Origin of the sequence: Paenactinomyces guangxiensis (assembly GCF_016055185.1) — a bacterium.
GTDB lineage: Bacteria > Bacillota > Bacilli > Thermoactinomycetales > Thermoactinomycetaceae > Paenactinomyces > Paenactinomyces guangxiensis.
The window spans coordinates 115,343-198,772 of sequence record NZ_JAECVR010000005.1; the positions used below are offsets into that span (position 1 = coordinate 115,343).

The window sequence follows — 83,430 nt, forward strand, 5'->3', positions numbered from 1 at the left end:
GAGAGTTGTCGGGGCTGATGTCGTAGAAGTGGCGCCCGCTTATGATCCGAGTGAACAAACCCCAGTGGTTGCGGCCAAGCTGATTCGCGAAATGTTGCTCGGTTTTATTAAATAGAGGTCTTCCCTCCAGCCTTTCGGAGGGAATTTTTTTGTGTCTGACATTTCGTTGGCAAAGATAACAAGCAATGTTAATATACAAATATTAGCCTGAAAGGGGCGGACAGAGTGATTCCGGTACAACTGTATATTGAATCGACCATCCAGTCAGAAACGGATCAAGCACCGGAAGTGATCCGGCAAAATCTGTCCGGACGTCTTCGGATCAACGAAAACGAATGGGTACTCAGATATACGGAGCACTCCGGGACGGAGGATGAGGTTCGCACATCGGTCAAATCTTTGCCGGAGCAAATTACGGTCATCCGCCAGGGAAGCGTTTCCTACCGGCAAACGTACCGGCCGGGCACAAATACGCAAAGTATTGTATATATGCCCGGGGGCAAAACTGAAATGGATGTGACCACATTAGAATACCACCGCGAACGGACAGACCGGGAAGGAACGATTCAATTTTCTTTTCTTTTAAATATGGGTGCACAAAAGTTAGGACATTACCGGCTGAAGATTCAATGGATGGAGGCAAATTGTGATGAATCCGCTTGAACAGATGAAAGAAACGTTGAAAAAGCAAATTAAACAAGCAGTGATCGCTTCGGGAATGGTTCCCGAGACAGAGATCCCGGAAGTGATTCTTGAGGTTCCGCGCGAGAAGGAACATGGAGATTGGGCGACCAATATAGCGATGCAATTGACAAGAGTCGCCCGTAAAAATCCGCGTGAAATTGCAGCGGCAATCGTGGAAAAAATTGATCAGCAGTCAGCGCATATTCGTGAGGTGCAGATTGCCGGACCCGGCTTTATTAATTTTTTTATGGATCGTTCTTTCTTAATCAGGGTACTGAATGAGATTCAGTCTGCCGGCGGCAAATACGGCCGTTCTGAAGCCAGGCGCGGAGCAAAAGTCAATGTGGAGTTTTGCAGCGCCAATCCCACAGGCAATCTCCATCTGGGGCATGCACGCGGGTCAGCTGTCGGCGATGCTTTGAGCAATATTTTAGATGCTGCCGGGTATGAAGTGACACGCGAATATTATATCAATGACGCAGGAAACCAGATGAACATGATGGCGCTGTCTCTGGAGGCCCGGTATTTGGAGGGGTTGGGGAGAGACTGCGCTTTCCCGGAAGACGGCTATCGCGGACAGGAAATGATCGACATTGCGCAGGATTTGATCCAAAGTGAAGGGGACCGTTTGCTCTCCCTGGAGAGAGAAGAACGGCTTGCTTATCTGAAAAAGATCGGCAAAGAGAGGCTGCTTGGCAAGATCAAATCAGATTTAAAAAAATATCGCGTTGAATTTGATGTTTGGTTTAGTGAGCTTTCTCTGTATGAATCCGGAGCAATTAAGGATACACTGAACGCACTGAAAGAACAAGGGTATACCTATGAGGAAGACGGGGCCTTGTGGTTGAAGTCGACAGCTTTTGGGGATGACAAAGACCGTGTTCTGATTAAACAGGATGGTTCTTATACCTATCTCACTCCGGATATTGCCTACCATCGTGATAAACTGCAGCGCAGCGGACGCTTGATCAACATCTGGGGCGCGGACCATCACGGATATATCCCCCGCATGAAAGCGGCACTGGCCGCACTTGGCTATGACCCGGACAAGTTGGACGTGGTTATTACCCAGATGGTAAAGCTGTACCGGGGGGGCGAACTGGTCAAAATGTCCAAGCGAACCGGAAAAGCAGTTACCCTGGAAGAATTGACAGAGGAAGTAGGTGTGGATGCTACCCGCTATTTCTTTGTGATGCGTAACCCGGATACCCATCTCGACTTTGATATGGATCTTGCCGTATCACAGTCTAATGAAAATCCCGTTTATTATGTCCAGTACGCCCATGCCCGCATCTGCAGCGTATTCCGCCAGGCCGCTGAAAAAGGGATGTCCCCGTCATGGGAGGAATCTGCGCTCACCCGGTTGCAGAGCGAACAAGAACTAGACTTGATGCAAAAACTGGGAGAATTTCCCGGCGAAATCGTCACGGCCGCAGAGCAGCTGGCCCCGCACAGGATTGTGCGTTATCTGTATGACCTGGCAACCCAGTTTCACAGCTTCTATAATGCTCAGCGCGTGATTACCGATGATGAAGAGTTGTCCCGGGCCCGTCTGGCTCTGCTTGAGGGTGTGGCCCAAGTGGTGCGGAACGGGTTAAAGCTGGTCGGAGTACATGCACCGGAGCGGATGTAAGCAGAAACCAGATAAAAATGACGCCAAGGATGAACAAAATCCCTTGGCTTTTTTATTTCCAGCGGCCGGGTTGCCTGTTCTGGACACAGCTGCCTGTTCCATTTAGAATTAGAAATGACAAATTTTCGTCATATATTGATCATTTTTCGGCAGTTCGGAAATGAGGTGGAGGGATGTTTCAACAAGGTTTATCTTCTGAAATCACTGGCGGGATGATTCATGATTTGTTGGATTGCCTGGATGAGGGTATTCACATTGTCAATGCTGAAGGGATCACCATCTGCTACAATCGGGTGGCTTCGTTGCTGGACGGGTTAACCGCGGGAGAGGTGATGGGGATGCATGTGCTGGAAGCATTTCCTTCTTTGAACCAAAAAACGAGTACCCTGCTGAAGGTGCTGGAAACAGGGGTGCCGATTGACGACCAGCAACAAACCTATACCAATCGTAAGGGAAAGCAAATCGTTACGGTAAACAGAACGATCCCATTGAGGCATTCCGGTCATATCGTAGGAGCTGTAGAGATTTCCAAAGATATTACACAGATGAAACATCTGTCCGAGCAAGTGATAGACTTGCAAAAGCGGATGCGTGAACCAAGAGTGAAAAAAGCAGTACATAAAAATCAATTTTACCGCTTTGAAGATATTATTACGCAAAATCCGGTGATGTTAAAAGAAATGGAGCGCGCCAAACGGGCAGCTTTTACCCACTCCCCGGTACTGGTCATCGGTGAGACCGGAACGGGCAAAGAGTTGATCGCACAGTCAATTCACAGCAGCTCTCCGCGGGCCCATCAACCGTTTATTGCCCAGAATTGTGCCGCTATTCCATCATCTCTCCTGGAAGGGATCTTATTTGGTACGGTAAAAGGAACATTTACAGGGGCTGAAGACCGTCCCGGCCTGTTTGAACTGGCCGACGGAGGCACCCTCTTTCTGGATGAGATTCAGGCCATGCCGGTTGAATTGCAGGCCAAATTGTTGCGGGTGTTAGAGGAGGGAGCGGTGAGAAGGGTTGGCAGCACGAAGCTTCGTTCTATCAATGTGCGAACAGTGGTTGCCACCAATGAGGACCCGCTGCTAAGTATTCGCGAGGGGCGCTTGCGCCGGGATTTGTATTACCGGATCCATGTGGTAGGCATTTATCTCCCGCCTTTAAGAGAGAGAAGAGAAGATATTGAGCTGTTGTCCAACTATTTTTTGACAAAGATCAAGGGAAGCATAAACTCTTATGTAGAAAGAATTTCCGGGGAAGTCATAAAAGTATTTCTACAGTATGATTGGCCCGGAAATGTAAGGGAGTTGGAGCATACCGTGGAAGGGGCTCTCAATCTGGCAACAGGCAAAGAAATTCAACTGGAACACCTGCCGGCCCATTTCCATTCTACGGAGAGAAAGTTTTCGCTTGATTTGTTTTCAGATGGTAAAAACTTGCGCCAGATATTAAACGAGGTTGAAGAAAGCATGATTCGCCAGGCCTTGCATCAATCGGGAGGAAATGTACTGCAAGCGGCGGAACGGCTGGGAATTCCCCGCCAAACCTTGCAATACAAGCTGAAGAAATTGGGAATCCAGGCAGAAAGGTGAGGAAAAGAATCATGCCAGACTGTTTTATCTGTAAAAAGCACCGTAGTGAGATTTCAACAAAAGCAGGATGGATCTACGGGGATGAACACCTTCAAGTGTTTCACAGGCCTTTGCTCGGACAGGAAAAGAAAGTCTATCTGGGTTATCTCATGATTGAACCAAACAGGCATATTCAGGGATTGGACGAGTTGGAAGATATCGAAGCACAAGCCGTTGGAGTGATGCAAGCCAGATTGAGCCGGATTTTGAAACGGGAATTGAAAGCGGAACATGTTTATTCATTTGTCATTGGCAACCACGTCCCCCACCTGCATATCCATATCGTTCCTCGTTATCCTGGTGCTCCCCGCGAATACTGGGGAGTTCGGATCGATGAATGGCCTGATGCGCCCCGTGGAGGACAAGCGGAAATCATGACCATTTGCGAAAAGTTACGGGAGTCTCTCATACTGGAAAACAAGAGTTGATCCGGGAATAACGCCATGGAAGTCAATTTTGCCATTTGGATGCCGAAAATTCGGCATCTTTTTTGTTTACAGAAAAAATAAAAGGCTAGATTACCCGGATTCACAGTTGGCATCATTCTTGCAGTAAGAATGATGTGAGAGAACGAGGAGGTGGAATCTGTTTGAAAACAAATGATCCAATCGCACCTGGACACAAATACGGACTTCATCGTGTATTGGAGCCGGCGGGTGTGTTGCCTCAGCCGGCCTGGAAGCTTAATGCCGATCCTTATCCGCTGGAAAGTGAACTGCTGATTGATGTGCTGCGATTAAATATTGATTCTGCTTCCTTTGCCCAACTGAAAGAAGAGGCGGAACAATGTCCGGACCGGATCAAACAAAGAGTGATGGAAATTGTGGCAGAACGGGGGAAAATGCACAATCCGGTCACAGGTTCCGGCGGAATGCTCATTGGCCGGGTGGAACAGGTCGGCTCTCAATTTCCAAACCGGCCGGCACCCGGAACAAAAATTGCCACCCTTGTTTCGTTGACATTAACCCCGCTCATTCTGACTGATATCCATCACATCGATATGAAAACAGGACAGATGGATGTGAGCGGGAAAGCGATTTTATTTCAAAGCGGCCCGTATGCCGTATTGCCCGAGGACCTGCCGGAGTCTGTCTCGCTGGCGGCTCTGGATGTGTGCGGGGCTCCGGCACAGACAGCTTCGTTGGTAAAACCGCAGGATCGGGTGCTGGTGATGGGAGCCGGTGGAAAATCAGGCTTGCTCTGTTTATACCAGGCGTGGAAACAGGCGGGTCGATCCGGGCAGGTCATCGCGCTGGAGTCTCACCCCGACGCCTGTAAGGAAATTGGGGCCCTTGGGTTGGCCCATCAGGTGGTTCAGATTGATGCTGCTGACCCGGTGGCTGTATATGAAACGGTTGCCGACATCACAGAGGGAAAGATGGCTGATCTCACCATCAATTGTGTCAATGTTCCACATACAGAGCTTTCCTCCATTTTAGCTACCGGGGACGGAGGGATGGTTTACTTCTTCAGTATGGCAGTCCGTTTTACCACGGCCGCCCTGGGCGCGGAAGGAGTGGGAAAAGATGTCCGCATGATGATCGGCAACGGATATGCTCCTGGACATGCGGATCATACATTAAACCTCCTCCGGGAATCCCACCCGCTCCGGGAATTGTTTTACCGTCGTTATGCCTCTCATTGAAACGGTTTTTTTGATGCGTGACAGTTTTTTGCCGGTCGGGTCGACAAAGGTTATTCCCCGGAATTTGCCTTCCTGCATGAACAAAACTTTCATTACTGGTTGTGCCGGCAAGTAAAAAACAACAGGAGAGGAGCATTTTTATGAGAGATTGGCGCGAAGTAGAGCTGTGGAAAGATGTGACCGAGGAGCAGTGGAATGACTGGCTGTGGCAACTGACCCATACCATTCGCAACATGGAAGACTTGAGCAAAGTGATTAACTTAACGGAGGAAGAAACCGGCGGTGTGGAGATCTCCAAGCAGACCATTCCTTTGAATATCACCCCTTACTATGCTCTGTTGATGGACCCTGATGATCCGAAAGATCCCATTCGCATGCAATCTGTGCCAATTTCTTCGGAGTTGAACCGCACTGCCTACGATATGGAAGATCCGCTCCTGGAAGATACAGATTCACCGGTACAAGGGCTGACTCACCGCTATCCCGACCGTGTTTTATTTCTGATCACCAACCAGTGTTCGATGTACTGCCGCTATTGTACACGCCGTCGTTTCTCCGGACAGATTGGCATGGGAGTTCCGAAAAAGCAGATGGATGCCTGTATCGATTATATTCGCAGCAATCCGGAGGTGCGTGACGTATTGTTGTCCGGGGGAGACGGGCTCCTGGTTAATGACCGTATTTTAGAGTACCTGCTAAAAAATCTGCGTGAGATTCCCCATGTTGAGATCATTCGCATTGGAACACGGGCTCCTGTGGTCTTTCCCCAGCGGATCACGGAAAATCTGTGCACGATCCTGAAAAAATATCACCCGGTCTGGATTAATACCCACTTCAACCACCCCAAAGAATTGACTCCCGAAGCCAGACGGGCTTGTGAAATGCTGGCTGACGCCGGCGTTCCGCTCGGAAACCAGGCGGTGATCTTAGCAGGGATTAACGATTGTCCGTTTACGATGAAAAAACTGATGCATGAGCTGGTCAAAACACGCGTAAGGCCTTACTACATCTATCAATGCGACTTGTCTGAAGGAATTGGACATTTCCGCGCCCCAGTCTCCAAAGGGATTGAGATTATGGAGTATCTGCGCGGGCATACGTCCGGTTACGCCATTCCTACCTTTGTTGTGGATGCACCCGGAGGCGGAGGGAAAATTCCGCTCAGCCCCAACTATATCATTGCACAAAGCCCCGCCAAGACGGTTTTGCGAAACTTTGAGGGCGTAATCACCAGCTATCCTGAACCGGAAAACTACCAACCGCATGACCCGGCAACCTGTGAATATTGCCAGGCGGCCGGAGCATCTGTGGGGATTGCTTCACTGATGAGTGATGAGCGCATCAATCTGGAACCCAAACACTTATCCCGCGAAGACCGGCGCTATTTATTACAGAAGAAAGAAAACAAAGCATCAGTTGAGATGGCAGCGGCAAAAGAAGGAGCGAGAGAGCGTTAGAGTTGATGGTGAAATCTTTGTTTTCAACTCTCGTTCATCCGTCGATCCAAACACTGGCCGTCGTAGGGTTGTCTAAAAATGCGGGTAAAACAACTGTGCTTAACGCGATGATCAGGGAGCTATACCCCCGGATTTCTCTGGGGCTGGCCAGCATCGGGATCGATGGGGAAGAACGGGATGCGTGGAGTGGACGGAACAAACCCCCTGTCTATGTGCCGGAAGGTGTTTGTGTAGCCACTGCCGGGCCGCTACTCGATCTGCAACCGGGGCATTGGGAGGTGCTCCTGGCCACAGGTGTGCACACGTTGATGGGGGAAGTTTTCATCGCCAGATGCCGGCGGGCGAACCAGGTAAAGCTGGCAGGTGTAAACTCATCGGAAGGAGTGGCCAGGATTAAACGCGGCTTTCAGATGGCCGGCGGAGTTCAGCTGACCCTGCTGGATGGTGCTTACGATCGACAAACCACTGCCAGCCCTTATGTGACAGACGCTGCTCTCGTTGTTGCGGGGGCCAGCCTCAGTTCTTCTCTACAGGGTGTTTTGCAGAAAATGGAAGAGTGGTTTCACCTTTTTACACGGCCCGTTTGCCGGGAAGATCAGCTTAGCCGGCTCGGCCGCCGGGCAATCGAAGAAAGAAGCATATTTGCAATCGTGAATGAGAAGGTTGAGAAGCTTCCTTTTGCTACACTTCTGCAAATGGCCCGGAATGAGGCAGCCATCGCTAAGAACTGGCAGGCGGTTGCTGTCCCCGGTGCGCTGACAGACCGAATGTTGCATGAATTGATGGAGAAAAAAGCAGCCCTTACTATCGTTGTCCCTGATGCGACTCATCTTTTCCTCTCTTTGCCTGCGGTACGCCGTTTTTACCAGATGGGCGGAGATCTTCAGGTGTGTCGTAACATTCACTTACTGGGAGTGGCTGTTAACCCGGTGTCGCCTGAAGGTTTTTCCTTTCCTCCGGCAGAGATGAAGCAAAAAGTGGCCAAGATTTGCGCTCCGCTTCCGGTGATTGATGTGGTGAGGGAGCCGGTACAGGAAGGAGGGGGCGGTTATGCTTGTGGATGAGGAGACCAGGCAGGATTTGCATGTTGATGAAATCTGGTCATGGTTTCAACCCTTCACACCAATGGGAGAACAGGCTAAACGAAAGTGTACCCCCTTTCTGCCCGGACAAGAAACAGAGTGGCAACAACTTCTTCTTGAGCAGGAAGAGATGCAAAAACAACTATCTGCCATTCCGAAGCAAATCGGGCGGCTGGAAGAGATATTGCGCCGCGTTCCTGACATTGCCGGCATCCTGGAAAGATGGACGGCTGCAAAATCGCCCGGCTTAACCGAGTGGTTCAAGATAAAGCAGTTTTTGTGGCAACTAAGCGAATGGTCCAAATGGATGGAATTGGCACAGATGCCTTCTTCTCTGATACTTACACCAGCAGAGAAGGAGATGTGTGAAATGCTGTTGTGGAAATTAAATCCGACTCCGCCTTTGCAGCCTTCTTTTGCTTTTGTTGATGGTTATGACGGAAGATTAAAACAGCTTCGCCGGCAGCGGAATGCCATTGAACGTGAATTTCGGGAGCAAAAAGAAGAAGAAGCGCAGAAAGTGGACAGCACTTACCGGATTCGCCGCAATCGTCTGGGTGAGTGGGTGGCGGTGAAGGGATCACAACTGGATCAAGCGCTAAAGCAGGAAGCCTGTCTCCGGCTGGCCAGAGAAACGGTGTATGACTCTGTCTATGTGTTTCAGCATCCGAATGAAGCGGCCTGCCAGCAGCAACTGGATCATATAACCAAGAAAATCGAATCGTTGGAACAAGAGATATCTGTTGGTTTGGCAGAATTTTTTCGCCCTTATATTCCTGTACTGCAAACATGGGTACAGAAACTGGCCCACTTTGATCTCCAGTGGGCTCGCATCCGGGCCGCGCAAATCTGGCAGGGAGTCAAGCCGGAGCACTCGGAGGAACTTTTTGAAATTGACCGGGGATTTCATCCGGTAATTGCCCGGCACCTGCGTGAAACAGGGCTGTCTGTGACACCGGTCCAATTGACGTTGAGACGGGGCGTAACAGTGATTATCGGCCCCAACATGGGCGGGAAAACCGTTGCGTTAAAGACGGCCGGAATCATCGCCGTACTGGCGGGATACGGCTTCTTTGTACCGGCAGCCGCTTGTAAGATACCGCTTTTCCCGTGGGTAACCAGCTTGATTGGAGACAGACAAAATGTAAATCAGGGGTTAAGCAGTTTTGGAGCAGAGATAGCGCGTTTGAGCAAGTGGGTCAGGCGGAAAGAAGAAGGATTGTTGTTGCTGGATGAACTAGGCAGAGGGACCAACCCCGTTGAGGGGGCAGCCCTTTCGCAGGCTGTGACGAAATATTTCATCGATGCCGGAAAGTGGGTAGTTCATGTCACGCACTATCGAGAAGTGATAGTGATAGAGGGAATTCAAGGGTACCGGGTGGCGGGGATTCAACTGAAACATTTACAAGAGAGAATGGCTGGCCATCCCGGTCAGATTCACCGTTTATTACAGGAACAAATGGATTACCGGCTCATTCCGCTGCAAAAAACGGATTCCCTGCCGGAACAGGCGATTGTGATTGCCGAGGCACTGGGTCTTGATCCAATCATTACTCAAGAGGCAAAAAGACTGGTAAATAAAGAGAGAGGGGAGGAGTATGATGGATCATAAATTGCGGCTCGACCCGGAGCAAATTGACCGTGCCAGACGGGCCGCGGCTGAAATTGCCCGTGGTGTGGACCGGTTTATCTCCAGCCGGACAACCGTGGCCATAGAGAGAACGGTTCTAAGATTGATGGGGATTGACGGAGTGGACAGCCAATACATCCCGCTCCCCAATGTGGTGATTGATCATTTGCTGGACAGAGGTTTGCTGGAATCAGGAGCAGCCACATGGGTGATTCATGCGATGTTGCATTTGGGCTTGCCGGCGCAAACAATCGCTGAACAAGTAGCCGCCGGGTCGCTGGACCTCGGAAATGTACCATGGGCTGACCGCAGAGAGGTGGAAGCGAAGGGGCGTGAAGTTGCCCGCAAAGGATTGGATCGGGTCCGGGCCAACCGGTTGCACCGCGACCAGCTGATCAAACGGTTGGGAGAGGGAAAGAAGCCCTACCTGTATGTGATTGTGGCTACGGGAGATATTTATGAAGATGTTGTACAGGGGAAATCAGCAGCACGCCAGGGGGCTGACATTATTGCTGTCATCCGCAGTACCGGGCAGAGCTTAATTGACTATGTGCCTTACGGGGCGACTCGTGAGGGGTATGGCGGCACGTATGCGACCCAGGAAAACTTCCGCATCATGCGGAAAGCCCTGGATGAAGTGGGCGAAGAAGTGGGCCGCTATATCCGGCTTTGCAATTACTGTTCAGGGTTGTGTATGCCGGAGATCGCCGCCATGGGGGCATTGGAACGTCTGGATGTCATGTTAAATGATGCCCTGTACGGAATTTTGTTTCGGGATATCAATATGCAACGAACATTGATCGACCAGGCATTTTCACGCATGATCAACAGTTATGCCGGGATTATGATCAACACAGGTGAAGATAATTATCTGACAACTGCCGATGCTGTGGAGGCGGCACATACCGTGCTGGCTTCACAGTTCATCAATGAACAGCTTGCTCTTCTCTCCGGTTTGCCGCCCGAACAGATGGGGTTGGGGCACGCCTGTGAGATCAACCCTGATCTTGAAGACGGGTTACTGATGGAAATTGCCCAGGCGCAGATGTCCCGGCAGATCTTCCCTGATGCACCACTGAAATATATGCCCCCGACCAAGCATATGACCGGAAATATTTTTAAGGGGCATATTCAGGACGCCATGTTTAATCTTGTCAGCATCCTGACAGGGCAAGGGGTGCAATTGCTCGGCATGATGACGGAGGCGATGCATACCCCGCATATTCACGACCGGCAACTGGCAATAGAAAATGCACAGTATATTTTTAACAACGCACGCCATCTCGGAGAAGAGTTGCTGTTCCGGCCTGACGGGCGCATCGAAAAGCGGGCCAGGCATGTATTGCAAAAGGCGGTGGAAATGCTGGAGGAAGTAGAAAGGATCGGCTTGTTCACAGCATTGGAAAACGGAATGCTTGCCGATGTAAAACGCTCATTCACCGGCGGCAAAGGATTGCATGGTGTACTGGACAAAGGGATTGAGTACTACAATCCGTTTGAAGAAGAATTGCGGAACCGCCTTGGACTTCGGCAGAGGGAGGGTTCTTCCGATGAGCGTGGACTTTACACGGGTTAAACCGTACGGGGATACGATCAACGATGGAGCCGTTCAGCTAAGCTTCTCCCTTCCCGTTCCTTATGGAGAAGAAGCCCGGGAAGCGGCTCGGCAGTTAACAGAAAAAATGGGGCTGGCCGAGCCGCAGGTTTACCATATGAAAGACCTGGGGGAAGGATATACCTATTTCATCGTCTACGGGAAGTGTCAACATACAGTGGACTTTTCGTCGATCCGCGTCCCCAAAGTTGAGAGCAAAGGTATGGACTTTTACGAAATTAATGCTTTCATTCGCGAACAGATCGGCCGCAAGCTGGTGGTACTCGGTGCCTGTACGGGTACGGATGCCCATACGGTGGGGATTGATGCCATCATGAATATGAAAGGGTATCATGGTGAATACGGTTTGGAACGTTATCCCGAGATTGACGCTTATAATTTGGGAAGCCAGGTGGAAAATGAGGAATTGGTAGCCAAAGCGATTGAAATGAATGCAGACGTTTTGCTTGTTTCCCAGGTGGTGACGCAAAAAGGGGTTCATGTCACTAATTTGACCCAACTGGTTGAAATTGTTGAAGCAGAAGGACTGCGTGACCGTCTCCTGCTGATTTGCGGCGGCCCGCGAATCAATCATGAACTGGCGCTGGAGCTGGGTTATGATGCCGGTTTCGGGCCCGGGACATTAGCTCCTGAGGTGGCTTCCTATTTCGTACAGGAAATTGCCCGCCGCCAAAAAAATGCTGGCATCAATGAAAGAGAGCTGTCCCTGGGGTGACAGCTCTCCCGCTGTTTCAAGGCCCGGAAAGACCGGGTAAGGAATGCTCCCCGACCCTTACTTCTTTGAACCCTTCGTCCCATAATCTATGATGTCTACTTTTACACTATAGTTTACTTTCGGTTCACTAAATCGTTTGTCCCAATCTTTTTTTACTTTTTGCCATACTTTGGGATATTGAATTCTTAGCTGGTCGTTAAATCCGGCAACGTCTGCTTTGTACTCCTTCTGTATTTTCCTGAGGGCTTGATCGACCAAACTCCTTATTTCATTTTGTAATGATTTTTCCGCTTTTTTCAGGACTTCTGTTTGCATGGTTAAGGTGAACAAATTTCTTTTTTTATACCCTGCTCCTTCCTCCTCCAAGTCCTTGTCAGGGGTTGTTTCTTCTCCTGTGTCTAATGCATCGGCTATCTTTAAGGACAGATCGTCAATTTCCACACGATCCTAGCATCCGGTAACAAAAAAGAGGAGCAGCAACACAACGAACAATGGGAGTCGTTTGCTATGATTTTGATTCACATGTTTTCCCCCTTACTTTTGCGATTAACAGCAGGAGAAGCGGCAGCAAACCGGCTATAAACAATGTGGCATTTGAGATCATATCCCCAGTTTAAACAGGTCGTTTAAATTTTTCGGGAACATGGCAATGATGTATATCACCGGCAGCAAACCATACACAAAGGGATGGTCCTGTTTTTTGAAAAGTTGCGCCAGACCGAGAGCGGCAGCATAGTGCATGATGGTATAGGAAGCGAAAAATTGCAGAATCCAGACCGCGAACAGAAAAGACTCAAAGCGTTCAAAAACGATCCCGGGCACTTCAAAGGCCCTGATCAGATCGACGGTTGGCCATGTCTTAATGATGACTGCATCTACCGATAATACACCGATCACAATGACCACTGTGGTCAGGTAGAAAAGCAGGGGAAAACCAATCCCGACCAGAACAGTTTTGACGGCTTTTTTCGGCTCTTTCATAAACGCTGTCACGATGAGCATAATTTCAAAACCTGAGTAAGAGAGGCTGGTTGTTTTTATCCCTTTCAGCACTGGTTCCACTCCCAATCCCAGCACCGGGCGCAGGTTATCGATCTCAAAAATTTTCAAGCTCATAAAGGCAACCAGAAAGAAAGTGACTACGGTAATGGGCAGGATGATTTCAAACAAGCGGGCCATAGGGTTGATTCCGCTGACAATCAGGAACGTGCTCTAAAAGGTCATCATGGTTACCTCGACAGGGTATTTTGCAGCAGGAACAACTTGGTCACTTCTGCCATCGCCCGTACTTCAAATGCGGCGACCGCAATTAAGTAAATCACCAGAAACAGGCTGAGCAACCGGCCGACCCATTTTCCGACAATTACCTGGCTGTACTGATAAAAGGTTTTTCCCGGAAACCGCTGACTCAGTTTGGCACCGATCATCCCGGCAATCATCGCGATCAGTCCGCCATGAATCACCGCATTCCAGACATCGGGAGTTTTCATCTTTTCCACAGCTGTTTCTCGGCAGAGTCAGGATTCCCACTCCGAGAATGTAACAAGTGACGATAACAGCTGCCTGTGTATTTTTAATCTGGTCTTTCGGATTGGTAATCACCTCATGCCCACTCCCTTTGTCTGTTAAATCTTTCCTTTTCGGTCCGGATCTTTTGGATGCAGCATTTTCGGGCGTCGTTTCATTTTCAACAACGGCAGGCGCACGATAAAATCCTTCCAATCGCTCAAACGATAAGGAATTGCCGGTGTCGCATAAGGGACGCCGAAACTTTTCAGCTTCACAACATGAATAGCGATCATGAGAAAAAACAAAATCACCCCGTACAAACCCAACACAGTGGCGAAAAACATGGAGACAAAGCGAAGCCACCGAAGGGCAATCCCGGCTCCATACTGGGGAATCGCAAAGGAAGAAACAGGATGATAACCTCTGATGACCCGTCGATGATCAGGGCTGTAGCTCCTGTCAGTACTTCTGATATGAGATCCTGTAAGGTATGTACTTCTTGTATGACACCGACCGATAACACATGATTTTTGATAAATTCTTTCAAGCCAGCATCTTTCCCGGGTGTTTGCTCCTGTTTATACGCCTCTGAAAGATCTAACATCAGTGATTTCATAATATGCTTATCGATCAGATCCTTATCTGCCAGCCCATCGATAAAAATAAGCGCTGCCCGGGTATTTGTCCGCCCGATGATAAACTCCCGAATATTCACATCGGAGTTATGGCCGATCATCTGCCGGACAAGTTCCAAATTGGAGGTTAAATTGCTTGTCAAAACGCTGGTTGGTTTATCCTTTTCCGGTATTTTATTTTCCGTTTGACGGGATTTTATCATCTGCTTGAGTTTTTTTATTTTCCGCCACTTCAACCGAAAATCACTCTTTCTTTTTTAGGTGCGAATCCAGTCAAAAAACTTTGAAATACTGTATGACCATAAACACGATAAAAGCCTGTAAAAAAATGTTCCAGTCAGGCAAATAGGAAATAACGGCCTGCCACATGTGATCACCTCTCGATTAGAGTGTGCATCTAAAGAAATTCCATATAAAGCAGATAGATACAGAATGAAAAAGCGAACATGATTTAAAAAATAAAGTGAATGAATAATCACTCATTCCGTGTTACAATAAGAGTAATGATATAATGGAAACGGATTCATTCTACATAACCGCGCAGGTATTTTCTGAATCTGCGCAACAGAGGGAAAGGGGAGAAATCAATGTCTGCTTTGCAGGTGTTTCATCTGGTTGCTTTTCTGGCTGTTGCCGCTTATGCCGTATACCTCTTTGCAAACGTGGTATACAAACGCTATATGTATGTGCGTTTGGGAAAGCCCGCAGACTTTAACCTGGACTTAAAGCAAAGCCTGAATGAAGTCCTGATCAACGTGTTTGGGCAAAAAAAGCTGCTCAAAGATAAAAAAAGCGGCATCATGCATGTGGTGATGTTTTATGGTTTCATCATCATTCAATTTGGAGCCATCGACCTCTTTATCAAAGGGTTGGCACCGGGGAATCACTTGCCGTTTCCAGCTTATCATGCCTTTACCTTCATGCAGGAAATCACAACTTTTCTTGTCTTGTTAGCTACGATCTATGCCTACTACCGCCGCTATGTGGAAAAGATTCCACGTCTGAAACGTGGCTTTAAATCAGGGCTGGTTATTATTTTTCTTTCTTCTTTGATGGCGTCGATCTTATTCTCTGCCGCTTTTGAAAAAATCTGGTTTGGACATGGGTTCACCTGGTACACACCGGTCTCGTCGCTGTTGGCGATGCCGTTTGCCGGATGGATGAGCCAGGCGGCCGGGCAAGCATGGTTCTATGTAAGCTGGTGGGTACATGCGCTCGTTTTGTTCAGTTTTCTGGTATATGTCCCTCAATCAAAGCACTTCCACTTACTCGTGGCACCGTTAAACGTCTTTCTCAAAAGACAGCAGCCCCCGGCCAAACTTTCCCTGATTGATTTTGAAGATGAGTCGGTGGAAGAATACGGGGTCGGCAAAATTGAAGACTTTAACCAAAAGCAGTTGATCGATTTGTATGCCTGTGTTGAATGTGGGCGCTGTACCAATGTATGCCCGGCGGCAGGCACAGGAAAAATGCTGTCTCCGATGGATTTGCTGGTAAAAATGCGCGATCACCTGACCGTCAAAGGGGCGGCCATCACTTCCAAGTCCCCCTGGGTTCCCAATTTCGCCTTTGCCGGAACCAACCAGGCGGCACTGGAGACGGCGGTATCGGGGGAGGACGGCTCTGTCCGGTTGATTGGCGACGTGATTACCGAGCAGGAGCTGTGGGCTTGCACCACTTGCCGCAACTGTGAAGACGCTTGTCCTGTCATGAACGAACATGTGGATAAAATTATTGATATGCGCCGCTTTCTCGTCATGACCGAGGGGAAAATGAGTCCTGAAGCCTCGCGGACTTTCTCCAATATTGAGCGGCAGGGAAATCCGTGGGGAATCAGCCGGAAAGACCGTGACAAATGGTCGGAAGACGCCGAAGTACCCGTGCCGACGGTCAAAAAGGAAAAAGAATTTGAATATCTGTTTTTTGTCGGCTCCATGGGTTCATACGATAACCGCAGCCAAAAAATCAGCCGTGCTCTGGTAAAACTTCTAAACCATGCCGGCGTAAAATTTGCGATCCTCGGCAATAAAGAGAAAAACTCCGGAGATACCGCCAGGCGGATGGGAAATGAATTTTTATTCCAACAATTGGCGATGGATAATATCTCTCTGTTTGAAAAGCATGAAGTAAAGAAGATTATCACGATTGATCCCCATGCGTATAACACATTTAAAAATGAATATCCGGATCTTGGCCTTCAGGCGGAGGTGTATCACCATACCGAAGTACTCGCTGATCTGATTCACCAGGGTCGCCTCAAACCGGTGAAAGAAGTCAAAGAGCGCATCACTTACCACGATTCCTGTTATCTGGGCCGTTACAACGGCGGTTACGAGGCACCACGCTACATTCTTCAGCAAATCCCGGGTGTCGAACTGGCAGAAATGAACCGGAACCGCGAAAACGGCATGTGCTGTGGTGCCGGCGGCGGAATGATGTGGATGGAGGAAACTGAAGGAGTTCGTGTCAACGTAGCCCGAACCGAGCAGGCACTTGAAGTAAACCCCAGCTTGATCGGCAGTGCATGTCCATACTGTCTCACCATGCTCTCAGACGGTACGAAAGCGAAAGAAGTGGAAGATCGTGTGAAAACGATGGATGTAGCGGAGATTTTAGCTCTGTCGATTGATTTTGAAAGTGAAGCAGAAGTGGACGAAGTTGTCCATTAATATAAAATAACGATAAAGAACCACAGGTAAGCACTCTCAAGCATTCTATCGAGAGTGCTTTTCTTGTAAAGGCAGAGCCGGGTTTTTTTAAGAAACGCTCATGACTTGGCGACACAACCCTGGGATGAAAGTTTAATCATGTCGGGGAGGCAGGTTTTCTGGGGAGCGATTTTTGGCGCCTGACCGAGCGGAAAAACGACGGAGAGGGAAAAGCGGATCAACTGCTTTCTTGAAGACATCGACCCCGCTTTGATCCGCCCCTCGGAGTCGTTTTGGAGCGGCCATCTCTATCGCCAATCTGAGCGAGACAGAAATCCTCCTCGTGGACACACTTACTTAGAAAGAAGAGGATTTTTTCTATGAGATATACAAGAGTTGTGGAAGAAGCCGATGAAGTGCCAATGTGGGAATTGCAGGTGAGAAACCGGGAGCTTTTTCAAAAATATTCACCCAAACGGACAGTAAGTAAAAATAAGCACTCTTCGCCAAGGAGGATGAAGAGTGCTTTTGCCATTGGATAACTAGATTGTCCAGCGGACCAGCGTTCCGGCATGAGTAAACCCGCCGCCAAATCCATAAAGCAACAGTGTATCCCCTTTTTTAATTTTTCCCTCAAGTACCCCTTGATGAAGGGCGAGGGGAATGGTCGCCGAGGAGGTATTGCCATAGTACTCTGCACTAAACAGAGTTTTTTCCATCGGAAAGCCGATCCGCTCGCAAACAGCCTGGATGATTCTGATATTGGCGCTGTGCGGGATAAACCAATCCACCTCATCCGGGGAGATCCCCGCGTTTTCCAGCAGCCTGGGTACTTCTCTGGTCAGTGTGCTGACAGCAATTTTAAAAACCTCTCTTCCATTTTGCACAATATTGCCGTCCCCACTGAGTACTTTCCCCTTCATCCGCCCGGACAGCCCGGTCCGGTACAGGTGAATCCCCGCTCTGCCATCAGAACCGGAACAGGAATGGATAAAACCGGGGTTATTCTCATCCCGCTCCACCAGCGCCGCCCCGGCCGCATCGCCGAACAGAATGCAGGTGGTGCGGTCGGTATAGTCGGTCACTTTTGATAATGTTTCCCCGCCGACCACCAGCACTTTACGGTGAAGCCCGGATGTAACCAGAGCATCGGCCATGTTTAACCCATAGACAAACCCGGCACACGCCGCGCTGAGATCAAGTGTACCGGCTGACGGAATCCCAAACTGCTCCTGAATCTGGCAGGCCACACTGGGAAAAGGGAAGTCCGATGTGCTGGTGGCAACCAGGATCATATCAATATCATCGGTTGAAGCTTGATACTCACTGATCATATTTCTGACCGCTTCGATACACAGGTCACTGGTAAAAACATCAGAACCGGCGATTCTCCTTTCCCGGATTCCCGTCCGCGGTACAATCCACTCGTCAGATGTATCCACCATCTTCTCCAGATCGTCATTGGTCAAAGTCCGCTCCGGCACATAAGAACCAATCGCCGTAATCCTTGCCCTGGATGTAATGCTCCGTTTCTCTGACATAAACAAAACTCCCTCAAAGGCAAATTTTTATTACAAACTATTAACATCTGATATTAGTACCTGATTATAAATAGTATAATTTTTAGATAGCGAAAGAGTCAAACAAAAACATCAGGGAGAGCGACAGAAATCATAAACAAAAAGCGCTCACAATGACAAGCCTTTTCTTTTATGAAGGATAAATTATGGGAAAATTGGTATAATTAAATCGGGTGGAATTCATGTTCAAAAAATAGAGATTGGTTAGAGGAAAACTAGTCTTTAAGTGGAATCTGTTCACTTAAACCCACTGATAACTATCAAAATTGAATGACAAACATAGTTGAACCGGAACGGATCGTAATGTAAAATTGCAAGGTTGAGTTACCGAACTATTCAGACCTGTCCGTCATAAACAATGCATCACTTTCTCTAAAAAATAGATTTAATATCAGGGAGGCTGTAAGTGGGATGAGTAAAAAGATTATTGTTTCAAAAAAATCTTTTTCTAAATATAAGACGATTACAGAGGCCATTCAAAAAGCGATACCCGGAACCAAGATTATTATTGAACCGGGCATTTATAAGGAAAATATTGTGATTGATAAACGGGTTGAACTGCTTGGCAATGGCCCGGTTAATGAAATTGTGGTCACCAGTGAAAATTCACTCCGCTTCTTATGCAGACAGAGCAGGCAACTGTTCGTGGAATAACCATCCACCAGAGGGGGAAAGCCAGGAAAAATGAATATTATGTTGCCGTTGATTTACCTGTGGGTTCATTAACTATAGAGGATTGCCACATTCGTTCCGATCTCGGGCACGGTATACGCGTTTATCAGTTGCATACCAATCCGGTCATCAAGCAATGTCATATTCATCATGCTAAAGGAGTTGGAATTATAATATATAGTGAAGGGAATCCGGTAATAAAAAAATGTAAAATTTATAACAACGGTCAAAATGGAATATGGGTGAAAGACAAAGGCCGCGGAAGCATTGAAAATTGTGCAATCTATAGTAACAACTACCCGAATGTATATATAGCAAGCGAAGGGAATCCAGTCATTAAATACTGTAATATTTACAAGAGTGCGCAAAACGGAGTCTGTGGACAAAGGAGTTTCTGTTGACATTAACCTCGGAAGATGTCAAAGCGGCCTTCCCAAAAGAGAAAACAAAAGCATTTAACCTCCCGATTAATGAAGCACTATTGTCAGAAGCTTTACAGCAATTAAACCGTATGATCGGGATGGATCAAGTGAAATCAGAAATTAATAAGCTGGTCACGCTTGTTCGTTTTTACAAGGAAGAGGGAAGAACGCTGGCTGACCTGTCTCCGCATACATTACTCATTGGAAGCCCGGGAACAGGAAAGACAGAAGTGGCCAGAATTATCGTCAAAATATACGAGGCACTGGGGGTTTTAGAACGGGGAGATTTAGTGGAGGTAAACCGCGATAAATTAGTAAGTGCCTATCCCGGTGAAGGCGAAAGACTCATTGCCGGTTATATTGATCAGGCCATGGGAGGAACGCTGTTTATTGATGAAGCGTATCAGCTCACGCAATATGGTGCACAAGATCCGGGGCACAAAGTAGTTGAGATATTACTGAAACGGATGGAGGATGACCGGGGAAAATTTATAGTTATTGTAGCGGGATATAAAGAGAAAATGGAACCATTTTTAGACAGTAATGACGGTTTGCGCAGACGTTTTTTCCGGCGGATTGAATTTGCAGATTATACTCAGGCTGAATTGATGCAAATTAGCGAGTTAATGTTTCAGGAGAAGGGATATCAATTAGACCCCAAAGCACGTGAAACCCTGCTTGCTTATTACGAATCCGTGTATAAAAATCGGGATCACACATTTGGCAATGCCGGGCTTGCCAGGAATATCGTGAATGAATCGATAAAAAATCTTGATTACAGAATAGCTAAAATAGCGAAAGAAAAACGTACGCAGGAGGCAATGAAAACCATTCTGGCAGAGGATATCCGTCTTGCCACAGAAAAGTAACCTGTTACGGGTCACAGGCAGGATGGGGATGTCCCAATTCTGAAGGGTAATGTGCTTAATTTTTTAAAACCAGAAAAGTGTCCACACAAAACGTAGCGGTTCGCTTATTCCCGTCATGAAAAATGTGATCATGACCGATGATTTGAAACATTTAAGCAGCCTTGTGATGAATATCTTCATACCAAGGCTGCTTGATCCCTTGAATTAATGACCTTAGACCATGATAATCTTTTACTCCGCGAATATTACCTGGTGGTGCAAACAAATCCATAACAAAATCATGCAACAAAATAATTTGCTTTTCAGATAAGTATCTCGTCCGATCGATCGGCATGAGCATATACCTCTATTTATTCGCAAGTGATTGATAAACTGACTTGAACATTGCTAAAAGAACATCGTCGGGGAGTTGATGATACTTTTTTGGTAGTATTGTTTTGAGTTCATTAACGATTCTTTCTTTCGATTGTGGGTCATTTATTTGCTGGATTGAGGATTTTCTCTAAAACTTGTACCATATCTATCCCCACCTTTTTAAACTTACTCAATAAAGTAAGTAAGTTACTATTATTATTATCATGATACCAATTTTTGTTTTCACCTGTAAATAAGTCGTTCTTATTTTTTTCTGACAAGACCGCCTTTGAGCGGCCTGCTATTTTTGCGGGGACAAATATTATAAGAGAAAATGACCTGAATCGCCTGTTGGAAGGAACTTTTACGAAATCCATTTCAGACCGACCGCCGAACCGAGAACCATTATGATGAAAAGAATCCGGCGCCAATCTTTTGATTCCCCGTACAAAACCATCCCCAGGATGGCTCCGCCTGAGGCGCCAATCCCTGTCCAGACAGCATAGGCGGTTCCCATCGGCAAGGTTTTCATCGCGAGGTTGAGAAAAAGAAAGCTTGCCCCACATCCGGCGAGCAACAAGACAAGCGATTGCCAGTTTGACTCTCTGTGAAAGCGATTGATCATGGTGACGCCGACCATTTCAAAAACCCCCGCCAGGATCAGAAAAACCCAGTCCATTATGACTCAGCTCCTTCTGATTGCGGTTTTCTCTCTTCGGTCACCAGCTTCAATCCGATCACCCCGGCCAGTAATATAAGAATGAGCAAAATTTTTATGATATTAAACGGTTCACCAAAAAAGACGGTTTCTGAAAACACCGTTCCGGCTGTTCCCAATCCGACGAAAACGGCATAAACGGTACCGACCGGCAACTTTTGGCCTGCCATAATCATTAAATAAAAGCTGATAAAAATGGATATGCCTGTTCCCAACCAGGTCCATACATTATAGGCGTGTTTAAGCCCGATCACCCAAAAAACCTCAAAAAATGCGGCTATAAATACCTTCACCCAGTTTAGGTTCATTACATTTCCCTCTCCTTTAGATCTCATCATTGATTAGTCTTTTACATAAGAAATAAAAAAACCGGGAATATCGTCGTTAACGATATCTCCCGGGCTTTTATCCCTCCGTGTCACAGCTGGCCTGTGTGTTTTCTCTCGGTCCAGGCCAGCAGTCAGCTGCGGAACCCTAGAAAACGAAAATATGTGCTTTTCCACTCTTATTAATAGCAAAAAAGACAGGATATATCAAGTAAACAGGTGACATGGAAAGATGTTGCGAAGCAATTTCAAAGGTGAACTGCCAGATGATTAGAAGCGGGCCTTCCAAAAAAATATCAGAGGGAAGCAGCAACATCTAAACAGGTTTTATTCTTGATGACTGATCAAGAAAGGTGAATGGTAAGCAGAGGAGAAAAATATAATGGGGACGCAAAAAATTTCCAGGCTAAAAGGCCGTGCAGCTTTATTTGACAAAAGAAACAGCAATGCATAAACGGAAGATTCACTCTTTAAGGGTAGGTGTTGAGTTGACATGTTGCAAATACTGGAGCCGGGGAAAGTTTATGTTTGGCATACACCCCTGTCGGAGGCAGTTCCCTCTCTTCGCCAACTGATGAGCACTAAAGAGCTGGAACGCCTGAAGTCGTTCCGCAAAGAAGAAGACCGCAAACGGGCCCTTATTTCATATGGGTTGTTACGCCTTATACTGGCGCAAGTGCTGAAGAAAGATCCCAGGGAAATTATGATTTCCCGCACTTGCCCGCATTGTGGAAAAGAACACGGCAGACCGCAGCTAAAGGAGGAGTGTCCGGAATCGATTGAGATCTCTGTCTCCCATTCCGGGCAATGGGTGGTGATCGCCTTGTCCCTTTCTGTCCCGATCGGCATTGATGTAGAGGAGATGCGGACAGGTTTAGCTGTTGACCAATTGGCCTCACAAATTTTATCTCCATTGGAGGAACAGGAATTTACCCTTCTGACCGAGGACGAGAAGCTGGAAGCATTTTATGTTTACTGGACAAGAAAAGAAGCGATTTTGAAGGCTTTCGGGCTTGGATTTTCCATTTCCCCAAAACAATTGAGTGTGTCGGGATGGCGCCAACCACCCCGGTTGATTTCATGGGAAGCCGATCCTTCCATGACGGAAAAAGTGAATTGCTATTCCCTCCATTTTGCCCCGGAATATAAGGCGTGTTTAAGTGTGATCGGTTTGTGCAATCAGATCCTTTTGAATGAGGGGGCTACTCTGATCCGCCGCTGGGAAATTGAGAATCAGAAAGAGGAGAACGTAGCATGGGAAAGGAGTAGTTAGCTTCGATGAGAAAAACATCTGCCATTTTTGACAATGTTCCCTCTTTACTATTTCATCAACAGCTATTGTCTGTATTCATGTTCCATTTTTTTATTTTTTTGACCAGGGTGGAATGATCGATACCAAGTTGCTGTGAAGCTTTGCGGATTGACTTGTTCTTTTGAAGCGCTTCTTTGACCATTCTTTTTTCAAACTGTTCGAGTCGTTGTTTTAGTGTGAATGGTGTTTCCGGGGATGCATGATGATGATCGTATATATGCAAAGGGAGGTGGTGCGGCTCAATGATGGCAGTTGGTATGGAAACAACCATATTTTCCATTAGATTGCGCAACTCACGTACATTTCCGGGCCATGAGTAGGTTTTTAATATGGCTACCGTTTCCTTTGCCAATTGCTTTTCAATATGATAGAGATCACAGTAATAGGAGAAAAAGTAATGGATCAATTCCTCAATATCCTCTTCCCGTTCTGTCAATGGCGGTATGTGTATTTCCACAACTTTTAACCGGTAATACAGGTCCTCCCGAAATCTCCCTTTGTTAATCAGCTGCGTTAACTCTTGATTCGTGGCGGAAATAAAACGAATATCCAGGTTTCGGGGGGTTGTTCCGCCAATGCGGTAGATTTGCTTTTCTTGCAGTACACGCAAAAGTTTCACCTGGAGCAGTAAAGGCATTTCCCCAATCTCGTCCAACATGACTGTACCGCCGTTTGCCAGCTCAAGCAATCCGATTTTTCCGTCTTGTTTGGCTCCTGTAAATGCTCCCGGCTCGTATCCGAATAATTCAGATTCCAATAATTGTTCCGGGATTGCCCCGCAATTAATTTTGATAAAAGGTTTCTCTTTCCTGTCACTGAGATTGTGAATGAGGTTGGCGATCACTTCTTTTCCAACTCCTGTTTGCCCTGTTAACAGAATGCTTGTCGGAAAGGGAGCAACTTGTTGTATCTTTCCGTAAACTTCCTTCATCCGGGGACTGCGAAAAACAATGGTCTGGTTGGCATTTTCCGTCTGGAATGTATAGCGGTGGTTAGCCATATGCGAAAAGCTTTTTGCTTTTTCCAGTTCTAGTTTCATTTGATTCAGATGGGTAATATCCCTGACGCTTGTAACCACCATCTCAATCTCGCCGGCTTCATCAAAAACAGGATTCCCGGTCACAATCACATCTTTTTTTCCTTTGATTGTTTGAATAATGGAGATTCTTTTTTTCTGCTGAAGAACAAGCAGGGAGACGGACTGGTCAATAAAACCTTTCTCCATAAGCTTTGACATATGATTACCAATCAGTTGGTCCCTGTGCAAGCCGGTAATTTCTTCGTAAGCGGAATTGACAAAGATGGTGATGCCGGCTGAATTTACTACGTATACTCCATCTGTGGAAAACTCGATAATCGATTCCATCTGTTTCGAGAGATTTCGATAATATTCCATTTCGGAAATATCCTGAATGACACCAATGGCTCCAATTCTTTTTCCGTTTTGGTACAGGGGAGTCCGATTGACAATGCACTGCCGGCTGGCGATCATCATTTTCTGGCCGATGGAACTATATCCTTCAGTCAATGTTTCCGGAAGTTTTGTTTCCGGAATCAGTACTTTAATTTCTTTGCCAACCCAGTTTTCGTTTTCAATTTGGAGCAGTTTTTTGGCAGACGGATTGATGGACAATATTTTTCGGTTTTTGTCCATCACAATCACACCATTGTGCAGTGAAAAGAAAATACTTTTCCATAATTCTGGATCTAATTGGGTTTCATTCATCTTTTTCACCTGCCCCGATTGGTGAACTTTTTCAATGGAATGGTGAAATATTTCACCGATTTCAATGAGGATTTTCTGCAAATCAATCATAGAGTGGTGACTATTTTCACCATACCCTACACAGGCGGAAGTGTCCAGTTCAGATATTTTCCCGTTTTGGCAGTTTGGCATGATTTTTGCTTCAAATATAAAGCAGAAGAAAGGAGATGTAACATGAAACCGCTCACAAAAGGATTATTTATAAATGGAGAGTGGATTAAAAAAGAAGCTGTCTATCCTCTGTATTCTCCTTACAGCGGTGAACTGCTGGCACATATCAGCAGAGCTGATCCGGATGATGCAGAGCAGGCAATTGCCGGAGCAGACCGGGCTTTTGCAAAGATGAAAGCGTTGCCGGCTTATGAGCGCTCCCGCATCCTGGCCCGGGTTGCCCGAATCATACAAGACAGAAAGGAAGAGCTGGCAAAGGTATTGGCCCGGGAAGCAGGCAAGCCGATTCGTACAGCGAGAGCAGAACTGGAGCGAACATTGGTTACATACCAATTTTCCGCGGAAGAAGCAAAACGGATTGGCGGGGAAACCATCCCGATGGATGCAGCACCGGGGGGTGAAGGGCGCCTGGGTATGACCTGGCGGGAGCCTCTGGGAGTGGTCGTGGCAATTACTCCGTTCAATTTTCCATTTAATCTGGTCGCTCATAAACTTGGGCCCGCTTTTGCCGCCGGAAATACGGTTGTCCTTAAACCTGCTGAACAAACTCCCTTGAGCGCTTTGCTCATCGCAGAAATTTTCACGGAGGCCGGTCTTCCCAAGGGCGCACTTCAAGTGGTGACCGGTTATGGAACAGAATTAAGTGATGCTCTGTTAACAGATGTCCGGGTGAAAAAAATCAGTTTTACCGGGAGTGTACAGGTAGGCAAGTTAATTAAAGCAAAAGCGGGATTAAAAAAGGTTACGCTTGAACTTGGTTCCAATTCCGGATTAATTGTTGAACCGGATGCCCCTGTCGACAAAATCATCCCGAGATGTGTGGAAGGCGCTTTTGCATTTGCGGGGCAAGTTTGTATTTCATTGCAACGAATCTATGTCCATGAATCGATTTACCGGGAATTTACCGAACTGTTTATCAGGCAAACGAAAAAATTAAACATCGGTGATCCGTTGGATGAAACCACAGACCTGAGCTCCATGATTCATCCCGGCGAAACAGACCGGATTGAAGCCTGGGTCAACGAAGCTGTCCAGGCCGGTGCAACCATTGGCTGCGGGGGCAGCCGTAAAGGGAAACTCTATCCGCCCACGGTATTGTTAAATGTCACCAAAGAGATGAAGGTTTCCTGCCATGAGGTGTTTGCCCCTGTGGTATCCATCGTTTCTTATAAAGAATTGGATGAAGCGATTGAGATGATCAATGATTCGGTTTATGGATTAAATGCCGGGATCTACACCTCAAACATCGACAATGCTTTATATGCGGCACGAAACATCCAGGCGGGCGGTGTCATGATCAATGATATTCCCACCTTCCGCGTAGATCATATGCCTTACGGCGGAGTAAAAGAAAGCGGCTACGGCCGTGAGGGCATCAAATATGCCGTACAGGAAATGACGGAACTCAAGCTGATCACCATCAAAAATATGTCTTAGGAGGAGTTATCATGGCCAACATCAATAAACCCCACCCCAAGCTTTATGTGATGGACAACGGACGGATGAAAATGGATAAAAACTGGATGATCGCGATGCACAGTCCGGCCACCATTCACAATCCAAACAGGCCGGCGGAATTTGTGGAATTTCCGATTTATACTGTGTTGATTGATCATCCGGAAGGCAAGATTTTGTTTGACACGGCCTGCAATCCGAATTCGATGGGGCCGGAAGGGCGCTGGGCGGAAAGCACCCAGCAGATGTTCCCATGGACAGCCAGTGAAGAATGCTATCTGCACAACCGGCTTGAACAGTTAAATGTAAGGCCCGAAGATATTAAGTATGTTGTCGCTTCCCACCTTCATCTCGACCATGCCGGCTGTTTGGAGATGTTCACCAATGCAACGATTATAGTGCATGAAGATGAGTTTAACGGCACGCTCCAGTCCTATGCCCGAAATCAAAAAGAAGGGGCTTATATTTGGGCCGACATTGATGCCTGGATTAAAAACAATCTGCAATGGCGGACAATCAAGCGGGATGAAGATAATCTTGATCTTGCGGAAGGGATCAGAGTACTTAATTTTGGCAGCGGACATGCCTGGGGAATGCTTGGATTATTTGTGCAGCTGCCGGATACCGGAAATATTATCCTGGCTTCAGATGCGATTTATACAGCGGAAAGTTACGGACCTCCGATTAAACCACCGGGAATTATTTATGATTCTTTGGGTTATGCTGCAACCGTTGAAAAAATCCGCTGCCTTGCCAAAGAGACAAACGCACAGGTCTGGTTTGGGCATGACGCGGCACAATTTAAGAAATTCCGCAAATCCACCGAAGGCTATTACGAATAAAGAAAAGGGGAGAGGGGAGAAATGAGTGTTTCAAAATTGGTTTTTACACCCTTAAACTATACTGGCTGGGGGTCATTGAAGCAATTATTGCCGGAGGTAAGGAAATATAACCCCAGGCATATTCTGATCGTAACAGATCCGACTCTGGAGAAGATCGGCTTGGTTGAGAGGGTTTCTGTTCCTCTTCACAAAGAGGGATATCAGGTTTCAGTTTACTCGGAGATCCTGCCCGAGCCCCCGTTGGAAACAGGGGAAAAGCTGGTTGATTATACGAGAGAAAATCAGTTTGATCTGGTAATCGGACTCGGCGGCGGAAGTGCTTTGGATATGGCAAAACTGGCCGCTGTTTTATCGGCCCACGAGGGCCCGGTCGCCGATTATTTAAATTTAAGCGGATCAAGAAATATCGAAAAGAAGGGATTACCAAAGATCCTGATTCCCACCACTTCGGGAACAGGCTCTGAAGTAACCAACATCTCTGTCCTCTCACTGGAAAGCACCAAAGATGTTGTGACCCATGATTATCTGTTGGCAGATGCTGCGATTGTTGATCCGGAGCTTACGGTATCAGTACCTGCCAAGGTGACGGCAGCTACGGGAATTGATGCACTTACACATGCGGTAGAAGCATATGTTTCTGTCAATGCCAGCCCCGCTTCAGATGGTTTGGCTTTACAGGCGATTCGCCTGATTGCCCGCTCCATCCAAACAGCTGTGAATAACGGACAGGACCAACAGGCCCGTACCGATATGAGCCACGGTAGTTTTATTGCAGGATTAGCTTTTTTTAATGCAGGTGTAGCGGGTGTACATGCCCTCGCTTATCCGCTTGGAGGCCAATTTCATCTTCCGCACGGTGAATCAAACGCTGTGTTGCTCCCTTACGTGATGGGATATATCCGTCAAAGTTGTACCAAGCGGATGGCAGATATTTTAAATGCCCTTGGCGGCAACTCCGCTTTCCTGTCAGAGGAAGAAGCCTCTCGCCAATGTGTCAAAGCACTTGAAAAACTTGTAAAAGATGTGGGTATTCCTACAACCCTGAGGGAATTTAATATACCTGAAGAAGCCTTAGACTGCCTCACAGAGGATGGCCTCAAACAAAAACGGCTGCTGGCGCGCAGCCCTTTGCCGTTAAAGAAGGAAGATATTCATAAAATATATAAATCTGCGTTTGAGGGAGTGATCACAGAACCTTCATAATGATGATCCTTCTTGTCACCGCCACATACCCGGCAACAACAGGACAGGTCCGGTTTCCGCTGTCCTGTTCTTTTTTGCCTGTAAATATCTTTAGAGGCCCGCCTGCTTTTCGATTCGCTTTTTGCTCCCGGCCTTTCAAATTTAGGTAGCATACAGAAAATTATACCAAAGGTGAATAAAACATTATTGTTTCAACAAATAAATTCGATCAACTATTGTTAATAGATGCTTAATCAGTTACTCTAAAAATGAAGGCGTTTTCATTGGCAGGTAAATCGAACGAACGCTCGATAGAGCGAAGTATTGCGGAGGTGGATTGCAATGGCAGAGACGGTGGTATTAGGAGGAGCACGGACTCCTTTTGGTAAGCTGGGCGGAGCATTAAAAGATGTATCCGCAGTGGAATTGGGCGGAACAGCCATTCGCGCTGCGCTGGACCGGTCCGGAGTGCCGGATGAAGCGGTGGATGAAGTGATTATGGGGATGGTTTTGCAAGGGGGAGCCGGGCAGATTCCCTCCCGTCAGGCGGCCCGGCATGCAGGGTTGGATTGGGAGGTACAGACAGAAACGATCAATAAAGTGTGTGCCTCCGGATTGCGCAGTGCCACCCTGGCTGACCAGATCATCCGGGCCGGTGATGCCGGGGTGATTGTTGCAGGCGGAATGGAAAGCATGAGCAACGCCCCGTATATGTTACCGTCAGCCCGCTTTGGACAGCGCATGGGTGACGGAAAAATGGTTGATTTGATGATTCATGACGGATTGTGGTGCGCCTTTCATGATGTGCATATGATTGTGCACGGCAGCAATACCGCTGCTAAGTACAGTATAAGCCGTGAGGAGCAGGACAAATGGGCACTTGGCAGCCACCAGCGCGCACTGGCTGCAATACAAGCCGGGCGGCTGGCCGAGGAGATCGTTCCGGTCCGTGTCAAAAACAAGAAACAGGAGATCACTGTTGACCGGGATGAATCTGTTCGCGCAGATACGGATATAGAAAAATTGGCCTCACTAAAGCCTGCTTTTCTCCGGGATGGCACCATCACCGCCGGAAATTCGCCGGGGGTAAATGACGGAGCCGCTGCACTGGTGCTTGCCTCCCAGGAAAAAGCCGGACAGCTGGGAATCAAGCCGATGGCCCGCATCCTCGGGCACGCAGCCGTAGCAATGGAGGCACAAGACTTCCCTGTCACTCCCGCGTTTGCTATTCAAAAACTGTTGCAAAAACAGGGGCTGGAAGTAAAGGATATTGACTTATTTGAAATTAATGAGGCATTTGCGGCTGTGGCTCTGGCCAATAGCAAAATTCTCGGTTTGGATCCCGGGAAGCTGAATGTGAACGGGGGAGCGGTTGCGCTGGGACATCCGATCGGGGCAAGCGGGTCACGGATTCTCCTGACCCTGATCATGGAATTGAAACGGCGCGGCGGCGGTTTGGGAGTAGCCGCGATTTGCAGCGGGGCCGCTCAAGGAGATGCCGTTCTTGTCCGGGTTGATTGATTTGCCTGATCAGTAAATTCCATGGCCAACCGGAGCCATTTTCCCCCGGCTCACTGCCTGTTGGCGGAAAATGGCTTCATCTTCAGATTATCTGTAAAGGTGGGGAGTTTTGGTGGATATCAAACGAGTGAGCGTGCTCGGAGCCGGACAGATGGGAAGCGGGATTGCCCAGGTGGCTGCTCAGGCCGGCTATCAGGTGTCAATGTTGGACACCAAAGAAGAGTTTTTGCAGAGAGGAATCAACCGGATTGGCAAAAATCTGGAGCGGAGTGTTGCCAAAGAGAGGATCACAGAGGATGAGAAAAACGAAATTCTGAACCGGATCCATACCACCACCGGGATACAGGAAGCGGCCGGTGACGCGGATATTGTCATCGAAGCTGTGGTTGAAAATATGGAAGTAAAAGCGGATGTATTCCGCAAACTTGATAAGATTTGTCCCGGGCATACCATTTTGGCGAGCAATACCTCTTCATTGCCAATCACCGAGATTGCGGCAGTGACCAAACGGCCGGAGCAAGTGATCGGTATGCACTTTATGAACCCTGTCCCGGTGATGAAACTGGTGGAAGTGATTCGCGGCCTGGCTACTTCCGATGAAGTGTTTGCCACTGTGGAGCAATTATCCAGGGACATGGGGAAAAATCCGGTGGAAGTGAATGATTTTCCAGGCTTTGTCTCCAACCGGGTACTGATGCCGATGATCAACGAAGCAATCTACGCCGTTTATGAAGGGGTGGCGACCCCGGAGGCGATTGACGATGTAATGAAAATGGGCATGAACCATCCGATGGGCCCTCTCACATTAGCTGACTTTATCGGGCTGGACACCTGCTTATATATTATGGAAACCCTGTATGAGGGTTTTGGAGACAGCAAATACCGGCCCTGCCCCTTGCTGAGAAAATATGTGAAAGCGGGCTGGCTGGGCAAAAAGAGTGGCCGGGGCTTTTACACCTACGAGTAACAGGCACCAGGAGTGGATGTAGATGAACTTTACATTTACAGAAGAACAACAAATGATGAGGAAGATGGTACGCGATTTTGCACGGAGCGAAATTGAACCGTTTACAGCGTTGATGGATGAAGAGGACCGTTTCCCCCGTGAAGTGGTAAACAAGATGGGGGAATTGGGCCTGATGGGGATTCCCATCCCGGAAAAATGGGGTGGGACCGGAGCCGATTTTATTTCTTATATTCTTGCACTGGAGGAAATTTCCCGCGTCAGTGCCACGGTTGGAGTTATTTTGGCAGTTCATACTTCGGTCTGTACCATCCCGATTTTGAAATGCGGGACCGAGAAGCAGAAGAAAAAGTTTATTCCTCCCCTGGCACAGGGTACATCCCTCGGCGCTTTTGCTTTGACAGAGCCGCATGCCGGCTCCGATGCCTCCCGCATTCGCACCCATGCCCACCGGGTGGGAGACAAATACATTTTAAATGGGAGCAAAGTGTTTATCACCAATGCCGGGGAAGCAGATATCTACGTTACATTTGCTGTAACTGATCCTGATCTGGGAGCCAGAGGGATCACTGCTTTTATTTTAGAAAAAGATACCCCTGGCTTTAAGGTGGGCAAGAAAGAGAAGAAGATGGGCCTGAACGGTTCCAATACCTGTGAGTTAATCTTTGAAGAGGCGGAGATCCCTGTCGAAAACCGTTTAGGAGAGGAAGGGCAAGGATATGAGGTGGCCCTTTCCAACCTGGCGGGAGGGCGGATCGGCATTGGTGCACAGGCACTGGGGATCGCTGTCGCCGCCTTTGAGCATGCTCTGGCTTATGCCAAAGAACGGAAGCAATTTGGCAAGCCGATCGCCAGGCAACAGGCAATCCAATTTAAGCTCGCCGACATGGCTACTCAGATCGAAGCAGCCAGACTCTTGATTTACCGGGCGGCAGAAGTGAGACAAAACGGCGGGCCCTGTAAAATGGAAGCCGCAATGGCCAAAATGTTTGCCTCTGATGTGGCGATGAAGGCGGCCACAGAAGCTGTCCAGATTTTTGGCGGATATGGATATACTCGTGAGTATCCCGTAGAAAGGCTGTTCCGGGATGCCAAGATCACACAGATCTACGAAGGGACCAATGAAATCCAGCGCATTGTCATTGGGAAAGAACTGTTATCGGACTAATTTATAAACTAAAACGATTGTGGGCTGCTTGGTTACAACCTTGGGATGAAAGTTTTAATTATGTTGGGGAGGCAGGTTTTCTGGGGAGCGATTTTTGGCGACCCACCGGGCGGAAAAAACGGAACAAGGGAAAAAGCGAGGCAATTCTGCATTGAATTTGCTTCCCTGCCCATTTGCCGAGCCCCTTGTGCAGTTTTTGGAGCGGCCATTTCTGCTTCCTCGCAGGGCGCCAATCTGAAGCGAGACAGAAATCCTGCCCTCCCCCCTGTGAGACACACACTTTCACAGTAAAAAGATTTCCACACCGCAGCAAAGGGGAGAATCGCGATGCAATTCCGTTTGAGTGAAGAGCACGAAATGATGCGCAAAATGGTGAGAGAATTTGCGCTTAATGAAGTAGCTCCAACCGCAGCAGAGCGGGACGAAAAAGAAATATTTGACCGTACCATCTTTGACAAGATGGGGGAACTTGGCCTTGCCGGAATCCCCTGGGATGAAGAGGTCGGGGGAGGCGGAGCTGATTACTTGAGCTATGTGATTGCAGTGGAAGAGCTGTCCCGTGTTTGTGCCTCTACCGGAGTTACTTTATCGGCACATATCTCCTTGGCCGGCTGGCCCCTTTATAAATTTGGCTCACCAGAGCAAAAGCAGCGTTTTCTGCGTCCGATGGCCGAAGGGAAAAAGCTGGGCGCCTATGGTTTGACAGAGCCCGGCTCCGGTTCGGACGCTGCCGGGATGAAAACAACAGCCGTCCGGGACGGGGACGACTATATCTTAAACGGCAGCAAAATATTTATCACCAATGGCGGGGATGCGGAGATCTATGTGGTTTTTGCTGTGACAGATCCGGCGTTAAAGCATAAAGGCATTACCGCGTTTATCGTGGAAAAGGGTACACCCGGCTTCTCCTTTGGCAAAAAAGAGAAAAAATTAGGGATTCGTTCTTCCCCGACACTGGAAATTATTTTTGACAATTGCCGGATTCCGGCGAGCCAACGTTTGGGCGAAGAAGGGCAAGGGTTTAAAATCGCGATGATGACTCTGGATGGCGGACGTAACGGAATTGCCGCTCAGGCAGTTGGAATTGCCCAGGGGGCGCTGGATGCCGCACTCGCCTATGCCAAAGAGAGAAAGCAGTTTGGCAAGCCGCTCAGCCAGTTGCAAGCGATCCAGTTTAAATTGGCCGATATGGCGACACAGGTAGAAGCAGCCCGTCTGTTGACATATCAAGCCGCCTGGTTGGAAAGCAACGGGCTTCCATACGGTAAAGCGTCTGCGATGGCGAAGCTGTTTGCCGGTGATATCGCGATGCAGGTCACAACCGAAGCGGTCCAGATTTTCGGCGGATACGGATACACCCGGGAATATCCGGTGGAACGGATGATGCGCGATGCCAAGATCACGCAAATTTACGAAGGGACCAATGAAATCCAACGGGTCGTTATTTCAAACTACCTGTTGAAAGAGTAATTTGAATCACCAGGGGGAACGAGAGGATGGATGATTGGCTTCGGCTGATCCGCAACAAAGAGAAACGGCACATCGCCCGTCTGATCAGCCGAATCGAGAATGGCGATCCGCAGAAAACAAAGATTTTGGAGCAACTGTACCCTTTCACTGGAAACGCCTGGCTCATCGGAATTACCGGGCCACCCGGAGCGGGGAAAAGTTCCCTGCTAGACGGGTTGATTCACCATCTGCGCGGGCAAAAAAAGACAGTTGGAGTGATTGCCGTCGATCCGACCAGTCCCTTTACGGGCGGTGCGATTCTCGGTGACCGGGTGCGGATGACCAGACACGCGCTGGATAAGGATGTTTTTATCCGCAGCATGGGGAGCCGCGGAAGTCTGGGAGGATTGTCGAGAGCCGCCAAGGAAGCTGCCCGGGTTTTGGACGCGGCCGGATATGATGTGGTTCTGATTGAAACGGTTGGCGTCGGACAAGCGGAATTGGACATCATGAACATCGCCGATACCGTAGCTCTGGTATTGAACCCCGGAGCCGGGGATGTGGTCCAGGTGTTTAAAGCGGGGATTATGGAGGCAGCCGATCTGTTTATTATCAACAAGGCTGATCTACCGGGAGCCGCTCGTTTGCAGGCAGAGATTGAAGAACTGTTGGATCTGGTGAAACAGAGCCATTCCTGGCGACCTCCCATCGTACAAACAGTCAGCACAAAAAATGAAGGCATTGAAAACCTCTGGGCGCAGATGAACAAACACCGCCGCTATTTGGAAGAGCGGGGGGAATGGTCAGGGCGCAGGAAACGCCACCTGAAGGAAGAAGTACAGGAAGTGATTGAAGACATGCTTCGCCGCCGGCTGGAACTGGAATTAAGCAAACCGGAATTCCAAATGGAACTGCAACAAGTTGCCGAGAGAAAAAAAGTTCCCCAGCAAGTGGCGCGCGAGTGGCTGGAACGAGTGCTGGGCAAAACTGGGGGTGAAATATAAGTGAAAAAGCACTCCAAACTAATCCCCTCGATGATTAAAGATCAGCGCTTGATTGAACAGCGCAGACAGCAAATTATTGACGGAGCCGTTCGGTTATTTGTCAAAAAAGGCTTCCACAAGACAACAACCCGTGAGATCGCCAGAGAGTGCGGGCTGTCTATAGGAACGATGTATGAGTATATCCAGAGCAAAGAAGATGTTCTTTACCTTGTTTGCGACTATATTCATTCAGAATTGGAGCACAGGCTGCAAGAATCGGTGTCGGAAGAAGATTCGGGAATTGATTCTCTGCGCAAAGGATTAAAGCAGTTATTTAAAGTGATGGGCGAGATGCGGACATCTGTCTTGCTGATTTATCAGGAAACAAAATCTCTGCCCAAAGACAAAATGAGCTATGTCCTGAAAAAAGAAGAAGAGATTACCGCCATCTTTGAACGGATCCTGGAAAAAGGAATGAAAGACGGAACACTGAATATGAACCCGTCTTCGGTGAAATTAATGGCTCACAATATTATGGTGATCGGACAGATGTGGACCTTTCGCCACTGGGCATTAGGCCGGTATTACGATTTAGAGGAGTATACAGAGAGACAAATGGCTCTCTTGTTAGGTGAGTTTACGTCTGGAGGGAATCGGGATGGAAACGGAAATCTATCGTCCTAAGCACGCGGTCCGCTTCGTCACGGCAGCCAGCCTGTTTGACGGACATGATGCCTCAATCAATCTGTTCCGGAGGCTGTTGCAGGCATCAGGCGTGGAAGTGATCCATATGGGGCATAACCGTTCGGTGGATGAGATTGTCGAAGCGGCCATTCAGGAAGATGTACAGGGAATTGCTGTCTCCTCTTATCAGGGGGGACATATGGAGTTTTTTAAGTATATGGTTGATTTGCTGAAGGAACGTGGTGCTTCCCATATTCGCGTCTTCGGAGGGGGAGGAGGTGTGATTGTCCCGCGTGAGATTCGGGAGCTGGAAAGCTACGGGGTGAGCAAAGTGTTTTCACCACAGGACGGGAGGAATCTCGGATTGCAGGGCATTATTAATTGTATGGTGCGGGAGACTGATTTCCCAGTGGTCCGCGAAATTTCCTGGGAGCTGGACGCTTTGAAAGCAGGAGATAAAAGGGCGATTGCCAGGCTTCTCACTTATGCGGAAGAAGCGGCGGAAAATGAGCAAATCCGGGAAACGGCTGCAACCCTGTTTGCTGACCTGATCCATACAAGTGACACAGATACCGCTATTCCGGTCATCGGGATCACCGGAACGGGCGGGGCGGGTAAAAGCTCCCTCACCGATGAGCTGGTCCGGCGCTTTTTGCATGATTTTCCTGACAAGAAAATCGCCGTTCTGTCTATTGACCCGTCCAAGCAAAAAACCGGCGGAGCCTTGCTGGGAGACCGCATCCGCATGAATGCTGTCCATCATCCCCGCGCTTACATGCGCAGTTTAGCGACCCGCCGTACGCGCTCCGAACTGAGCGGGGCGATTCGTGAGTCCATCGCCGTGATGAAACGGGCCGGATATGACTGCATTCTCGTTGAAACAAGCGGAATCGGGCAGGGGAATGCAGATGTCGTTCAGGTGAGTGACCTGTCCGTCTATGTGATGACCGCAGAATTCGGGGCACCCTCTCAGCTGGAAAAGATTGAAATGCTAGACTACGCTGATTTGGTGGCGATCAATAAATTTGACCGCAAAGGTTCCGAAGATGCCCTGCGCGATGTAAAAAAACAATATCGCCGCAACCATAACCTGTTCCACGTCCCGGATGATGAAATTCCCGTCTACGGTACGATGGCCAGCCGTTTCAACGATCCGGGCACCAATATTTTTTACCGTGCACTCATCGATAAGATCAATGAAAAAATGGGCCTTTCCTGGAACTCCTCTTTAGATGTGACCGGACAAAAGATGGAACTGCGATACATTATTCCACCCGAACGGACTTATTATCTGCGTGATATATCCAACACCGTCCGCAAATATCACGAAGAATCCAAACAACAGGCAGAGGTGGCCAGCCAGCTGTATCAGATCCGCGGAACCAGACAGCTGTTGGACCAGGCGGGAAATGATCAAACATTAACTGTCCAACTTGATGAAGTTGAGCAGAAAACGGTAGAAAAGCTGACCCCTGAAAACAAACGGATGCTGGAAGAGTGGCCCAAAATCGCGGAGAAGTATCGCGGGGATACATTTGTCACCAGGATCAGGGATAAGGAGATAAGCACTCCGCTCTACACAGAAACCTTATCCGGAAGCCGAATTCCCAAAGTTGCTTTACCCAAATACAAAGATTGGGGAGAACTGATCAGGTGGCTGCATAAAGAAAATCTGCCCGGCCACTTCCCTTTTACGGCCGGAGTTTTTCCATTCAAGCGGGCTGACGAGGATCCTAAACGGCAGTTTGCCGGAGAGGGAACCCCGGAACGTACCAATAAGCGATTTCATTATCTGTCTAAAAACGATACCGCCAAACGCCTTTCCACCGCATTTGACAGCGTGACCCTGTACGGGGAAGACCCGGCGGAACGGCCTGATATTTATGGAAAAGTAGGGGAATCGGGAGTAAGCATTTGCACACTGGAAGATATGAAAAAGCTGTATGAAGGGTTTGACCTGTGTTCCCCGAACACCAGCGTTTCCATGACTATCAACGGGCCTGCGCCAATTATTTTGGCCATGTTTTTCAATACAGCGATTGAGCAGCAACTGGAGAAGTTCCGGCAGGAACAAGGGCGGGAACCATCGGATCAGGAGGCGGAGCAAATTCGGGCCCGCACTTTGCAAACGGTGAGGGGAACCGTGCAGGCCGACATTTTAAAAGAGGACCAGGGCCAGAATACCTGTATTTTCTCCACCGAGTTTGCTCTCAAGCTGATGGGCGATATCCAGCAATACTTTATTGATCACGGTGTCAGAAACTACTACTCTGTCAGCATCAGCGGTTATCACATTGCCGAAGCGGGAGCAAACCCAATCTCCCAGCTGGCGTTTACCCTGGCTAACGCCTTTACCTATGTGGAATATTACCTGAGCCGGGGAATGAAGATTGATCAGTTTGCCCCGAATCTGTCTTTCTTCTTCAGTAACGGACTGGATGCCGAGTATTCCGTTATCGGCCGGGTGGCCCGGCGGATCTGGGCGATTGTCATGAAAAAACTGTATGGAGCCAACGAGCGCAGCCAGAAGCTGAAATATCACATCCAGACCTCGGGGCGTTCCCTGCACGCGCAGGAGATTGATTTCAACGATATCCGCACCACTTTGCAAGCGTTGATGGCCATCTATGATCAATGTAACTCTTTGCACACCAATGCTTACGATGAAGCGATTACCACTCCGACGGAAGAGTCTGTGCGGAGGGCGATGGCGATTCAGTTGATTATCACCAAAGAGCTGGGTTTGGCGAAAAATGAGAACCCGTTGCAAGGCTCCTTTATTATTGATGAACTGACCGATCTGGTTGAAGAAGCAGTATTGAAAGAATTTGAGCGGATCAGCGACCGCGGGGGTGTACTCGGGGCGATGGAGACTCAGTATCAACGCGGCAAAATTCAGGAAGAGTCTCTCTACTACGAAACGAAAAAACATTCCGGGGAGCTTCCGATTATCGGGGTCAACACCTTTGAAAATCCAACACCGCCGGATGAGGTTGAAATTGAATTAACCCGGGCCACACCGGAAGAAAAACAATCTCAGATTGAACGTCTTCGCCGGTTCCACGAGAATCATCGGGAGGAAGCAGCGAAGGCACTGGAGCGGCTTAAACAGGTGGCCCAGGAAGATGGCAACCTGTTTGCCGAACTGATGGAAACGGTTAAAGTAGCCAGTCTGGGCCAAATTACCCATGCTCTGTACGAAGTGGGCGGACAATATCGCCGCAATATGTGATCACTCATTTGCCTGTGGCACCGTGCAGGCGGGATATTTGTACCCATTCTGTTTCCTTGGTTGACTTCAACCGTTTTTTGGATAAAATATTTGTACGAGATACTAGGGAGGACGATGGACTTCACCCCTATGGAAGGATGTGTCCGGTTTTGAGTGACAACCTTGCAACAGAAAAAATCATGGAAACAGCAATGGTTGATTTGGCTTACGATGTGTTAAAAAGCAAAAATGAGCCGATGCTTTATCGGGATATAATGAACGAGGTAGCAAAATTAAAAGGATTTACAGAAGAGGAGGTTGCCAGGTATATTGCCCAGCTCTACACAGAAGTGAACATCGACGGCCGTTTTATCTGTGTGGGCAGAAGCCTGTGGGGACTGAGACACTGGTATCCGACAGAACAGGCGACCGATTCTGCTGTTGCTGCCAACGTAAAAGATGATTATCTCGATGACGATCTGGAAGATGAAATATATGATGAAGAGGACGACAAGTTTAATGATCCGGACCTGGAGAATTTAGACAGCTTGGATGACGACTATAACGACGATGAAGAAAGCCCATTTGAACATGAAATGGGTGAAGATGAATTAAGTGATGAAGAGGATAGTGAAGAAGATCATTAATCGCTTGACAAACCTTTATTCCTCAGTTAGACTATTTTCTGGGCTCAATAAGAACGGATTTTATAAAAAGGAGCGCCCCTGTTTCAGGGGCGCTTTTTCTATTTTGTTTGCAAGTTTTTAGGGTATCCTGTTTATAGGAGGAGAATAGATATGGCTAAATTTATTTTTGTGACCGGAGGGGTGGTTTCCTCGCTGGGAAAAGGGATCACTGCGGCCTCCCTGGGGCGGTTGTTGAAAAATCGAGGGTTAAAAGTAACCATACAAAAATTTGATCCATATATTAACGTGGACCCGGGAACGATGAGTCCGTATCAGCACGGTGAAGTATTTGTTACCGATGACGGAGCGGAAACCGATCTGGACCTGGGCCACTATGAGCGTTTTATTGACATCAACTTGAGCAAACACAGCAACGTCACGACCGGAAAAATTTACTCAGCCGTGATTAACAAAGAGCGGCGCGGCGATTACCTGGGGGGAACGGTACAAGTTATCCCCCATATTACCAATGAAATCAAAGATCGTGTATTCCGGGCGGCGCGTGAAACCCACGCTGATGTGGTGATCACGGAAATCGGCGGAACTGTCGGGGATATTGAAAGTTTGCCATTCCTGGAGGCCATACGCCAAATAAAAAGCGATGTCGGCCGCCAAAATGTGATGTACATCCACTGCACCCTGATTCCGATGCTCAGGGCGAGCGGTGAGCTGAAAACAAAGCCGACTCAGCACAGCGTGAAAGAACTGCGCAGCATCGGTATTCAACCCAATGTGATCGTATGCCGGACAGAATATCCGCTGGCTGAAGAGATGAAACAAAAACTGGCTCTTTTCTGTGATATTGACCGTGAAGCCGTCATCGAGGCGCGGGATGCGGAAACACTGTATGAAGTGCCGCTGATGTTGCAGGAACAAGGTTTGGATGAAATTGTGGTCAAACACCTCGGGTTAAACGGCGGGCCTGCGGATATGAGTGAATGGATCCGGCTGGTCAACAAAGTGAAAAATTTGACTCATACCACCCGCATTGCCATTGTGGGTAAATACGTGGCCTTGCACGATGCTTATATGAGTGTCGTGGAATCATTGCGCCATGCCGGTTTTGCAAGCGATACAGATATCGATGTAAAATGGGTGAACTCTGAGGAAGTCCGGGACTCAAATGTGGCAGAGTTACTCGGGGGTGTAGACGGGATTCTTGTACCCGGCGGGTTTGGGGATCGCGGAATTGAAGGAAAAATCGTGGCAACCCGTTATGCGCGTGAGCAAAAGATTCCCTTCCTCGGCATCTGCCTGGGGATGCAGATGGCCTGTGTAGAAGGGGCGCGTAACCTGCTCCACCTTGAGGGAGCCAACAGCTCCGAATTTGACCCCGGCACTCCCCATCCCGTCATCGACCTCTTGCCTGAACAAAAAGAAATTGAAGATCTGGGCGGGACGATGCGTTTGGGCCTCTACCCATGCAAACTGTTGCCGGACAGCTTAGCCGCCAAAACATACGGCAACGGCCTGGTTTATGAGCGCCACCGCCATCGTTACGAATTTAATAATGAGTATCGCGAAGACCTGGAAAAAGTGGGCTACCGCTTCTCGGGAACCTCCCCGGACGGGCGGCTGGTGGAAATTGTGGAGTATGTCAACCACCCCTGGTTTGTCGCTTCCCAGTTCCATCCCGAATTTACCTCCCGCCCCAATCGCCCGCAACCTCTTTTCCACGGGTTTGTTTCCGCTGCACTGCGGGCAAGCCAAAAAGAACATGTCGGCATAAAATAAACAGTGAAACCCAGCAACCGGACAGGCTGCTGGGTCTTTTTTACCGATAAACCAAATGACGATTGAGATAGGGCTTTAACTTTAAGTAGAGCGGGATAAAGACCGTTGCAATGATGGCACCCTTGACGATGTTGAAAGGTGCGACGCCGTAGAGAACCAGAACCATTTTTTCTGAACCGGTAACAGTCCAGTGAATCAGGGTACTGTAAGCCGGGAACAGGATATACCAGTTGGTGATGGTCATCACAATCGCCATCAACAGAGTGGCCGCCCCCAGTCCATAGATTAACCCTTTCAGCTGCCCTGCTTTTTTACTGATCAGCACCGTAACAACCACAAAAATGCTGCCTGACAGGAAATTGGACATCTGCCCAAGCGGAATAGCGCCGGTTTCGCTCCCGCTAAAAATAAAGTGAAGAACATTTTTTAAAAACTCAATCAAAACCCCGGCCAGCGGTCCATAGATCAGCCCGCCGATTAAAGCCGGAATATCGCTGAAATCGATTTTCAAGAACACCGGAAACATAGGAAGCGGAAACTCCAGCTTTTGCATCAGAAAAGAGCATCCGGAAAGCAGCGACAAAAAAGCCATTTTCGTCAAACGATGTGAATGTTGCATCAGATGTACACCCTCCCTTATTGTGACTCTGATGACAACCGTACGAGAAGCAGAAAGCCCGAAGAAAGAGAGTGCGGTTAAGCACAACACTTCCTTCGGGCATGGACAAATAAGAGTAGTGAACCCCCTGTTTGAAAACCAAAGGCACAGAACAGCCATGCAGCCGTTTTTGTCGAAACTCAAACAGGCATACTTGGTCACGGACTGAGGAATGCGCTTCACTCCGGTAAAGCGATTCCATCACCGCCGGTCGGGAATTTCACCCTGCCCCGAAGGATAAATGAATATATATTCACTTTTCTGACTTTCATTATAAAACAGAATAGGTAAATGTGAAAGCATTTTATTGTGTTCATGCGGTCAGGCTGAAATCCTGCCCTCCCCCCTGTGCAACACAGCACTTTCACCAAAAAAAACAAACAGGCATTTTTGCAGGTTATAGGTACTATTCTGTATAATAAAAATAGTGGATAAATTTTCGACAATCCAAGGAGGGATCTCCATGGAACCTCGATTGAACAATCAGCCTGTGAAACCTGTTCAAAAGCCGGCATCTCCCTGGAAGTATGTACTCTCCTTTTTCTGGATGATCGTGTTTACTGCGATTGCATTTGTGCTGGTATGGGGAGAATATCTCAACCCTGAAGCAACCTTCTGGGTAATTACTTTTCTCGCTTCCCTTCAAGTCTTGTTGCAGTTGTTTACATTTATGCATCTGGACCAGAAGGGACAAAGTATGCCCATTATTTTTATGGGGCTGGGCATTCTAATTGCTGTTATCTCGGCTGTAGGAATTGTGTTAATGTGATGTTGCCCAAAGGTATTTTATCGGGCTGTCCCTCTGACGGACAGCTCTTTTTTGTTTTCGGAAAATATTGTCAGGGTTTTATGACAAGTCTCCCGTGGAAACTTATAATGAAGTGTGAATAAAGTTCCATTTAAGAGTAATGAAGGATGAAGAGCAATCTGGATCAAGGAAAGGGCAGCAAAAGATGAAATTCGTACAGGCGAAAATCAATCAGACAGAAGAGGTCATACAGCTGTATCGAGAGGTAGTCAAACTGATGAACCGGAACAACATCTACCAGTGGAGCGAAGACTACCCCAGACCGGAGGATTTAAAGAAAGACATTGAAAAAGGGGATATGTACCTGCTGGAAGATCAGGGTAAAATTGCCGCAGCTGTCGTATTAAACGAACAATATGATGCCGAGTATGAAGATATCCCCTGGGAAGACAGGACAGGCCGTTTTTTAGTCGTACATCGGCTTTGTGTCAACCCTGATTTTCAAGGACAGGGAATTTCCAAAATACTGATGGAGAAGATTGAAGCACTGGCTCAAGAGCTGGGCTATACCAGCATTCGCCTTGATACCTTAATGGCAAATGGCAAAGCAATGAATTTGTATGAGAGCATAGGGTATGAAAAGCGGGGCCAATTTTACTTTCCTTCTCATGACCAGCCGTTTATGGCGTTTGAAAAAAAACTGGTTCAGATATAAAAAAGCGGCAGCCTCCGCGTCCGGGTGGTTGCCGTTATTTTGAATATCTGTTTAGTTTCGCCCGTTTTGATAGATTTTAAGAGTGCTGTACACAGTCTTAAGCAACGGAAGATCCATTTTTTTCGCTGCCAGTTGAATCAGTGCCCCGTGTAAATGATCTGTTTCGATCGGCAGCCCTTTTTCCATGTCACGCAGCATAGAAGATTTCATCGCCGGCTCCAACTTTTCCATGTTGGACAGGATTCTCTCCGCCAGATCAGCTGGGAGCGAAGGCTCCTGTGTCCTGGCAATCGCCACAATCTCGTGCAGAAAACGCAAATATGTTTCCCTGCCAAAGGGAGAAGCCAGAATAGGCCCGATACTGCTTCTCATCAACGAAGTGAGCCCGCTCATCGCATTGATAAAAATATATTTTTTCCACATCTCAACTTTGATTTGCCGGCTGTGGCGGGCTTGCATGTTGGCACCCGCAAAAAGTTGCCCGATCTGGCGGACTCTTTCCGTGGTTTCGCCATGCAGTTCGCCAAAGACGATTTCATGAATCGCGCTGTATTGTTCCACCTGGCCCTGTGCGTTCAGCGTTGATTCAATAAAACAAAGCCCTCCCAGCAGCACTTCTTCACCAAAATGTTTTTTGATCTCCTGCAAATGGCTGATTCCGTTTAGCAGTGGAAGAATGGCGGTGTTTTTGCCCACATAGGGCTGAAGGGAAGCAAGTGTTTGCCCGAGGTGATAAGCTTTTACAGATAAAAGAATCAGGTCAAAAGGATCTGCCGGTTGCCCGGATAACAGTGTCTTGACTTTCAATGCTGCATCTCCGTGGACACTTTTAATCACCAATCCATGACGGTCCAGCTCCTGTTTGCGCCGCTCCCGGACCAAAAATGTAACGTCGGCTCCTTTTTCGACCAGTCGTCCGCCAAAATATCCGCCCACAGCCCCGGCCCCAACAATGAGAACACGCAATGGCAGCCCCCCTTTTCTGTTGCGCCTCTATACTAAATATTAACCCTTTTCCTTCGGGATGCGAAGATATATTAATAAAAAACAGATATAATTGAAGAGTTTGTTTATTAAAGGCATATAAAAGGTATAGAATTCATATAGATATCTCTAATCCTTTTTAATTACTCTAAGGAGGATTTAACCATGCCGTATGTGATTACCTCACCTTGCAAAGATGAAAAAGCTGCCGAATGTGTGGAAGTTTGTCCCGTTGATGCCATTCACGGGGATGATGTACAGTATTATATCGACCCGAACACATGTATTGACTGCGGAGCTTGTGAACCTGTTTGCCCGGTAGAAGCCATTTTTCAGGAAGAGTTAGTTCCCGAGAAGGAACAGGATTATATCAGGATCAATACGGAGTTCTTTGAATAAGAGGGAATGGATCAGCGTGAGTCAACAGCCCTCTTCCATTTCCGGACTGTCCGAAGCAACAGTCGGCTTGGTCCGGCCATGGTATCTGTGAGAGTATTGTGCAGTTCGGGGAATAAGTTACGGTCAACAGTTGCTGTCTCTCAGCGGCTTGCTTGTTTTTAAGCGAAGGCCGCCGCACCGGACTTGTTCCCCTCCCTTTCAACCCGGATACCGGATCGTTATGATTTTTCCTGTTGCCAGCGAAGGGCTTTTTTCTCCAGCTCTTTTACCAGGCTGTCTTTACCATCCATATAACTTTGAATATCAAAAGGAAACTGTTGAGCCAGTTTCAGTTTTAACTCACCGTAGCTCTTCGCTTCTTCGGGATGCGTACGCAAGTAATCCCGAAAAGCGAGATGGCGGCTGATCTCCGGATTTCCTGCCGCAAAGATGTGAACATGGTGTGTTCTGACTGTCTCCCCTTTATAGAAATAGCGGCGCCCCGGAATTCCGTTTTCCCCTTTGGCGATGTACCCCAGTCGGGCCATTTGTTCATTCAATGAGTCTACCCATTCAATTTGCTTAACCACTGGCATGAGATCGATCACCGGTTTAGCGGCAAGACCGGGAACAGAGGTGCTGCCAATATGGTAGAGACCGATGAGACAGGAGCCCAAAACCTGTTTTAACCGGCCAGCTTCCCGTTCGTACAGCACATTCCAGTAAGGATCATAGGGGACGACGGTTACTTCTCTCATTGTCGGCATGCCAACATCCTTCCGTTTATTTCATAAATGAACCAATTTTTCCCGCAGAATCAAATTTTTTATGACAATAGCAGGAAAAGAAACGACTTACTCGAAATATATTCAACATATTGTGTATTTTGTCATTATAACATAGATCGTACATGAGCCGAAGGTGCCGAGGGAGGAGGTTTTTCTTTACATGTCGCATAAAAAAGTGCTGGTCGTCGATGATCAATATGGAATTCGTTTACTGTTAAAGGAAGTTTTTTCCGGTGATCATATCGACATTTTTCAGGCAGCCAATGGAAAACAGGCGCTGGAGATTATCCGCAAAGAAAAGCCGGATTTAATTCTGCTGGATATGAAGATGCCGGGGATGGACGGGCTGGAGATTTTGCGGCGCTTGCGGAAAATTGACCCTGGAACCAAAGTGATTATGATGACTGCTTACGGGGAACTGGATATGGTAGCTGAGGCTTCCCGTCTCGGGGCCCTGAGCCATTTTACCAAACCGTTTGATATCGAAGAGCTGCGGTCTGAAGTGATGAAACAGTTAGTCTCTTAAATGCGGAAAAAATATTAGCTAAGAGGTGCAACCAGATGATAGAGGGATTGATCCGTGTGCGCATGAGTCAGGCAGATGCCCATTATGGCGGGAATTTAGTGGACGGTGCAAGAGTGTTATCGCTGTTTGGGGATGTGGCGACGGAGATTCTGATCCGCCATGACGGGGATGAAGGCCTTTTTGTCTCTTACGACTCCGTTGAATTTTTGGCGCCTGTCTATGCGGGGGACTATATTGAAGCGACGGGCCGGATGAAAAAAATAGGGAATACATCAAGAAAAATTACTTTCCAGGCATATAAAGTAATTGAAACAGAACGGGATCCTGCCAGACCTTTTGCCGCTCATTTGCTAAAACAGCCGCTTTTGGTTGCTCGTGCTTCCGGCACTTGTGTGGTACCAAAAGGAAGATAGGCTGTATTTTTTGTTTTCAGGGGGAAGGGAAGATGGAAAAGCTAATCATTACAGCGGCTTTAGTCGGCGCGGAAGTGACCAGAGAGGATACCCCTTATCTGCCGGTGACTCCTGTGGAAATCGGGGAAGCTGCCGCAGAGGCGCGGGAGGCCGGGGCTTCCATTGTCCATATCCACGTGCGGGATGAAAATGGAGCCCCTACGCAGGATCGAAACATGTATCGACGGGCGATCGAAGAGATTGAGAAGCGCTGTGATGTCGTTGTGCAGGTATCGACAGGTGGGGCTGTGGGAATGTCGATTGAAGAGCGCATAGAGCCCCTTTCGCTCCGCCCTGAAATGGCAAGCCTCACAACAGGTACGGTTAATTTTGGCGATGGTGTCTTTATGAACACCCCTGAACAATTGGTTGCTTTTGCCGAAGAATTTGAGCGATACGGGGTTCGCCCCGAATTTGAAATCTTTGAAGTGGGCATGATTGCCAATGCTATGAAATTGGTGAAAAAAGGATATTTTACCGGCCACCTGCACTTTGACTTTGTGATGGGGGTACCGGGAGCGATCCCGGCGACAGCCGACCATTTATTACATATGATTAAGCAACTCCCGGAAGGAGCCACATGGAGTGTGGCAGGTATCGGCCGCGCCCAGTTACCGATGGCCGTGTTGGGGATTGTTTTGGGAGGGCACGTCCGCGTAGGCCTGGAAGATAATATTTACTACCGCAAAGGGGAACTGGCTACCAATGCCCAACTGGTGGAACGGGTGGCCCGAATCGCCGGCGAATTGAACCGTGAAATTGCCACTCCCGATGAAACCAGAAGAATGCTATGCCTGAGCAAAACAAAATTTTACTAATCGGAGATCAAGCTTCCTTCAAAACTGACTGGCGGAGTGTTATAATGACACAATGATAATCACGTACTGCCAATGGGAAACATATTTGCTGCACACAGCTGATCCCACTTATATGTAAAAGGAGGCTTACATATGCCACTCGTTTCGATGAACTACTTTTTGCCCCGGGCGAAAGAAGAAAAATTTGCTGTCGGACAATTTAATATTAACAATCTGGAATATGTCCAGGCGATTACAGAAGCAGGAAAAGAGGAGCGTTCTCCGCTCATTTTTGGCGCCAGTGAAGGGGCCATCCGCTATATGGGATTAAATAATGTCGTCGCTCTGTCCAGAGTGGCCGCTGAAGAATCCGGCTTGCCGATCGCTCTGCACCTGGACCACGGCAGCAGCTTTGAGATAGTTATGAAATGTATCCGGGCCGGCTTCTCTTCAGTGATGTTTGACGGCTCCCATTATCCTTTGGAAGAAAATATCCGCTTAACCAAAAAAGTGGTTGAAGCTGCCCATGCGGTGGGGGTATCGGTAGAAGGCGAGTTGGGTACCATTGGTGGTGTAGAGGATGACCTCGATGTCGCCGAAGAAGATGCGTCACTCGCCAATCCGGAAGATGCCATCCGCTTCTGGGAAGAAACGAAGGTTGATGCGATGGCGATTGCCGTTGGAACTGCACACGGCATGTACAAAGGCGAACCTAAAATCCGCTACGATATTATTGAAAAAGTCAGCCGGCAGATCGGAGCGCCTATTGTGCTGCATGGCGGATCAGGCGTGCCGGACGAGTCGATCCAAAAATCAATTTCCTTCGGTGTGGGAAAAATCAATGTAAACACCGAAAACCAGGTAGCAAGCACCCGGGTGGTTCGTGAACTGTTAGAGAAAAACCCGGACATGATCGACCCCCGCAAATATCTGGGGCCTGCACGTGAAGCCATTAAAGAAGTTGTCAAAGGAAAAATGCGCCTGTTTGGAAGCTCGGGCAAAGCTTAAAGATTGCCAGCACCGTTTTGCCTACTTTGTCTGTAACTGGAGGAATGGTTATATGAAATTCTTTATAGATACAGCAAATGTTGAGGAAATTCGCCAGGTACATGAGTGGGGCCTGTTATCCGGAGTGACGACAAATCCCAGTCTTGTAGCAAAATCTGGCCGTGTATTTGAAGAGGTATTGCAGGAAATTTTGTCTATTGTCGACGGACCGGTCAGTGCAGAAGTATTGAGCCGTGAATCACACGGGATGATTGAAGAGGGGGAAAAACTGGCTTCTCTTTCCGACAATGTGACCATTAAAGTTCCGATGACGATTGAGGGCTTAAAAGCGGTTCACCATTTTGCAAAGAATGGAATCCAGACAAACGTGACACTGATCTTTTCCGCAAACCAGGCTTTGATGGCCGCAAGAGCCGGAGCCACATTTGTCAGCCCGTTTATCGGACGTCTGGATGATATCAGCCAGAACGGCATTGAGTTAATTCAAGAAGTAGCAGAAATCTTTCATGTGCACGATATCGCCACGGAAATCATAGCGGCCAGTATCCGGCACCCTGTCCATGTTACCCAGGCGGCATTGCACGGTGCCCATATCGCTACCCTGCCGTATAAAGTTCTGGAGCAAATGGTGCGCCATCCTTTGACGGATCAAGGGATTGAAAAATTTGAGGCCGATTGGCAAAGGGCGAAGCAATCATAAGTCAACGATGGTCTGGCGGCAGGTTTTTACAGCCTTCCGCCGGATTTCATTTTTTGATCGTACCATGACGTTATTCATCTCCGCGGATGAACATGGGTTTCACACGAGTGGTGAAACATGCCCGAGATATAGAAAAGAGGGAGGGTCTAATGGAGAAGCTGGTCATTAAAGGCGGACACCCCCTGCATGGAAGCGTCAAGATTAGCGGAGCCAAAAACAGTGCCTTAGCGATGATTCCTGCCACTCTGCTGGCCGATTCACCTTCCGTATTGGAAAATATCCCCGATATTCGTGATGTTGCTTTCTACATAGAGGTTTTGCATGATTTAGGAGCGGTCGTTACCCGGACAGGTGCAGAAATAACCATAGACCCCTCACCGATTCGCCACCAGCCGGTGCTGAGTCAAAAGGTGAACCAATTACGGGCCTCCTATTATCTGATGGGGGTTTTACTGGGGAAATGGAAGGAAGTAACCATTGGCACGCCAGGCGGATGCAACCTGGGATTGCGCCCGATCGACCAGCACATCAAAGGGTTTCAGGCGTTAGGGACCAAGGTGGTGCAGGAGGATGGCGTCCTCCGCCTGATTGCTCCAAAGCTGCAAGGTGCGCGGATCTATCTCGATGTAGTCAGTGTTGGAGCAACCATCAATATTATGTTCGCGGCTGCCTGTGCGGACGGAAAAACGGTCATTGAAAATGCTGCTAAAGAGCCTGAGGTTATCGATGTTGCGACCCTGCTGAGCAGCATGGGGGCTGTCATCAAAGGAGCCGGTACAGATATCATTCGGATTCAGGGAGTGAAACGGCTGCACGGATGCCGCCATACCATTATCCCTGATCGCATTGAAGCCGGGACTTATATGATTGCCGCTGCTGCAACGGAAGGGGAAGTTCTGATTGAACAAATTATTCCCAAGCATTTGGAGTCCGTTTCTGCTAAATTAAGAGAAATGGGAGTGCAAATCCAGGAAGAAGAAGAGTCGATTTTTGTCAAAGGGAGTTCCCGCTATACTCCTGTCGATATTAAAACCCTGCCGTATCCCGGCTTTCCAACCGATCTTCAACAGCCTTTTACCTCTCTGCTAACCCGAGCACACGGAACCAGCCTCGTCACAGACAATATTTATTCTTCCCGTTTTGAACATGTCAGCCAATTGGAAAAGATGGGGGCCAAAATCAAGGTGGAGGGCAGAACAGCCATTGTGGAAGGGATGATTCCGCTTCACGGAGCCCGGGTCCATGCTTTTGATCTGCGTGCCGGAGCCTCTCTGGTGATTGCCGCACTGATGGCTGAGGATGTTACATGGATCACCGGAACCAATCATATTGACCGTGGTTATGAACAACTGGAACAAAAACTGGCCCGCCTGAAGGCGGAAATCCGGCGGGAATAAAAAAGCGCTTACTTTTTTGTCTCCCGATTTCTCTGGCGATTGGCAAAGGTTTAGAGTATAACATAAGAAAGGAATATGTTACTCTATTTATGGAGTTATGACATACTTTTGCCGGCGTGCTGAGAAAAACAAGGGAGATGACTGATATGGAAAGAAGTTTAAGCATGGAACTTGTTCGCGTGACGGAGGCTGCGGCTGTTGCTTCCGCCCGTTGGATGGGATTTGGCAAAAAGGATGAAGCAGATGCCGCGGCTACTTCCGCGATGCGTAAGGTGTTTGATACCATTCCCATGCGCGGAACCGTTGTGATTGGCGAAGGAGAAATGGATGAAGCCCCCATGCTCTACATCGGGGAACGGTTGGGGCTGGGATACCTGCCTGAAGTAGATGTAGCTGTTGATCCGCTGGAAGGAACTAACATTGTGGCCAAAGGATTGTGGAATGCTCTCTCCGTTGTAGCTGTGTCTGAGCGTGGCGGACTGTTGCATGCCCCTGATATGTATATGGACAAGATCGCAGTTGGCCCAAAATCTGTCGGACTGGTAGACATTGATGCTCCGGTGGTGGATAATTTAAAGGCAGTGGCCAGGGCGCAGGGCAAAGATATGGAGGATCTGGTTGCTGTTGTGCTCGACCGTCCCCGCCACGCCAAGCTGATTGAAGATATCAGAAAGGCGGGAGCACGGATTAAGCTGATCCCTGATGGTGATGTAGCTGCGGCGATTCATACAGGTTTTCCTGATACGGGAGTTGATATTTTATTTGGTTCCGGGGGAGCGCCGGAGGGAGTATTGGCGGCAGTTGCGTTAAAATGTCTCGGCGGGGAAATTCAGGGGCGCTTGATGCCTGAGGATGAACAGCAGTATGACAGGTGTATCCGGATGGGTATCCAGGACCCTAAACAAGTGTTGCGCATGGATGACCTGGTCAAGGGGGAAGATGCCATCTTTGCCGCGACGGGTGTAACGGACGGGGAGCTTTTAAGAGGAGTCCGCTATCAGGGAACCCTGGCAAAAACCCACTCTGTAGTGATGCGTGCCAAAACGGGGACGATCCGCTTTATGGATGGAACCCATCGGCTGGAAAAAAAGCCGAACCTGGTTTTATAGAAACCCTCTCAATCTTTTGGGAGAGGGGGTAATCCTAATAGAAAAACGTGTGGTGATAATCTGATGGACCTCACATTGAGTGATTTAGAGAATCTTCGGTTAACGGAGTTGTACAAACTGGCGAAGCAATATCAAATCTCCTACTACAGCCAGATGAAAAAGAAAGAATTGATCTTTGCGATCCTGAAGGCCAAGGCAGAAGAAGACGGTTTAATGTTTATGGAAGGTGTCCTCGATGTACTTCCTGAAGGATACGGCTTTTTAAGGCCGATCAACTTTTTGCCTTCTGCTGAGGATATTTATATTTCCGCCTCGCAAATTCGCCGGTTTGACCTCCGCTCCGGCGATCTGGTATCCGGAAAAGTACGGCCTCCCAAAGAAAATGAACGATACTTTGGATTGTTGCACGTTGAAGCCGTCAATGGGGAAGATCCCAATGTGGCGGCAGAACGTTTGCACTTTGCCGCTCTGACCCCACTTTATCCGGAGAAGCGCCTGATCCTGGAAACCACTCCCGAGAGAATTTCCACCCGGGTCATGGATCTTATTGCTCCTGTGGGACTGGGGCAACGGGGCCTGATCGTGGCCCAGCCCAAAGCGGGAAAAACAATGCTGTTAAAAGAGATTGCCAACAGTATCACGGAAAATGATCCCCAGATCGAACTGTTTGTGTTGCTGATCGATGAACGTCCCGAGGAAGTGACCGATATGCAGCGGTCCGTCAAAGGGGAGGTTGTCAGTTCCACCTTTGATGAATTGCCGGAAAATCATATTAAAGTAGCTGAACTGGTTCTGGAGAGGGCGCAACGGCTGGTTGAACACAAAAAAGATGTCGTCATTTTGCTCGACAGCATCACGCGCCTGGCCCGGGCTTATAACCTGGTCATTCCGCCAAGCGGCCGCACGCTGTCCGGAGGGATTGATCCCGCCGCTTTCCATCGCCCGAAACGTTTCTTTGGAGCTGCCCGTAATATCGAAGAAGGCGGAAGCCTGACCATTTTGGCTACAGCGCTGGTTGAAACAGGATCACGCATGGATGATGTGATCTATGAAGAATTTAAAGGAACCGGCAACCTGGAATTGCACTTAGACCGCAAACTGGCGGAACGACGCATTTTCCCCGCCATTGACATCAGGCGTTCCGGAACCCGCCGCGAAGAGCTTCTTTTAAGCAAAGCCGAACTGGACAAACTGTGGATGTTGCGCAAATCGATGTCAGACGGTAATGAGTATACGGAGGCCTTTGTGAAAAAATTGAAAAATACCAAAACCAACGCAGAGTTTCTGGCTTCGTTAGAACCTAAACAGCCTCGCCCGACCACCACTGTTTCCTGATCAGAAATTTTTTTGGCATATGCCGCTTTGCCCCCACATAAAGATGAAACCGGGGTGAATCCTACCCAACACTTTCATTTTATGTGAGGTGCTATGATGTCTTCCAAAAAAGCGTTGTTGGCTTCTTCCCTCACCATCTGCTCTGCCTCAACATCTTGGGCGGTGGGTACAGACAAACATCCTGTCTATGCAGCAGAATTGCAAAATACCGAACCGGATCAGGATAATCAGCAAATCGCCCAAGAAATGATCTATCAGTATCTGAACCCTATTTCAGCAGTGACCGATGGGAATCTGGCCGCCAAGGTGGAGACAAAACCACTCACGTATCAAGTAAAAAAGGGGGATACACTTTACCGGATTGGTCTGTTTTACGGAGTCCATCACAATCAGCTTGCCGCCTATAACCAGATCACCGAACCGCATCTTCTCGAAGTGGGCCGAACTTTGAATATTCCCTTAGTGCGAAAATGGGTGCGGATCAAATTTGGCGATACGCTGGAAAGCCTGGCCAAAGAGTACAAAACCACCACCGGGTTGCTTCTCCATCTGAACCCGTCACTGAAAGATCTTGGGATCACATATGTCGGCCAGAGAGTGGCTGTTCCGCAAAAGCTGGAGATTCCAGCCCTCCGGTATGCCAAAGGCTCTCAAGCGGCGAAAAAGAAAGGTCGTATCCGTCTGGCTGTAAAGCATCCCGCCCGATGGAATGCCGGTTCTTATGTTTTTCGCTGGCCGGTGAGCGGACAGATTACAAGCAACTTTGGCTGGCGCAACGGCCGTCAGCATAAGGGCATCGATATCTGGAGCGCTGCGAAGTCAAAAGCAGTTATCCATGCCTCTCTTGCCGGCAAAGTAGTGCAGGCAGGGTATTCCGGGGGGTATGGAAACTTAGTTGTCCTGGATCACGGAGGTGGTTGGGTTACCTATTACGCACACTTAAGCCGGATCCGTGTCAGTAAGGGGGAAATCATCGAAGCAGGCCAGGCTCTCGGAAACATGGGTCAGACGGGAAATGCAACTGGCTACCATCTGCATTTTGAAGTGAGGAGAAACGGTCAGGCGATTAACCCGCTCTCTGTCTTAAAATAAAAAAAGCCATTATTTATCCAATTTTCCAGCAAAGGATCATAGCACAGCGTTTGTGTCCAGGTGCAGTACACTCCTTTCCCCACCTTGCAGCAACGGGTCGTTCATGCTATAATACTTCAGTGGTTTCAATTGAGCGAACGAATGAATCAGTTGGATTGGCAAGGAAAGAGGTGAGAAAGATGAAAGCTGCTATTCATCCAGCATACAAATTGACAAAAGTCACCTGTGCGTGCGGAAATACATTTGAAACCGGATCAACCGCCGAAAACCTGAAAGTTGATATTTGTTCCGAATGCCATCCTTTCTTTACCGGTAAACAAAAAATGATCAACGCAGGTGGACGCGTCGATCGTTTCAAAAAGAAATACAATATGAAGTAATTGATATATATGATTGGAAAAACACAGGGCAAGCGAAAATCACCGCTTGCCTTTTTGTGTACACAGATAATGAAGAGTACGGTTGATCATGTAAGCCGCCCCGTATTTTTAAAAAAACCATTGACGATCATCAGATTTAGTCATTATAATAAAAAGAATTTAAAAATAAAACATATTTTTCTTATCAACATACTCTTATCCAGAGCGGCGGAGGGACTGGCCCAATGAAGCCCGGCAACCCTGGTTGTACCATCAACCGGAAGGTGCCAATTCCTGTTAGAGACTAACCATCAGTCTCTAAGAGATAGGAGAGGAAAACGGATCAAAAAAAACCTCTTCTCTGGATCAGGGAAGAGGCTTTTTACAATGGAGGAGGAAAACATATGAGTGAACAAAAAGCATTTCGCAGTGAAACCATTGCCGTTCACGGCGGCCAGGTACCCGATCCAACGACCAACTCCCGTGCCGTACCCATTTACCAGACAACTTCCTACGTATTTAACGACACTCAGCACGCGGCGGACTTATTCGCATTGAAAGAATTTGGCAACATCTATACCCGCATCATGAACCCGACACAAGATGTATTTGAAAAACGGGTGGCTGAACTGGAAGGCGGTGTAGGAGCGCTGGCGACCAGTTCCGGGCAGGCGGCGATTACTTATTCGATTCTCAATATTGCGGGAGCAGGGGATGAAATTGTCTCCTCCAGCAGTTTGTATGGAGGTACCTTTAACCTTTTTAACCACACACTTGCAAAGCTGGGAATCAAAGTGAAGTTCGTTGACCAATCTGATCCCGAAAACTTTCGCAAAGCGCTCACCGACAAAACCAAAGCCATATTTGCGGAAACCATCAGTAATCCGCAAACGGACGTATTGGACTTTGAAGCAGTCGCAAAGATCGCTCATGATCATGGTGTTCCACTGATCATTGACAACACTTTTGCCACCCCCTACTTATGCCGTCCCTTTGACTTTGGCGCCGATATTGTCGTCCATTCCGCGACAAAGTTTATCGGCGGCCACGGAAACAGCATCGGCGGCGTCATCGTTGATTCCGGCCGCTTTGACTGGACCAACGGAAAATTCCCGGACCTCACCGAACCGGACCCCACCTATCATGGTGTACGATACACTGAAGCAGTCGGGCCTCTGGCTTATATCATCAAAGCACGGGTCCAATTACTTCGTGATATCGGAGCCGCCATCTCTCCTTTTAATGCCTTCCTGTTGCTGCAAGGCCTGGAAACCCTGCACCTCAGAATGGAACGGCACAGTGAAAATGCGCTGGCCGTCGCCAAATACCTGGATCAGCATCAAGCGGTTGAATGGGTAAACCACCCCGGTCTCCCCGGTCATGCCACCCATGAACTGGCTCAAAAATACCTTCCCAAAGGCCAGGGAGCCATTTTTACCTTTGGGATCAAAGGCGGACTGGAAGCAGGAAAGAAATTCATTGAAAGCCTGAACCTCTTCTCCCATCTCGCCAACGTGGGCGATGCCAAGTCGCTGGTCATTCACCCGGCAAGCACCACTCACCAGCAACTTTCCGAGGAAGAACAACGCAGTGCCGGTGTCACCCCGGAACTGGTACGCTTGTCCGTGGGAATCGAATCTATCGACGATATCATCGCCGACCTTGAACAGGCATTGAACAAAAGCCAGCAATCGCAGAAATAAAGGCAAAGTTCATTATAACAGCCCTCCTCCAATCATGGGGAGGGCTGTTTCCAATGGTCCGCTCCTTAAAGCTCAGTCGGCAAATGATACTGGTACATTTCAAGGGCATTGGTATGCTGTTTCAGCACACTCGCTGTTTGAGGCTTTGTATAAATAACAGGATAATCCATTTCACCCAGCTCCGGCCGAACAGGGAAAGCCAGCTTTTCCTGTTCGATGGAAAATTCCGCCTGCACACCCGGCTTATTGCCTCTGGCGTCAAGACGTACCCATTTTCCCACCGAATCGAGATAAAATGCATTCAAAGCATGGACGGCATATCCGGTATCCGGAGTGGCTCCAAGGGTTAACCTTTGATAGCAAAATCCCGCAGGAATCCTCTGAGCCCTTAACAAAGCCGCGAGCAAGTGTGATTTAGCATAACAAATCCCCTCTCCATGCTGCAACACCTCTGATGCTTTACAGGTTACTACAGCGCTTTGAATATCCCAGGAGTGGTGAATATGGTCCCGTACAAACTCATATGCCATCTTTACCCGATCCAGATCTGTCCGGCAGGAATCCTGAATCTGCTTTACTTTCTGTTGAATCAGGGGATGGGAATAATCCACCTCTTCCAGTTCACACAGATAATCTTCCATTTTTGTGGATTCACAAGTAAGATGCATAAGTATACCGCCCCTGTTTTTGAATGATTATACATATATATTAATATTAATTCAATTCAATTGCGGCTCTTGTTTAAAGGGGCTGATTTTGATCATTTTTGTCCCTCTTTCGTCCCCCGGCCCCGACCTTATTCCCATTCTTGGTCTTTTGTAAGTTCTCCCGTTTCAAAGAAATATTTGAAAGCTTTAATCATGTCTCTATATTCAACAAGATATCGCCTAGGTATGTCAGTTCCAACTTCTTGAACTGTAATGGTAATATGCTTTTCATCTTCCTTTGATACTGAGGGATTAACTAAATCTTCGCTATAACCATCCAAGTAATACGAAACATAGTATAGTTTGACTCCATTGTATTCGTCTCCCCCAGCGACCATTAAATCTCCAGCCTCTTCAGATAACAAAGAAACATTGTCAAGGGCAAACCCATCCACTTGATCCAAGACTAATTTAATGTGATCCCAACTTGGACTAGTTATTACTTCTATTTCTCCAGGGGTTAAAATACGCAGTTGCCACAGGTTCATTTTTTACCCCTTTAGCATCGGCTGCTTTTGAAGTTTGAATCAGGTTTTATGGTTTTCTTTCTCTGTTAGCTCGTCTAACCCTGTTTCGCTTAGAATTTCAATAGCTAACAATTAGAATCCCATACCTCAATAAACTCAAACCCCACCAATTTGTTAGATTCAACCAATTTTTTAAACTCATCAGATACAAAAACCATTGATCTTACTCGGTCATCTATATAAATTCGAAAGATATGCTGTCCCTCAATCTTTTCAGGAATAAATGCATACTTATCCATACCAACTCTGAGTCCTGTTTCTAACTGTCTTATAACCGCGCGATCATAGTCAATGGCATCAATTGTATTCAAGACATGTATGGCGAAGTATTTATTTACCGGATGGACAAGTGGCAGAGTCTCAGCCTTACCCCTTAAAAAATCTTTGGTTAAACCAAGTGCTCTCTCACTAAATACAGGAGCAGCTGAATAGCCCCAAAAATAAGGGCAATCGCTGGACTCCCCTTCATCTAACGTAAATACTTTGACATCTCCCCATATTTCTAATAACGGATTCGTTGTATTAAACTTATCCTTAAAATATTGCTCATAATCTTTATCAAAATTTACGAGCTGTAATGTTTCAAATCGTTCGTCCAACGATGCCTTTAACTCCCATATTTTCATGGTTTTCCTCCATTTACAATTTTAAACTAAGTATAACATTTATCTTTAAACGATCAATTCAATGGCAATGATCCATCCAAAAGTTTAGAGCGAATATCGTTCAGTACCCTTACAGCATCAGCAGTTGTGCCACCGGCTTCTTTTACTTCTCTTAAACGACTTGTTACATATGCAATATATTTCCTTGAATGATTTCCCTGATGAAGAGATTCATTACCAACATACTTCCCGTTTGCATGATTAGAGTCAACGTAAGGAAGGAACACTCCATTAACTGCCGAGTCATGATCAATACCAAACTCCCTCAGAAGTTGCTGTGCTTCTCTTGCCCTACTATCATTCCAAGGGATAATATGATGAGCCGCATTTGGATATGGCGGAGGCTCAACACCTGCTAACTTCAATTCCTTACGTAAAATAACTGATGCCTGTGTACCTTCTTCGTAATCACCAACTACCTTAGTACGGTTACTAACTAAGGTAGAATATCCCTGAGCTGAAGTTACTTTTGCTCCATCGCTACTGTTTGTTTTACTACTTCCGCCACCACCCCCGCCATCCGCTGAATAAATACAATCTTTGAGGTCGAACGATGGCAAGAAAATAGAAGCTGAATATCCTGGCGGCTTCTGATAGCTGAAGCATTTCTTAATATCAAAGTCATCCAGCTTTTGAACAACAGGGCTTACTTTGGCGACAACGGGCCTGGTGTACTCTTTGACCGCTGTTGTCACCTTGTCTACAAACGGGTCAATTTTGGGAGCGATAAATGATCCCATCCCAACCAGAAGAGCCCCGCCGAATCCGGAGATCAATGCATTTTTCCAGTTGATCTCCCTGCCGCGCAGGAGGTCGTCAACGATGCTGGTTCCCGCACCTTCTACCGAACCGATAAACCCGGCTTTGGAGAAGATTTTTTGCAGCGGTTGAGGCAGCTTGCTGATCAGTTTGCCGCCGCTTTTCAAGAGCGGCCCCAGTACTCTGGCGTTGGCCAGCCCTGTCACCAGCTTCCGGCCCAATCCGGTTGCCAGAACTCTGGCTGCCCCTCCGGCAAAGCCCAGGCCGAACAGGCCAAGCACTCCGCCGAACGCCGCATCCAGCCAGGTGGTTTCATCGATTTTCCAGCCATTCAGCGCGAAACTGATGCCAAACGACATCGCCCAGCCGCTCAGGATCGCGGCCCCCGCAGGCGGGGCAAAAAAACAGAGGACGATTCCGACAATCAGGACAATCCCGCTTACGATATATTCATAGTTGTCAACGATCCAGTCCCAGGCGGCTGAGAGAGCATCAACCACCACTTCGGTAATCTTTGATAATACCTCAACAAACCAATCCCAAAAGTCTAATGCTGTTTCTTTGGTCCACTCCCAGGCATCGGAGACGGTCTCCCTGGTCCACTCCCAGGCTCCAGAAGCTTTTTCTTTGATCCAATCCCAGGTGTTTCCTTCTTCCGGTGCATTCTGATTCACAGGATTTGTTTTCTGAGGTGCCGGACCCTGTTTAACCGGATCGAAATGGTCATCGACACGGGGAATCTCAAAGCCGGGATCAGCGTATCCTTCACCAGTCCCCAAGACCCCAAGACCGATACATGTGAAAAGAATCAGGACGACCAATCGATAAAAATATTTACCCATCTCACCTGTTACGGAAAACTTATAAAACTCTATGAAAAAGGTTTCCTTTTCTACTTAAACATGCCCTGTGCATACAGCCATTCTGGATGGCTTCACAATCGGGCATTCCGTTCTCCGTAACAGATTCCCCCCTTTCATTAAAAAAGGACAGGGGAGACCTGAGGCCAACTCTGTCCAATCAAAAGTCATGTGTACAAGGAAGCATGGATTTCTTTGCCAAAGAGACCTTTAGATTCATTTAAATTATACATGAATATACATTCATTTCACAACATTGTATCTTTCATAAAAGAAAATATATTTAAATACCAATAATTTGAGACCCAATTCCGTAACTTCCGCTTTTGATCTCTACAGGTTCACGTCAACTTGTCTCATCATCTTTTTTGCCTGAAGAATCGGGTTTCTGCGGTTGATAGATGGTTGGCAGCAGATGGTTGCGGTCCACTCTCCCGGTGACCAGGCTTGTTTCAAAGGTGTAGCTGTTGCACTTGAGCTGAAATGTGTTTCTAAGCTCGCGGGTCACTTCTTCGATTTTGTGCCGGGGGTAGCCGAGCTTGGCCAGAACATACACCGTACAACTGACTGCTTCGCTTTTCTTTATATAATTTTGTATCTCATTTTTTGCCATCCTCGTTTCCTCCTCATCGCCCGCTGTCTACCAGCGGGATGCGTTGTGTGAAATAAACTGTTGTGAAAAACTTTATAAACTCAGCCAAAAATATCAAAAACTTTGCCGCTGATATAGGTAATCCCCCGGTCCAGTTCCACAGCGACGCCGTCCAGCAGGTTGATCTGAACCTCTTTTCCTTCCTGTGTTTTCAGGGTGACGGTCAGGGGTTTTTGCTCTTTCGGGACATAGTTGACATAGGCCGTAATCTCTTTTTCTGTAAACCCCGGAAGTAGATATCTCTTTGATTCCAGTTGAACCCCGTACTGGGGCTGGGATTGAAGATCATTCATAAAGTGGTAGATCTCCTTTGGATCGCCGGATAATTGTAATTTCAGCATACTGTTCCTCCTCACAAAACCTGCTTCTGTTTATTAATAATTTATAGTTTTTGTAATAATTTTTCAAATAAGCGATAATCGGGAATAGTCCGCCAACCTAAAAGAAATAACATACAGGCCGGCCAAAATTATCATCATTTATATTCAAAATATTAGAAGGAATCACCCGGAATTGGAAGAAATGATACTGCCAAAGGGCATAATGAATGGAATATTTTTTTGAGGCAGGTGGTCCGGGTGAAAAAATACAGGCTGGACCGGATTGAACTGGGGAAATTGATCCGGGAAACAAGGAAAGCGAAAAAGCTCCGCCAGCAGGATCTGGAAGATAACATTGTCTCCCAGGTGGTGATCAGCAACATTGAAACCGGCAAAACAGATGTAAGCGAGCAGAAAATCATTTATCTGTTCAACAAGCTCGGGCTGAAAGAAGAGGATATGAGCCGGTTTTATATTGATGAAGAGAAAATCAATCAGGAGGAAGTTAACGAAGAGATAGAGTTAAGATTGGAATCGATTGAAACGATGATCGATTTGGCAGATCCCGATCAGGGGATAGTGGAGCTAAGGAGTTTCCCCCTTCCTCCCGGCAGTCCTTACATTGTGGTTGTTCATTTTTTAAGGGGGAAATGCTACTTCTTTAAAAGGAATTTGAAAAAAGCACAAAAACATTTTTTTGAAGCGATTCGGTGCATCAATGACAAACACACGGATATGATTTCTACCAATTTAAAATCCTTGTGTTACTACTACTTAAGTCGCGTTGAATATCTCCAAAATAATCTTCATCAGGCGTTAGAATATTGCAAAAAGGGAATCAACACATTTATAATAGATGGCAAACGGAAGTATACTAAGCACTTATTGTTATTAGGCAAATCTATCTATTTTCAAAAACTCAACCGCCTTGAGGATGCTCAAACTGTGCTGAATGAGATATCACATAATGCCCTTCCAAGTGAAAAAACGGGATCTATTCCTTATGAAATCGAAAGTAAGGAAGTCGTCCTTAACTTTGTTGAACTTCAAGCCACTATTTGGGCAAAGGGAGGTATGCACACGCAGGCGATTAATCATGCACGGAAGGGAATTGCACTTGCGCGTGTAGACAAAGCGTATGACAGATGTTGCGAACTGTGGACCACTTTGGGAAGTGTGTACAGTGAGAAGGGTAACCTGAATCTGGCGGAAATCTGTTTCCTTACCGCACTGAAACTGAAGGACAAAATTAAAAAAGAGTACCTTCTCGCATATGCTTACACACAACTGGGGGATTTATATTCAAAACGTAACGAATTTTCCAGCTCGGGGGAATACTTCTTAAAGGCTGTAAAAATCAGCAAAAAAATTAATGACGCTTATCAGGAAACAGAAGCATTAATGGGGTTGGGAAACTGTTATGTAAAACAGGGAATGCATGATCAGGCAGTTCAGTGCCTTCATAAAGCATTGGAACTGGCCAGGCAGCATGATTTTATGAAGCAAAAAAACCAGTTGCTGCTTATGCTGGGGCATTACTTGAGGAATATGGGAAATTCCGATTATCAGCGGTATGCACTGGATTTTTTCTTTTCCAATGCCGATGCGTTCTTTGAAGGAGGTGAACAGCCTATGCTATACGGACCCACAAAACAACATGCAGCTGACCCACCGGACGGTTAAGCGATTTTGATTTTAAGTGACGATTATAAAATCATTGCAATATAACTAAAAAAGCTCAGTTGTTGTACAGCAACTGAGCTTTAGTCATTTGTCCTGTAGTTGAGTTATTGCAGCCAACAAAAATAAAGCCATAATGAAATGGGCTGCTATTTATCTAACTTCCAGGGTACCAGGTAGCAACTTAAATCAAAAGGAAAAAGCAATGTAGTATACCATCTGTGAGCATGGCCATTTTTCACTGCATAGCGCCACACTTGATAAGCAGCCGTATCCGTCATGCGTGAGTGGGAAGCAAATTTAACGGCCTGGTCTACAGGGACAGCATATAGAGCATCGGTTTCAAAAGATATGTCTCTCGCCTGCTGAATAACAGGCAGAAGTTCTTCCCATGTTTGATCAACGGAAACATGGTACAAGAAGATCGGTTGCATTTTCTGTTTCGGAACGACGATCCCATCGAAATTTAAACTCTCAAGATCAAGATTCAGTTCCTCTTTGATCTCCCGCAGGGAACAGGAGACAAACGGGTTTTCACAATCAAAATCCACATTGCTAACGGTTCCGGCACAAGTTGCCCCATAATTGCCGGAGGAGACTGCCACACGAGTCGTTCGCTCAACAATTCCAATCCTTCCTGTAGAGTCAATGATAAGGATACTAACCGCAATGATATTCGCCAAAGAGCGGTTTTCCAAAACATCTTCCACTTTTGTGGGCTGACCGTACTTTTGGGTTTCATTTAATACTTGTTGAATGATGCCAAAGGAGCGGAATGACCTGATTGCCGCAGCAATCTGACTGCGAAAGGAAAGGATGGGTGCATTAGCAGGATAAGCAGTAAGATTGGTAGCAATAAAGTCAAAAAATCCAACCTTTGAAATATGAGCGGTCACTTGGTTTTTATCATTTGACACGGAAGTAAGGCTATCCAGACGGATGCAAATTCCATTATGGGGGTTGGAACCATTACGGGCGGCGTGTAATTTAACAAGTATCTCTCTTTCATATTCCGAAATCGGAGAGAGAAAATTTGAAGTTTCAAGCCTGTTAATGCTATTGATTTGCAAGTCGTGTAAAGCGAATACACGTCTTTTTGGGTGGATCAGCCTGCGAAAGGCTTGATTGATTCCCGACATGCGATAATAAAGCACGATATATGCAGAGAACCCAATAATAATGGCTGTAATCAGATTGGCAACAATATTTTCAAACACATCCTTGACAGTTTCCATGATACCCCCCACCATTATCGTGCCTTTTAATGCAATAAATTGTACGCTCCACTTGTTAATTTTAACATTGGGCCAAGTTGACGCACAAATAATAATCCGGTAAGTCTCTTTAAGATTATAGTTACTGATAATGGTTAAAGGTTTGCTTCCTATATTTTACTCATACTTTGTCGTCAAAAATTTTGTATAAAAGGAGAAGGCACACTCGTGATTAATGGTTAAACAAAAGCTATAAAAAACGAGGTGCCTAAAGTTAATAAGATATTATGGTGTGATATTTAGGTCACCATAATTTAATTTGTGCTTTACTCTAAATCAAACAGCCACATTTCCTTGCTACTAGGAAGATAAAATTTCTTTCAGCAATTCAATCGCGCTTTCCTCTGTGGGATCATTAGTATCTAGTTCACCACGAAATGCTTTGGAGAGGATAGATTGTTTTAGCTGGTTTAGTTTTTCTTCAACTTTAGCGACAAATCTTTTCTCTTCATCTAATTTTGAAAGTAACCGTTCCACTTTCTCTGCAATCCTATTTTGTTCGTTGGGAGGAGGTAAAGGAATAGGCATTCTTTCAAAGTCAGTACTCCTAACCGAAGGTGAATTATCACCTTTGGTGTGTAAAATTAAATAACGTGTTGCATAACTAGATCTCAGAAAGTTATAGAGATATTTCGTTTTCAATAATTTCTTAGGCCTACAAACATAAAATGCTGTAGATGCAATCAATCTTTCATCCTGTTCTGTAATAACCGCGACGTTTTTTAAGTACGGCCTTACTAAAGAAATAATTACATCTCCCTTATCAACCTTCCTTCTTGCTCTACTTGGTGCTTCATTTATGCTCAGCTCTTTTGTACTCGATATTATCTGTTTCTCGTTATCAATAGCTTCTATATCAACATAATAAAATTTATCTCCATTTATACTTTTTGGGTTTCTCGTTTGCATCGGATTTATTAAATCTTTTATTTGTACCCAACCCCAATTATTGGGTAATTGAGTAGATGGTATTTCTTTTTTAGATAACGTCGTCTCAACTGAAGGCTTCTCCTCATCCGGATTATTTGTCCCCAACTCCCCGCGAAATGCTTTGTCCAAAATCGCGGCACGGCGAAGTTCAAAAGTTTCCTTTGCTTCTTCAATCAACTGTTTTGCTTTATCAATCTTATTTAAAAGCCGTTGCACTTTTTCTGCGATGCGTTTTTGTTCGTTGAGGGGAGGTAGAGGAATTACTTGATTATACGCATCTTCCCTATTTAATCCAGGTATAGCAGTAGATCTATTTAACTTTTTGAGATTAAGATTTTTTAGTAGATAAAACAAAAACTTAAAATCTATATTTTTTCGTGTCTTTACATAATATGTAGTATCAATTGGCCAACCTGATTCATTGAACCAATTCACCTCACCGTGAGACCCTTTTCTTCCTATAACAATGATAGGACCTTCTAATAAAAAGTCGGTATGATAGCCTACAATTCCATTTGAACCAAACACAGGATATCCATTTCCACTTCTTTTATTTCTAGGTAGTGGTTTTCCATATAATAATTCTATAATATCTCCCAACCTCACCCAAACCCAATTCTCCGGCACTTCATACGGCTGTTCCTCTTCCGGCACCAACGCCTCCTGCAATAACTCCTCCAACGGCTTTTTCTTCTTCGCCTTTGTTGCCATATTTTTCACCCCCTTACTTTTCCACAGCCTTTAATTCTTCCACAACTTCATTTAACAGGCGGACAGCCTGTTCCAGTTTACCAATCGCTTCTTCCGCCGATTCAACCGGATCAGGCAAGTTTTCATAGGCAGACAGCGATTCGTCGGCGATCAGGCCAATATCCAGGCTGTCGCCTTTTCTGGCAATCTCTTCACGGGTAAAACGGTTCCAGCGTTCATCTTTTACCAAATGGCGGTCTTTTGCGCGGTACGCTTCCATAAACTGGGCAAAGTGGGCATGGGTTAACGGATTGCGTTTGCCAAAGCCTGGCATGTTGGTGCGAAGGTCGTAGACCCAGACTTCTTTGGTGCTGCCTTGATCAGTGGCACCCCGGTTAAAAAATAACACATTGGTTTTCACGCCCTGGGCATAGAAAATTCCGGTCGGCAGGCGCAAAATGGTGTGCAGGTTGCATTTATTCATTAAGTCGCGGCGGATGGTGGCGCCCACTCCGCTTTCAAAGAGGACATTGTCCGGGAGGACGACGGCGGCTCTGGCGCTGGTGTCGTCTTTTAAGGCGTTGTAGATGATTTGCAGGAAGTTTAACTGTTTGTTGGAGGTCTGGTGTGTCAGGTCGTCCCGGGTGGCCCGTTCGCCGCCTTTTTTGGTGCCAAAGGGCGGATTGGTCAGGATCACGTCGAAGTTTTTCATCCATTTTCCGTTATTGGACAGGGAGTCGCCCTGTTCAATGCGGCTTTCCATTCCGTGCAGCTGGGCGTTCATCAGGGCCAGGCGGTGTGTGTCTTTGACCAGTTCCATGCCGGAGAAGGCTTCCTGCCGCTGAAACCGGGCCTGCTGCGGGCTTAAGTCAAAGTATTCGTCTGTTTTCTGGCGCAGGTAATGGTCGGCGGCGATCATAAAGCCAAAGGTGCCGCAGGCGGGGTCATTGCATCTTTCCCCGATTTTGGGGTCGGTCAGTTCAACCATGACATCAATCAGGACACGGGGGGTAAAATATTGGCCGGCCCCTGATTTTTTTTCGCTGGCGTTTTTCTCCAGCAAGCCTTCGTACAGGTCGCCCAGCCCTTCCTGTTTGGCGCTGTACCAGTCCAGGGCGTCAATTGATTTAATAATTTTCTCCAGGTTTTTCGGTTCGGCAATGCTGCTGGTGGCGTCGGCGTAGATCTGGCGCAGGGTGGGGGAACTGCTTTTGCCGAGATCCAGTAATAGCCGCTGGTAATGCTCTTTCAGTTCCACTCCGTCACGGGAGGTTAAGCTGTCCCAGCGGTACGTCTCCGGGATAGCGGCTTCTGTCTCTTCGCCTTTTTCTTTCATCATCTTTAAAAACAGTAAATAGGTCAGCTCTGTCACATATTGCTGGTATGTAATGCCGTCATCGCGCAGTACGTTGCACAGGTTCCATAACTTTTGCACAATTTCCCGATTATTCATAGGTTCCTCCTCTGTCAGTAAAAAGAGTAAGGAATCAGGTTCCTTACTCAGATTTGGCAATGATTGTCCACGGCGCTGTTTTTGTCGGGGGACAAGTTCATATTTTGCGTAATTTTTATTATAGCACAGGCTTTATCAGCTGATATACAGGTTTTTATTGATCGTACGGACGATTTGATCGATGGAATCGCCAAATGCTCTTTTTAATGCCTGGTATCCCCCAGCGCTTTTAAAGGGTTCTTCTGTGAACGCCTTTTGCGGATTCGGGTCCAGGACAGGCATTTGCAACAGTTGCTTTTCGATTCGTTCCAGCCACTGCCGCTGGCGCGGTGTCCAGTCATTCATCGCATATACTTTTCTCATCGCCCGTTTGATTCGGGTCTCCTGATCTACCAGGGCATCCCCGAGCGCGGCCTGACGGATAAAGCTGATCAGATCGGCGGCGATCTCCTCTTTTTTCGTTTGCTTCCAGGCTGTTTGCAGGTGGGTTTGCTTAAATCCTTTCATCTCCAGTATGCGAACCAGCTCGCGCAAATCTTCCCGTGTCAGATCCTGGGGTCGGGTGCAGACCACTTGCAGGGCGGCCACTTTATTCATATTTTCCTTGATATAGCGCCGGAAGCCTTCCAGATAATCTTCCGGGCGTTCGTTTCCGTTCCCAAATCCTCTCGTCACTTCCCGGATGTGGTCTTTTTGCTTGGAGATATATATTTTTCTGGGCTCCAATCTTAGTTGTTCAATAAATTCGATCAGGCTGGCATCCTCTTTGATCCTGGAGAGCGGCCTGTTTTTCAGCGATTTGATCCACTGATCCACACTTTTTCCTTTGGACATCTCTTTAAATTCCTGCTTTTTCTCGTCCGTGAACCGTTGTTTTAACCGTTGTAACTTGCCGATGAGCTGCCTCCGTTGAAATTCCCGCTCTGCTTTGGTCCGGGCAGAAGTAAATGCATCATAAATTTCCCGCAACGATTGCTGTGTCTTTTTCACAAGGGGCTTCATGTCAGAATAAGATTCCAGCTTGTCGTAAATCCCAACCGCATCATAAATGCGGAAACAGGTTTTGCCGATTTCGGGACAGAGACGGGTGGCCCGTCCCAGCATTTGCTCGTATAAAATGCGGGAACGCACCTGGCGCATAAAGACCAGATTGCTGATCGCCGGGATATCAATTCCGGTGGTCAGCAGATCAACCGTGACCACAATGTTGGGCAGACGCTCATTTTTAAAGCGCTTAATGGCATTTGACGGTTGATAGATTTTGCGGGTGATTTTCATGATCGCGTCATCTTCAATTTCGTCGCCGTTTTTTTGATAAGCCTCCTTCAGAAGGCGCACCACCATGTCAGCATGCCGGTCATTGACCGCGAAGATCAAGGTTTTTTCTTTGCCGTGGGGATCGATATAATCTGTTAACCGCTCCAGGATCACCCTGTTAAAAGATTCCGTAATCACTTTTTTGTTAAACTGTTCCACATCAAAGGAAAGGGTGTCTTTCAGCTTTTCTTTGCGAATTTGTTCGGTCCGGGTATCCAGATACTTTACCTTTTTCCCTTTTTCCAGCTTAATCCCCAACTGTTGTAATTCAGTCTGGAAACGATACGGAACCTCGTGATCAACTAGGTATCCGTCCAGCACCGCTTCACTGTAGGAGTATTCAAAAATGGGATGGCCAAAGATTTCAATCGTATGCAGGGCGGGGGTCGCGGTCAGTCCCAGGACAGCCGCATCAAAATATTCGACCACCCGGCGGTATTGATTGATATAATCTTGCTGATCGCGAAACAGGATTTCCTCTTCTGTCATCTCCCGGTCATGGGTATAGCCGCGGTGTGCCTCATCCACAATGATAAAATCATACTGCCCCACCGAGGGAGGTTGACCCTCCTGGTAAAAAAGCCGTCGTACCATGCCCTGTACAGTGGCAATGTGCACTTTTGTTTCCGGAGCGGGTGTCACATCGTCGAGGGACTTTACATCATAAATCTCGGAAAAGAGCAAATCCTTAATTTTCATCTCTTTCAGGGCATCTTCCGTTTGCTGCCCCAGTGCATTCCGGTCTACGAGGAACAGGATGCGCCGGCACATTTTTGCTTTCAAAAGCCGGTACATCAGGGCGATTGACATTCGGGTCTTGCCGGTTCCTGTCGCCATCGCGACCAGCATTTTCCGTTCGCCTTTCGTGATCGCTTTTTCCACAGCCAGAACCGCTTCTTTCTGATAGTCCCGCAGGCCAAAGCAGTCAATCTCTTCTTCGTCCAGTTTCCTGGCCGCTTCGTCCGTATTTTGTGCAAGTAATGCTTTTAAATCATCAGGAGAATGCCAGCTTTCAAGCGCGCGGGAGTGCCGGGTCGGCCTTCTGGAGTCCCAGAACCAGATGCCTGATGATTCCTCAAATTGCCTGAGGTACGGGCGGCCATTGGTGGCATATAAAAAGGGAACTTTGTATTCGCCTGTGGTGGAGGTAATGATTTCATCTTCATGCTGAACCACATGGCGGGCATAGGTTTTGGTCTGGCTGTCGAGAACAGAGGGGACATTTTGATAGATGGATTTTGCTTCGATCAGGCCGACCAGCTGCATCCCGATAAATAATGCGTAATCGGCCCGCCCGCCTTGAACCGGCCATTCGGCAATGGCGATGTTTCTGTTTTTTTGCGGTCTTGTCCCATTTTGATAAGTAAGATTTTTCGTATCGGCTTCCCAGCCCGCTTCACGCAATTTTGCATCAATCACTGTCCGGGTTTCAGCTTCAGACAATCGCAACTGCTGTATAAAATGCTGTGACACCCGCGCCCGTATCTTTCGTTCTTCCTCTGTGGTCTGTTCCGCTTGTTCACGGGATAACTGTAACTCCCGCTCAAGGAGCTCAATCATCTCTTTGGGTGTCAATTCACGTTCAATCTCGCCAACAGGTTCCGGAACACGATACACAGGGGGCTTAAAGCGGTGATCCATGTATACTTTCATATACCATACCGCCAGGCGAAAAGCGATGGGCAGCAATGATTTGGCATCCTCAACCGTGCCGAATGTCGCTTCATGAACCGCCCCGTTTCCTTCCAGACGTAAGGTGTTAAACAGGTTATACAGCTCTTTGTTCAGGTATCCTTCTTTCTCCAGATAGCGAAGCCGCCTGTGTTGAGTCGGCTGTTCATTCAGCTTTTCTTTAGCAATAATCATTTTGGCCATGGTTTCTCCAAACTGTCGCAGCTTTGTAATGGATGTATTGGGGTCCGTATAAAGATACTTCTCTGCAAAATACCCTAAACGGTACAAAACTTCCGATTTCTCCTGAAGAAACCAAAAGTTGCTTTTCAATCACATCACCTGTTTCTGGGATGATTAGCTAAAAATATTTGAAAATGAAGGATGGCAAAACTTTCTGTCTAACCAGGAATCTAATATCTATTACGTTCACAATAGAATACAAATAAAACTGAACAATAAAATTATACAGTAAACGATTGTTTGAAAACACCCTGTAAATGTTATTTTTTACATGATTCAGTTGTTTGGGGGTCATTTGTTTAACTTTTTAAGAGTACTAGAAGGAGCTATTCTGCCAATTATACCCATATCCCTCCCGGTGTCATATATAAGTTGTATAATAGAAGTAGCAGGCAAATCTATCAAATGGTTGTGTCTCTGGATTGCTGCTACAAATGATATACTATCGATTCACAGCATGATACCTGGAGGGATTCAGATGACTGCGATTTTGTTTGTCGTCTCTCTTTTGGCCTTTGGTCTGACCATTTGGGCCCAATTGAAAGTGAGAGGGAGTTTTAACCGGTGGTCAAATCAAGCCGCTTATTCCGGATTGACCGGGGCGGAAGTGGCCCGTTATATCCTTGACCGGAATGGATTGAGCCATGTACCGGTGGAATGGGCCCGCGGTGAGTTGACAGACCATTATGATCCCGTTCACCGGGTGGTCCGGCTGTCTGACCGGGTGTACCACGGCCATTCCATTGCCGCTGTTTCGGTAGCTGCACATGAATGCGGACACGCATTGCAACATAAAGAATCTTATGGCGCACTGGTTCTTCGTCACCGCATGTTTCCGCTGGCTAACTTCACATCGGGAATTGCTCCCTTTTTGCTTCTGGGAGGACTTCTGTTTCATATGACGGGGTTACTTGCACTGGGAATTTTGTTTTTCGCGGTCGCCGTCGGATTTCAACTGGTGACATTGCCGGTTGAGTTTAATGCCAGCAGCCGCGCCCGGCAAATACTGGTCAGGGACGGATTGATCAGAAATAACGAAGAATACGGTGTCAAAAAAGTTCTCAACGCCGCCGCACTCACTTATGTTGCATCCGCTTTATATGCGGTGGTTGAGTTGTTGCGCTTTATTTTTGTGTTTCTCGCTGCAAACGAAGATTAATCAGATAAATTTTATATTTGTAAAGAGAAAAAGCTTAATGATCTTTTGCGGTCATTAAGCTTTTTTATCCATTTATTCATTGATTATCTTTACATATCTGACACATTCAAAAAATGTGACAGCCGTTACAATAGAGTTAGTTGTTAATCCAATCATGGAGGATCATTAATGGTGTTTAAGAAATTTATGGCCCAATTGGGAAAAGGTGCGGCACAGGTAGATCTCGTACTGGACAAGGAAGAGTATACTCTGGGTGAACAGGTGAACGGAGAGTTGTTGATTCAGGGGGGAACGGTGGAACAGGACATTAATAAAATTGACATTGATTTATTCATGAGTGCTCATGTGGGGGAACAAGAACATTCTGTGTTGATTCACCGGTTTGAGTTTCATGACTCTTTTAAGATTCAGCCTTCCGAACGAAAAACACTTCCGTTTTCCTACCAGCTTCCTAAAAATCTCCTGCTGTCCGGTTATTCTGTTTCCTATTACTTTATCACTCATTTGGATATTGCGGCAGGAGTTGATTCTACAGACCGTGATCCCATTATCGTCATTCCTCCCGGCCGTTTTCAAAATGTATTAACGGCTCTGGGGCAGCTCGGATTCCGTGAAAAATATGGCTCCCGTTCGTTTGACGGCCATTTGCAGGAGTTTGAATTTACGCCGACATCCTTTCTGAAAGATGAAGTGAAAGAAGTGGAATTTGTTGCGGCTCTGGAGGATGAGGGAATCCACTTATTGCTGGAAGTGGATCTGGCTTCCCCTGCAGGAGAGAAAGAGGTTAAACGGGAGGTCTGGTTGGAAAATCAATTGCTTGACGATCCGGATCAACTGCTTGCCCATATCCGGCAAATCTTAACGGAGGCTGTTCAAAATCCGGGCATCTGCTTTTATGACAAAAAGCGTTTCTATCATAAAATGTCCGGCTTAACGGGCGCCATCGGTGCCTTTGCCGCCGGGCTCATTGCTGCTGAAGTCTTTGAGGAAGCACTGGAAGAGGTTTTTGAGGATGGCGGGTCTGATCAAGAACTGTTCGATTTTGAAGAAGAGGAAGACGGAGGATTTTTTGACGATCTTTTCGGCGGGGATGAAGATGTCTGATATCTGAAAAAAACGAGGAGGAAGCTGACACTGGCTTCACCCTCGTTTTTTTGGGTGTCAAGAAGTTAAATGAAGTCTGATGACATGAATGCAACGGGGGCAGAAATTCCTTTATCAGACTGCTGCAGAAACTAGTGTATATATTCATTAACTTGGGATTCAACATATGAAGAAACAGACCCGGTCCCACCTAAAATGTATATGACGTTGATGCTATTTTTATTCGTATTTAAATAGCTTTGTACGTTTGCATCCAGTTGATTTGCCGGAGTTAACAGTAAGGGTGTGGGTACAGAAGCTAAAGACGATGCGAAAGGTCCGCCAGATAAAGCATCAGGGAAGTTTGTCCCGTTTGCAAAGACCAGGAAACCAGGATCCATTGCAAAATAGTTAGCCAGATTAACATTTACCTGGTATCGGTTTTGGCCGTCAATTCTGGACACATTACCTCCTAAACGGGTTAGCTGGTACGCAATATCATTTGATACGGACCCGGTCCCGCCTACAATAATGAAATTTTTAATTTGCGGATGGTCTTGAAGAAATTGATTTATTTCGGTTGGCAGACTCGTATTTGTAACAAGCAAAGTAGGTATTAATGCTTTGCTGGAAATACTTGAAGCTGACAGAGCATCTGAAAAGATTATCCCATTTGTAATAATGGCTGTATCTGATGTCTCAGCCCCCAACAAATCAAACAGTTTTTTTGCAATCCCGGCAGAGACAGCAAAACGGTTCGGGCCATCAATTCTTTCAATTTGCTGCACTCCAAGATTGGATAACTTTCTTTCCACATTGCCTGATACAGACCCGGTTCCACCCAATATAATGGCTTTTTCCGGCTTGCGACGTTGAAGTTCCTGGATCACGTTTGATGATAGTTCCGCAGATTGCGTTAACAGAACGGGAGCATTAAACAAACCGGATATACTGCCTCCGGATAAAGCATCAGGGAAAGTTTCTCCACTTGCGATGATAACTGTGGTCGAATCGGGCATCTCTCTACTAATATTTGCGGAAACTTCATATCTATTGGCTCCGCCAATCCGTTTTAAACCGGGCACTACAGGATCAAAATGCATATAGACGGCATTTCCGGTTGGGCTGACAGATTGGAGGTCTATAAAGTTATGTCCTAAATGTAAAGGGACATTTATTGTGAAATCACCGGCAAAGCTTTTATAGAAAGTTTGATTGCTTGAAAGTTGTGTCTGAGTATCAGTTGAACCGCTGAACACAATGTTTGTTGTATTTGCAGGAAGCCGGTTCATCGGGAAAGAAGGGTTTGTCAGAACGATACCGGGTAAATGATTATCCGGTTGAGTGTAAAAAGTAACATTGCTTAACTCATAGCTATATTCCACTGTTGATGGACTATATGATAATACATAAAAAGAATAGTCACCTGGCGGGAGGGTATCTCCATCGCTGTAATAGGAAAGGTTGCCATCCGAATCAGTACCAACCAGCGCATAATCGATTACACTGCTTTCATGGTTAGCGGTAACTTGAATGGTACTGGCGGTCGCTACCTTGAACACATATTCAACCGTTTTGGTGTCATTGATTTGTCCTGTATAATTGACGGGATTTGAATTAATATTTTCCGCTAAGCTTGTCAGATTTTTGGAGTGCTTTTTCTTACTTTTTAGCGTTTGGATGTTCTGGATGGTTTTTAATTTATGTCCATTTAAAACCAATTTCTTAATATGGTCTTTATTCATTGCAGTAACCGTATGAGGTATAAGAGATGAACAGAGTAACGACAAAATGGTTATAAATGCAAAAATGTATTGACGCAATGGTAACACTCCTTTTATTAAATTCGTTTATTTATTTTATAATATTAATTTCTATTTTAATATACTGTATATAATAAATAATTTATACTATCATATAAATAAAAAAAGTGGGTGATGAAATGTACAGGTGTACTTTTCTTCTTTTAGTTATCTTGCTGACTGCTATTCTCCCTTTAAATTCCACTAGTGCAGCAACCAGAATGAACGTTGTCGATTCCTCAACAAATGTAGTTGTATATTTTTCACCACATGCGGACGATGAAGCTTTAACTTTTTCGGTTCCGATTCTTAATGATGTTCGTTCAGGTAAAAAAGTTTATTTGATTCTGATGTCCGCCGGGGATAAGTCAGGCGCCCGCGATGTTGTAAATGGTATGTATGATGAAGAATCCAGAGATCCGGCTTTATCCGGCCAGTCTCTTTATTGCAAATGGCACCAGAAATATCATCACCCGGCAGAGGAAGGTTATATGGATGGCTGGTTAACGAAAGAGAAATTCGGCCAGGCCCGCATTAGAGAATTTTATAAATCCGCAGAAGCAATGGGAATACCAAAAGATAGAGTAAAAATCAACTTGCTTGCCAACGAGGAATTTACATATAACTCTGTGAAATCGATTATCTCCTTAAACTCCAGGTTGTTCCCTAACGCCCAGTTTAAGTCTTTTTCAGCCATTGATGGCCATGCGGACCACGCAATGGTTGGGAGGGTGTTGAATGATATGTATAAGCAAGGGCAGATCAAAAAGCCGCAAACCAATTATGTATCGATTTACACCGACCGGTTTAGCCAGATGTATGTTCCGGGATATAAGCTGACTTTAACCAACAGTCAGGACCTGGGGAAATTAAAAAATGCCTTAAATGTATATAAAACATGGTCCCCTCGTGAGGGCTTTTATGCGCTGGGATATCATAGTGTTCCGGTACAATTCGATGCCATGGAGAATGATCCATATACGAAAGTGTCAAGATATTAAAAGTATTATATGATAAAAAGGAGCCATTCTACATGCAATAATGTCAGAATGGCTCCTTTTTTGGTGATCAATCCTTTATTGCATATATTGTTCCATCATGTAGATCAGCTGATCATCGGATACGGAACCGGGGCCGCCTTGAACAAACATCTGGTCTATTTTATTCCCTAATGAACGCTGCTGGTTTAAATAAGCTTCTATTTCCGGAGGCAGTTGATCAGGAAGTGTGAGAAGAATAGGTCCTTTGTATTTTGCGGCCAGTGGAGCACCTGATATCACATCCGGGTACACTTCACCAGGCTTATTTGGCACATTATCACCACGCCCGACCACCACGGTATTCACTTTTAGGCTAAAGTATTTAATAATGTTCACATTTACATCAAACCGATTGGCTCCACTGATGCGGTCGACCGTAATACCTTGGGAATAGGACTGTAGCTTTGTTTTTACGGAATCAGATACAGTTCCTGTTCCGCCCAAAATAATAAATTTTTTGTATTGAGGATAATTTTTGATAAATGTATCAATCGAATCCGGTATACTATTCTCACTCACATAAAGTACCGGAATGCCTTTCTCAATAGCTACGCTTAAAGCTGCTGTCGCATCCGTTAAGACGCTTCCATTGGCTATGAAAGCGGTGTCTTGACTGGTACCGTGGCTGTTCATTGTCTGGGTTAAATAATCGGCTACCTTTGCCGAAACCTCAAATCGGTTGGCACCATCAAACCTTACCGTGTTTACACCCAGATCTTTAATTTCTTGTTCGACACCGGAAGAAACAGAACCTGTCCCACCCACAATATATGCGGTTTCAGGTTTGATACGCTTAATCTCTTCGGAGATACTGACGGGCAATGCAGTCGGTGCAGTTAGCAAAATTGGACCGGAATCAAGACCAGCCAGCGGACCACCGGTCACAGCGTCTATGACACTATCCCCCCGGGCAATCGTAACAGATTTAACAGGGTCTTTGGTTAAGGCACGACTGGAATAAGCGGAAACCTCATAGCGATCATTACCATCAATGCGATAGGCACTTGGGTAAATAATTTCATACATACGGTACAAACTGTTTCCGGTTTGATTCTTGGCTAAGAATCCATAGTAGTTATAAGTCGGAGAATTATCTGTCATAAATACTTGTTCAACAAATGATTGGGGCAATGGTTTAAAGTCATTAGAACCGTGCACTCCAAAGGTAAGTGATTCTGCATCCGTATTCCCCTCAAATGAAAAACTGGTGTCGTAGATCGACAGACGGTGGGAATAGGTTGCCGGGTTTGTAACATTTAAATTAGGAAGAGACGTATCTGGCATTTGTGAATATGTCAGACCGGTTACGGTTGCTGTATAAAGTCCGTTTCCATCTTTGACGACAAGGAGATATTCCCCTGCAGGAAGTTGATCTCCTTGATTATATGTAACCGTCCCGTCGAGGTTCGTGATTAATGCATCAGGCTTGTATATTTTTCCAGTAACTGTTAGATCGACGACCCCGTCAGTACTCGTAACAAAACGATAGTAATGGATTTCACCTTGTCTTAAAGATCCGTTATAGGTCACCGGGTCAGTAGAAGCTGCTGTACTTGTTTCAGCAGCTGTTTTGGTTTCGGTACCAGTTATATTTTTTTGTGACTGGATCTTTTTATTTTTCCGGGCAGACTTCTGGTAATTTTTTAATCCAATCTTCCAATCCATTTGATTAGTCTGATTTTTCTCTGAATGAGTATACTTATGCTTTTCAGTAGAAAACTTAAGTATGTGTACTTTTCCTTTTGCGAAAGTAGTTGTTCCCGGTATACAAAGCAGGATAAATAAGGCGAGTGCCATGATGCTTGAAATCCATTTCCTATACAATTGCAAACATCCCCTCATATTTTTTAATTTCTTAATATATTATATCATTTTTTATTGAGTAAACTATATTTTGTATAATTTGAAAATATGGAGGTTTTTAATGGGCTTATGTCGATATTTCAAGCATTTAGTGATCAAGAAAATCTTGCCAATATAAATCCCACGCCGTATAACAGAATACCAATTTTGATTTCCGATTATTTATATAATAAAATATATTTGACTAAATTGTATTATTGCATAATAATTAATTTATTATTATATTTTTAAATATAAATTATCTACACTCTGTCTACAAAGGAAATGGATAGAAATTTAGAAATAGGTATAACTATTTGTGAAATCACACAATAATTTAACAGAGGTTGATATGAAGATGAAAAGAAGGAAAAAGCGAATTCCATTACTTGTTTTTCTCTTAATCTTCTTGTTCAGCAGTCTTCAACCTGCACCGGTACTGGCTGTTGAAGCTGTGAAGAAATGGCGTTATCAGTGGGAATTACAACAATTTCCTCAATCAGGCTCAGAACAAAATGGAAAAACATTGCATATGAAATTGACTCTTGGGATGGTTCAGCTATTGAAAAATAGTGGCTTCCTTGAAAAAATCCAAGGGCTTTTTTCAGACGAGAAGGGGAAAAGCAAAGAAGATTCTGCATCCGTTTTGCCCCAAGTTCAAAAGGTACCAGTGGGAAAGAAGTGGCCTAAACCCAAGAGAGTGAAGGAGCTTGTAAAAAAGAGAAAGCAAAATGTCAAGTTTCATGAACTTTCGGATGGGCGAATTGAGGCAGAGATTAGCACAACTCCAGTTCATTACAAGGATAAAAAAGGCAAGTGGCAAAATATTGATCTCTCTATCGGGCCTTCGCAAGAAGAAGCAGGATATGAATATGCCAGTACAAAAAATACCTTTCAATCTTTTTTTAGCAGCAAATTATCATCGTCATTTATGAAAATGAAATGGGGGAAACATCAACTTAAAGTTGGAGTAGAAAAAGGGAATGCACTTTCTCGAAAGCCTGAGATTAAAGGAAATCAAATCACGTATTTTGATCTTTTTCCGGATACGAAAGTAAACTACGAGGTATTCAGTGACTCAGTCAAGGAAAAAATCATTCTCGAAAAAGTGCCTCAAGATTTCACTTTTCAATATTCATTTGAAATGGAAGGAATGAAAGCCCATCAACAAAATGATGGCTCTATAGCCTTTGTCAGTACTAGGGAAGACCGGGCCTTGTTTACGATCCCCAAGCCTTTCATGTACGACAGCCAAAACGATCCGTCTTCTCCATATGGAAAAACATGGAGTCCGAAAGTAACTCAGAAAATTGAGCAAAATGGATCACGGGCTATTTTAACCATCACAGCGGATCAAAACTGGCTTAAAGATCCGAAACGGAAGTACCCTGTCGTGATTGACCCGACGATTGTGATTCAGCCCACTCCGGGTGAAGATGCACAAGACAGTCAGGATACAATGATTACAAGCAGCTCCCCGAATAGCAACTTCAATGAGAGTTGGAAGATGTCTGTGGGATCAGACCCTGCCCAAACCTCCCGGGCGCTGGTCAAGTTTGATCTGAGTGGGATTGAAGCGGGGACTCAAATTGATTCGGCTCGTGTTGAGCTGTATTATGACCAGCAATTTTGTAACGGTTGTGCCTCGGGAAATACAGACAACCAGGTAAGTTTTTCTCTTCACAGGGTGCTACAGGATTGGGACCCAAAAACGGTTACATGGAATCAAGCTAAAGAGGGAGTGCCCTGGGAATCACCAGGCGGATATTATAAAGCAGATCTAGAGTTCAATCAGGAAACGGTAGATAACCGGGATGATTCGTCCAAAGTGGCAGCGAATGGACAATGGCTCCCAGTTAGAGCCATTCCTGAGGATGCAGCTTATAAAGGGAGTTACCATATCAGTGATAAAGGAGATGGGACAGACACCTTCACCTGGGTTCCACATTTGACGGAAAGCGGTACCTATCAATTCAATGTCCATTATCCTGGCGGAAGCGGCCGGGCGACCAATGCTCCCTTTACGGTTTATCACGCAAATGGTTCCACGAAAGTGGAAGTTGATCAAAGTGCCAGTGGTAGCCATTGGGTGACCAAAGGTTACTATACATTTAATGCGGGAGACAGTCACAAAATCGTGCTGAGCGATCTGGCGGATGGTTCGGTCGTTGCGGATGCGGTTCAATTAGTGAAAAATGGAACGGCAACCAAATACCCGGGCGACACCAATAAATGGCACAGCTATAGTATGCGAAGCTTAGCCCAGGATTGGATCAACGGGACTCAGCCGAACTATGGGGTCTTGATTAAAGTGCGCGATGAGTCGCAAAAATTAGGTGGAGTTCATTATACTGCCAGTTCAAACGCACTTTATTATGATGAAAATACGATTCGTCCGAAACTGGTCATCACCTACGGCAAACCCGGAGTAGAATTGGACGAGCCAACCAAAATCCACTCTACAGGTGCGGAATTGTCCTGGAGTCCATATACAGGCGATGATTTTGTGGAATATCAGGTGCATCGAAGTACAGAGCAAAATTTCGAGCCGGATGAGGACACTTTAGTCGCTCCAATCGAAGATATTCATAAACTTTCGTTTACGGATACAACGGCGGAGCCAACACCGGCCCTGAACTCTCCTGTGGGAAGAGTTTATCCTGAAAAAAAATATTTTTATATGATTGCCGTAAAAACGGCTGATGGTCAGTTGCTTCCATCAGAAACCCGGTTCGTAAGTTTGCCCAAAGCGGGATTGACAAGAGAAATCTTACGCAGCTCCGGGGATGTCACACTCTCAAGCAGTAAACCGACCGCCAATCTGGATACCATTGACGGAAACCCATGGCTGACTGCAGGGAATTACAGTGAAACGTATGGAACGACCCGTTCAGCGATCAAGTTTGATCTTTCTTCTCTTCCTGTTGGAGCCAAAGTGGTACAGTCACGGCTGGGTCTTTGGGAATGGCAGAGGGTACCTGAAAATACAAGTTCATCCCCTGCTAACTATACAGTTCATGCAGTGACCAAAGATTTTACGGAAAGTGCGACCTGGAACTCTCCCTGGAGCCAACCGGGCGGAGATTTTGAAAGCACTTCGCTGAGTGCGAAAAGTATGAGCGATGAGCCGCAGTGGAAATTTTGGGATACAACCCCTGCGGTTCAAGCATGGATGAACAGGACGAAACAATATTATGGATTTGTGGTTAGACATGCCCATGAATCAGGGACTGTAAAAGAAAGAACAATGTTCCTGGGGAGTGAGACCCCGACCCGGTCATTGCGTCCCAAGCTGGAAGTAACCTATACGGAACAATCAGCGGCCCGCAGTTATTATGCTCCGGATACCCCAGTCACCATGCTTCCGGGTACCACTTACGAAGCTCATGTGACGTTGACCAATACCACGAATCAAACCTGGAGCGGGGCCAATGACAGGCTCTCTTACCACTGGGTATTACCTTCCGGAGAGGAAGTGACCAGTACAGACAACCGCCTGGAAACATCATTCCGGCCGATTGATGAAAACGGTCTGGAGGCTCCAACTCCCGTCGATATCGCACCTGGGGAGAGCATTACTGTAAAGGCCAAAATTAAAGCCCCTGCTCTCAACCAAGGCACGATCAGACAGGGATATACGTTGCGCTGGGATATCAGGCAGTCCGGCCAGTGGCTGTCGCAAAGCTCAGACCCTGTTGCCACACTGGATCAAAAAGTTGTTGTGGAGAATGAACAGGATGGAAAAGCATTAGGGTCCTCAGCTGCTCATGTAGACGATTATGCCGGTCCCAACAGTAAAGCCGGAGTAAACTTGTATAAAGGAAATGTATCCTTTGCCTTTACGCCGTTTTCCAACCCGTCGAAAGGCTTTGATACGTATGTCCACCTCACCTATAACAGCTTGGATGACCATGATTCTGTATTGGGAAGGGGCTGGTCAATCGCCACCAATTCACAGATGAGTCTGGGGGCTCCCGTGAACAATGCGGCGATGGTAAACCAGTATGACCAGATTGTCTCCGGATCTGTGGTTCTCATTGATGAAGAAGGCGGCAGCCACACCTTTACCTACGACACGACCCAGAAAAAGTTTGTTGCGCCGCCGGGAACCAATATGTATCTCCGGTACTTGAGTGGAAGCAACAAACGGAAAAAATGGGTGGTAACCGAATCCAACCGGACCAGTTACTATTTTGATGAACTCGGATATGTAACGGAAGCGGTGGATAAAAACGGAAATAAACTAACCTTCACCTATGAAGAGAGAAAAATAGATAACAAGCCGGCCAAGCTGTTGCGGTATATTACGGACTCGGACAATCGGCGGACACTGACCATCACATATAACAGCAAGAATAAAATTCAGCATATTGACGACGTAGCCGGACGGCGGACTCTGTTCAGCTACGATTCCGAAGGTCGTCTGGTGAAAATCTATGACGGACTTGATACCAATGAGCGAGTGATTAACTATTCTAGGGCGAAAACGTATCAGTTTACCTACCACTCCACGTTGAAATCGCTCATCACCAAAATCACGGATCCGCGTGGACATGATACGCTCTTTAACTACATGGAAAGCGGAGCCGACAAAAATAAAGTAACGGAAATGACCAACCGTGCCGGTGAATTGATCCGTTTTGGCTATAACGGAAACGAACGAATCGTCACCGATCCCAAACTTCGTCAGACCCGGTATTTGTTTGATGCCCGGGGACGTAAGGTCGCAGTCACCGATGCCAATAACAAAGTAACCAAATACGGCTATGACAATGACGATAATCTCACCCGTCTGGAAGAGCCGAATGGTGCCGTCACCACGTGGAGTTATGAAGAGAACGGCTTGCCTTTGACAAAAGTGGATGCGGAAAACAATGCACTTGAGGCAGGAGCAAAGAAAACAGTATACCAATACAGCTACACCCTGGACAACCGGGTCGCCGATCTGGTCAAAGAGACGTCTCCTGAGGGAAAAACCATCACCTATACCTATGACAACCAGGGAAATGTGACTTCCAGGAAGGATGCCTATGGGAATGAGACCAAATACACCTATTACCAGACAAGCAATGGAAAAAACACAGGTCTCTTAAAAACAATAACGGATGCCAACAACCGGGTAACAACTTACGGAGACCCGAATGCCCCGGACTTTGGATATCATCCTACGGGACAACCGAAGAAAATCAAGGATGCACTGGGGAATGTAACCACTTTTACCTACGGGCCTCGGGGCGAAGTTCTGACCATCACCGATGCGAAGGGCAAAACCACGACAAAAACCTATGATATCTTTGGCCGCCCGTTAACCACGAAAGTGCCGAAAGAGACGGCAATCGGGAAGTACATTACAACCCCGGCTCCGGTGTACGACAAAAACGACAATATCGTTTCAAAGACGGCGCCCAATGGAGCAGTCACTTCCTACACGTACGACGAAATGGACCGGGTCACTTCCGAGCATCTCCCTCGGGATGCGGATGCTGCGTTTGACCGGATCAAGAAATATCAATATAACGAAGTAGGCAAACTGGTCAAAGAGATTGAGCCCAAAGGAACTTTAACCCCGGACCAACCGGATGATTATGTGACCACCTATGAATATAACAATTTGGATCAGCTGACTTCCGTTACCAACAGTTTAGGTGACAAGATCACCTATGAGTATGATGATGTAGGTAACCAGATTAAAGTAACTCTGCCGAAAGGGCAATCAACTCCCGATGATAATGACTATTCAGTCCGGAAAACATACGACAAAAACCACCGGGTCATTCAGGAAATCGACGCCAATGGGAACTACACCCACTTCACCTACGATGCCGATGGCAGTGTGACACGCATCAAAGACAAAGATGGGAATCTCACCTATAAGTTCTACGACCTGAGGGGGCTTCTCACCGAAGAGCGGGTCTCCCACGATGAAGGAAAAGTCCGGGTCACAAAGTATCACTACGACAAAGTCGGAAACCTGACCGAAGTAGAGACCCCGCGTGGAACAGAGACGGCGACTGAAGGGGATTATGTCCAGAAAAAGGTGTATGATGCACTCAACCGTGTCAAAGAGATCATCTACCCCAGAGACCCGTCCAGCGGGAACGTACATTTCAGAGCCGAACACAAATTGATCTACAATTATGATTCAGTAGGCAACCTGGTTGAAGTGAGTGCGCCTCCCTCTTATGGGCAAACGGAGCGCAACGTCACGAAGATGTCCTACTTCGATAACGGCTGGATCAAAACCATTGAAGATCCCTGGCAGATGCAAACCTCCTACCAGTATAACGATCTGGGATTGGAAACGGAGCGTACTGTCCTCAGTCCCGACCGCTCCCTGCTGCGGAAGATGACCTGGGATTACCATCCCGACGGGAAGCTCAAGAAATCGTATGACAGCGGAGTCAAAAGCAACTCGGATTCTCCTGTCTTCATCTACAAATACTTTGAGCACCGCTATGATGCCAACGGCAATTTAACCGAGACCAAAGACCTCAGCACCGGAGCCACCGTGGATTTGTACAGGATGGACTACAACGCGGTGAATCAGGTCAGCACCGTGGAGGAAATCGACAATGATGTGGTGAAGAGGAAAATCGAATATGAATACGATGAAAACGGCAACCTCTTCATGGAAATCTATCCCGGCCGGCGCTCCTATTACTACTACAATACAGTCAATCTGGTCGAATCGATGGCAACCAACAATGGAGATCCTGCATCCCCTTACCAGTGGACGGACTACCTGTATACGCCATCCGGGTTAATCAAACAGGAAACCCAGACCAATGGAAATGTCACAACCTATGACTACTACCAGGACCATTTGCTCAAGCAGATGGAGATGAGAAAAGCAGACGGAACCACCCTGCAAAAGCACGTCCTGGAGTACAATGCCAACGGTCATCGCATCAAAGATACCTACACCGGCCTCGATGCCGGCAAACAATTGATCAACAACGTCTACACCTATGAATACGACCCGCGGGACCGCCTGGTCAACTACCAAAAAACCGGCTCCCAGACAGCCAGTGAAAGTTATCTGCTGGACCCGAACAGCA

Annotated in this window: 71 protein-coding genes, 2 pseudogenes and 2 riboswitches (1 of these 75 running past the window's edge); of the genes and pseudogenes, 48 read left to right on the top strand and 25 right to left on the bottom strand. The window is 46.8% G+C overall.

Annotated elements, in window-relative coordinates; all coding sequences use genetic code 11:
• The 11 genes from speB to kamE form a co-directional block, all read left to right on the top strand.
• A protein-coding gene (gene speB / locus I8U27_RS07100; protein ID WP_181751307.1) for an agmatinase crosses the window boundary here: on the top strand, positions 1–115 show its 3' portion. It extends 758 nt beyond the left edge of the window; only the last 115 of its 873 coding nucleotides appear in the window; the start codon falls outside the window, past its left edge; its stop codon occupies positions 113–115.
• A 110-nt stretch (positions 116–225) separates the two neighbouring features.
• Positions 226–663 (top strand): DUF1934 domain-containing protein, encoded by a 438-nt coding sequence (locus I8U27_RS07105; protein WP_181751306.1) that lies wholly within the window; start codon positions 226–228, stop codon positions 661–663.
• Positions 650–2,317: an arginine--tRNA ligase gene (gene argS, locus I8U27_RS07110; protein ID WP_181751305.1), complete on the top strand. Its 1,668-nt coding sequence runs from the start codon at positions 650–652 to the stop codon at positions 2,315–2,317. Before I8U27_RS07105 ends, argS begins: the two co-directional genes overlap by 14 nt.
• Before the next feature lie 173 nt (positions 2,318–2,490).
• A complete protein-coding gene (locus I8U27_RS07115) occupies positions 2,491–3,906 on the top strand; it encodes a sigma-54 interaction domain-containing protein (RefSeq protein ID WP_232345292.1) in 1,416 nt (471 codons plus the stop codon).
• A gap of 11 nt (positions 3,907–3,917) precedes the next feature.
• Positions 3,918–4,373, top strand: a complete 456-nt coding sequence (locus I8U27_RS07120; protein ID WP_181751304.1) for an HIT family protein — start codon at positions 3,918–3,920, stop codon at positions 4,371–4,373.
• 161 nt (positions 4,374–4,534) lie between these two features.
• Positions 4,535–5,590, top strand: a complete 1,056-nt coding sequence (gene kdd, locus I8U27_RS07125; protein ID WP_220185900.1) for an L-erythro-3,5-diaminohexanoate dehydrogenase — start codon at positions 4,535–4,537, stop codon at positions 5,588–5,590.
• Between the two features lie 140 nt (positions 5,591–5,730).
• Complete coding sequence (gene kamA, locus I8U27_RS07130) at positions 5,731–7,047, top strand: lysine 2,3-aminomutase (protein ID WP_181751303.1); 1,317 nt, start codon at positions 5,731–5,733, stop codon at positions 7,045–7,047.
• A 5-nt stretch (positions 7,048–7,052) separates the two neighbouring features.
• Complete coding sequence (gene kamB, locus I8U27_RS07135; protein WP_181751302.1) at positions 7,053–8,111, top strand: lysine 5,6-aminomutase reactivase subunit KamB; 1,059 nt, start codon at positions 7,053–7,055, stop codon at positions 8,109–8,111.
• Entirely contained in the window at positions 8,098–9,741 is a 1,644-nt protein-coding gene (gene kamC / locus I8U27_RS07140; RefSeq protein WP_181751301.1) for a lysine 5,6-aminomutase reactivase ATPase KamC, read from the top strand. The genes kamB and kamC overlap by 14 nt, the downstream gene beginning before the upstream one ends.
• Positions 9,731–11,335, top strand: coding sequence for a lysine 5,6-aminomutase subunit alpha (gene kamD, locus I8U27_RS07145; protein WP_181751300.1), 1,605 nt, complete (start codon positions 9,731–9,733; stop codon positions 11,333–11,335). The genes kamC and kamD overlap by 11 nt, the downstream gene beginning before the upstream one ends.
• Entirely contained in the window at positions 11,310–12,089 is a 780-nt protein-coding gene (gene kamE, locus I8U27_RS07150) for a lysine 5,6-aminomutase subunit beta (protein WP_181751299.1), read from the top strand. Before kamD ends, kamE begins: the two co-directional genes overlap by 26 nt.
• A gap of 57 nt (positions 12,090–12,146) precedes the next feature.
• Here the strand turns inward: kamE and I8U27_RS07155 are convergent, their stop codons facing one another.
• The 4 genes and pseudogenes from I8U27_RS07155 to I8U27_RS07165 all read right to left on the bottom strand — a co-directional run bounded on the left by I8U27_RS07155 (position 12,147) and on the right by I8U27_RS07165 (position 14,436).
• Positions 12,147–12,530: a Ger(x)C family spore germination C-terminal domain-containing protein gene (locus I8U27_RS07155; protein WP_309506109.1), complete on the bottom strand. Its 384-nt coding sequence runs from the start codon at positions 12,528–12,530 to the stop codon at positions 12,147–12,149.
• Positions 12,531–12,594: 64 nt separating this feature from the next.
• Positions 12,595–13,691 (bottom strand): annotated as a pseudogene (locus tag I8U27_RS07160) (spore germination protein).
• A 23-nt stretch (positions 13,692–13,714) separates the two neighbouring features.
• A pseudogene (locus I8U27_RS21295) lies at positions 13,715–14,008 on the bottom strand (spore germination protein); the annotation flags it as partial.
• Complete coding sequence (locus I8U27_RS07165) at positions 13,906–14,436, bottom strand: spore germination protein (protein WP_408637640.1); 531 nt, start codon at positions 14,434–14,436, stop codon at positions 13,906–13,908. The pseudogene I8U27_RS21295 and the gene I8U27_RS07165, both read right to left, overlap by 103 nt.
• 384 nt (positions 14,437–14,820) lie before the next feature.
• On the opposite strand from I8U27_RS07165, the gene I8U27_RS07170 reads away from it, so the two are divergent.
• Complete coding sequence (locus I8U27_RS07170) at positions 14,821–16,902, top strand: (Fe-S)-binding protein (RefSeq protein WP_181751298.1); 2,082 nt, start codon at positions 14,821–14,823, stop codon at positions 16,900–16,902.
• Between the two features lie 359 nt (positions 16,903–17,261).
• A complete protein-coding gene (locus tag I8U27_RS07175; protein ID WP_181751297.1) occupies positions 17,262–17,423 on the top strand; it encodes a hypothetical protein in 162 nt (53 codons plus the stop codon).
• Here I8U27_RS07175 and I8U27_RS07180 read toward each other — a convergent pair whose 3' ends face one another.
• A complete protein-coding gene (locus I8U27_RS07180; protein ID WP_181751296.1) occupies positions 17,424–18,422 on the bottom strand; it encodes a ketoacyl-ACP synthase III in 999 nt (332 codons plus the stop codon).
• A gap of 450 nt (positions 18,423–18,872) precedes the next feature.
• Here I8U27_RS07180 and I8U27_RS07185 point away from each other — a divergent pair, with 450 nt between their 5' ends.
• The 3 genes from I8U27_RS07185 to I8U27_RS07195 are packed head-to-tail and all read left to right on the top strand — an operon-like array spanning position 18,873 to position 20,424.
• The gene (locus I8U27_RS07185; protein WP_181751295.1) at positions 18,873–19,115 is read left to right on the top strand and encodes a pectinesterase family protein; all 243 of its coding nucleotides are present in this window, start codon (positions 18,873–18,875) and stop codon (positions 19,113–19,115) included.
• A complete protein-coding gene (locus I8U27_RS21300) occupies positions 19,082–19,534 on the top strand; it encodes a right-handed parallel beta-helix repeat-containing protein (protein WP_181751294.1) in 453 nt (150 codons plus the stop codon). The genes I8U27_RS07185 and I8U27_RS21300 overlap by 34 nt, the downstream gene beginning before the upstream one ends.
• On the top strand, positions 19,531–20,424 hold the full coding sequence (locus I8U27_RS07195; RefSeq protein WP_181751293.1) for an AAA family ATPase: 894 nt from the start codon (positions 19,531–19,533) through the stop codon (positions 20,422–20,424). The genes I8U27_RS21300 and I8U27_RS07195 overlap by 4 nt, the downstream gene beginning before the upstream one ends.
• A gap of 55 nt (positions 20,425–20,479) precedes the next feature.
• Here I8U27_RS07195 and I8U27_RS21305 read toward each other — a convergent pair whose 3' ends face one another.
• The 4 genes from I8U27_RS21305 to I8U27_RS07215 form a co-directional block, all read right to left on the bottom strand.
• A complete protein-coding gene (locus I8U27_RS21305) occupies positions 20,480–20,575 on the bottom strand; it encodes a Fic family protein (RefSeq protein ID WP_181751292.1) in 96 nt (31 codons plus the stop codon).
• A complete protein-coding gene (locus I8U27_RS07205) occupies positions 20,576–20,758 on the bottom strand; it encodes a hypothetical protein (protein WP_181751291.1) in 183 nt (60 codons plus the stop codon).
• A 384-nt stretch (positions 20,759–21,142) separates the two neighbouring features.
• The gene (locus tag I8U27_RS07210) at positions 21,143–21,457 is read right to left on the bottom strand and encodes a DMT family transporter (RefSeq protein ID WP_181751290.1); all 315 of its coding nucleotides are present in this window, start codon (positions 21,455–21,457) and stop codon (positions 21,143–21,145) included.
• Positions 21,457–21,804, bottom strand: a complete 348-nt coding sequence (locus tag I8U27_RS07215; RefSeq protein ID WP_181751289.1) for a DMT family transporter — start codon at positions 21,802–21,804, stop codon at positions 21,457–21,459. Before I8U27_RS07215 ends, I8U27_RS07210 begins: the two co-directional genes overlap by 1 nt.
• A gap of 84 nt (positions 21,805–21,888) precedes the next feature.
• Positions 21,889–21,985, bottom strand: a riboswitch (guanidine-I (ykkC/yxkD leader).
• Between the two features lie 330 nt (positions 21,986–22,315).
• Between I8U27_RS07215 and I8U27_RS07220 the strand changes: the two genes are divergently transcribed.
• Positions 22,316–23,095, top strand: coding sequence for a 4'-phosphopantetheinyl transferase family protein (locus I8U27_RS07220; protein WP_181751288.1), 780 nt, complete (start codon positions 22,316–22,318; stop codon positions 23,093–23,095).
• A 55-nt stretch (positions 23,096–23,150) separates the two neighbouring features.
• On the opposite strand, the gene I8U27_RS07225 is transcribed toward I8U27_RS07220, so the two are convergent.
• Positions 23,151–25,031 (bottom strand): sigma 54-interacting transcriptional regulator, encoded by a 1,881-nt coding sequence (locus I8U27_RS07225; RefSeq protein WP_232345293.1) that lies wholly within the window; start codon positions 25,029–25,031, stop codon positions 23,151–23,153.
• A 42-nt stretch (positions 25,032–25,073) separates the two neighbouring features.
• Here I8U27_RS07225 and I8U27_RS07230 point away from each other — a divergent pair, with 42 nt between their 5' ends.
• The 12 genes from I8U27_RS07230 (at position 25,074) to I8U27_RS07285 (ending at position 40,949) form a co-directional block, all read left to right on the top strand.
• Entirely contained in the window at positions 25,074–26,507 is a 1,434-nt protein-coding gene (locus I8U27_RS07230) for an aldehyde dehydrogenase family protein (RefSeq protein WP_181751287.1), read from the top strand.
• An 11-nt stretch (positions 26,508–26,518) separates the two neighbouring features.
• A complete protein-coding gene (gene ahlS / locus I8U27_RS07235; RefSeq protein WP_181751286.1) occupies positions 26,519–27,367 on the top strand; it encodes an AhlS family quorum-quenching N-acyl homoserine lactonase in 849 nt (282 codons plus the stop codon).
• Between the two features lie 21 nt (positions 27,368–27,388).
• Positions 27,389–28,570: an iron-containing alcohol dehydrogenase gene (locus I8U27_RS07240; RefSeq protein ID WP_181751285.1), complete on the top strand. Its 1,182-nt coding sequence runs from the start codon at positions 27,389–27,391 to the stop codon at positions 28,568–28,570.
• 321 nt (positions 28,571–28,891) lie between these two features.
• Positions 28,892–30,070, top strand: coding sequence for an acetyl-CoA C-acetyltransferase (locus I8U27_RS07245; RefSeq protein WP_181751284.1), 1,179 nt, complete (start codon positions 28,892–28,894; stop codon positions 30,068–30,070).
• Between the two features lie 112 nt (positions 30,071–30,182).
• On the top strand, positions 30,183–31,037 hold the full coding sequence (locus tag I8U27_RS07250) for a 3-hydroxybutyryl-CoA dehydrogenase (protein ID WP_181751283.1): 855 nt from the start codon (positions 30,183–30,185) through the stop codon (positions 31,035–31,037).
• A gap of 22 nt (positions 31,038–31,059) precedes the next feature.
• Positions 31,060–32,202, top strand: coding sequence for an acyl-CoA dehydrogenase (locus I8U27_RS07255; RefSeq protein ID WP_181751282.1), 1,143 nt, complete (start codon positions 31,060–31,062; stop codon positions 32,200–32,202).
• Positions 32,203–32,529: 327 nt separating this feature from the next.
• On the top strand, positions 32,530–33,672 hold the full coding sequence (locus I8U27_RS07260; RefSeq protein WP_181751281.1) for an acyl-CoA dehydrogenase: 1,143 nt from the start codon (positions 32,530–32,532) through the stop codon (positions 33,670–33,672).
• Between the two features lie 26 nt (positions 33,673–33,698).
• Positions 33,699–34,655, top strand: a complete 957-nt coding sequence (gene meaB / locus I8U27_RS07265) for a methylmalonyl Co-A mutase-associated GTPase MeaB (RefSeq protein WP_181751280.1) — start codon at positions 33,699–33,701, stop codon at positions 34,653–34,655.
• Positions 34,656–35,318, top strand: a complete 663-nt coding sequence (locus tag I8U27_RS07270; protein WP_309506108.1) for a TetR/AcrR family transcriptional regulator — start codon at positions 34,656–34,658, stop codon at positions 35,316–35,318.
• Positions 35,293–38,550, top strand: coding sequence for a fused isobutyryl-CoA mutase/GTPase IcmF (gene icmF / locus I8U27_RS07275; RefSeq protein ID WP_181751279.1), 3,258 nt, complete (start codon positions 35,293–35,295; stop codon positions 38,548–38,550). Before I8U27_RS07270 ends, icmF begins: the two co-directional genes overlap by 26 nt.
• Before the next feature lie 149 nt (positions 38,551–38,699).
• Positions 38,700–39,176, top strand: coding sequence for a DNA-directed RNA polymerase subunit delta (gene rpoE, locus I8U27_RS07280; RefSeq protein ID WP_232345294.1), 477 nt, complete (start codon positions 38,700–38,702; stop codon positions 39,174–39,176).
• Between the two features lie 150 nt (positions 39,177–39,326).
• Complete coding sequence (locus I8U27_RS07285) at positions 39,327–40,949, top strand: CTP synthase (RefSeq protein ID WP_181751277.1); 1,623 nt, start codon at positions 39,327–39,329, stop codon at positions 40,947–40,949.
• 40 nt (positions 40,950–40,989) lie between these two features.
• On the opposite strand, the gene I8U27_RS07290 is transcribed toward I8U27_RS07285, so the two are convergent.
• Positions 40,990–41,568, bottom strand: coding sequence for an ECF transporter S component (locus I8U27_RS07290; RefSeq protein ID WP_181751276.1), 579 nt, complete (start codon positions 41,566–41,568; stop codon positions 40,990–40,992).
• A 502-nt stretch (positions 41,569–42,070) separates the two neighbouring features.
• On the opposite strand from I8U27_RS07290, the gene I8U27_RS07295 reads away from it, so the two are divergent.
• Both I8U27_RS07295 and I8U27_RS07300 read left to right on the top strand, forming a co-directional pair.
• Positions 42,071–42,376, top strand: coding sequence for a cytochrome C oxidase subunit IV family protein (locus I8U27_RS07295; RefSeq protein WP_181751275.1), 306 nt, complete (start codon positions 42,071–42,073; stop codon positions 42,374–42,376).
• A 184-nt stretch (positions 42,377–42,560) separates the two neighbouring features.
• Entirely contained in the window at positions 42,561–43,070 is a 510-nt protein-coding gene (locus I8U27_RS07300; protein ID WP_181751274.1) for a GNAT family N-acetyltransferase, read from the top strand.
• 51 nt (positions 43,071–43,121) lie between these two features.
• Here I8U27_RS07300 and I8U27_RS07305 read toward each other — a convergent pair whose 3' ends face one another.
• Positions 43,122–44,036, bottom strand: a complete 915-nt coding sequence (locus I8U27_RS07305) for a ketopantoate reductase family protein (protein ID WP_181751273.1) — start codon at positions 44,034–44,036, stop codon at positions 43,122–43,124.
• 183 nt (positions 44,037–44,219) lie between these two features.
• Between I8U27_RS07305 and I8U27_RS07310 the strand changes: the two genes are divergently transcribed.
• Complete coding sequence (locus I8U27_RS07310; protein WP_181751272.1) at positions 44,220–44,453, top strand: indolepyruvate ferredoxin oxidoreductase subunit alpha; 234 nt, start codon at positions 44,220–44,222, stop codon at positions 44,451–44,453.
• A 218-nt stretch (positions 44,454–44,671) separates the two neighbouring features.
• Here the strand turns inward: I8U27_RS07310 and I8U27_RS07315 are convergent, their stop codons facing one another.
• Positions 44,672–45,199 (bottom strand): GrpB family protein, encoded by a 528-nt coding sequence (locus tag I8U27_RS07315; protein WP_374057912.1) that lies wholly within the window; start codon positions 45,197–45,199, stop codon positions 44,672–44,674.
• Positions 45,200–45,380: 181 nt separating this feature from the next.
• Here I8U27_RS07315 and I8U27_RS07320 point away from each other — a divergent pair, with 181 nt between their 5' ends.
• The 11 genes from I8U27_RS07320 to I8U27_RS07370 all read left to right on the top strand — a co-directional run bounded on the left by I8U27_RS07320 (position 45,381) and on the right by I8U27_RS07370 (position 55,698).
• A complete protein-coding gene (locus I8U27_RS07320) occupies positions 45,381–45,746 on the top strand; it encodes a response regulator (protein WP_181751271.1) in 366 nt (121 codons plus the stop codon).
• Positions 45,747–45,781: 35 nt separating this feature from the next.
• Positions 45,782–46,159, top strand: a complete 378-nt coding sequence (kal, locus tag I8U27_RS07325; protein WP_198065855.1) for a 3-aminobutyryl-CoA ammonia lyase — start codon at positions 45,782–45,784, stop codon at positions 46,157–46,159.
• Positions 46,160–46,191: 32 nt separating this feature from the next.
• Positions 46,192–47,016: a 3-keto-5-aminohexanoate cleavage enzyme gene (gene kce, locus I8U27_RS07330; RefSeq protein ID WP_181751270.1), complete on the top strand. Its 825-nt coding sequence runs from the start codon at positions 46,192–46,194 to the stop codon at positions 47,014–47,016.
• Positions 47,017–47,148: 132 nt separating this feature from the next.
• Positions 47,149–48,003, top strand: coding sequence for a class II fructose-1,6-bisphosphate aldolase (gene fba / locus I8U27_RS07335; protein ID WP_181751269.1), 855 nt, complete (start codon positions 47,149–47,151; stop codon positions 48,001–48,003).
• A gap of 52 nt (positions 48,004–48,055) precedes the next feature.
• Positions 48,056–48,703: a fructose-6-phosphate aldolase gene (fsa, locus tag I8U27_RS07340; protein ID WP_181751268.1), complete on the top strand. Its 648-nt coding sequence runs from the start codon at positions 48,056–48,058 to the stop codon at positions 48,701–48,703.
• Between the two features lie 149 nt (positions 48,704–48,852).
• Entirely contained in the window at positions 48,853–50,100 is a 1,248-nt protein-coding gene (locus I8U27_RS07345) for a UDP-N-acetylglucosamine 1-carboxyvinyltransferase (protein WP_181751267.1), read from the top strand.
• A 146-nt stretch (positions 50,101–50,246) separates the two neighbouring features.
• Positions 50,247–51,209 (top strand): class II fructose-bisphosphatase, encoded by a 963-nt coding sequence (gene glpX, locus I8U27_RS07350; RefSeq protein WP_181751266.1) that lies wholly within the window; start codon positions 50,247–50,249, stop codon positions 51,207–51,209.
• A gap of 63 nt (positions 51,210–51,272) precedes the next feature.
• Positions 51,273–52,544, top strand: coding sequence for a transcription termination factor Rho (rho, locus tag I8U27_RS07355; RefSeq protein ID WP_181751265.1), 1,272 nt, complete (start codon positions 51,273–51,275; stop codon positions 52,542–52,544).
• Between the two features lie 96 nt (positions 52,545–52,640).
• The gene (locus I8U27_RS07360; protein ID WP_181751264.1) at positions 52,641–53,636 is read left to right on the top strand and encodes a LysM peptidoglycan-binding domain-containing M23 family metallopeptidase; all 996 of its coding nucleotides are present in this window, start codon (positions 52,641–52,643) and stop codon (positions 53,634–53,636) included.
• Between the two features lie 179 nt (positions 53,637–53,815).
• On the top strand, positions 53,816–54,016 hold the full coding sequence (gene rpmE, locus I8U27_RS07365; protein ID WP_181751263.1) for a 50S ribosomal protein L31: 201 nt from the start codon (positions 53,816–53,818) through the stop codon (positions 54,014–54,016).
• A 192-nt stretch (positions 54,017–54,208) separates the two neighbouring features.
• A riboswitch (SAM riboswitch) is annotated at positions 54,209–54,327 on the top strand.
• A gap of 72 nt (positions 54,328–54,399) precedes the next feature.
• Positions 54,400–55,698 carry a homocysteine synthase gene (locus tag I8U27_RS07370; RefSeq protein ID WP_181751262.1) on the top strand — a complete coding sequence of 433 codons (1,299 nt, stop codon included), beginning with the start codon at positions 54,400–54,402 and terminating at the stop codon, positions 55,696–55,698.
• A 65-nt stretch (positions 55,699–55,763) separates the two neighbouring features.
• Here I8U27_RS07370 and I8U27_RS07375 read toward each other — a convergent pair whose 3' ends face one another.
• The 6 genes from I8U27_RS07375 to I8U27_RS07400 all read right to left on the bottom strand — a co-directional run bounded on the left by I8U27_RS07375 (position 55,764) and on the right by I8U27_RS07400 (position 60,209).
• Complete coding sequence (locus I8U27_RS07375; RefSeq protein WP_181751261.1) at positions 55,764–56,366, bottom strand: transglutaminase-like domain-containing protein; 603 nt, start codon at positions 56,364–56,366, stop codon at positions 55,764–55,766.
• Positions 56,367–56,494: 128 nt separating this feature from the next.
• Positions 56,495–56,893: a hypothetical protein gene (locus I8U27_RS07380; protein WP_181751260.1), complete on the bottom strand. Its 399-nt coding sequence runs from the start codon at positions 56,891–56,893 to the stop codon at positions 56,495–56,497.
• Positions 56,894–56,997: 104 nt separating this feature from the next.
• Positions 56,998–57,558 (bottom strand): imm11 family protein, encoded by a 561-nt coding sequence (locus I8U27_RS07385; RefSeq protein ID WP_181751259.1) that lies wholly within the window; start codon positions 57,556–57,558, stop codon positions 56,998–57,000.
• Positions 57,559–57,611: 53 nt separating this feature from the next.
• Positions 57,612–59,198: an AHH domain-containing protein gene (locus I8U27_RS07390; protein WP_232345295.1), complete on the bottom strand. Its 1,587-nt coding sequence runs from the start codon at positions 59,196–59,198 to the stop codon at positions 57,612–57,614.
• A 364-nt stretch (positions 59,199–59,562) separates the two neighbouring features.
• On the bottom strand, positions 59,563–59,829 hold the full coding sequence (locus I8U27_RS07395; RefSeq protein WP_181751258.1) for a hypothetical protein: 267 nt from the start codon (positions 59,827–59,829) through the stop codon (positions 59,563–59,565).
• A gap of 80 nt (positions 59,830–59,909) precedes the next feature.
• Positions 59,910–60,209: a hypothetical protein gene (locus I8U27_RS07400; RefSeq protein WP_181751257.1), complete on the bottom strand. Its 300-nt coding sequence runs from the start codon at positions 60,207–60,209 to the stop codon at positions 59,910–59,912.
• 237 nt (positions 60,210–60,446) lie between these two features.
• On the opposite strand from I8U27_RS07400, the gene I8U27_RS07405 reads away from it, so the two are divergent.
• Positions 60,447–61,871 carry a tetratricopeptide repeat protein gene (locus I8U27_RS07405; protein WP_181751256.1) on the top strand — a complete coding sequence of 475 codons (1,425 nt, stop codon included), beginning with the start codon at positions 60,447–60,449 and terminating at the stop codon, positions 61,869–61,871.
• 146 nt (positions 61,872–62,017) lie between these two features.
• Here the strand turns inward: I8U27_RS07405 and I8U27_RS07410 are convergent, their stop codons facing one another.
• From I8U27_RS07410 to hsdR, 4 genes are all read right to left on the bottom strand, one after another.
• Positions 62,018–63,103 carry an NUDIX hydrolase gene (locus I8U27_RS07410; protein ID WP_181751255.1) on the bottom strand — a complete coding sequence of 362 codons (1,086 nt, stop codon included), beginning with the start codon at positions 63,101–63,103 and terminating at the stop codon, positions 62,018–62,020.
• 339 nt (positions 63,104–63,442) lie between these two features.
• Positions 63,443–64,783, bottom strand: coding sequence for a restriction endonuclease subunit S (locus I8U27_RS07415; protein ID WP_181751254.1), 1,341 nt, complete (start codon positions 64,781–64,783; stop codon positions 63,443–63,445).
• Between the two features lie 13 nt (positions 64,784–64,796).
• Entirely contained in the window at positions 64,797–66,215 is a 1,419-nt protein-coding gene (locus tag I8U27_RS07420) for a class I SAM-dependent DNA methyltransferase (RefSeq protein ID WP_181751253.1), read from the bottom strand.
• A gap of 135 nt (positions 66,216–66,350) precedes the next feature.
• Complete coding sequence (hsdR, locus tag I8U27_RS07425) at positions 66,351–69,536, bottom strand: type I restriction-modification system endonuclease (protein WP_181751252.1); 3,186 nt, start codon at positions 69,534–69,536, stop codon at positions 66,351–66,353.
• 388 nt (positions 69,537–69,924) lie between these two features.
• On the opposite strand from hsdR, the gene I8U27_RS07430 reads away from it, so the two are divergent.
• Positions 69,925–70,605: a zinc metallopeptidase gene (locus I8U27_RS07430; protein WP_181751251.1), complete on the top strand. Its 681-nt coding sequence runs from the start codon at positions 69,925–69,927 to the stop codon at positions 70,603–70,605.
• A 171-nt stretch (positions 70,606–70,776) separates the two neighbouring features.
• Entirely contained in the window at positions 70,777–71,709 is a 933-nt protein-coding gene (locus tag I8U27_RS07435; RefSeq protein WP_332310902.1) for a sporulation protein, read from the top strand.
• A 131-nt stretch (positions 71,710–71,840) separates the two neighbouring features.
• Here the strand turns inward: I8U27_RS07435 and I8U27_RS07440 are convergent, their stop codons facing one another.
• The gene (locus I8U27_RS07440) at positions 71,841–73,511 is read right to left on the bottom strand and encodes a cell wall-binding repeat-containing protein (RefSeq protein ID WP_181751249.1); all 1,671 of its coding nucleotides are present in this window, start codon (positions 73,509–73,511) and stop codon (positions 71,841–71,843) included.
• 119 nt (positions 73,512–73,630) lie between these two features.
• Here I8U27_RS07440 and I8U27_RS07445 point away from each other — a divergent pair, with 119 nt between their 5' ends.
• On the top strand, positions 73,631–74,491 hold the full coding sequence (locus I8U27_RS07445) for a PIG-L family deacetylase (RefSeq protein ID WP_181751248.1): 861 nt from the start codon (positions 73,631–73,633) through the stop codon (positions 74,489–74,491).
• Between the two features lie 75 nt (positions 74,492–74,566).
• Here I8U27_RS07445 and I8U27_RS07450 read toward each other — a convergent pair whose 3' ends face one another.
• Positions 74,567–76,354: a cell wall-binding repeat-containing protein gene (locus tag I8U27_RS07450; protein WP_181751247.1), complete on the bottom strand. Its 1,788-nt coding sequence runs from the start codon at positions 76,352–76,354 to the stop codon at positions 74,567–74,569.
• Between the two features lie 376 nt (positions 76,355–76,730).
• On the opposite strand from I8U27_RS07450, the gene I8U27_RS07455 reads away from it, so the two are divergent.
• Positions 76,731–83,430 (top strand): DNRLRE domain-containing protein (locus I8U27_RS07455; RefSeq protein ID WP_198065856.1); only part of this gene is annotated, 6,700 nt, incomplete at its 3' end.

Bases quoted from the DNA above. Each gene is read 5' to 3' on its own strand.
- argS (WP_181751305.1), top strand. From the start codon at position 650: ATGAATCCGCTTGAACAGATGAAAGAAACGTTGAAAAAGCAAATTAAA.
- I8U27_RS07115 (WP_232345292.1), top strand. From the start codon at position 2,491: ATGTTTCAACAAGGTTTATCTTCTGAAATCACTGGCGGGATGATTCAT.
- I8U27_RS07120 (WP_181751304.1), top strand. From the start codon at position 3,918: ATGCCAGACTGTTTTATCTGTAAAAAGCACCGTAGTGAGATTTCAACA.
- kamA (WP_181751303.1), top strand. From the start codon at position 5,731: ATGAGAGATTGGCGCGAAGTAGAGCTGTGGAAAGATGTGACCGAGGAG.
- kamB (WP_181751302.1), top strand. From the start codon at position 7,053: ATGGTGAAATCTTTGTTTTCAACTCTCGTTCATCCGTCGATCCAAACA.
- kamC (WP_181751301.1), top strand. From the start codon at position 8,098: ATGCTTGTGGATGAGGAGACCAGGCAGGATTTGCATGTTGATGAAATC.
- kamD (WP_181751300.1), top strand. From the start codon at position 9,731: ATGGATCATAAATTGCGGCTCGACCCGGAGCAAATTGACCGTGCCAGA.
- kamE (WP_181751299.1), top strand. From the start codon at position 11,310: ATGAGCGTGGACTTTACACGGGTTAAACCGTACGGGGATACGATCAAC.
- I8U27_RS07165 (WP_408637640.1), bottom strand. From the start codon at position 14,436: ATGATAAAATCCCGTCAAACGGAAAATAAAATACCGGAAAAGGATAAA.
- I8U27_RS07170 (WP_181751298.1), top strand. From the start codon at position 14,821: ATGTCTGCTTTGCAGGTGTTTCATCTGGTTGCTTTTCTGGCTGTTGCC.
- I8U27_RS07175 (WP_181751297.1), top strand. From the start codon at position 17,262: ATGAGATATACAAGAGTTGTGGAAGAAGCCGATGAAGTGCCAATGTGG.
- I8U27_RS07180 (WP_181751296.1), bottom strand. From the start codon at position 18,422: ATGTCAGAGAAACGGAGCATTACATCCAGGGCAAGGATTACGGCGATT.
- I8U27_RS07185 (WP_181751295.1), top strand. From the start codon at position 18,873: ATGAGTAAAAAGATTATTGTTTCAAAAAAATCTTTTTCTAAATATAAG.
- I8U27_RS21300 (WP_181751294.1), top strand. From the start codon at position 19,082: ATGCAGACAGAGCAGGCAACTGTTCGTGGAATAACCATCCACCAGAGG.
- I8U27_RS21305 (WP_181751292.1), bottom strand. From the start codon at position 20,575: ATGTTTCAAATCATCGGTCATGATCACATTTTTCATGACGGGAATAAG.
- I8U27_RS07205 (WP_181751291.1), bottom strand. From the start codon at position 20,758: ATGCCGATCGATCGGACGAGATACTTATCTGAAAAGCAAATTATTTTG.
- I8U27_RS07210 (WP_181751290.1), bottom strand. From the start codon at position 21,457: ATGGACTGGGTTTTTCTGATCCTGGCGGGGGTTTTTGAAATGGTCGGC.
- I8U27_RS07215 (WP_181751289.1), bottom strand. From the start codon at position 21,804: ATGAACCTAAACTGGGTGAAGGTATTTATAGCCGCATTTTTTGAGGTT.
- I8U27_RS07220 (WP_181751288.1), top strand. From the start codon at position 22,316: ATGTTGCAAATACTGGAGCCGGGGAAAGTTTATGTTTGGCATACACCC.
- I8U27_RS07225 (WP_232345293.1), bottom strand. From the start codon at position 25,031: ATGCCAAACTGCCAAAACGGGAAAATATCTGAACTGGACACTTCCGCC.
- I8U27_RS07230 (WP_181751287.1), top strand. From the start codon at position 25,074: ATGAAACCGCTCACAAAAGGATTATTTATAAATGGAGAGTGGATTAAA.
- ahlS (WP_181751286.1), top strand. From the start codon at position 26,519: ATGGCCAACATCAATAAACCCCACCCCAAGCTTTATGTGATGGACAAC.
- I8U27_RS07240 (WP_181751285.1), top strand. From the start codon at position 27,389: ATGAGTGTTTCAAAATTGGTTTTTACACCCTTAAACTATACTGGCTGG.
- I8U27_RS07245 (WP_181751284.1), top strand. From the start codon at position 28,892: ATGGCAGAGACGGTGGTATTAGGAGGAGCACGGACTCCTTTTGGTAAG.
- I8U27_RS07255 (WP_181751282.1), top strand. From the start codon at position 31,060: ATGAACTTTACATTTACAGAAGAACAACAAATGATGAGGAAGATGGTA.
- I8U27_RS07260 (WP_181751281.1), top strand. From the start codon at position 32,530: ATGCAATTCCGTTTGAGTGAAGAGCACGAAATGATGCGCAAAATGGTG.
- meaB (WP_181751280.1), top strand. From the start codon at position 33,699: ATGGATGATTGGCTTCGGCTGATCCGCAACAAAGAGAAACGGCACATC.
- icmF (WP_181751279.1), top strand. From the start codon at position 35,293: ATGGAAACGGAAATCTATCGTCCTAAGCACGCGGTCCGCTTCGTCACG.
- I8U27_RS07285 (WP_181751277.1), top strand. From the start codon at position 39,327: ATGGCTAAATTTATTTTTGTGACCGGAGGGGTGGTTTCCTCGCTGGGA.
- I8U27_RS07290 (WP_181751276.1), bottom strand. From the start codon at position 41,568: ATGCAACATTCACATCGTTTGACGAAAATGGCTTTTTTGTCGCTGCTT.
- I8U27_RS07295 (WP_181751275.1), top strand. From the start codon at position 42,071: ATGGAACCTCGATTGAACAATCAGCCTGTGAAACCTGTTCAAAAGCCG.
- I8U27_RS07300 (WP_181751274.1), top strand. From the start codon at position 42,561: ATGAAATTCGTACAGGCGAAAATCAATCAGACAGAAGAGGTCATACAG.
- I8U27_RS07310 (WP_181751272.1), top strand. From the start codon at position 44,220: ATGCCGTATGTGATTACCTCACCTTGCAAAGATGAAAAAGCTGCCGAA.
- I8U27_RS07315 (WP_374057912.1), bottom strand. From the start codon at position 45,199: ATGCCGACAATGAGAGAAGTAACCGTCGTCCCCTATGATCCTTACTGG.
- I8U27_RS07320 (WP_181751271.1), top strand. From the start codon at position 45,381: ATGTCGCATAAAAAAGTGCTGGTCGTCGATGATCAATATGGAATTCGT.
- kal (WP_198065855.1), top strand. From the start codon at position 45,782: ATGATAGAGGGATTGATCCGTGTGCGCATGAGTCAGGCAGATGCCCAT.
- kce (WP_181751270.1), top strand. From the start codon at position 46,192: ATGGAAAAGCTAATCATTACAGCGGCTTTAGTCGGCGCGGAAGTGACC.
- fba (WP_181751269.1), top strand. From the start codon at position 47,149: ATGCCACTCGTTTCGATGAACTACTTTTTGCCCCGGGCGAAAGAAGAA.
- fsa (WP_181751268.1), top strand. From the start codon at position 48,056: ATGAAATTCTTTATAGATACAGCAAATGTTGAGGAAATTCGCCAGGTA.
- I8U27_RS07345 (WP_181751267.1), top strand. From the start codon at position 48,853: ATGGAGAAGCTGGTCATTAAAGGCGGACACCCCCTGCATGGAAGCGTC.
- glpX (WP_181751266.1), top strand. From the start codon at position 50,247: ATGGAAAGAAGTTTAAGCATGGAACTTGTTCGCGTGACGGAGGCTGCG.
- rho (WP_181751265.1), top strand. From the start codon at position 51,273: ATGGACCTCACATTGAGTGATTTAGAGAATCTTCGGTTAACGGAGTTG.
- I8U27_RS07360 (WP_181751264.1), top strand. From the start codon at position 52,641: ATGTCTTCCAAAAAAGCGTTGTTGGCTTCTTCCCTCACCATCTGCTCT.
- rpmE (WP_181751263.1), top strand. From the start codon at position 53,816: ATGAAAGCTGCTATTCATCCAGCATACAAATTGACAAAAGTCACCTGT.
- I8U27_RS07370 (WP_181751262.1), top strand. From the start codon at position 54,400: ATGAGTGAACAAAAAGCATTTCGCAGTGAAACCATTGCCGTTCACGGC.
- I8U27_RS07375 (WP_181751261.1), bottom strand. From the start codon at position 56,366: ATGCATCTTACTTGTGAATCCACAAAAATGGAAGATTATCTGTGTGAA.
- I8U27_RS07380 (WP_181751260.1), bottom strand. From the start codon at position 56,893: ATGAACCTGTGGCAACTGCGTATTTTAACCCCTGGAGAAATAGAAGTA.
- I8U27_RS07385 (WP_181751259.1), bottom strand. From the start codon at position 57,558: ATGAAAATATGGGAGTTAAAGGCATCGTTGGACGAACGATTTGAAACA.
- I8U27_RS07390 (WP_232345295.1), bottom strand. From the start codon at position 59,198: ATGGGTAAATATTTTTATCGATTGGTCGTCCTGATTCTTTTCACATGT.
- I8U27_RS07395 (WP_181751258.1), bottom strand. From the start codon at position 59,829: ATGGCAAAAAATGAGATACAAAATTATATAAAGAAAAGCGAAGCAGTC.
- I8U27_RS07400 (WP_181751257.1), bottom strand. From the start codon at position 60,209: ATGCTGAAATTACAATTATCCGGCGATCCAAAGGAGATCTACCACTTT.
- I8U27_RS07410 (WP_181751255.1), bottom strand. From the start codon at position 63,103: ATGGAAACTGTCAAGGATGTGTTTGAAAATATTGTTGCCAATCTGATT.
- I8U27_RS07415 (WP_181751254.1), bottom strand. From the start codon at position 64,783: ATGGCAACAAAGGCGAAGAAGAAAAAGCCGTTGGAGGAGTTATTGCAG.
- I8U27_RS07420 (WP_181751253.1), bottom strand. From the start codon at position 66,215: ATGAATAATCGGGAAATTGTGCAAAAGTTATGGAACCTGTGCAACGTA.
- I8U27_RS07430 (WP_181751251.1), top strand. From the start codon at position 69,925: ATGACTGCGATTTTGTTTGTCGTCTCTCTTTTGGCCTTTGGTCTGACC.
- I8U27_RS07445 (WP_181751248.1), top strand. From the start codon at position 73,631: ATGTACAGGTGTACTTTTCTTCTTTTAGTTATCTTGCTGACTGCTATT.